Origin of the sequence: Paenibacillus sp. FSL R7-0272 (assembly GCF_037969905.1) — a bacterium.
In the GTDB taxonomy this organism is placed as follows: Bacteria; Bacillota; Bacilli; order Paenibacillales; family Paenibacillaceae; genus Paenibacillus; species Paenibacillus polysaccharolyticus.
Window position 1 is genome coordinate 4496131 of record NZ_CP150221.1, and the last position, 115343, is coordinate 4611473.

A 115343-nucleotide genomic window follows, 5' to 3' on the forward strand; every position below is an offset into this window, starting at 1 on the left:
CTGTACCCTTTCCCGGATCATCCTCACTGGAAACGTCTGGATCATCCTTACCCGGAGGAACATGCAGTTCACTTCCTGGCTTACCTTCACCTGATGAGGCTGTTTCTGTCAGGCCTGGACCTGGCTGATAATCTTCAGGTGCTTCTGCCTTGGTATTGCCAGAGCCTGGTCTAAGCAGAACGGGCTGATTTGCACCCATGCCTGGCATTTCACGTGCGATTAAACTTTTGGGATCTTGAGGATTCACATTGGTGAGTAATTGAAACACAAAAGAAGTTAGATTTTCACCGGAAATTGCAGTGTTCTGTTCCTTTTGAGTGAGATGAGGCACTTCCATACCCAACATGTCCACAAAAAAGCGGCTTGAGACTGAACCTGCAAATCCTTTCATGGAAGAAACCGGGGAACTATTCAACCTTTTCTCCGCCATGCCTCCGAGCCCGAGTGCAACAAAAAAGAGGGCAGATATGATCATAAGCAGCAACAGTGTACGGCCCATGGCCAGCACATGCAGACATCTTTTTTTCCACTTACCAATGTTCCATGCCAATATCTTGTTCATTCTTATGTCTCCTTCCCTTGCAGAACAACTCTTATACTTCAACTCTATGAGAGTATTCAATTTGATAGAACAGGAAGTAGAAAGATAAAGTGAACAAAAAAAGAAAGTCCGATAGATTCGGACCTTCTTCTCCGTTCCATATTAGGGGATTCGCTCTAGTGTGTGTAAGCCGCAACGTTATCAGGGTTTACTGCTTCGTGAAGAGCCGCATTAAGTCCGGTTGCAATGACATTCGCTATTCCTTCAATGAACTCATCAATTTCTTTCGGAGTTACGATCAGGTCATGTCCGAGCGGTTCAAGCACTTCTTTTACCAGACTCAAACGATCCTCTTCACCGATGTCATCGAGCATACCCATGATTTGTTTTGTCTGATCGGTTTCCTGACGAAAGTGAGAACGCATCATTTCGATGACGTTGTTCACGATGGTCGAAGCATAACATACCGTTGGCACACCGATGGCAATGCAGGGAACACCCAGAATTTCCTTCGTTAATCCACGACGTTTGTTACCAATACCAGAACCAGGATGAATCCCGATATCAGCCACCTGAATCGTTGTATTCACTCGTTCAAGTGAGCGGGAAGCGAGCGCATCAATGGCGATAATGGCATCAGGACGGGTACGCTCAACAATGCCCTGCACAATGTCACTTGACTCGATTCCCGTTGTACCAAGCACACCCGGAGCAATAGCACTGACCTCACGATATCCAGGCGCCACCTGATCCGGTACCAATTCAAAATACTGCCGGGTAACCATCAAATTCTCTACAACCAACGGACCAAGAGAATCTGGAGTTACATTCAGGTTGCCGAGACCTACGATCAGTACCTTGGAATCCTTGCCGATGCCCGCCTTGGTCATAAACGCTTCCATTTCTCGTGTGAATTCGGCGGCTACCCGTTCCTGCAGTTCAGTATCTCCGTTGCGAAGGGAGGGCACCTCAAGTGTGACATAATGGCCTTTTACACGCCCTATGGCTTTCGCTGCTTCATCATTCAACACATCAATCCGTGTAATCGTAATGCCCTCTTTCTTATCTACATCCTCACGTAATCCGGGGATCGTCTGTTTCTGACTGCCTTGTGCCATTTCTTTGGAGTCAATGGCCAAATCGGTACGTACGGTATAATTTTGTAAATCCAGTGTCATCTGTGTCCCTGCCTCCCTTATTCCATTTGAGCATATTGTGTGGGAAAAAGGCGGGCTTTATGCAACATACCAAACAACGATGCAAAATCTGTTGCAATTTACATGCTAGCGTGATAGAATATTTTAAGTTGTGAAACGTTTGTATTCATGCGAATGCCTTACAGGAGGTGAATGTAATGCCAAACATCAAATCCGCTGTTAAACGCGTAAAAACGAGCGACAAGCGCCGCGCACTCAACGCTTCTCAGAAGTCTGCACTCCGCACAGCTGTTAAAGCTGCTGATGCTGCTCTGGTAAGCAACGAAGTTGACACTGCTAAAGCTGCGATTCAAGCTGCTTCCAAAAAGCTGGACAAGGCTGTAACTAAAGGTCTGGTTCACAAAAATGCAGCTGCACGCAAAAAGTCTCGCTTGGCGAAAAAACTGAACGCTCTTTCCGCACAAGCGTAAGAAGCGTTACTTATACGAACCAATGGAAAAATCCTGAACAGCATGGGCTTTCAGGATTTTTTAGCATCTGTTCCGCCAAGTAAAAGAACATACCATAAAAAAACAACCTGAACATCTCTGATCATCTGTTGAAATATCAACAGATGGAGAACTCTCAGGTTGTTTTTTTGTTTTTGCCTACGGCTATGCTCCAAGTCTTAACAAAAATAACTCCAGGCCAAGAACCTTATCCACGGCTCCTGTTTTCATCTGATAATCCAGCTCACTCAAGTGACTCAAAATCTTTCGCAACCGGTCAGCATCGAATTTCCGAGCCTGTTCCCCGGCAATTTTGATAGCGTACGGATGCAAGCCAAGTTGACTGGCGATCTGCTGCTGTGAGTAACTTTGTTGCCCAAGTTCCTTGACCTGAATCATAATACGGAACTGCCGCGCAATCAGCGCTGCAATCTTGATCGGTTCTTCACGTTGCTTCAAAAGTTCATAAAAGAGTGCAAGTGCTTTTTCTAACCTCAGATTAGCCAGTTCCTCCACAAGTGCAAATACGTTCTGCTCCGTGCTACGAGCCACCAGTGACTCGATATCTGCGCGGCGAATCGTTCCTCCGTTTCCTGCAAACAAACAAAGCTTATCCACTTCGGCAGATAACCCTTGCAGTCCCGTTCCAGCATAACTGATTAGCGTATCTGCTGCCCCAGCTTCAAAGGTTACCTCTCTCTGTTTCGCGAGTTTCACAATCCATTGGACCAATTCTTCTCCACTTAGCGGTGCAAAGGCCAACACAACCGCTTGTTTCTTGGCTGCTTTTACTAGTTTCTTCCGCTCATCCAACTTATCTCCTTGCGCCAAAAAAACGATCGTGCTGTAATCAGCGGGATTATCCATATATGTAATCAAGCGATCCACCTGATGCTCTATTTTGGATTCCTTTCCCGCGGTAAACAAACTGGTGTCCCTTACAATAATCAATTTGCGCGGAACGAGAAAGGGAACCGTCTCTGCTTCTTCCACAACAACCTCGATCGGTGTTTCGGAGAGATCATAGGGAATAACCGCAAAATCCTGATGCTCCTCTTCAATAACATGCGTTTTTAACATCTCTGTGAACTGCTGTATCTGGTACTTCTCCGTTCCATACAGCACATAGATTGGCGCAGTTTCTCCGCTGCGTATTGCCTTTGTTGCGCTTTTTACATCCATCCACCGTGCCTCCTTATCCCTTTTATCCTACCAGAAAATACACAAGACAACAAAGGGACCTTCATCCATGTATGGATAAAGGCCCACTGTTCTGCATCTATATAAACGCAGGCACAGCCATTCTAGAAATAGCTGGCGTGCGGTCATACGACGTCAGTTGTTGGATCAGAGATAGGACGTTCTTTAGTTAGATCCAGTATATGCTTGTTCATTAGAAAAGGTTCTCTCTAATTGCCCTGCAGAAACCTTATAATGGAGCTATTTCGCAGGTGATACATTAGATGAGGTACTGACTTTGAAGGTATCCTTTGTAGTCGCTCCGTCTTTGTCCATTTCATAATTGAACTGCTGGCTGTCTTTGGACCAACTTCCCGACTTTAACGTACCTTCTACACTCCGTTGCTCAATCAGATTCAGAACATCCGGATCATTCGCAGATTTCGCATAAATACTTAACTGGTCACCGAGTAGCATAACAACATAAGAACCATCCGGTGATTTCCATTCTTTTGTCCCTGTCGGTGCAGCGATTCCCTGTTCAGGAGCCATTAGTCCCTGCTGACCTCCAGTGGCACCCGATTCCGTTCCAGTTCCTGCATTGTCAGTTTCACTGCCTTGAGCCGGGGTATCCTGGTTTGGAATGATCGTTTGAGCCGAAAATGTCTCGTCGAGCTCATCGTTTGATTCGGACACACTTCTTCCATCCTTGTCATTAGGAGTGGAGGCACTACCTTCACTTGTATCCGGCTTTTTCTGCTCCGTTCCCTGACCTGAATCCATGCTCTTCTGAGTATTACCAGAGTCAGAAGAAGGACTTGAATTTACCTCTTGCTTGCCTTTGTCTTGAGATGACGGCCCTTCTGCGGAAGGTTTTACTGACTCTTGATCACCTGGAGCTTCTGGAGTTTTAAGTTCTGTTCCGTTGCTCTCGTCAGGTTGATCCGCATTCGGTTGCATTGAACCTTCCGTCACCGGATCATTTGACGAGTCAGGCGCAATCGCACTGCCTTCTGCTTGGTTCCTTATGTCTCCTTGATCGCTTTTCAGATACATCCTCTGTGCAGACTGCTCTTCACTGTAGCTATCTTGCGGTGCCCCCGAGCTCATAAGCATCGAATCTGCATTCTCAATCTGCTCTGGCTGATATCCCCAGATGGCAAATCCCAATACAACAGCCGCGGCCGCTGCACCCACAGACATCCGTCCCACCATCGAATTAAGCCATTTGGTTTTCGCTTTCTGCTCACTAGAACTTGAGCGCTTTAGACTCTCAAATGCCGCAGGGACAGGACTCATTTCTTGCACGGTACTGCTTTGTTCTTTTCGCGCTTCGTCAATCGCATCCAATTGAGGCATAATCGCATCAACCAGACTGAACTTCGGGCTTACTTGCGGCAAATCTTCCAGTTCCCTGGATAGAGCTCTGAGCATACTAAAATTTTCGGCGCACTCCGGACACTTGGCCACATGCTGTAGCATCTGCGTCGTTTCCGCCTCGCCCAGATCATGATCCAGATACCGGTGCATCCATTCCACCACCTCTTCGCATTTCATCCTGTCACACCACCTTTCTGATACTCCTGTAGTAGATTTTGTAACTGTTGTCTGGCTCTAAATAAGTAAGACTTTACCGTATTTAGCGGAAGATCGAGACAATCCGCAATTTCGTTATAGGATAAATCTTGCAAATATCTTAGAACAATGACGGTCCGATGATGCTCTGGCAACTTGTTGATCGCATCTTGAATGTCCTTGGCTACATAAGTAGACATCACTTCAAATTCTACATCCTGCTTATCCTGAAAAACCATTTCATGCTCATCTATGGACACCGATGGCTTGGTTCTTCTGAACTTGTCAATGCAGATATTCGTTACGATGCGTTGCACCCAGGTTTTGAACTGGGCTTTTTCTTCATAAGAATTAATCTTGGTGTAAATGCGGATCAACGCTTCCTGCGCAGCATCCAAGGCGTCCTGTTCATTATTTAGAATGTAATATGCGGTCCGATAGACGTGCTGTTCAATCTCCCGCAATAGGGTAATTAGAGCGTCGCGATCGCCCGATTGAGCGGCTCTGATGAGTTCCGGCTCTACCACAAAGGATCCCCCTCTCCCTGCAACCTTACTGACGTAATCATCGATAAAATTGTTGCAAAGTTAAGTATATTTTAATTTTCCATCACAAAATAACGGCATATGTATAAGGGCCGCCGAATCTTATCTTAGAATAACAGAAAATGCAAACGTAGTCATCAAACGTCTGACATCACGAATTCCAGTACTTACACGACTCAAAATAAATGCAACGGCATACATTATGGTTAAGTACTTTTAAAGGCCTAAAAATAAAAAAAGTCGAAATTTGTCCAAATTTAAGCTTTTTTTAATGCATTTTTCATGAAAATGGTGTATTGTAAATTTACATTCATAAGACGAGGTGATGAGCATGCCAGCTCTAGCGAAAATTCAACAATTAAAAGAACAAATGCCAAAGGAATATCAAAGCATTTCCCACTTTGTGGAGCACGCTTTGGAATCAATCGACACCCTGGTTGAGGAACATCGGAAATATGTAGCTGCGCAGGCGTTATACGGCGATAAAATCGTCGGATCGGAAGAACGCTTGTACAGAGAAACGGTACTGGATGTCAGAGCACAACTACTGGCGACACTCGAAAAAACCGTTGAAGACATTTTGCACAAAGGTGATAAACATTGGGATAAACATTTCAAGGACGGCGTGGAATAATTCAATATTCCCATTTATATTCAGTAATCAGAACGAATATGAAAAAAGCCCTTTCTCTTAATTCTCTTTTGAAGAGAGTTATGGAGAACAGGGCTTTTTCTTGTGTTTATAGTAATTAACAAAAGTTGAGCTGTATGATGATTCGAAAATTAATAGACGTTCATGAGCTTTCCATTAAGGAAACCCAAAGCTCTGATCCCCGAGGTGCTTGAGTATACCCAAACCTCAATCTTCCCTTTTGAAATTGTATCATACGTAATATTGTTTGGAGCTCCCCATGCCAGACGTACTTGTGTGGTGTTCATCCCTACGGCTACTTCACCCGCGATTATTTTCTTCCATGTAGCCGAAGACCAATTAAATTTCTTATAGGGATCGTAGGAGAAAAATTGATCGGAATTCGCTAACATCTCGGTAACCCTAGAAGGGGAAACGCCTGCAAAAGCAATGACTGTTTTGCTCTTGGCATTACGGAAAACGATAGAGTAGCTTCGATTACCGTAATTCCCTTTTTCAATTTGAATATCTGTGATAGTTACTTTACTAAAACGCTGTCCCAAATAGGTAGTATTGTTAATCCAATAAGACTTACCAATAAACCGACTTAGATTGCCAAGCTCTTGTTTCTTAATCAAAGCAAGTGTGTCTTTCGATTCTACTACAATAACAGAATTTCCAACGAACACTTTGGCCTGTTTCAACGTAGCATCCCAATTCACCTGTATACCTGCAACCTGTTTTAACAACTCCGCAGGAAATACAGTCTGCCCGTTGATTGTCTGTACCTTGCCTTTCATTGTAACTGCTTTGTCATTAAACTCCGCTACCGGGCTTCCCTTTGTTAATGTGATGAGACTGTCGCCCATCTGAACCTTAAATTGATCGCCTTGAACATCGATTTTGGCCCCCAGTGTTTTAAAGACAGCTTGTACAGGCAAATAGACATCTCCGTTTAAAAGTTCAGCCCCTGTCAAACTCTGCTCGGTATTAACTGTAAGTTGAAGATTGGAAGACTTATCACCTAACTTTACTGTTATGTTCGTCGTTCCTATCCCCGTTGCTTTTAACTTACCATCCTTTTGCAATTGTGCAATCTGTGGTTGCTCTATTGTAACTTCCTCGGGTAAAGGGGTACGTTTCGTTTTGAACCCGTTGCTATAATTCTCCTGAACAGTAAGTGTGACTGTATCCCCGATATTAGCTTCGTTCGTAGATGCAGTCAGCGTCACTTGACTTAGTTCCGGAGCCGATAATGACATCACTTTGCCATCTTTATATGAAACCCATGTTCCATCCTTTAACTGTGCATATAATTCATCAAAATCAAAAGAATACACCATACGAGACACATTACTTAACCCCGATAATTGCTCTTCTTTATATTGGGAAGATCGTTTATAACTCCAAACTGTTCCATCCTTTTTCACTGTGAGTAGTTTGTGTGTTCCTCCCCACCAAATCATTGATTGTACATCGTTCGTAACGGTAACCTGCTTTTCCTTATACAACGTAGTCACGACAACTACAGAACCATCATCTTTCAGCACCGCTGCATAAGAACTATTCATAGCAATCGCCTTACCGTTGGTTACATTGTCAGCCTTCTGTGGTTTGTTGTAATTATCGTAGTATATATCTCCCGAAGAAGACAAGGCACCATAGGAAGAATATTTTCCAGAATAGTCCTGATAAAAACTCACATCAATAATCGATTCCAAAACTTTATTCTGCTCACGGAACGAATATAGATCCCCATTCTCAAGAAGTACTAATCCATTTCCATATACCTTCTTAATTCCTTTAAATTGTTTCGTTACAGGTTTATCTGGATTATCCTTATCCCACCTAATAACCTGATCATCTGCAGTCCATCCATATATAGAATAACTATCTAATTTTGAAATGCCAATCAGATTACGATTTTGTGTCCATGTTCCGTTAATATTGTTTTTAGACCAGATTGTGCCGTCATCCAGCAAATAGTCATTCCGATCAAGAATTGAAGTAATGGTACGACCGGAATCAGACAAGGCGAATGAAGAGGGTAGTCCAGCCATAAGACTGAAAATCGCCATTCCAATCCAAAATGTTGCAATCTTTCTCTTCAATCCTTTTTTGTGTTTTTTAATCATATTATTAATACTACATTCTAACTTTTTTAATAATTCCATTCCGTAGTTTCCCCTTCTCCTTATGTATCTCAAAACAATTCATCTTTATTTTCAGCCCCTCCTAAGCCAAGCCTAATACTATTCGGCAAAAATAACCAAATATCCTTCAAGGTATCCTTCAGACTTTATGATTCCACTCTTATCTCGGAGCCAGCTTATACCGCACACTTATCTCTCCATCTTTCACGCTCATCTGTACCTCACCCATCTGGTCCGTCCGATAAATCCGGGAACCTACTGCTTCCAAACGTTTCATTACGTCTGGGTTGGGATGACCATAGGTATTGTTAACCCCTGCAGAGATCAGTGCAGATTTGGCATTCCAGTACTGAAGCCATGCTTCTGAGGATGATGTTTTGCTACCATGGTGGGCGACCTTGAGTACATCTATAGATCGATGTGATTGTAATCGCGGTACGGTAACCACCGTTGAAGAACGATGATCTCTGCCATTGTCCGCTAGACTCCCCATCCATTCAGGCACAACTATATTCGTCTCGCTGTCCGCAACAGTTCTCCCCGATTTTTGAACGTCCTGCTGAAAAGAGGTCGCCAGCGAACCATCCTGAATGTCATACAGCACATCCTGTTCCGTTGCCGCTTCCATATCTCCGGTGAATAGCATAGACGTACCCGCCATCTCCAGCAAAAAAACAACCGACCCACCGTTCTGATTCTCAAGAACAGGCAGATCTCCTGTTGGATTAGGTCCACTCCGCTCTGGTGAGATAAAATATAAAGCCGTTTCTGAATCGGGCTTATAGGTCATGCCCTGATGTGTAGCGAATAGTGGGATTTGGCGTTGCACCGCTGTGTCCAGCAACTGATCGAATTTCTCCTTTCCACTCGTCGTTCCGTTAAAGATGAAGCGTTTCACTGGAATTTGCTCCAGTACAGCCTGAAGGCCACCGGCATGATCCTGATCCGCATGAGTCACAATGACAGCATCAAGCTGGTGAATGCCTCTCTTTTTTAATAAAGGAACAACAACTTTAGCTCCCACCTCATACGGATCACGCCTTGTTTTCCACGAGTGTTCGCTCCCCCCAAAGTTAACCGTGCCTCCGCCATCTACAAGGATATGTTTGCCTTCTGGTGTTGTTATCAATGTACTGTCTCCCTGACCAATGTCCAGAAATTGAACTACACCTGTTCCCGCAGGACGTGGCGTCTGATATGCCCACCATAATCCTGCTACAAAACTGACGGCAAGCACACCACATAACCATCGCTTCGCTTGGCTCATGCGTACTTCGCTATAGAAGGCTGCACCTCTAGATGTAAATGCACTTGCATACTCAGGCCAGGCGATACTTGCGCCAAGAGTAGAGAGTGAACCATGATCTGATGTTGCTCTTGGAGTAGGCAAGGGATCGGGCGCTGAAAGTTGCAAGCGATTGTTCGCTTTCGCTGTGTAAAGTGATTGAGTGTCAACAGACCGTGAAGAATTGAAGCCTAATGCTAGTGTAGAGCCCCTTTGTGTAGCACCTCGTGAAGACATATCAAGTGGCGCTGTATCCTCTTCTGCAACATGAATATTTTGGGGTATCTCACCGCCGCTCCGCTGATAGAGCAAATAAAGCAACACATATAAAATCACATAATAGGTTGCAATCCATAATAAGGAAGGTGTAGGCCAGATCATCACAAAACCTGGCAAACTGTTCATCCATTCCACACTGAGAAAGGTAAGTTGATTCAACTGAATCGCAATCCATGCCAGAAGTTTCGCAAGCGGAAGCCACACAAATGATAGAATCATCGCAACGGTACCTAAGGGAAGCACTACAGCACTAATCAAAGACACCAGCAAAAAATTGGCTGCAAAAGACAGCAACGAGAACTGATTGAAGTACAAAATCGTCACTGGGAAAGAAATCAGCTGCGCTGTTACCGTAACCGAAGCTGTCGCTGCCAGCGATTTGGGCCATTTGCTGAACAACCTGTTAATAAGCGGCATATAAATCATCAGTCCCGCCGTCACCAGAAAAGAGAGTTGAAAACTCACATTTAATAAAAAATAAGGATTCCACCAGAGCATGAGCAAAGCCGCTGCACTGATGATCTGAATACCATCTCTGGCCAATCCGCGTTTCGCCATATACAGACCGATCATCGACATCATACCTGCCCGAATGACCGATGGAGAACCGCCCGAGAGCAGTACATATGCTGGCACGAGAACCAGCACAATCGTTAGAGCTGTCTCTCTTGTTAATCTCAGCCATGATAAAAGCATGAGCAATGAAGCCACATACACTGCAACATGTGTACCCGAGATGGCGAGGATATGAGTTAATCCGAGCTGTGAGAATTGACCGTACGTACCTGGATCAATATCCTTCGCCATTCCGATGATCAGACCTTTCATGTAACCGGCATGCGGTTCAGGAAACAACCGGTCCACCGCCGAACCGAGCAGTAGTCTTGCCGAATCTGTCCACCGTAGAATGTTTATTTTCCCCAGCCCTTCAGGAGACGAAGCATGAACCGAACTGGCCCCCTTCACTTTGACCATCCAATGGATATACTGCGTCCTTAGATAGCTACGATAGTCAAATCCCCCAAAATTCCTGGCTTCACCAGGAAGAACTATCGAGCCTGACAGTTTCAGCTTATCCCCTCGCTTCCAAGATGCTGCTGTATGCTGTTCCTGCTCTTCCATTAATCGGACTTGTACAATGACTCTTTCATTCATTTTGTCCGAAGTCGCTTGTGACTTTAGTGATTGCAAGGAAGGATCTGGCGAAGAATCTTGATTCTTGACTTCCTTATCTGTCTCTTCATACAGCCTAAGAGAAGAAACCTGCATCTCAAAACCTGCCCGATCCCCGTCAACCTGCACATCCGATACAAGTTCCCCTTCAACTTGAACATCTAACCCATCAATTACGTCAGTAGATCGATGTAAATATGCTGGCAATGTACTATAATTACGAAAATCATTCCACTCCCACTGTATTAAACCACCTGCAAAAGCAATAACTAAAAGAAGAATCGACCACCCACGAATATTCATGAAACGAAGTAAGAGTGGAAGACATGCCATCGCCCCGACTACTCCCCAAAATAAAGTCCATCCCTCCGTCAATAAACACGCCATGCCACTACCGCACAACCAAAAAATTGTAAAGCGAAGCAATGGTCTGCCTTTCATTCCGTCCCTCTCCCTTCTGCTCATCTCCAAGGCAATAAATACACAAAAACCCCCGAAGCCCATTCAGGCTAGCCGGAGGTTCTTCCCCATACGTATGAAACTAATTAATATTGAAAATAAAAGATATCCCAGGTGTCATCTGTTCTGACATGATCTGAATCATTTAACCTGTTCTATATAAGTTCTTGCTAATTGCTTACGGTCATCATCGTCTCCCGTGGAGGCTGGTAATTCTCCAGTCTACGGAACGAAATGCCTTTCTGATGCATCATATTTTTTACTTTACTCGTATCTTTGGGATATGAGCGATGAAATACAATCTCCGTAACACCACTGTTCGCCAGCATGTTGGCACATGTCCAGCAAGGCTCATCGGTTACATATACAGAGGAACCTTCGCGGTCAATCCGATCCGTGAATAAAAGCAAATTCTGCTCCGCATGGATGGTACGAATACAGCGTTGCTTTTTAACCATTTCTTCCTGTCCGTCCGTGACTACAAGTTCATATTCTTCCGATATCATGCAGCCTGCCTCAGAGCAATCCGCCACTCCCATCGGTGCTCCGTTATAGGCAGTACCCAGCAACTTTTTCCCTTGAACCAGCACAGCTCCTACGTGCCGGCGCGGACAACGGGAACGTGTCGATACCATATAAGCAATGTCCATAAAATACGTATCCCAGTCCTTGCGAAGCTCTGTTGCACTCATGCAGTTTTCTCCTCTCGCCTTGAACCTATTACTATTATGCTGAACTTTTAACGAATCTGTACATAGGGAGCCATCTTCTCCAGCATCTTCATGCCTATGCCCTTCACCTTGGTAAGATCGCTAACTTTGGCAAAAGGACCATGCGCATTGCGATAATCCACAATGGCCTGAGCTTTCTTCTGTCCAATCCCCGGAAGCTCCGTGAGTTTGTTGACAGGTGCCGTATTCACATCGATCTTACCGTGATCTGCCGTCTCACTGGTTGTTTCGTCAGCTGGTTTAGATGTTGCTTCTGCTTCAGATACAGATGAACGGCTTTCATTCACCTGAGCCTGTGGTTGAGCTGGTGAATTGCCTGACACAGCAGGAGCAACATTAGGCTCCCGAACCTTCGACTCCTGTGCTGGAGCTGCGTCGTCCAATTGCCTACCGCTCACCCCACCTTTAGGCGCAGCATCAGCTACATTCTCGGGAACCAAAGCAGCCGACTGTATCGCAGAAGAATTCTGCTCACTTGTCGGCTGATTGGAGCCGAGCTGCATCGGTTCCCAGCCGCTAGGTGGCTGTTCACTTTTGCCCGACCATAATATTAGTACACATCCAACCACTGCTGCAGCAATGGACAACGCTTTGTTCCGTCTCATCTTCCGCACACTCCCTCATATTCAAAATAGAGATCATTTCGAACACGGGCGGTGCTTCCGAACCGTTTCATGATTTCGCTTATCTAAGTTACATAATTTCATGTCATGTGAACCAGACCCTGATGCATACAATAGAGGGAAGAAACTGCGCCATTACCGTAAAGCATGAAAGGAGGCCTAAACCAATGAAGGTTGGATTTATCGGAACCGGCAGCATGGGCAGTCTGTTGATCTATGCCCTGATCCAATCCGGTGCACTCGAACCCCGTCAGATTGCAGCAAGCAATCGAACCCCATCCAAAGTACGTCAGCTTTCCCTCCGTTATCCAGGGCTGCATGAATCACAGAGCAATCGGGAAACAGTCATTCGCAGCAACATCATCTTCCTGTGCGTGAAACCGCTGGAATTCAGACATGTCATTGATGATATCCTGCCTGTTGTGAATTCCAATCACATAATTGTCTCGATCACCAGCCCCGTGCAGCTGCGCCATCTGGAATCTTCGCTTCCTTGCAAAGTCTCCAAGGTTATCCCCAGTGTTACACATCAGGTCGGCAGCGGAGCAAGCCTATTCATCCATGGTGAACGTATGACGGCAGAAGATCGCTCACTGCTCGAAGGCCTAATGAGTCATATCGGCAAACCTTATCAAGTGGATGAAGCCTGCACTCGAATCACATCTGACTTCTCCAGCTGTGGCCCTGCATTCATATCCTTCTTTTTGGAGCAATGGATTGAAAGTGCTGTGCGCTTGACAGGTATCAAACGTGCCGACGCCTGCGCCCTTGCCGGTGAGATGCTTCTAGGTACAGGCAAACTGCTCACTGAGGGAGGTTATACTCCACAAGAACTTCAAGCCCGTGTCGCCGTACCTGGCGGAATAACCGCTCAGGCACTTGCGCTGCTGAGAAACAACCTCGATGGTGTTTTTGATAGTCTGATCCATACAACACATGAAAAATACGATGAAGATTTAGTCAAACTGGATGAGGTATTCCGTGCCAGCGAGATTAACCGGCAACAATATTAACCAGTTTGCCTGGAACGGCAATGACTTTGCGAATAGTCTTGCCTTCCAGCGCCTGTTTCACAGGTGCAAGTTCCATCGTGTAGTCCTGCATTCCCTGTGCATCCAGATCCTTCGCGATCGTCGCACGAGTTACAATTTTGCCGTTCACTTGAACTACGATTTCCACTTCTGCATCCACAGTCATGGACTCATCGTATGCAGGCCAAGCCACGTAAGAGATTCCACCCTCGTGTCCAAGACGATTCCACAGTTCCTCTGCCATATGCGGCGCCAGAGGTGACAGCAATTGAACGAAATTCTCCATCGCTTCGCGAGGCAGCGTCTCTGCTTTGTACGCGTCGTTGATGAAGATCATCAATTGGCTGATCGCCGTGTTGAAGCGCAGATGTTCCAGATCTTCCGTCACTTTTTTAATCGTTTTGTGTGCTGTGCGTTTGAACTCGTCGGTTCCACCGTCAGCTGTAATTTTCTCATTAATCGCACCAGTATCTTCGTTAATGAACAGGCGCCATACGCGTGACAGGAAACGATACATTCCCTCTACCCCGTTTGCGTTCCAAGGTTTAGTCGCTTCCAGAGGACCCATAAACATCTCATAGAGACGCAGTGTATCTGCACCGAATTCGTTAACAATCTCATCCGGGTTGATGACATTACCGCGAGATTTACTCATTTTCTCATTGTTGGTTCCCAGAATCATACCTTGGTTAACCAGCTTATGGAACGGCTCTTTCGTGTGTACGACACCCAGATCATACAGCACTTTGTGCCAGAAACGAGCATACAACAAGTGTAGTACAGCATGTTCTGCCCCACCGATGTACAGGTCAACTGGCAACCATTGCTGTTGTTTCTCTTGTGAGATCAGTTCCTTGTCATTGTGCGGATCGATAAACCGCAGGTAATACCAGCAGCTTCCCGCCCATTGTGGCATCGTGTTAGTTTCACGGCGAGCTTTCATACCCGTTTCCGGATCAACCGTATTTACCCAATCGGTCACGTTTGCCAGTGGGGATTCCCCTGTACCTGAAGGTTTGATCTGGTCAATGTCAGGCAGCAACAGTGGCAATTGATCTTCTGGCACAGTCTTCATCGTCCCGTCCTCCAGATGCAGAATCGGAATCGGCTCTCCCCAATAACGTTGACGGCTGAACAGCCAGTCGCGCAGACGGTACGTTGTTTTTCCTTGTCCTTTGCCGTTCTCTTCGAGCCAAGCGATCATTTTCGCCGCAGCTTCTTCATTGTTCAAACCGTTCAGGAAATCGGAGTTCACATGTGCGCCGTCACCTGTATACGCCTCTTTTGTAACATCTCCGCCGGCAATGACTTCAATGATATTCAGGTCAAACTGCTTCGCGAATTCCCAGTCACGTGCATCGTGGCCTGGAACAGCCATAACAGCTCCTGTACCATAGCCAGCAAGTACATAGTCAGCAATCCAGATCGGCAGCTTCGCTCCGTTAACCGGATTAATCGCGTATGCACCAGTGAACACACCTGTTTTGTCTTTTGCCAAGTCCGTACGTTCCAGATCACTCTTACGCGCAGCCTGCTCCTGATAAGCTTTTACTGCCTCACGCTGTTCTTCGGATGTAATCGCGTCAACCAGTTCGTGCTCTGGAGCCAGAACGGCAAAGCTTGCACCGAACAATGTATCAGCACGGGTTGTGAATACTTTGATCACTTCTTCACGGCCTTCGATGGCAAAAACCACTTCAGCCCCGGTCGATTTGCCGATCCAGTTACGCTGCATATCCTTGATGCTTTCCGACCAGTCCAGCTCTTCCAGATCTTCCAGCAAACGCTCTGCGTATTCCGTAATTTTCAGTACCCATTGACGCATCGGTTTACGTACAACCGGGTGTCCGCCACGTTCACTCTTACCGTCAATAACCTCTTCGTTCGCCAGAACCGTGCCCAATGCTTCACACCAGTTCACCGGCACTTCATCGACATAGGCCAACCCTTTATTGTACAGCTGAATAAAGATCCACTGTGTCCATTTGTAATACTCAGGGTCTGTTGTACTGATCTCACGATCCCAGTCATATGAGAATCCGAGAGATTTGATCTGACGACGGAAATTGTCAATGTTGCGGAATGTGATATGACGCGGGTGCTCCCCCGTATCCAGTGCGTGCTGCTCTGCTGGCAGACCAAAAGCGTCCCAGCCCATTGGGTGCAGCACATTGTATCCACGCATCCGTTTGTAACGGGATACGATATCCGTTGCAGTATATCCTTCCGGGTGACCTACGTGAAGTCCTGAACCGGACGGATATGGGAACATATCCAGTGCATAAAACTTCGGTTTGGACGGGTCCTCACCTGTTTTAAACGTTTTGTTGTCATCCCAATATTGCTGCCAACTTTTCTCCATCACTTGCGGCTGATAGCCGTGCTTCGGCTGATGATTCTCACTCATCTATAATTCCTCCTTCAGGTTATACGCGCTATATAACAACAAAAAAACCTCAGCATCCCGTAGCGTTTGCAGCGCTAGGGACGAGAGGTTGAATTCCCGTGGTACCACCCTAGTTAGCGGACGAACGTGCTTCGTCATCCACTCCCTTTAGACCTGTAACGGCGGTTAACCGATGCGGATTTCCAGTCCTGCACCCAAGGCATAGAACTTTGTAATCACCGCATTTCTCCAAGGCGAGTTCGCAAAATACTGTCAATCGGCTTGCACCAACCGCCGACTCTCTGTCATGTACAGCACCCACTACTGATCCTTATCATCGAAATATGTATACAATATAGGAAGCATTATATAAAAATGCAAGCTCAAAGTCAATATGACATGTCACAATCTCTTTCTCACAAGTCAGACTTTATTGCCCTTCACATGTCAACTGGCATTCTCACATTTTTCTAAACCGTTCAATGCCTTCCTGCATATTACGGATCGTAGATTCAATATGCTCCTTGTTATCATACTTACGGTAATCACATTCAATTCGGAGCGCAAGATCAAAATACAAATCATATAAACTTCTGCGCTGCCGCTCGTTCTCTGTCTCAACCTCACGTCCATATCCTTTGAGAAAACCCGGAGTATAGTTAAAATGACTGAAATAATGCTCCATGAGCGGATCGCCCCATAATGAGCGTTCAAAATCAATAATGGCCGTAATTTGCTTATCCTGGACCAGCACATTGCCATCCCACAGATCCCAGCTAATCAGGGAAGGTTCTGTCACTTCATCCAGTGCATCTGATTTCTCATCAATCAACCGTCTCAGCTCATTGTAATCGATGCCGATATCAACTCCTGCCTCTTTACCATCTGCAAGCATATCATGCATGAGCATCAAGAAAGCTTCTCTCCACGTCGCGCGTTGTCTGTCCTTTCCGGAAAAATAACCAAACCGCTCTCCCTTAATCTCGTTAATTCGCTGGTTGTACCAGCCTAACTGCTGTTCAACCACTTCCTGATCTTCGGCAGTAAAATCTTCTTTCACCTGGTTGTATGGAACCCCGGGCATAAACTCCATAATGAAATACTGCGCGGGAGCCATGAGTAGTGAAGCATCATATGCGAGTACCAGAGGCACAGGAACATCCTTAAGCTCAGCAACAAGCTGGAGTGCTTCCACTTCAGCCGTCATTAAATCCTGTTCACAACGCATCAGATTGGTCGTAGCCGCAGGTGCGATTTTTAGAACAACTTTTCGTCCATCGTCAAGAAAAATTTTATAAGCATGGTTTGCCCAGCCATCGATCATTTCCTCGTAATCTTGAATCGTTACAGCAAGGTGATGCTTAATGATCTGATCCAGCTGTTCTTTGGACAATCTCGTTTTATATGTACTTTCCATCTCTACAACTCTCCCTGTGATTGGAATATAATTTGCATGTTAAGAAAACGCTTTCCTTTTTTCATTCATTATGTCTCTCTTTGCTTCAAGCGGCAATACTTTTTATCATATATGTTCAAAAAAACTGCCTCGAGCAACATACTTACACGTTGCACAAGGACAGTTTCATATTCATATGCATATAAATTAGTTTAGCGTCGCTCATTATAATTTTCTCTTTAAACAATCATTTTACAGCCACGTAGAACAGACGCTGTGCGTGATCTCCAGCTTCTTTCCACTCAAAGTCTGCATACACCTTCACATCCCGGAAACCCGCTTTGCTTAATTCAAGCTTCATCCAGTCCGGATCATAAGCGCGTTGCGTATGAACTTCTTCGAATCGCTGATACGTATCTCTGTTGCCCTCATCCAATCTAGAAAAAATGCTCAGATGATGCTCTATCTCACATCGCTCCTGATCAAAATCGCACGTCCAGATATATGAGACCGAGCGTTCGTCTAACACAAAAGGCTGTTCCTCATCATACCGAATCAATGTATTTGGATGGTGTACATCAAACAGAAATGTACCTCCTGGCTTCAGCATTTCATACGTACGCTCGAATGTTCGAATGACATCTTCGGATTCCAGCAAATAGTTCACGCAATCGCAGAACGAAATGACCGAGTCTACAGGTTCAGGCACTCTCCACTCCCGCATATCCTGCTGTACCCAGCGTACACTGCCTTCCCTGTACAGACGGTGTCCCTGAGGTGTCGCTTCCATTTTGCTACGCGCAACAGATAACATATCTGCGGAGAGATCAATACCCGTCACTTCAAAGCCAGAGTTCACCAGCGGGATCGTAATGGACCCCGTTCCGCAGCCAAGCTCAGCCACACTTTTGGGCATGCCATGTTGTTCCCAAGCTGTTCTTGCAAACCTTATCCAGTCCGGATAAGGCATATCTTCCATTAATTCATCGTAAACGTAGGCAAATTTCCGGTAAGACATGTCGGCACCGCACTTTCAATTTCATTTTCCTCATCGGATTGGATCAAAAATTCAAACTAAAAAGCAGGGCTTCCGGTGTTTACCCAGTCTGGCCCTGCTTTACTTAAACCGATGCATAAAGCATCGGCTCCATGATACATGCAATATTTCAACCAAAATGAATGCTCTAACTCGAAACATCCATGCTGTATTCGGCTATGCCTCGCCTGTGTCTACTTCTCTTCCTGCTGTGATTTTGGCGCAGAATCAGACAAGTACGTCCAGTTTTCCTTTTGTACCACCAATCCATCTTTCATCAGCTTACCGAGAGCACGTTTGAACGCGGATTTACTAATGCCAAAACGTTGCTTGATAATATCTGGCGGTGTCGCATCGGAATACGGCATGCCGCCCATAGGGCGCTCTTTCATAAAAGCAAGCAGCTTGTCTGCGTCTTCGTTACGCCCAACTTCTTTACGTTGTGTCATCGCCAAATTTACACGGCCGTCTTCACGCACCAGCGTAACCCGACATTTCACCTTTTCACCCAAACGAAGCATATGACTGCGCTCCGAAGAATGGATCATGCCAATCGCTCCAAAACCAAGCACACCACCATCAACAAGTACAAATGTACCCATCTGAAGCGGCTTGTACACCAGAGCTTCCACCCACTCATTCAACCATGTGGTTGGCGCGTGGAAGGCAAGCGGAGCAAGTTCACGTTCTCCAGCCAATTTGGCACGCAGACGTCCTTGCTTATCATGCTCCATGATCACGAACACCTCATCCCCAACTTGGGGACGCAGTTCTTCAAGTTCAGGCAACTCACGGATTGGAAGCAACAACTGGCGACCAAGACCCATTTCCAGGAAGCAGCCAAGGCGCGGATGCACATCAGCTACGACCAGTTTAGCCATCTCACCCAGCGTGAGGTAAGGTTTTTTCATCGTAACAGCAAGGCGGTCTTCTGTATCAAAGAATACAAAAACCTCCAGCGTTTCACCAATCTTGATATCCCGAGTCAGCTCGGTGTAGTGAAGCAATACATCTTCCGATCCTGTCGTCAAAAAATAGCCAAATGGAGACACTTCACGTGAAACCGGTAGCGAGACGACTGTTCCTGCAATCAAACTCATACCGTTTCCACCACTTTGGCATCAGACCAGAGACGCTCGATATTGTAATATTCACGCTCATCGCGGTGGAATACGTGAACCACGACATCGCCAAGATCCATCAGCACCCAGCGTGCAGAGTCCATGCCTTCAATGCCTTTAATTGTCGCACCAGCTGCGTGAGCCTGTTTACGAATCTCTGTAGCAATCGCCTGTACCTGTGTATCGGAGTTACCGTGGCAGATCACAAAATAATCGGCAACCAGTGAAATATTGTTCAGGTCAAGTGCTACAATGTTTGATGCCTTTTTATCGTCAGCGGCGGTAACCACCATGTTCATAAGTTCTTTCGATGATACTGTCATGAACCAACCTCCATAATCTATAATTGTGCAATCAAGTCATTACGTGAGAGCACCGTAAGCGGGTAGATAACACGGCGCTGGGAGAGCAATAGGCTGATCGTCGAATCAAAACCGGCAATCAAACCTTCCTCCAGACTGCGCTGAGCCTGCTCACGAATGTACTCTACACCCGGGAAATCACGTCCCGGCTCAATATAATCGGCAAGGCATACCACTTTGTCCAGCAGGCTCATCCCTACCCTACCAGAAGTATGCCACCGAATGGCGTTAATAATCTCTGAATCGGACACACCATAATCCCGTTCAGCTACAAAGGCACCCACTTCCGAATGCCAAAGCTGCTTATCATGATGTAAAAGTTCAATATTTAATCCGTTATCACGAATAACGGCTTCCATCTCGGCTACTGGCCAATATTTGGCCACGTCATGTAAAATCGCTGCTATATCCGCTTTTACCGGATCAGCACCATACTTTTCAGCCAAGACAACGGCTGATTCCATGACACCCTGCGTATGTTTCCAGCGCTTGGCCGGCATCTGTGCAGAGACAGCCTCGATTAACCCCTCACGGCTTAGTGCCATATAAACCGCTCCTTACAATGTATTGATGAACTGCATCCGGGATCATAAACCGCACCGAATGCCCCTTCGCCAGTCGTCTGCGTATCGCCGTAGATGAAATATCAACAAGAGGCATCTCGGCCAGCAGAACCCGTCCCTGCAATGCATCCGGTAAATCGTCCAGATGTAGCTGGAAGCCCGGACGTCCAACACCGATGAAGGTCATTTTGGACGCCAATTCTTCAATCTCTTCCCATTTGGGAAGGTAATTCACCATATCCGCCCCAATGATAAAATAAAACTCATGCTCAGGGAAACGGCGCCACAATTCACGCATGGTGTCAATCGTATAAGATACGCCGCCAAGCTCCATTTCGATACCTAGTACCTCATACTGAGTAGCTTGCTTCACAGCCAACTCAGTCATTTCCAGGCGTTGTTGCCCCGTTGCACCTGCACTGGGTTTGTGAGGCGGGACATGAGAAGGCATAAACCAGATTTCATCCAGAGCATGCGAATCCCTTGCCGCTTCTGCTGCCAGCAGATGCCCCATGTGGATCGGATCAAACGTACCGCCCATGATGCCGATCTTCACCCGCGCCACGCTCCTTATCTTGGAAGTTCGATTTGTTTATTGTCACGTGATTCTTTGTAGAGGATAATGGTACTCCCAATCACTTGTACGAGCTCACTGCCTGTTTCACGAGCTACCTCTGCAGCAATTTCATTTTTATCATCAAGGTTATTGTTGAGCACTTGAACTTTCATCAGTTCGCGCTTCTCAATGGCCTCTTCGATGTGACGGAACAAATGCTCATTCGTGCCCCCTTTACCAATCTGAAACACAGGGGTCAGATGATGTGCTTGTGACCGCAAAAAGCGCTTTTGTTTACCAGTTAACATGAATACTTCATACTCCTTATGTTGAGCAGGCCCTGCATGTAGCCCAAGACTGATTCAGAGCCTGGCCGTTCAATTATTATTTTTCAAAACTATCCAGTACTGCTCGTCTCATCGTGTCAACAGGGGCGGGAATGCCAAGCCAGTGTTCAAATGCAACGGCCCCTTGATAAACAAACATTCCGAGTCCGCCATGCACGGTGCATCCGCGCAAACGGGACTCACGGAGCAGACGGGTTTCGAGCGGGTTGTATATCAGATCGCTAACAGCTGCCTCTTCGCGAATCCATGCAGGATCAACTGGAACATCATCCACATGTGGATGCATGCCCGCTGCTGTCGTATTAATAACGATATCTGCCGTGGCAAGTACAGCTTGAGCATCCTGCATCCCGTTGCCGGAGATGTCTCCCAGACCATGGCTTCGCAGATCCGTAGCAAGAGTAAGTGCTCTGTCAGCTGTGCGGTTCAGGATGCTGATCTGTTCGGGCTTTTCCAGAGCAAGCGCATAGATAACACCTCTTGCCGCGCCGCCTGCGCCAAGAACAGCGATCCTTTTCCCTTCAAGCTGAGGAACAGCCTCTTCTTTCAACGAGCGCACATATCCGATTCCGTCGGTATTGTACCCTGTCAGCTTGCCATTTTCGTTCACGATCGTATTGACTGCTCCAATTAAGCGAGCACTGTCATCGATCACATCGAGGTATTGCATCACCTGCTCCTTATGCGGAATCGTGACATTAACACCACGATAACCCAAGGCAACAATGCCACGAATAGCAGCTTCGAGCTGATCAGGCTGCACATGCAGCGGCATGTACATTCCGTGCACACCTGCTGCTTGCAAAGCAGCATTATGCATGGCCGGAGATTTGGAATGAGCAATCGGGTCACCCATTACACCCAGCAGTACGGGAAGTGAAGAATTGAACTTATTTTCTGCTGACATCGATACGCCTCCGATCTGATCCGTTGTTGGAATTAGGTCCCGCCATCCAAACTAGATCAGGGAAGGACGAATCTGCACCCGAATGCCTTTTGGAACATGGACAGCCACTAAAGCACCCTTATCTCCGTTAACCTTGATCCAGCCCAGACCAGAGATGAATATGTCCGACTGACTGCCACGTTTAATCCGGAATTCATGTCTCGTCCATTCCGGCATCTCAGCGGCATTCTCACGGGTTGGCGGAGAAAGCAATTCTCCGAGGTGATCACGGTACAGATCATCTGCCCGTTCCAATTTTGTCCGATGAATATCCAGCGCAGTGCTGATAAAACAAGTGAACGATTGGCGATCCCCTTCAATAAAATCAAACCGGGCCATCCCACCGAAGAACAGTGTCTGACCGGAATTCAATTGATATACCGCAGGTTTAAGCGGTTTCTCAGGCATAATTGCAGCCAGATCCTTACGGGATACAATTTCACTGAAGCGCCAAGGATACACAATTCCCGGCGTATCAATAATATATTTTCCATCGTCTAGCGGAATGTTCACCATATCCAGTGTCGTTCCCGGATAACGCGAGGTCGTCAGTTCCTGTTCCAGATCGCTGTAGTCTCGGATCAAACGGTTAATCAGTGTCGATTTACCGACATTGGTTCCACCGACAACGTACACATCCCGATCTCCACGGTACGTGCCAACAAGCTCAAGCAGACGGTCAAAGCCTTGGTTTTGCTTCGCACTGCAGAGCACAACATCTACTGTCCGCAGGCCTTGTTCTTTGGCTTGCTTTTGCACCCAGTTCCGAACTTTGTTCCAGTTGGTAACTTTAGGCAACAAGTCCGTTTTGTTCACGGCAAGCAGTACCGGATTGTTTCCAACAAAGCGTTGCAAGCCAGAAATAATACTGCCGTCAAAATCAAACAAATCAACGATATGAATGACGAGTGCATCCTTATCCCCGATTTTGCTGAGCAGAGCCAGGAACTCGTCCTGATCCACCGTTACAGATGATGACTCATTATAATTTTTGATACGGAAACAGCGCTGGCAGATGACCGGTTCACGGTCAAGTGCTTTTTCTGGAAGATATCCGGGCAAATCCGGATTTTCCGTTTGCAAATTCACGCCGCATCCACTGCATCTTACGGCAATATTGCCGTTATGCGGTTCTGTCATTTCTTCTTTTCCTCCTCAAGCCATAAGCCTTTCTTACGCAAATTCGACAGGGCAATCCGTTCTACTCTCCGATTAAAGCGAGTCATAAAGCCCTCATCTCCGATGGAAATGGGCAGCACCAGAACCGTATAGAGTCCAAGTCTGTTCCCACCATAAACGTCGGTAAGCATCTGATCCCCTACAACAATCGTTTTTTCGGGAGCAAGCTCCATCATCTTCATTGCTTTACGAAACGGTACATTCGATGGTTTGCGTGCACTATGCACAAACTGGATATCCAGCGGAGTCGCAAACAGGGACACCCGATTCAGATTGTTATTGGACACAATCATCAGCTTGAATCCCACCTCTTTTACACGCGCGAACCATTCGATCAATTCTGGTGTAGCATCAGGTGCTTTGGCTCCAACAAGCGTATTATCCAGGTCAGTTATGATTCCACGATACCCTTGAGCGTACAGTTCATCCAAATCAATATCAAAAACTGTGTCTACACGCAGCTTGGGCATTAACATTTTAAACAAAGAAGTCACCTCAGTTTCATACGACACACTATATCACAAATCTGTCTTTCCTGAAAATGAAAACACCCTTTATCACGTTAAAAAAAGGAAAAACGGGACGGGCATGTTCTATGCCCGTTCCGCTTTCAGTTCCTTCCGCAGCTTCAGAGCTGCCTGATAGACAACCTTCCAATCATCGGCGGTTACCGTTGCCGGACTGTAGCGGGTCTGTTCAAACTTCATTAATAACTCTTCAAAAGTCGTTTGGGCAGATGGTCTAAGCTGACTCCAGCGAGTTACTGACTCACGAAGCGTTTCGTCACCACTGCGCGTTAGACCTCGTCTTCTCGCATAACGAATCCAGCGTTCTGTTTCAGCCAGCACCTTCTGTTCAGGTGTCAGCGGTCTGCCGGTCCGCAGGCGAAGTAACAAGAATCGCAACGAAAGGCGGTTGCGCCAGAACATATAGGCTACCCACAGTACGATAACAGCAGCGGCAATCCAGATCACAAAGGTTGGAATCATGTTTGTAGTCTGCTCAGGCGTTGGTGCTTGTTTTTCTTCTTGAACCGGTTCTTCCTCTGGTTGGTCTTCTGGCTGATCAGCCGGCTGGACTTCAGGTGATTCGGTCAGCAATGGCATATCAAATCCCGGGGTTGCTTCAACCGGAATCCATCCGTATTCGCCAAAATATACCTCTGCCCACGAATGAGCATCCGCATTCGTAACCGTGTAGGTCGTTTCAATGGGCGCACCCGGCTGACGTGGAGCCTGCATGTCCGAGTTCAGGGACATCTGTCCAGGTGCATAACCTTTTACCCATCTGGCTGGGATGCCTTCGGCCCTTGCCATCATCACAAGCGCGGTGGAAAAGTAATCACAATACCCTTCACGAATATCAAACAAGAAACCTTCAACAAAATCATTGCTCACTTTCCGGGACAGATCCGGATTGTTGGTGTAGTTGAAGTTTTGTTGTAAATAGTCTTGCAGTAATGCTACTTTTTCATACGGTGTTTTTGCAGACGCAGTAACCTCGGCTGCGAGATCCTTTACCCTTTCGGGGAATCGGGAAGGTAATTGTAAATACTTGTCCTCTGCCGGATTGCTGGTATACAGAGCATCTGCTGATTTGGTACGAAGCTCGTCTTCCACGATAATCGGCACTTCGGATACAACCGTATAGTTTTTGGGATATTGCGGTTGCTGACGCGATGTGACCACGTGCAACTCCGCCCGCTCTGTATTCCAAAGCATACGATCCGCTCTTTCTTCACCATTCACCAAGCTCACTTGTGATATGGAATACGCACCAAACAAAATGGGATATACCGTGTCATTCAACATCGTTACTTTCTGCGTGACTTTTTTCGTTTTTACTTTACCAGCCTCTTCATTTTCCAGCGTTTGACTGGCTGACACATTCTCCATAGAAGCACGTCCAGGCTCATCCCAGCCCGTACCCGTATATTCAGAACGCGTTTCCCCTCGCCAGTAGCTTCGGTCACTGGTCGTGATTGACATGACTGGGGTGTAATCAAAGTTAAATCCTCCGCCAAGCTGACTGTCCTCGCGGCTGTATCCTGACTCCGTCGCTGTAGGAATATCCAGTACTCCATTCCCGGATTGATTTGCGGATGTTCCCGTGTAATTCCGCCAAGCGGTGTACGGATCGGTCAAGGTTGGCGGAATTTCCGGCATGTTCACACTGGCAACAATAATTAATGAGAAAATGATAGCAATATTCGCCAGTATTTTATAAGGATACCGAATCATTCGTTTCCAGCCCTGCGGGTACTGCAGCTGATAATTACGGAAGTGCTGACATACGAGCCACCCCATACCTGCAAACATTACCCAAGCGATCTCAACCCAGAGCGGAATTTGAGTAAATGAATCCAGGATGCCTAGAGATATGATATTAACTCCCAGGAACACCAGGATACGGCGGGTTGAGTTTACAAGGCGAAGTGCAGCCTCCAACATCACCCATGCACACAAGGAAAACCAGACGTACGGAGGCATATGCAAGATAAATCGCTCCACACGCTCTGTCAGCGTTCCATAAGGGATGTAAACCATGTAATCAATCAACGTTTTATGCAAAATATATAAGAGAACAACAGCCTTGATTATCGTTCGATACAGCATTCTAAAGGGAAGAATGACCTCCAGAATACTTACAGCCGCCAGAGTCCACAGCACCAGCGAAGTCGTCTCGGTATACCATGACTCTTGGGTGAACGATATCCATTGCAGTGCAATGAGAAATATCCAGAGCAAAGATGCCGCATGATACCAGGATCTTTTCAATCCCAAACTTTCATTTCTTATGGCATTCATACCGAACCTCCCCCCATAACCGTTGGAAGCTCCTGCAGATGAGCAACGGTGAATGATCTCGTGCCCCTGCCACGCAACATGGCGTTCCATTCCTTACTTTGGCGGGATTCATTGGAATCAATCAAAATGTGACATGGAGTCATGCCACGTGTATCTGCCCAACGAAGTAGCTCAATTATCTTCTCATCTTTTTGTGGAGAAACGACAACAAAATAAGCTCCCTGTGGGAACTGACGCGCTATTTTCTCAACTCCAGGCAACAAGGTAGCATCTTTGCCGTTATCCTGGATATCCACGAGATGATGCATCATCTTCTGCCGTTCAATCAGACTTTCACTTGGAGGCATGAAGGATGACTTATCAGCCAAGGTTAACAACCCCATGCCCATGCGTTCCCTACTGCCATAGTCTAGCAGAGAAGCTGTAGTAGAAACGGCCAGTTCGAATGCTTCACCGTGCGGATAACTTCCGGCGAGCGCATCGAGTACAAGGATGGTTTTAGGCACAGACTCATGTTCAAATTCTTTAGATTTCCAGTTGCCTGTTTTGGCTGTGGCATTCCAGTGAATGCGAGAAAGACGGTCCCCATAAACGTAGTCACGCACACCGTTGATCTGGGTTGTTTCCCTGCGTGAACGTGTCAAGGCTGTTTGTGGTCCAGACAAGCGTGACTTGCGATCATAAAGCTGCCAATAAGGAATAAATACCGTACGAGGTAAAACACGAAATTCACCGCTGGCCTTGAATGTTCCACGATGTTCGATCAATCCAAAAATATCCTCGCTAGCACATTCCGTTTCCGAGAAAACATATTTCCCCCGCTCAAGCGGCGGAGTTTGAAAGGAAAGTTCACCCGTTCCCCGCATACTCGGGATCAGGCTTTCCTTAAATGACCATGATTCCCCATTATGTCGATGTAACATCTCACGCACGACCACATAAGGAAGCGGAAGAAATCCCGGAATGGTCAAGTTCAGCTTCACGCGGACCTGATCACCGGCATGAAGCAGTTCTTCATGATCCTGTCCGGAAGAGAGCCTCCGTACGCCCTGAGCCCGTTTCACACCGCTGAATCCAGCAATCGCAAGATACAGGCAAAGTAGCGTCACCATGGACAAAAGCATAAGTGAGGTCTTTCCTCCTTGAAATAAAACGTACGCAAGGCAGCACATCCACACCACGGCGATGCCCCATACGCGAGGGTGGCGTAAGCCTCGATTGACTGTAGTCAAAAGCGGTCTCATCAACTATTGCCCCATCGATACAGGCACACGAACCTGCTGTAATACAGCGTTCAGAACGGCCTCTGAGCTCATGCTGTCCAATCTGGATTCGGGACGAAGTACAATACGATGAGAGATGACATACGGAGCCATCGTTTTCACATCATCCGGTAGCACGTAGTCTCTTTCTTGCAAGAAGGCAAAAGCTTTTACGGCCATCATGAAGGAAATCGCAGCCCTTGGGCTAGCTCCTAATAAAACAGAAGGGTGTGTGCGCGTGTGGCGAACAACATCCAGCAGATAGTCCATCACAGGATCTCCGATGAACACTTCTTTAATCTCTTGCTGGATAGCCGAGATTTGATCCATGTGAGTCACGGATTCAAGCCGATCTACCGGTTGGCCCGACTGATGTTGCTTCAGCAACGTCTTTTCAATATCCTTGTCGGGATAACCGAGACTGATTTTTAACATAAAGCGGTCGAGTTGTGCTTCGGGTAACGTATACGTCCCCTCAAAGTCAATCGGATTCTGTGTAGCACAGAGCATAAAAGGATGCGGGAGATCGTACGTGTCACCGTCTACGGTCACACTGCGCTCTTCCATGACCTCAAGCAATGCAGATTGCGTTTTCGTCGTTGCACGGTTAATCTCGTCTGCGAGCAAAATATTGGTCATAACCGGACCCGGTCGGAAATAAAAACGCTCATCCTTCGGATGGAAAACAGAAACTCCTGTAATATCACTTGGCAGGATATCAGGATTACATTGAATACGCCGGTATTCCCCGCGCATGGATTTCGATAGTGCTTTGATCAGCTGTGTTTTGCCCGTTCCCGGTACATCTTCAATCAGAACGTGTCCACCTGCTAGCAAAGCTGTAAGTAAAAGTTGAATTTCAAAGGACTTCCCCATAATGCAGGACTCCAGATTTGAACGAACTGCAGAGATGATTTGGATCGACTCTTTGCGCACAGGCATGTGGTCTAACCTCCTAAAAAAGCATACAGATTTCCTTTTATTGTACATGATCCAACGTCACGAGTACACTCGAAGGAACTCACAATTTGTTTCCAGTCGTCAGCTTCACCGCATTTACCGCATCGGTACGACAAAAAAAAGCCACGGATCATATAGATCCGAAGCCTTTGCTTATCACAGTATATATTTTAAATTTAACCTTTTGGACGAACAACCAGTGCCGCGAGAAAAGAAAAGATAATCGCCGACGATATCCCTGCCGCGGTGAGGTCAAAAATACCGGTAATCACGCCAATCCATCCCTCTTTTTCCAGTTCAGTTAAAGCTCCGTGCACCAAAGAATTTCCAAAACTTGTAATCGGAACCGACGCCCCTGCACCAGCGAATTTCACCAGAGGGTCGTACAAACCAAAGGCATCTGCTACCGCGCCAGCCACCACCAGTGTACTCATTGTATGCGCGGGTGTTAGCTTCGCACCATCCATCAACAGCTGTCCAATTACACAGATCAGACCACCTACGATAAAAGCCCATAGAAATTGCATATCTCTTACCCCTCCTGTTCAATTGCGACAGCATGTGCTATACAAGGAATGCTTTCACCCTGCTGGTATGAGAGTGGAGACAGGAGCGCTCCTGTTGCAACTACAAGCACACGCTTCAGATCCCCTTTATGCATCCGGTTCAGGATGTGACCATAAGTAACTGTAGCAGAACACCCGCAGCCGCTTCCTCCGGCAACGACTTGAGGCTGATTCTCCCGATCATAGATCATGAGTCCGCAATCGTTAAAAACGGTCTGCTCCATCGGAATCCCTTCTTTATGCAAAAGTTCCTTCGTTATAGGCAAACCGACGGAAGCAAGATCACCTGTAACGATGAGATCATAGTATCCTGGCTCCAGCCCGGTATCTCTAAAATGAGAAATAATCGTATCGGCGGCTGCCGGTGCCATCGCTGCACCCATATTAAAAGGATCTTTGATACCAAGATCCATAATCCGGCCAATCGTGGCTTTTGCTACATATGGGCCTTGTCCTGTGCGGGAAATAACACCACAGCCAGAACCCGTGACGGTGTACTGTGCATACGGCGGTTTCTGGGAACCATACTCCGTCGGATATCGAAACTGTTTTTCCACCGTACAGTTATGACTCACCGTTCCAGCGAGTACGTAATCGCCGGCACCGGAATCGACAATCATGGACGCAAGGGCTAACGTCTCCATTGAGGTTGAGCAGGCTCCAAATACACCAAGATAGGGTGCACCCAATTGCCTTGCCGAAAATGAACTGCTGATAATCTGGTTCATCAGATCCCCGCCGACAAAATAATGCAGTTCTTCCTTCGTAATATTGGCGTTCACCAATGCGAGCTGAGAGGCTTTTTCCAGCAATTTACGCTCTGCTTTTTCCCACGTTTTCTCACCGATCTCAAGGTTATCATAAATGTAATCAAAATCAGAAGATAACGGCCCCTTACCTTCATCTGGGCCTACAACGGTAGCTCTGCCTATAATTCGCGGCTGATGTTCATACTCCCAGGTCTGGCGGCCCAGCCTTTTCATAGATGTCCACCTCCGAAGCCCAAAAAGGCATATACAATTCCAATGATGAAAGCTGCAACGACCCCAAAAACAATGACGGAACCGGCAAGCTTGAACATATTTGCTCCAACACCGAGCACCAGACCCTCCGCACGATGCTCCAAGGCAGCAGAACACATGGAATTCGCGAATCCCGTCACCGGTACACCCGTACCCGCTCCCGCCCACTGCGCGATTTTGTCGTATACACCAAGACAAGTCAGGATCACGGAGATCAGAATCATAACCGCGACAGTAGGACTTGAAGCCTCCTTGGATGTCATGTCCATCCCAGCCATGAACGCTTCCTGGATCGCTTGTCCAATCAAACAGACGGTTCCCCCCACCAGAAAAGCTTTGATACAATTTTTGAAAATTGGACGTGAAGGTTCATGTTTTTTGGCGACTTTTTTATATTCCTTCTCATCCATCGACAGCGATGAAGTTTTCTTCTTTCCAGTTGCAGATTGTTCTGGCAAGCACAGGACCTCCTTTATGTGAATGGTTTGCAGTCATAGCTGAATGGCGATTGTGGAGCACTTCTATACATTGTTTGTTATTATCGGGAAGGTTATGTATCCGGCGAGAAACAGCAGATGTTTCCAAAATGAAGGAGATGGGGAAGTTATATAGATCACGCCGCTTAATTGTAGTTCACAACCTGTTTGGTCTATAAATAAAGAAGAATGATGACGAGTAAAATAAAGAGTACAATGAACAGCACCTTCTCATTTCCTTCTTCAGGAGGCTTCATCTTGTATCCCGGCTCCTTCCTACGCTTAAAACGTCGTTTAACAGGACAGCCTGATTACAAAGAATATGGCTCCCTTTTATAATCATATGCATGAAGGCAACTCTAAGATTGAGACAACAGCGGACAGAAAAACGGAAAATCCAGACTAAACACGCAAAATCATGCCTTAAAAACGTAACATAAACATGGACATTCACTTGTGCAAGGTTCATACTATAATGTGACCAGTGGTTAATAACGAGTCCTTTGTACGAAAAAAAGGACACCAGGCCAGCAACCGTTTTACTGTGACCTGATATACATATCAACAGAGGAGTTGTTAACACATGAATGAAAAAACGTTGGACATGTTTCGCACATTAACGGAGTTCCCTTCCGCCTCCGGCTTCGAACGTGAACTGCGCGGCTGGATGAAAGAGCAATTGTCCGCATATACCGATGAATTTGTACAAGATCGCCTGGGAAGTCTCTTTGGTGTTCTACGCGGAGATGAATCTGGCCCTAAAGTCATGGTGGCCGGACATTTTGATGAAGTCGGCTTCATGACAACAGGTATAACGGAAACAGGTATGATCAAATTCCGTCCGCTCGGTGGATGGTGGAGTCAAGCTGTGCTTTCACAGCGTCTTCAGATTATTACTCCTGAGCGCAGGATTACAGGCGTTGTCGGCTCTACACCTACCCACTTGCTGGATGAATCCCAGCGCAGCAAGCCGGTAGACTTGAATTCAATGTATCTGGATATTGGCGCAGATGATCGTGCGGAGGCAGAATCGTGGGGGATTCATCCGGGAATGCAGATCGTACCGATCTGTGAATTCACACCGATGGCAAACCCTAAGAAAATAATGGCCAAAGCTTGGGATAACCGTTATGGTGTTGGTCTAGCGCTTGAACTGATGGAAGAACTACATAAAGAGAAGCTACCGAATATCCTCTATTCCGGTGCAACGGTTCAGGAAGAATTGGGACTTCGCGGAGCACGTACAGCTGCCAATCTCATTCAGCCGGACATTTTCTTTGCTCTGGACTGTAGTGCGGCGAACGACATGACGGGTGACAAACAGTCCTTTGGTCATATCGGTCAGGGCGCATTGCTCCGTATCTTCGACCCAGGAATGTTCACGCATCGTGGAATGGTGGAGTATGTTAAGGACACTGCTGCTTCCAATAAGATTAAGACGCAATACTTCATCTCGCCGGGCGGTACGGACGCAGGTCAGGTTCACTTGAGCGGTATTGGTGTACCTTCCACCGTAATTGGCATCTGCGGCCGATATATTCACACCTCTTCTTCCATTATTCATACCGATGATTACGATGCGGCTAAAGAATTAATTGTGAAGCTTGTGAAAGGTCTCGATCGTACAACGATGGAAACCATTGTTAATAACGCTTGATATAGGTATAATTCAACGATTTAAAGCTTTAAACTATAGGGATACCTCATTGAATCTTTTTTTGGGGTATCTCTTTTTCTAATGGTCACATAAATATATGGATCGTTTGAACATGTTGAGCACGAGATACATAAGATATGATAATGGAAGGTTAGTTAACTAAAGATGAAGAACCAACACATCAAACAGCGGGGGAACTTTGTATGGCAATGGGAAGGAACGGAAAATCAAATAAAGGTTCCAGAAAAACTAATGCCGCAAATACCCTTCTGAGTGGCAATTTAAAAGGTAAAAAACTTGAATTGATTGTTGCCGCGTTATTGGTTAGCGGGAAATTAAGAGTGGATGCGTCACGCTGTTTAGAGAAGCCACATTAGTTGTAGAATTAGTGGGCCAGTATAAAACACTCCAAAAGATTGAACCCTCTAATTCAGATAAACTAGTACAATTTTTGGATGAAACGGGCCGAGATATGACCCTGAACGATGTCATTCAGGCTTTTCAGCAGCGTATAAATTCCTAAATGCAAGCATGAAAAGAGGTGGCTGTGATGTCTGAGTTTGATGGAGTCGGTTTTGCCGAAATGCTAATTGTACTTATTCTTGTTGTTTTACTAGCCTTTGGTTCTACAGATATCGATACACTTAGCGGTACACCTACTAAAGTCTAACTTGCTTGTTCTTGATGTGTAATCAAACAACAGCGATTTCGAGACGTGTCAACATAGCGACTACTCAAGTTAAGCTCTTGATTTCAGAACGCCAGTCCATAAATAATGGGCTGGCGTTTGTGGTTGTACTACAGAAATAAAGGCGAGAATGCAAACCATGCCAAAATCAGTGTCAGGATTACACAGACATTTTCTACAACTGCTCCATGTTTGGTTCCCGTACTCATCAGATTTGCCCGAATACGCAGTTTTAATGGCGGCAATGGACGAATCCCCCGATTCGTCAAGGAATCGGCAAGCAGATGAAGAGCATAAGCGGAACCTCCAGCGACCCAAATTTCTGGGCCTTGCTGCTGCGTTGTACTGTACAGTAACCCCGTCCAAACAGCTGTTCCATACAAGGTATGGGTTAAGCCCCTGTGTGTAAGTGTCGTGCACAGCATAAGCAGGCTGCCTGCAATCAGATTCCACGGAGCAAAAGCATGACCATAAAAGACCAAGCCCAGTCCAATGGCAAACATCAATACTTTACGCAGTGATCGCGAAGGCAGGAACGACACAAGCCCAATGAATACAGCAAGTAGCAGATTCCACGGTTTGGCCGGAACGTAAAAATACACAAACACAGCCGCAGGCAAAAGAATCGTCTGCAACAGTCGAATCAAACTGCTCGGCAATGCTTTCGATACCAGCAATGAATTAGGCTCATCAATATCTGGCAACAACGATCCTATTAGTGCAACGGTTACAGCCGGAGCAGTAACCTGCATTCCAAGGAGTTGCAACACTGAAAGTGAAACGCCTGTACCGATAATCAGGTGGGATCTTCCCATCATGATGCAAAAACGTCCTTTCGAGAAAATAGGGAACGTAACCGACCCCACTATGATCATACCTCGAACCAAAAATAAGAACAATAGTTCGTATTTCTCATTTCTAAAAATATTTTTGTTTTCGTGACGGTCATCACACTTATTTTAATATGAATGTTCTATCGTAATTAGTGAAATAAATCACATTATGATTGAGTTAGTCGATGTATAATTCAAATATAAGCCATTAAAAATGTTGGTAAATGTACAGGTTTATCCAAGGGAGGGCTACACACATGAACGGAAATAAAGAAAAATTAGTCGTCATCGGTAATGGTATGGCCGGAATCAGCACGGTGGAACAAATTCTAAAATTAACTTCACGCTTTGATATTACGGTTTTTGGTACAGAACCTTATCCTAACTACAATCGTATTATGCTGTCCTACGTACTTGAAGGTAGTAAAACGCTGGATGACATTGTCCTTAATGATCTCCACTGGTACGAGGACTACGGCATTACGCTTCACACAGGAACCACGGTTGCCCGCATTGATGCCGAGACTCGTGAAGTAGTAACCGAAGATGGACACCGTGCTCCGTATGACAAAATTATCATTGCAACAGGGTCAAATTCTTTCATCCTCCCTGTACCCGGACATGACAAGCAGGGTGTCGTTGGTTTCCGCGATATCGCCGATTGCAATATCATGCTGGAAGCTGCAAAAGCATACAAAAAAGCAGCTGTCATCGGGGGCGGACTGCTAGGCCTGGAAGCTGCAAAGGGACTTGTGCAACTCGGTATGGACGTTACTGTTGTGCATCTTATGGATGATCTGATGGAACGCCAGCTCGATCCTCAGGCTTCTGCCATGTTGAAAGCTGAACTGGAACGTCAGGGAATCAAGTTCAAAATGGGCGCTCAAACTTCCGAACTACTGGGTGGTGAACGGGTTGAAGGTATTCGTTTTGCCGACGAATCTGTGCTGAATGTTGATTTTGTGGTCATGGCGGTTGGTATTAAACCGAATATAGCGGTAGCTCGGGAGAGTGGGATCGAAGTCAACCGAGGTATCATCGTGGATGACTACATGCAGACTTCACTGAAAGACGTTTACTCTGTCGGAGAATGTAATGAACATCGCGGTGTGTGTTACGGACTTGTGGCGCCACTGTTTGAACAAGGAATGATTCTTGCGAAACATATTTGCGGAGTCGAAACAGCTCCGTATGAAGGCTCGGTTGTGTCCACCAAATTGAAAATTTCGGGTGTAGACGTCTTCTCTACTGGCGAATTCATTGATAGCCCGGAACATAACGTAATTTCGCAAAAAGACGACTGGAAACGAACGTACAAAAAAATCCTGCTTCGTGACAATAAAATGGTAGGTGCTGTACTCTTTGGTGACATTACGGATTCCGCTGAACTGCAGAAACTGATCAAAAACCAGACTGAAATGACAGATGAATTGTACAGTTCCCTTATGGGTACAGGTTGCGGCGGTCATAAAAAAACGACGTCTGTTGAAACGATGCCGGTGGATGAGATCGTTTGTGGATGTAACGGCGTAACCAAAGGCGCCATCGTGGATGTCATCACCAATCAGGGTCTAACTACAGTTGACGAGATTAAAGCCTGCACAGGTGCAACCCGCTCTTGCGGAGGATGCAAACCAGTGGTTGAACAGATTTTACAATACGTGCTTGGAGATAATTTCACTGCCGGTGGCAAACAGGGAATCTGCAGCTGTACAACTCTCGGACGGGATGAGATTGTAGCTGAAATCCGGGAAAAAGGCTTGCAAACGAGCAAGGAAGTCATGAATGTACTTGGTTGGAGCCAGCCTGAGGGCTGCTCGAAGTGTCGTCCGGCCATCAACTACTATCTGGGCATGATTTATCCGGACACACACGAAGATGAAAAAGAATCCCGGTTTGTTAACGAACGTATGAACGCCAATATTCAAAAAGACGGAACATACACCGTTGTACCTCGGATGTACGGCGGGGTAACGACACCAGCCGATCTGAAAAAGATCGCTGACGTTTCGGTTAAATATGATATCAAAGCGGTTAAAGTGACAGGCGGTCAGCGTCTTGATCTCATCGGCGTCAAAAAAGAAGATTTGACTAAAGTATGGGCTGAGCTGGATATGCCTTCGGGTTACGCTTACGCGAAATCGCTTCGTACGGTTAAAACATGTGTTGGCTCCCAATTCTGCCGCTTCGGCACACAGGATTCGATGGCCATGGGTGCGAGAATCGAACGTAAATTTGAACGTCTCGATCTGCCAGCCAAATTCAAATATGCCGTGAACGGCTGTCCTCGGAACTGTGCAGAAGCATGTACGAAGGATATCGGGATCGTCGGCAATGACGGCGGCTGGGAAATCTTCATCGGTGGTAACGGCGGAATCAAAGCAAGGCTCGCTGACTCGCTGTGCAAAGTCAAAACCGATGATGAACTGATCGAATTGTGCGGAGCTATCATGCAGTACTACCGCGAGACAGGTAACTATCTGGAGCGTACTTCCGAATGGGTAGAACGTATGGGTCTGGAGCACATCCGCTCGGTTGTTGTGGATAACGTTGAGGAACGTAAAGCGTTGATGGAACGGATCGAGTTTGCCCTTGCACAGGTGGAAGAACCATGGCAAAAAGCGATTCGTGATGAAGAAGGCCAAAGCAAAATGTTCCATAGCATTGAAGTTACGGCTCGCCCATAAACCAAATTAGATTATATGGGATTCAAATAGAGAAACAAATTGATACAAAAGGAGTGGTTTACGATGACAACCAAACAAACAGGCACGTATTTCCCGGCTGGAGCTATAAATGAATTTCTGCCACGCATTGGCAGAGTTGTCGAGATCGAAGATCTGCAGCTTGCGGTATTCCGTGCTTCGGATGGCACCATCTTTGCTGCTGACAACCATAACCCCCACCCTAAGGGTGGGCCGCTGGCGGAAGGCATTGTCTCTGGACACTATCTCTATGATCCGCTGTACGACTGGAAAATTGATTTGACAACAGGTCAGGTGCAAGCACCAGACAACGGTCAAGTGCAGATGTATCCGGTCAAGGTAGAGAATGACCAGGTCTGGATTGCTGTATAACCTCTGCTCTACCGTAACAATGGGGATTGCGATTGATGTTGACTAATGGGGGAAACCGTGATGTATACACCAAGTGTTGAAGGAATTATTGAAGCTGCCGTCAAAAAGAGAGATCAGATGAATGCAAGTTTGCCACGTTACATGGTCGCTGCCTTAATGGCAGGCGCATATGTGGGGCTCGGCATTATCCTGATTTTTAGTATCGGGGCTCCGCTGCTTGCCGCACACTCACCACTGCAAACGATGCTGATGGGCATGTCCTTCGGACTCGCCCTGACGCTGGTGATCTTTGCCGGGTCAGAACTGTTCACAGGGAACAACATGTTTTTTACGATGAGCACACTCGCCGGACGAACCACAGTGAATGATACGCTAAAAAACTGGGGACTTGTTTTTCTCGGCAACTTGATCGGTGCCGTCCTGCTCAGCCTGCTGATTGTAGGGAGCGGTCTGTTCAAAGCAGCCACCCCGGAGCATCTTCTGTTCGTTGTTTCTGCCAAAAAAATGAGTGCTCCAGTAACTGAGCTTTTCTTCCGCGGCATTCTCTGTAACTGGCTCGTATGTCTAGCCATCTGGATGTCTGCCCGCTCCAAAGAAGATATCGCCAAACTGGTTCTCATCTGGTGGTGTCTGTATGCCTTTATCGCAAGCGGTTATGAGCACAGTGTAGCCAACATGACCCTCCTGTCCCTGGCGTGGCTGTTGCCTAACCACCCGGATACGATCTCGCTGGCTGGTTGGTTCCACAATATGATTCCGGTCACACTTGGTAACATCATCGGCGGCGCCCTGTTTGTTGGTATGGCCTACTGGTACACTTCACCGGTACGCAAAAAAGCATAATACACCTCCTGCAGACTATGTTCCTGATAGTATTACTATCAATAGTTTCATGAATACAAGATATCCTTACTTTCACATATACTCAAAGCCATGTGAGATACTGAATCTGATTCAGCATCCCACATGGCTTTTTGATCTTCCTTTTACAAATTTACATAGGGTGTATAGATCGTTAATCTTCGGTTAACATAACCACAGTATAGTCGGTGTATCGACCACCCAAACTAGCAAAGGATGATCACATTTATGGGAATCCATACGTACTTCCGATCACTGAACGATCTTGAACGTATCATTCGTACCCCTGGCAAATTCAAATTCGAAGAACATTGTGTATCTGCTCACTCCTGGAAAGTCGTACAATACGCCAAAACACTCGCCGATATCGAAGAACAGCAAGGTGTAAGTATCGATTGGAAGAAGCTATACGAGATCACCAGTAGCCATGATTATGGCGAAATTTTCATTGGTGATATCAAAACACCGGTTAAACACTACTCGCTGGAGCTTCGTTCCATGTTGCAACAGGTGGAAGAAGGCATGGTATCCCATTTTATTAATGAGAATATCCCACCTGAGTTTCAAGATATTTTCCGCAGACAACTGCGCGAAGGTAAAGACAACTCCGTTGAAGGGCTTATCCTTGAAGTAGCTGATAAAATGGATCAAGTGTATGAAGCATTTGCAGAGCTACAACGTGGCAATACGGAAAAAGAATTCATTGTCATGTACCGCTACGCATTGATCAAGATCAAAAATATTGACCTCCACTGTGTTCGTTATTTCCTCAATCACATTCTGCCTGACATCATTGAAGAAGGTAACCGTTCCCCGTTTGATATCCGCAAAATTACGGAAGAAGCATTATCCCAATAATCAGCTCAGCCCATCGGGATTGTCTTGATCCATGGACAGAGCTTTTTTTTGTTCCTCCCACTGTTGCCGATACTCGCTCGGATACAGGCCCGTTTTGTTTTTGAAAATCCTGCTAAAATAATGTGAATCCGCATACCCTACCGCTCCGCCAATGGTCTTGATATCCATATGCTCATACGCTGCAAGCAGACGTTTTGCCTCGTTTAGTCTCAGACCCGTCAAGTATTTCAATGGTGTCTCCCCTGTTACCTTTTTAAAACATTTCCCCAGATAGTCTACGCTGAAATGCATCTGTGCTGCCATATCCTGCAATGTAATCTCATGCATGTAGTTTTGTTTGAGATAGAGCTTGACTGACGCTGCAATATCTTCCGTTTTCACCTGATCCTCCAGCACGACACTTACATGTGACAGTGAATCCACAGCGCTTCCAAGCTTCAGCTCCATCGCATCCAGCAGCGCACGAAGCTGTTCTTCCGACAACGGTTTAAGTAAATAATCTTCGACTTTATAATGGATCGCCTGCCGTGCATATTCGAACTCATGATACCCGCTAAGGATAACAATTTTAACATGCGGGTAAGCAAAATAAAGATATTTTGCTAGTTCAAGCCCGTTCATCACGGGCATCTGAATGTCGGTAATGACCAGATCAGGTACACTCTGTTCGATAAGTTGCAACGCCTCCTGACCATTTCTCGCCTCCCCGATGACTTCAAACCGTGTATTCAGCTCTTTGAACTTTCGTGACACATTACGACGAATTAAAGCCTCATCCTCTACAATTATGGTTCTGTATTTCATCATCATATTCATACGTTCGACCCTACTCCTTTCGAATGGAACCTCTTATACGAATGCTGACACCGCCGGTAGATTTGTTTTCGATACACATCCTGGCTGCCGGACCATACCACAACTTCAAGCGAGCCCAGATATTTTTGAGTCCCATCCCGTTAATCTCAAGCTGAGGCATTTGATCCCATTCCTGAGATTCATCGATATAATGCACAAGTTGTGCGAGCGTTTCAGGCTCCATGCCTGGGCCATTATCTTCAACGTGAATCTGCCAGCTCTCCTGATCGATATGCAATTCACCTGTGATATGCAATTTCCATGGCAGTGTATCACTCAAACCATATTTCATCGTATTTTCGAGCAAAGGCTGAATGATCAACATCGGAACCCGGATATCTTTCATCTCATCAGGGATCGAGAACTCGTAGTGCAAATCATCCTCAAAGCGAATTTTCATACATTCAAGATACCGTTCACAATACTCAAGTTCGTGAGATAACGGGACGCCGTTTTTGCCAGAAGTAGAGATATAACGAAGCATAGAAGCGATATGATCGCAGAACACCACGATCTGTTTATTCATGCCCTCCTCCGCCATGATGCTTATATTGGTAATGTTGTTGTATAGAAAATGCGGGTTCATCTGTGACTGCAATGCCAGCAACCTCGCCTCTGTTTCCCTGGATTTGATGGCCATCTGGTCTTGAAAAGACTGCACAAGCTGCTGATTCAACCGGATGAAGGTATCATTCAGCTCTGCCAATTCCCGGATGGACGCAGGATGGTCCAGCTTGAATAACAACTGACCAGCCTCCTGACCTGACATCAGGTCGTTTTCACCTGTTTTCTGGATAATGCGCTGCAACCGATGAAGCGGCAGAGTAACCCTTTTCGAGATCAGATACGAAAACATCAAAATAATCAACAGGGTTGCTAGCGTAGCACCTGCAAAGATCAATGCCATCCGGTTCAGATTGGCGAAAAGGGACTGCTTGGACTGCATGACAACAACAGTCCATCCGGTTTCCTGCGATGTCATATACGTCATCATCTGCCTTGACCCCGTAGGCGAATGGGTGACTTCCTGCATCGTTTCAGGCGGAGATGTACGATGTTGAATCAGTTTCATATCTTCCGAATAGCCAGCTGAAGAGGAATCAGCATCTATCGTGGCTGAAGGAAGCGGGTACAACAAGGTATCCTGCTCATCCAGCACATAAACTCGAAGTTCCTTATTACCTGCTTGCAGTTCGTGCAAATACTGGAATAGGTCTTCGGCAAGCTGCAAAATTTCAACGACACCCTGACTGACGTAATTGCCATCCTTGTAAACCCGTGTAAGCGAGATATAAGGTTGATCCGTTCTCCCTTCCCCGGTGGGCATGGGCAATGCACCACCTTGTAACAGACGAATGACACGCCAGCCACTCCGTTCCCAGGTTTCCTTATACCAGGGGCGCTGCTTCAGATCTACCGGAAGCTGTCCGTTGAATACTCCCGCCCCCAGCATCTTTCCATTCACATCGTAAATGTTAGCCTGTTTGGCCGTATTGGAGCTGCTAATAATCGCCATAATGACATCAATGAGTGTAGTCGTGTCCTTATACAGCGAGGGGTCACTTGTCATCGTTCGTTCAACCCCCTCTGCCGGAGACAAGTAATGACTGAAATGCTCCTTGACCAGATTGGAATATACGATGTTCATGGAGAAATTGTTCATTTTCACAACTTCCTGATCCAGATGACTAACAATGGACAACCCCAATTGTTTTTGCTGCTCTTCACTTCGATGACGAATATCACTGGTGAGATACACATATAACAGGCCAGCCACAATAAGGGAAAACGTAATAAATACCGCTGAATAATACGCAAACAAACTCTGTTGTAATGTTCTGAATCGATACCGCAATTCCATACCCCCGTCTTCATTATCAACATCTGCGTATCTTCGATGACTTCGAAAATGTCCACCTCGAAGAACGCTTTTGTCTATTGAGCCTACTCGTTATTCAAAGTAAAGTTATCCACATAAGAATACGCTTACATAAAGCGTTTCGGCAAGTGCATAAATGATTGAATTTTAGGGAGGTTCAAAATGAGAAAACGATTTCTTTTTTCAATGACAAGTATGTTGCTTCTCTCTGTCCTGCTGCTTGCTGGCTGCAACTCGAACAAAAACGCGGAAGGCACAGGCAAGGTCACACTGACCTTCGGCACAAGCCAATCCGGTATTCCACGAACGGGGATTATGCAGACGATGGCGAAGGAATACGAGCAGGAAACCGGGGTCAAAATTGATTTTCAGGTGGTTCCTGACGCGCAGTGGCGTGATCTGATCAAGGTAAAACTGGCTTCCGGTGAGGCTCCTGATATTTTCAATGTAGATGTAGACCCGCTGAGCATGCCAGCCAATGTCAGACCAGAAGAAAATGCAATTGATCTGACCAATGAGGAGTTTACGGGACGGATGTCAGAAGAGATCTTGCCTACCGTCAGTCATAATGACAAGGTATACGGGGTTTCTTTTGCCCCTACGAAAATCTGGTATGTGTACTATAACAAACGTATCTTTGCTGACCTAGGTATTGAGCCTCCTACGACCTATGCCGAATTCAAAGCGATTAGCCAGAAAATTAAGGATAAAGATATTATTCCATTCTATCAAGCTCCAGCAAGCGGCTGGTATCAGGTGCTGCCGTTGTTCGAGACCGGGCCGAACTATGAGCAGAAGGCCGCAGGAACCTATGAAAAGCTGAACAATAATGAGATGAAGGTCGCAGACTTGACCCAATTGAAGACCGTTATCGAGCAATTGAAAGAATTTGCTGATCTTGGCTATTTCGGCAAAGACTTCTTATCCAATACAGTAGAAGCGGGCATTGAAGCATTTGGACAGGAAAAAGCTGCAATGCTGCTGCGTGTTCCAGGCACGGAAAAGGAAGTCTCTGAAGCCTATCCGGCGATGAAAGATAATATGGGATTCTTCGTGATGCCTTGGGGAGACAATCAGACGATTGGTGTGAACCCCGGCGGTTCAGCGGCCATGTTTGGCAACAAAAACAGCAAACATCCCGAAGAAGTGTTGAAGTTTTTCCGCTGGATTACCGAGCATGAACATCTGCAACAGGTGTTTGATGGAGGCGAAGGAAATCTGACGATCTGCTGGCCCGAGATCGAACCGAAGCTGACACAGGACTACATTGATTATGAGAAAAATCATGAGAAGGGCACCGTCATGCAGGCTGCCGTAAAATATATCGATCCACAGTGGATGGATATCGGTAAAGACTTGTCAGGCATGTTTGCGGGAGCGATGACCCCTGATCAGATTCTGCAAAATATTGATAAACGCCGCGCCGAACAAGCCAAAGTGCTGAAGGATGAGAAGTGGCAGTAACAGCCGAAGGTTATTTCGGAAACAAATGCACAACTGGAATGGAGTTACTCCATTGGTCAAACGCTGGGGTGCTTCTTCCCGTTTGGCAGGAAGGATTGGTGTTACGGGTTATGAATACGAACAAAATCTACCCTTGGTATTTCTCATCCGGAGCGATTTTACTATATGTGTTGTTCATCGTTGCTCCTGCCCTGCTGGGTACCTATTATTCTTTCACCGATTGGAACAGCTACAGTTCGGAGAAAAACTTTATTGGTTTGGAGCATTTCCGCACGATTCTGGCAGGTGATCCGACCTATCTGCTTTTCATTAAAAATACAGTGCTGTTTACGGTGGTTACCTCCTTCGCCAAAACCGTTCTGGGCTTGTTCCTTGCCCTGCTGCTGGTCAGCGGTGTAAAAGCTGCCAACTGGCATCGGATGATTATCTTTTCGCCCCAAGTCCTCTCCTTCCTGATTGTAGGTCTGGTGTTCAAAAGCCTGCTTGATCCGAACAACGGGTTCGTTAATGTTACACTGCGTTCCATCGGTTTGGATGCACTCGCCCAGAACTGGCTGGGCTCTCTCACTTGGGCGATGCCATCGATTATGGCCGTCGATACGTGGAAAGGCATGGGGTATATCATGGTGCTTTTTATCGCGGGACTGCTCGCCATTCCACGGGATTATTATGAAGCTGCATCCATCGATGGTGCGGGCTTTATTCAAAAGCTGTTCCGTATTACCATACCTATGCTGCTGCCTACCATCACCATTGCCACCGTCCTCAATATTACGTATGGCCTGCGTGTCTTTGATGCGGTATACGTTCTGACAAACGGGGGCCCGGGCAATGCTACGGATGTGATCAATACGGCCGTTTATTCATCTTTTGCCAAAGGATACTGGGGGCTCGGGAGCGCGCTATCTACCATTCTCTTTGTCATCATGGCGATCATCTCTTTCTTCATCATTCGTTTGATGAATCGAAAGGTGGAATATTAATATGCGGTTTCGAAAAAAAATCATGTCTCTGACGTTAAATGTACTCGCCTGGCTATTAAGTCTGGTTGTACTGATTCCATTTGCCGTTATCCTATTGAATTCATTCAAGTCAGACGCCGAAGCCAAGGTACTGAGGCTTACGCTTCCCGAGAAATTTATGTTTGAAAATTATAAAATCGTCTATGAGCAAGGACACTTGGGAGGTTCCTTTTTTAACAGTCTGCTGCACTCGGGCGTGTCATCTCTGCTGCTGGTGTTTGTCGTGGCGTTCTCTGCGTTCACGTTATCCCGCAATCATTCGAAACTGAGCAAGTTTTTGTACTTTTTTCTGATTCTGGGCATCACACTGCCACTAAACTATATTCCGCTCATGGAAGTGATGAAATCACTCGGGATGATCAACTCCCACGCAGGCATGATTCTGCTCTATACCGCGATGGGCATTCCCATCTCCCTGTTCATCACGTATGCGTTTGTGGGCAACATTCCGAAAGAGCTGGATGAAGCTGCAATTATGGATGGTTGCAATGGAATCAAGCTGTTTCTTCGAATCATTGTACCTTTGTTAACCTCGGTGCTGGTTACCGTATTTGTTCTGAATTTTCTGAGTGTCTGGAATGAGTTCACGGCGCCGCTCTATATGCTGAACACCGTAGAGATGTGGCCAATGACGCTGGCGGTTTACAATTTTTTCGGACAATTCAGCGCCAAATGGAATCTAGTCAGCGCCGATATCGTACTCACCTCGCTGCCAGTTCTGATCGTATTCCTCATCGGGCAAAAGTATATTGTAGGAGGTCTGACTTCCGGTGCAGTGAAAGGTTAGACCGGATTGTAGCTTTTATACAAAAAAAGCCCTCGTCTGAACCAACTGTACGCCGTTTAAGGTTAAGAACGGTATACACGGATCAGACGGAGGGCTATCTTGCTTCCTACAACACTATAAATGTATTAATCATGCGCAAGACCGCCCACATCGGGAGGTGAAGCGATATCACTGCTCTGCTCCAGTGATTTGATCATTTTCAAACGTGACGTGATAATCGCAATCAGAATAACGAACAGGCCCGCAATGATAAACAGCAACGCTATGCCTCTGCCAGGTCCGGTTCCGATGATCTGACCCACGGAGGATGCCAGCGCTCCCCCCTCCACTAGCAGTGGGTTAAACACATGGTCCGCCAGAAATCCAGCCAAACTGTACGCGATAATGAAACCAAGCTGGGACAGGATACCGATAATCCCCCACACTCTGCCCTGCTTTTCATTGGCAATATTGTTCCGCACCAACACATCTGCACTCATATTAACAAATGGCAGGGAGGACAGGAACAGAAAACCCGCAAAGATAATAAAGTAAATGTTCGTCGATACACCCAGTAAGGAGAACGCCAGACCACACATGACCAAACCTGCAACCAGCACACTCGCATATTTCTTCGTCATGGTGAAAATACCGATGCACAAGCTGCTGATCAGCATACCGATCGCACTAACGGACTGAAACGTTCCGAGTGTTTTGGCATCGGTGAATGAGAGCAACATTGGGCCAATGAGTGTTTCCAGGAACCCGAGATAGAAGGTAACCAGAGAAATGATAATAACGAGTAGCAACACACCTTTGTTGGTGACAACCTCTCTCCAGCCTTCCTGAATATCGGTCATCCAGTTGCGATCGTCCTTTTCCTCTCGCTCCACCTTCATGCTCTTGCGAATAACGAGTACGGCCAGAATGGCAATCAGGAATGTCGCAATGTTAATGATCATAATAACTTCAATCGTTGTCACGCTAAGCAGAATACCTGCGATGATCGGTGAAAACAAAAACTTGGAAGATTCAGCAAGTTGCACTAGGCCACTGCCCTTGGAAAACTGATCCTTATCCAGCAAGTCAGTTGCTGACGCTTTATATGCCGGACTTTGCAGCGCCGAGAACACCGAGCTGAACGCCACACCCACATAGATATGCCATAACTGGATATCACCCGTGAGCATGATCGACAGAATAAAGACCAGACCAGCCGCAGAGCCAAGGTCACCAATAATCATCATCGTACGGCGGTCAAATCGGTCAGCCATCACCCCTCCGATCGGGCGAAGCAAGATGTTGGGCAAAAACGTAAATAGCGTAATCAGCGCAACGCTGGTTGCCGTATTTGTTTTTTCGAAGGCATATACCCCCAGAGAGAACGCTGTCAGTCCGATACCAATCATCGAGATCAATTGACCAAACCAGACAATCAGAAATTTACCAAATGATTTGTGAGCAGTTTGTTCCATGGTTACGACTCCTTTACTTGTTAAGCTTGATGTGGGAAATATAGTCCCGTGACATAGGCAAAACTTCCATGTTCAGCACCCAGAACCCGTTCCATAATCTGACTGAATGCTCTAACCTTCTTCTGAAACTCTTCTTCCTGCCAATGAAAAATGCCCTGATCCAGCAAAAACTGCGAGGAAACGAGTAAAAACTCAATGCTCTCCTGAGGAGCAGGGGTATGAAATACCCCCTCCTGAATGCCCTGTTCTACGACTTCTGCCAGAATGGGGCTGAGACGAAGAACCGTTTCAACCAGACTTTTTTGATGCATTTCTACATTTTGCACGCTGTGCAATTGCTCGATCACGCCAAGCTTGCGATCATCAGGCTGATTTTGGGTCATAATGATGCGGAAAATTTTATCATGCGCGCTGAGCTCGGGATCTGCCACGACACGCCTCGCCGCAGCTTCGCCGCTCATAATAAAACGCATAACGATGGCATGCATAACCTCCTCTTTGGACTGGAAGTAGTAATAGAATGTGCCTTTGGCAATATCACAAGCCTGGAGGATATCCATAATCGTTGCTTTGGTGTACCCTTTGGTCACGAACAGAATTTCGGCCGCATCCAAAATTTCATTTCTGCGTTCCTCCGGATTTTTCATCAATCTCATATTCTGTCCTCCATTACCTCTCGACCGACTGTCGGTCTATTCTAGTCATGAAGCTCTAAGTTTAGAACCCCATTTCCGTCAACCATTGTCCTAACCGACTTTCTCTCGCCTTCAAATCCTGTTTGTCCCGGTCATACTTTCCGATGTTTTTGTCTGCAACCAGATTGCCGTCCATCATAAACAGTACTCGTTCCGAGCGGGCTGCAACTTTAACATCATGGGTCACGAGCAAAATCGTCGTTCCTGTGGCATTAATATCACCAAGAATGTCCATGATCTCATGTGTTGATTTTGAATTCAGCGCTCCAGTAGGTTCATCCCCGAACAAAATATCCGGATTGTTGATCAAAGCCCGGCAAATTGCGATCCGTTGAAGTTGTCCCCCTGAAGCTTGGGTAATGTTATGCTCAGCCAGTTCGTCGATTCCCATTTTTTTCATTAGCGACATTGCACGGTTGTTAATCGTGTCCCGGTTGCTGTTTTTGGCCAGATAAGCAGAAAGGATGATGTTGTCGAGCAGATTTAAATTTTTGAGCAGATGAATGTTCTGAAAAATAAAACCCATTTTGGTCAAGCGTAGACTCGCCAGATCTTTCTCCGGGAAAGCCGATATTTGTTTACCGTTGAAAAACACACTGCCTGCACTGATTTGATCCATGCCACTGATGTTATAGAGCAGGGTCGATTTACCCGAACCGGACGGGCCCATAATGGAGACAAACTCTCCTTTTTTGAGTTGCAGATTAATATCTTTCAGAATACGCTGTTCTTCATTCTCGCCAATCGCTACGGATTTATTCACATCTCTAGCTTCTAGTATTGTTGTCATCTTCGTTATGCCTCCCTATTCCACTATCATTTTCGAAATGCTAGTTTCCCGAATCGACTGAATGCTGATCCAGGCTGTAATAATGATCGTTCCTGCCAGTAGCAATGGACAGAGTACATACGCCTGCACCGGATCAATTACAAATACAATCTTTGAAGCACCAAAAGAGGACATAATGCCACTCACCAGCATTGGACCCAGTGTATTGGATAAGATTGTGCCTGCGGCTACACCTACAATGAGGATGACCAGTGACATGACGACATACTTCAACTTGATCTTGGATAACGCAAAGCCGATGCTTCGCAATACAGCAATATCGTTGTTATCTTTGGCAACCATCATCTGCAGGAACAGTGAGGTAATCAAAATAGAAATGAATACTCCGATGGCCAGTGCAAGTGTGGTCACCAGCTTTAATTGCTGAATCGTACCACCAAGCGTTTGATTCAAGTATCCTTGAAGATCCGTTACACGCGCTGGCGAGAAATCTTTCTCGTATGTTGCAATTTTGGCAGCCATCACACCGCGGTCTTTCAGATCCAAGCTGACTACATACCAGAGCACACTATCTTTGTTGTATGGCAAAAGCGCCTTTGCTGTTTTTCCGCCATTCGTCACATCCTGATAAATGCCGCTGACCGTCATCACTTGGTCTTGACCGCCCACTTGCAAGGTCAGCTGATCCCCCGTTTTAAGTTTGAGATCATTGCTGTTTGCATCCGAGAGAGCAATCTCACGATCTGTTGCTGGGGCATTTCCACTTAGATAAGACAAAGGAAATATACTGAAATCTCCGCTCTCCACGCTCAGATTGTCGTAGCTGCCTTCTGCATTACGAATCTTGAACTGGCTTGTTACGAGAGGTGAATATTTTTGAACATCAGCATCGTTTTCAATTTGATTCACCAGACGAGCATAACGCTGCTCTACATCATCCGTATGCCTAAGATCAATTCGAATATCACTTTGCCCTACACCCATATAAGATATGAAGCTTGGAGCCTGAAGTGTGTTCAAAAAGTTAAGCGGTACGATCATAATAAATGAGCTGACGATGAATACGAATAATAACAAACGGAACATTTTGACACGTTGCATCACGTCTTTTAACCCAAGGAAAACAGGCACGGAAGACCAGCGATTACGTGACAGGTTTAAACGGTTGCGAACGATCTGTGTATCTCCCAAACTTCCAGTGCGAAGGGCTTCCACAGCAGAGATCGAACGAAAACGACGAAGCACAGCGCGGCAGAATAGCACAACCATGGTGAATATCAAACCTGCTGCGAGCAGAGGCACGGCGAAATGTAGTAATGTAGCCGGTGCTTTCCCCATATACAGCATAATATTAGATACAAATAGCTGGTTCACTCCGAGGGAAGCGATGTAACCCAAGATGGAAGCCAAACCTGCCATAAACACATATTTGACCAAATAGAGCCGCTTGATATCTTTCTCTGAGATACCAATGGCTTTCATGACGCTGATCTCGCGGTAATCTTCCTCAATAGTGGCAAGCATGGTAAAACGAATACACAGCATCGCAATCAGAATCAGTACCAGGCTGACCAAAATAATAACGGCTGCAATAATTCCGTCTGTCATCCCATTGAGAATCTGGAACAAACCATAGGTCACCACCGGGCCAGCGTTAGGAAGCCCTGCATTTTGATAGGCTTGGGTGAACTCGCTTGTTTTGGAAGGATCATGCAGTCGGAACTCAATGAGATATTCCATCTCTCCGACCCCTTGCTTCAATTGCTCTATATCACTCGGGCTTACGATAAAACGCTTCGAGTGCACAACAGATGGATTCATCTGTGCATCACGCACAAAATCAACAATGGTGTATGAACGCTCAAAAGCCCCATTATTGATCCGAACCTGGTCACCGATATTTAATTTATTTTGCTGTAAATAATACACGGGCACAGCAATCTCGCCATCACGAACTTGGATAATCTCACTATTCAGATTCAGTAAATAGTCGAATTGCTGATTTTGTGTAACAAAGTCAATATCCATGACGGTATTTTTCTCGGACTCTGCACCAAGATAAAGGTTGGCTCCATTGATGTTAACCATCTCGACAATCTGATGTTGCTCAACCATTGCATTTCCTTCAGCCCATGTGTTCACTTTGGCCTGATCCAGATCTCCAGAGTGCATTTGCACAAAATGAGGTGTCTTCGATTCAGAGAACAAATACTGAATGGAACTCGTCAGTTCCATGATCATTCGAGAACCGGAAGATACCAGCAAAGCAGCGAGCAGGACAAAAATAAACAGCGCAGCCGTAATTCCTTTTTTCCTCATTAAGTCGTTTCTCAGCATTCTCAGCAGCATAAACTAACATGGCTCCTCTCATCTATCTACTATGTTCAGTGGTTCTACTTCTGGAGTCATAAAGCTTGTCAGATAATGCGCCACTGTTGAAGGGTGGTGCATGATGAACATATGTGTCCCCTCTCGAATGGTCTGAAGCTTCATCGGTACATCAAAATATCGTTCCCATTTGAGCGCTGACTGAAGGGGAACGGCATTGTCCCGTTCTCCCCACAGAAACAGCACTGGCAGTGAAAGAGGCTGACATTCAAGTGTCGCTGCGGATTCCAGCATGCGAAAATCTGCCCGAATTACAGGCATGAAATACTGCAAAAGTTCTTTTTCGTGGATGAGCTCTTTAGGTAGGCCGTCATAGGAAAAAAGGTGATCAATCAGATGCTCATCAGACATCTGATCATAACGGTTCAATCCACATTCAGCAGGCGTATTGCAGGCGGATAACACAAGACGCAATGTCTTTGCTACATCTGGAAGCTCCTGTTGTAACCGCTGAGTAACATAATAAGCTGTAATTCCGCCCAAGCTGTGCCCAAACAAGGTTGCGCCAGATTTAATTATAGGCAACAGTTCGTTCGTATAAAGCTCTACAAGTTGTTGCATATGTTCCAGAGGCTCTTCCGAATTCATCCCGTGACCGGGAGGTGTAAATGCCCATATTTCCGTATCCGGAAGGTGAGATACTAAAGGATAAAAACTCCGAGAGTGTCCACCCAGATAAGGAAAACAGATCACCTGCCTGTTCCCCCTGCCCTTCTGCAGTCGTTCAAGATAAGTCTGTGCCATCACTCCATCACCACCGTTAATTGCTTATTTCGCGTCTAGAACATATGCAGGAAATGTCTGGAGCGTTGTGTCAACTTTTTTGCGTTTAAAGACGATATGAATGATAATTGCCGAGGTTACGAAAAAGAAAAATTGCATGATCTGTACTTGCGGATTGAAGTAATACAGATCGATCTGACTTCCTGTAGCGACAAGCCAGAAAGCCAAAAGGTAAAACAACAGCGTACCTCTCGTAGCATTGAAGATGTAGCTCTGAAATACGATAAACGCCATAAGCTGCACCACGTAGTATATGTATGTGGTTGAGGTGCCAAAAGATGAAATCAGATAACCCGGAAGCACCCATAGTCCAAACAGGAATCCTGTAATCAGACCACTTGTTACATTGTTTTTCAACTTGCCTTGCAAGAAGGGAAGTAAGAATCCAATCCAGCCAAATAAACCACCGATGAGCCCCGTCTCCTTGAACAAGTTCACAATGCCAAGCCAGATCATTTCCGGTACACTATATGTCAGATCGGGGACCGGTATGCCGAATAGCAGGGAGCCAAAATGCATCGATGAAGCAAATACGATGGAAATACCGATAATTACAGGAATCCAGAACAGATCTTTTTTTCGCGGAACCAGCTTCAAGAACATGCCTTTCAGCGCGTCTTTGCCACCCATTAAATAACATGTAATTAATCCGGCAATGGAAGGAGAGTACAGAGCAACGATAGCTAACGGATGCATCAGATGCAGTTCACCAGTGATTGGTACAATAAAATCAGGAAAGAACATGAACAAGCTGGCAATACCATAACAAGTACCGAAGGACATCGCCAGAAACAGGTACATATACTTATTGGAAGGACTGGCTGCCGGGCTAGACACTGGACGAACAGATGACTGATTGGCTGTTATCATCGTGCCACCTCCTTGGCAGCAAGCTTTCTCTCAATGAGATCATGCAAACGGTTAATGGTACTGAAATTGGCCAAGTCCAGATCATCATTTCCGATCTCAATCTGGAATCTGCGCTCTACAAAATCCACTAAACGCATCGCAAAGAGTGAGTTGACAAATCTCATTTCAAAATAGTTGTCGTTGTCGCTAATTTGAGCGTCCTCATGTTCCATGGTAAGATTGTTTCCGATAAACTCTCGAATTTCCTGACGATAATCCACTGATCTTCCCCCTTGTTATTGATGTTGTCTTTCAGGCACACAAACTTCAATATAGTCCGGAAACTCCACAACCTGCTTCAGATCATGCGAAAAGACGATCTTTCCGTCAGGATCTGCAGACAGCTGTGTAAAACCAGCAAAACGATAGCTGATATTCATCATCCGGTTTCTCCCGGTTTCTCTGAAATCAGCAAGCATCTGCTTACCCTGTTGCCTCGCTTCACGCATAATATAAGTGAGCAATACACTTCCTGCCCCCCTTGACATGACGCGGCATGACATCAGCAACATGTTCAGTCTCCATATATCCGGCTGCTTATGAATAAGCGCGAGCCCGATCTTTCCATATGTTCCGTACTTGTCTTCAAGTTCACACACCAATAGCAAGTAATCCTGTGAAGTCATCAACTGATGTAGTTCCTCATAACTGTAAGTGATCCCTGTAGCATTCAACTGATTGGTACGAACCGTGAGCTCTTCCGCTCGCTGAAGATCATCCTCTGTCGCTTCATAGATCGTAAACTTCATACCAAGTGAAGCCAGAAACTTCTCCGAAGGACCTTCATACTGTTCTTCCGCCTGCTTTCGAAGTGTATCTGCCTGATACATCTGTCTTCTGCGGGAAGAGTCTGCTGTAATAAAGCGAGGCATCAGTCTCGGATCATTCAGCATCGTCTCATAGTGATCTGCATGAAGAACCTGAACATCCGCATGTACACTTTTCACTTCCTCCAGTTCAAAAGGCTGGTCGTCCACAAACAAGATGGCATCCATTCCGATATTGATGTTCTGCTGAATACGCTGAATGGATATGGACTTCGCATCCCAATGAATCTCGGGGTATAAAAAATACTCGGCAATGCCCAATTCGGTAAGTTTGGCCCAAGCCAGCTCTGCGTCATTTTTACTGGCAATGGAGTGCAGTATTCCGCGGCGGTCTAATTGTTCAATCACCTCCTTTATGCGCGCCCTTAGCTTCACATCTCCGGATTCAAGTAAGACTCCATCCCAGATCGTGTGATCCAGATCCCATACGACACATTTGATATCCTTCAACCGCTCCATGGTCATGCCTCCCTTTCGTTAATAGGCATAGAACCCTTGCCCCGTCTTGCGTCCCCAGTGTCCAGCATCCACCATTTTCTGCAATAGCGGACAACAGCGGAATTTGGGGTCCTGATAACTGTCGTACAGCACTTTAAGCGAATGCACAACGGTATCGAGACCGATCAGATCTGCTGTTTCCAGCGGGCCCATCTGATAACTAAACCCCTTTTTCATAATGGCATCGACCTGCTCAGCTGTAGCGATACCATCCTGCACAATAAAGGCTGCTTCATTCATTAACAAATGCGAGAGTCGGTTCGATACAAAACCCGGCAGATCCTCGATGACGACCGGATTTTTGCCGAGAGACTCCAGAAACGCTACCATCTCTTGCTCTGTCTCAGGTGTTGTATGATGCCCTTTGATCACCTCCACCATCGATTTAACCGGAACCGGATTCATCAGATGTACACCTATGGCGCGTCTTGGATCAGGTAAAAAGGAGGCCAGCTTGGTTACTGAAATACAGCTTGTGTTCAACGCGTAAAGAGCATCTGGACGGGCCTTTTGACTCAAACGCGCATAAACTTCCTTTTTGGACTCTATATTTTCGGTCACATTTTCAATAATGACGTTAGCCTCTTCCACACCTTCGTCCTGTATTTGGAACGAAATTCGATCCATGATGATATCGAGCGGGACCTCACCGTATCCTTGTTTCAAGAAACATGCTGAACGGTATTCACGACGTATGACATCAGGTGCCTGAAGGATCACGGACTCTGAATGATCCTGCAAAATGACCCGATACCCCGCTCTGGCAACATCCAGTGCTGTAGCACATCCCATAACGCCTGCGCCAATGATTGCAATGAGCTGACTATGCATACCTAACCTCTCTTCCTGTTGATCTGGCGGCATTAGACAAGTTCATCGTAGAGCTCTTTCATCTCCACAATCGCCGCAGGTACACGCTCGCTGAACCAGGCCACATCTTTCATGTCCAGCATAATGTTCGGATACATGCGAGAGAGTGTCGATACAAGAATACCATGTTCCGCGAGCTTGCCATTCAACAAAATATCAAAGGACATCAATTCAAATGTATAATCGGCAGTACTGCTAAGTTCTTCGGTGCAACAATGATAGGAAGCGCATCCCGCTGGGCCTTGAACAATAAGGGGGAGCCCCACCTTCGCCGCTTCCCTTGTGAGAATGTCATGAATCATCTCGGCGTGAAGATTCATACGATTCATGGCTTCTCCTCCATTGCGGCCCAACATTTCGAGCGTTGCTTTCACCGCGGCTGTACCTAACGGATAACCGTTAAACGTTCCCGCATGAATTACTTTTTTGTCCACCAGCAGCTTCATGATATCGGCTCGTCCAACTAGAGCAGACACGGGAACACCGCCGCCAGCAATCGCTTTGCCCAGCGTAGTCAGGTCAGGCGTAACACCAAACATCTCCTGAGCCCCGCCAAGTCCCATACGAAACCCAGTAATGATCTCATCAAAAATAAGTACAACCTGATGATGATCACATAGTTGTCTCACCCTTTGCAGATAACCTGGAGCTGGCATGACTCCGCCTCCGTTTACACAAACCGGCTCCATGATTACTGCTGCAATATCATCACCATGTTCAACAAACAATTCTTCCAAACGGGCAGCATCGTTCCAAGGTAGCAGATAGGATTGGGATTCCATGACATCCCTCGCCCTTCCCTGTGTTCCCTTCATGTCACCAGGATAGTCCGAAGGTACGGGCAAACCTGTTCTGGGCGTTTTACCGCCCATAATGTTATCTGAATTGCCATGATAATGACCTTCAAAACGAACAAAGCGATTTTTGCCTGTCCAGGCGCGGGCAAGGCGCAGTGCATTTTGCACAATTTCTGTACCCGACAACCCAAACCGGATCATCTCAGCTGAAGGTACATATTGGTGGATTAACTCCAATGCCTCAGCGTCCAGATCACAATGGCTTACCGACAGAACACGATCAATCGTATCCTTCAGGCATTCGTTATATTCCTCGTTACCGTGCCCTACAATAAGTGCACCAAAGCGGGCATAGAGATCCAGATACTCACGGCCGTTCATATCGGTTACCCTGCTTCGGGATGCATGGGCAAAGTGTAGCGGTGTCTCCTCCCAGGGAAGATGGAAATTATAGTGCACACCGCCAGGAAGGTGTTGTTTCACTCGCTGGTTATACGCCATCATATTTGTAGTTATCATCGCGCTTCGCCTCCCCGGTATGTTTGAATCCCTGCCGCATATATTTCCAGGAGCTTCGACTGATCCTGCGAATCATCCAGCGAATAGGCAGTGATTGAAGTGTCGTACTCGGCAATCATATTTCTCACACTCTGGCCTGGGCCGACATCCATCCAAATACTTGCACCCAACCGCCGAATTTGCGCTAAAGCCTGAATCCAGTGAATCGGCTGCAACAGCTGAGCTGTCAGTAACCTTGGGATATCCTCTGCTGCTTGGATGAACTCTCCATTCACTGTGGAACATATCGCAAATGCAGGCTCGGTAAAGGAGAGCTTAGATACCATTGCGTCCATCTCAGGCTGGATAAATTGCATCAGTTCGCTATGATATGGCGCATCTGCTTTCATAGGCATCATGCGGAAGGGAATAAATTCCCCTCCAGCTTGATCCACGAGATCATCCAGCAAACGCAAACCTCCCACCTCACCTGCAACAACGAATTGGTTAGGTGAGTTATACCCCGAGATAGTCACGTAATGAACCTCTCGAATATTGGCAACGATGTTTTCGAGTTCTGCTTGACTCATATCAACGACAATTCCTGCTCTGCCCTTCTGTTCCTGTATTGCACGATGCATCAATGCCCCCCTTGAAGCCGAAAAGCGGACTGCATCTGCAAACTTTAATGCACCAGCAGCCACCAAAGCAGAGATCTCACCCAGGCTGTGACCAATCGCATAATCTGGATTAATTCCAGTTCGGCGAACGAAGGAATCAAACAACGCATAACTTGCTGTAAGTACAGCGGGCTGAGCATATTCGGATTGTGTCAGTTGCTCCAGTGAGCCGGCCAGAATCAAATCTCTGAGATCAAACCCGATAACCTCACTCGCTTCGGCAAAAATCAACCGGACTTCCGTTTCTCTCTCTAAGAGATCACTGCACATCCCGATATATTGGCTACCTTGCCCTGGAAATAATGCGCAGATCGTCATAGCCCACCGCCACGCTTGTAATAGGTTTTCAGCCCATAGTGTGAGATCATCTCCTGCTGCATCTGGGAGGAGCCTTCAATAATCTCCAGGATTTTAGCCTCCTTGTACAGTCTGGATACCGGATACTCACTGCTAATTCCATTGGCTCCATGAACCTGGAGCGCATCATTTGCCACTTCTACTGCAATTTTGGATGTAAAATATTTAGCAATCGTTGTTTCCATGACAGCCTGCGGGTCCTTGGCTTCTCTAAGCTCGGCTGCCCGCAAACATAGCGCTCTTGCTGCATGGACTTTCGTTACTGCATCACCAATCATGCCGCGGATGAGCTGGAAATGACTGAGTTTCTGGTCAAATTGCTTTCGCTTGCGTGAATAGGTCACCATGGAGTCCAAAGCCTCCTGCGCTATAGCGAGTCCTGCCCAAGCGATGCTATATCTGCCCTGATCAAGCGCACCGCTTACGATGTACTCAAAGCCTTCGTGCATACGCCCAATCAGATGGCTTTTGGGCACACGAACTTCATGAAGATCAATTTCAGCGATTCCTGTCTCGCCACCAACCATTACACCCTCGATGGCTTGCGTCTGCACACCGTCAAACTGACGTTCAACCCAGAATGCTGTACTCCTCCCTTCTTGGGAGGCAACAATAATGAACACATCCGCTACGTCTCCAAAGGTAATCCACTTTTTCTTTCCATTAAGTACGTAACATTCCTCTTCTTCCCGCCAAGTTGTCTTTACGTTTTTGGCATCCGACCCGACCTCGGGCTCTGTCAGTCCAAACGCTCCGATCCATTCCCCACGGACCAACTTGGGTAGCCAGGACGACTTTTGATCTGGCGATCCGAAACGCACCAAAGTTTCGCTCACCAGTGAAGTATGTACCGTCAATAAGCTTCGAACTGCCGGAAGTGCTTTACCAAAAACTTCCGTTAACAGTCCGTATGCTTTGGGGCCAAGACCCATTCCCCCATACTCATGTGGAATAGATGCAGCTAAATACCCTCTTTCGGCCATAGCACGAATTAACGAGCGGGGGATAGACTGCTGCTCCTGAATTTGCCGGGCATAAGGACGAATCTCACGGGTAGCAAATAACTCGGCTTCATGGAGAATCTCTTGCTCCTGTTTCGAATCCAGTTCAATCATTCGACTGCCTCCCCTTGAAGAAGCGATTCATGAAGATATGAAGCGAATTCTGCAATCGTCTTGTATTCAAACAACGCAACAGGACTAATATCCACCTGCAGATGTTTACGTGTACGATTTATAATTTTGAGTGCCTGAACGGAAGAAACTCCTATTTTCAAGAAATTCGTTTCTTCATCAATCTCATCAGGTTCCTGTTTCAGTGCGGCAGCGATTTCCCCTTTAATAAACCCTTCAATCTCTTCTCTTGTCATATCAAGACCTCCGTTCCCTGATTCGCCCCTACCCAATGTACATGTGGCTCGAATGGATGCGCTGGTAAATGCACGATCTGGCCCGTTCCATCGGGATGCAACTGTTCCCAATCCAGTGAAGCACCACGCACGTAGAGCTGTCCCAGCAACAAGGCTAATTGTGTTTCCATAGTAAGCGTTGTCGCTCCAGACAAATGGATATAACTCTCTTTGCCTGTACCTCCCGCAGGTTCGACCCCATCACAAGTAGCCAGCATTACAACAATATCTGCACTCGCCATCGGGCAGTTTGTATCCTGAATACTTCCGGATGTTATTTTGCTGCGATTCAGCGTGATTGTCGACTTATCTGGAGCCTGGGTGGAATCCGCCTTATCGTTCAGCTTGAGCTGGGATAGCATTTGTTCTCCACCGTCAATGCCACGAACCTCCTGGATGGAAGGTACGACACGCATGAGGGATTCGAGCAGGTTCGCCCAATACTCCTGATCAGCCAGTTCCAACTTATTTCCTCCAACAACGATGTTGACACGGGCGGCTCGGCTTCTCTTTTTGAAGCCAAATTGCAAGCTTTCCTGACTCCATTCCCCGGTCTCTTTTACTGCGACAGCGGCACGATAACGGTAATGCTTTCGATACCTGTTCCGTGTGAAGCACACGTCCGTTAGTCGGAGATTCGGATGTTCTTCCAGATACTTTTTCGTACTATGAATCAGCTTCTGCAACGCCTGCTCTGACTTGGCAGAGAAGGTTAACAATTGATCCCGTTCCGTGTCCTGTCTCCAAACTGCCGGTGCATTCCACTCCTCCAGCACAATATGGGCATTCGTTCCGCCAAGCCCAAATGAACTAATACCAGCTTTACGCGTTTTCCCTTCGGGTACCGTCCAATCTTTATGCTCATTAACGATATAAAAAGGAGACTGATCCAGGCGAAGAGCTGGATTAGGGTTATTCATATGCAGACTTGGAGGAAGTTCCTTGTGCTGCATACTAAGCAAAACTTTGGCCAGACTAGCTCCACTGGATGCTGCGAATAAATGTCCTATATTGGTTTTGACCGAGCCTAGACCGATAGAGGTGCCTTCGCCGTATCCTTTCTCCTGAAACAGACGGAGTAACGCATTCACTTCAATGGGATCTCCAATTCTTGTTCCTGATCCATGCGCCTCGATATACGAGATTTCTTTTGGATTCAGATTGGCATCGTTATATGCAGCTCGTAACACTTCATATTGCCCCTGAGGATTAGGTGCCATAATACCTAAAGAGTACCCATCGTTATTCACCGCTGTACCACGGATCACGCCATAGATATGTTTATTCGCGCGAACTGCCTCTGTTAGCGGCTCCAGGTATACAACTACTGCACCCTCACCAATAACCGAACCATCAGCTCCCTGATCAAACACCTTGGTATGTTGTGTAGAAGAGCATATTCCCGCATTACGTGATAACTGGTGCACATGAGGTGTTGCCAAAATGCTTGCTCCGCCTACAACTGCGCCAGAGATACGTTTGTCCTGAATCGCTGCCACTGCTTGCGTCAAGGCTACGAGAAAGGAAGAACAAGCGGTATCAATGGCCAGCGCCGGGCCCGTGAAATTGTATAAGTGTGAGATCGATGCCGCTGCGATATTGGACATATTGCCAACCATCGCATGAGAGTGCACCTCGAATCCCTTGCTACGATTCATGTAATCTACAACGAGATCAAAGTAGGAGCTGGGGTTAATACCAACATATACACCGACATCACGTTTTTCCTCCTGATCCACGATCATGCCTGCATCCTCGAGCGCCTCATAGGCAACCTCCAGCAATTTGCGGTGCTGCGGATCCATAAATGCAGCTTGTTCCGTCGGCATTTCAAAAAATTCGTGGTCAAAAGTATCCGGGTTCTTTAATTCTCCAATCCAATCTGTCCAATCCGGCCGTTTGGAGCGTACAGCTCGTTCCGGACTCACCTGATCCACACTGTTCAATCCTTGAACGAGATTGCTCCAGAACTCCTCTTGTGTATCTGCATCAGGAAGCCGAAGGGACAACCCTGTTATTGCAATCGCTCGGTGTACGTTCAACTGATTGTCCGGGCGTATTTCATTTTCGAGTGACCTGTTCTCTTCGGGAAGTTCCTGAAGATACTCGACCATTTCCTGTACCGTTCTGCCAAAGACGAGCACTTCCTGTCCCAGTTCACGTCCCATGTGTGCAGACAGCTTGTCAAGCAATTGGTAGGCAAGAATGGAATTTCCCCCTAGTGCCAGAAACGGAATATCCGTCGCTACTTTCCCCACAGGTAACTGTAGAACCTCAGCCCAAGCCCCACGCACAGTCTGCTCCAAGGTTAACGGATGAACGCTCTCCGCAATGGACTGTGATTGGTTTTGAAGAAGCATGGCTTCAATGGCCTCGATATCCTTGTTAAATGCACCGCCCTCATACTCGTTTCTCAGCACAAAACGCTGAACTTTGCCGCTGGTCGTTTTCGGAATAACCTTAATTGGAAGAACATGAGTAATCTCTATTCCTAGACCAGCCCTCATCCGATCTATTAAGTCCTGCCTTATTTCCAGAAACTGCGGAGTGTTCGATTTATATTTTACAAATACAAGCAGTTCTTCCGTTTGGGAAGTGTTATTGAAATGTCCCACAACCGTCAGATTGCCTCTTGGAATACTGCCATTTTGATATAAAATTTCTTCCAAATCATGTGCGTAATGATTTTGACCACGGATGAAAACGATATCCTTGATTCGTCCACTTACAACAAGGGAACCTTCCGCCATAAAACCGAGATCCCCCGTCTTCAGCCATCCGTCCACGAATAGCTCTCGATTGACTTCTGGCAGATTGTAATATCCGGAGGTTACGGATTCCCCGCGAATCTGGATTTCACCCACCGTGCGCTCATCGACAACTTCGCCGTACTCATCGGCTATTCGAATCTGGATTCCCGTCATGGGATAACCTTCATGCACAAACTCAATCAGATCTGCCGGGTCATGAACAGCGGCATCCACCGGAATCGCTTTTCCTTGTTGCACAAGCGCTTTACGTGATATTTGTTCGATGCGCGGCTCCTCTTTCAACCTCCAGGTACACACACCCACAGTTGCCTCAGCCATGCCGTAAGCAGGAAACATCATATCCGTGCGGTAACCACAGGAACTGAATTTTTGAGCAAATCGTTCAATAACTTTGGTCGATATGGGCTCGGCACCGTTTAGGGCCATGCGCAGCGAAGACAAATCAAGCGAAGCCAGTTTGGAATCCGGGATCTTTTGAACCATCCATTCAAAACCAAAGTTTGTGCAGCAGAACCACTTCCCTTGATGTTCCGTAATTTTGCGTAGGAACAAGTAAGGGGATCGTACAAAGGTATACGGAGACATAACCATTAAATTAGCAGCGCTTAGTACAGTCGTTAGGTGTTGCCCGAACATTCCCATGTCATGCGTATGAGGCAGCCAAGTAAACACGTTATCTCCTTCTTCAGCACCAAGGAAGGTCTTGCATGCAATACTGTTTGCAATAATATTACGATTCGTTAACTGTACTCCCTTAGGGATACCTGTACTTCCTGACGAAAACTGTAGAAATACGACCTCTTCAGGAGCAGTCAGACTTATTTCGGCAACTGTATAACTTGTCTGAAGCTTGCTAACGCTAATGCAGTTCAATCCCTCAAAAATTGGACTCTCAGCAAGCTGTTCGTATTTTGGCAAAAATGCTTCTTCTACGACTACCACAGGTTTCCCGAGGATTCCCCATATTTTCGTGAATTTCTCCAGACCAGCTGAACCCGGCTCCCAGGAGGCAGGAGGACTGACCGGGGCGACAATAATGCCGCCCAGAATACAAGCCCAAAATGTACGATAAAACTGCTGTGAATGATCAATCTCCAATATAACGACTTGTCCCTTAGTTAACCCGTTCTCAAGCAAGCCTTGAAGATACAGACGTCCTTGCTTCAGCAGCTCAGGATACGATTCAAACTGTTCTTCGCCGGATGAACTGATATAAGTGATTCCCTTATCCGGATGTTTGTCAGCGATATACATAAGAAGTTCAGCAACCGTTGCATAATGCTCCGGCACAATCAACTCCGGCCCTCGTTGTATGGATTTACTGGACATGTTGCACCTCCGCTGCCTCATTATGAACTTTCACTTTTACATTCTCGTAACTGCCGAGTTGCTCCTCAATCTGCTGTTTCAAGCGCTCCGTATCCAAACCTGTATGACACCCCAGGTGCACGTACACAGAATTTTCATCGTATCGAATGACCCATTCCATGTATGCGAGGCTCGGATTAGACCCGGAGTCATCGATCTGTTCGAACTCTGGGATGGTCTCCTCGCTGGAGATAAAGCCCTGGAAGTTGAACAAAATAAGTTTCCTTGGCTCCTGGCCCGTCTGTCTGTAGGCTGTAGCCAATTGTCTTTGAATTTTGGAATACGGAGACGTCATGATCGAGTCATCTGTCAGCGCCATAAAGTTAATGCTGTGTCGTTTCGTGAAGTCCAAGCGTTCCACCAAATCTTCCTGAGCAAAATCAGCATGCACAAGAATCGGAATCAGATCGAGGAATTCACCTACGTGATCATAATACGTTTCTTGTCCATACTCTCGGCCATAATGCACAAGCGCAACAGGCAACTCTTTCGTATTCAGATAAGAAGCGATAATGCCAGCAAAGGATTTAAAATAGTTCCACCAGGACTCATTAAGATCTTGGTCTGTAATATCTGTACGCGGTATTTCAACCGTCATCGCTGAAGGCGCTGACTCGCCTGTGGTGATTAACATTTTATTCATAACGCTACTATTGCAATGTTGCCAAGCCTGAATGGAATACCGCTCCTCGAGTTCATGCTCAGTGATGTTAACAGGCCCTCGAGACAGCATGTTTACATAATCCTCATATTTGCGTATCTCCAATGAACCTTCTGCAGCGATCATTCCAGATTGCTGATTACGGGCAATTGCCGACTCAAGTTGCTGCTTAATGATCTCAGCGCTCATGCCATCAAAGGCAAGGTGATCGAAACTCCAAATCAGTTTGTGCTTACTAGCTCCTGTTCGCAGAATACACAGACGCCATGGCAATCCATCGAGTGTATGCGACTTGTGTAATAGCGACTGAATTAGTTTGTGCTCCATTTTTTCCAGCGTAGCAAGGGCGTAGTGACGAACATCAAGATATGGAATGAGTTGTTGCAACATATCTGCTGCTTCGGACAAATCACACTGATGCCACTGTAACGCGTCTTCCTCATATATAATGCTGTGTAGCAACTGATGACGGGCAATCACCCCGAGAATCAGTCTTTTCACAGTAAATTCATTTAAATTACCCTCCAATATGGTTGTAAAACCGCTTGCTCGTGCAGTTGTAGAAGCATGTGCTCTTTGAATTGGAGATAGTGGGAAGCAACCGATAACAGGTGTTCCCTCCATAAAACTTGAAACCTGATTACAATTATTCAAGACATGTGATACCAGGCTGTCTAATTGTTTCTCATGAAGTGTAATGTCTTGGGGAATTTCGATAGGGGACTGAATTTGCAGGCTTTCTTCGAATAAACTGGGTGGAGAATTCAGCATTTCCAGCGAATTCGCTAACGCTCTAACTGTAGGATATTGGAATAATTCGCTCACACTGATGGCAATTCCTTCTTTTGACAAAATTTGCGTGAGTGCGATACCTTTAAGCGAATGTCCACCATTTTGGAAGAAATGATCGGTTACGCCAAAGTTCGGATTACTCAGTACCTTTCTCATGGCTGCAAGGATTTTTTGCTCTATCTCCGTCAGGACAGAATCTGTCGCTGTAGGTACGGACTGCGCTTCTACCAGATCAGCTAAAGCCTTCCGATCCACCTTGCCGTTAGCATTAATAGGCAGATAATCCATTCGCCAGATCTGTGCAGGTACCATGTATTCAGGCAGCCGCTTGTGCAACTCTGCTCGAACATTATCAACCGTTCGTGAGATGTTGGATTCACATGTATAAAATGCAGTGACATATAAACTTCCAGATTCATCTGTCGCTGTCATCACAAAAGCATCCCTGACTCCCGGAAGTTGCTCCAGGCAATTGTGGATCTCTGATAACTCAATTCGGAACCCCCTGATTTTCACTTGAAAATCAGATCGTTCAATAAAGATCAAACGGCCATCATGTAGACGCTTGACGATATCTCCTGTCCGGTACATCCGTTCGCCTTTGCGGAAAGGATCAGCTATAAAATGTTTTAAGGTCAGCTCTTCCCGGTTCAAATATCCAATACCTACCGCATCCCCGCTAATATATAACTCGCCTGGCACATTGGCAGGAACAGGATTCATATCCTCGTCCAGAACATATAGAGCTGTATTGGACAATGGATAACCTATAGGCAGAGAGTCGGTATACGGCTCTGTTTGCTCCAGTAAATAATAGGAGGCAAAGAAAGTCGCTTCCGTCGGTCCGTATCCATTTAACAGTACGCCTGGTCCGACACATGCCATTGCTTTATTTGCGTGGCTCACGGATGCCGCTTCGCCCCCAAACATCACTCTGCGAACATGCTTCAGGCATGCTGCATCCCAATCCACCAGCATATTAAACAACGAGGTTGTAATGAAAAATACAGATATTTGCTGCTGACGAATGACTGCCGCCAGACGAGCCATATCGAGAGTAATCTCTTTTGGTATGAGTACCAGAGTGGCCCCATTGATTAATGAAGCAAAAATATCAAAGATCGAACCGTCAAACGCATAATTGGAAACTTGTAATACCCGGTCCTCAGGCACTACTGTCACAAAATTGCTTTGCTTCATCACTTTAATGACATTGCGGTGACTCATCACCGTGCCTTTTGGCGTTCCGGTCGAGCCTGACGTATAGATGATATATGCCGGATCGACTGCAACAGTCTTTATCTGCTGGACTATAGGCTCTACAGACTCTCCTGAAACAAACGATTCCAGTTCTGCGGACGGGATCATGACACGTGGAACCGCTGATTTCCATGCCGAGGCATACGATTCTTCGCTCAAAAGTATAGACGCATTGCAATCTTGTAAAATGAACTCAATGCGAGCCGGCGGTGATGCCGGATCAATTGGTACATATTGACAACCTATAGTTAGTGTAGCAAGGATACTGATCATCTGGATCGGTCCGCGGTCCAGGATCAAAGCAATACTTGAGCCTGATGCCACGTCTTGTCCGAGTATGCGAGATGCAAGCTTCTGAACCTGTGCGTACACATCAGCATAACTCCACTCCTCGTTCCCCCACACCAAGGCTGTCTTCTGTGGATGTAATTGAACTTGTTCCTCAAATAGTTCGGGAATTGTTGCTTCCCGCGGATAGTCCATGTGGTTGTCGTTGACACCGAACAACAGCCATTCATCCTCTTCAGGCACAGTAAGCTTGATCTGACGAACCCGCTCTACCTCTCCTGTGACCATCTGAGTTAAGATATACCGGAACTTGTCCATCATCATTTCCATGGATCGTGCATGGAACAATTCAGAACGATATTCCAGTTCAAGCGTATACTGTTGGTGGTGTTCAACGACCGTCCAGGTCTGATCAAACTTGGCATGCACCTTTCCATCCATCCAAGACTCAACTTGTAATGTCCCTGCTTCAAGCTCATCCGTACCCATATTAATGTAATTAAGAACAATATCGAAAAGTGGATTACGGCTCCCATCACCCATCAGATCAAGCTTCTCAACCAACGCTTCATATGGATATTGCTGATGTTCATAACAGGATAACAGCTTGCTACGAACTTCGTTCAGATAAAGCTCAACAGGCTGATCCTTGTCTAACATAGTACGGATGGCGAGCATGTTTACAAACATTCCCATGACGTTATTCAGTTCTGGCTTCTCTCTTCCGGCTACAGCTGTGCCAACGACCAGATCATGCTGTCCCGTGTATTTGGAGATCAACACATTTAAAGCCGCCATGAATAACATGTAGGGAGTCAATCCCTGTTTTGCACAAAAATCATTAATCTGTTCACTTAACTGTTCTCCAAACTCACTGCTAATTCGGCCACCCTGGTTAGAAAGTTCTCCACGTCTCGGGTAATCTGTAAGCAATTCGACAGACGCAGGCACATCCTTGAATTCTTCAAGCCAAAACGCCTCATCTTCGGCAGCATGCCCGTCTGATGTAGATTGATCAATCCATTCAGCATAGTCCTTGTACTGAATCGATAATGGTTCTAAAGATTCCCCACTATATAACCGGGCAAATTCTTGCATAAGAATCGCGATGGAACTCTGATCAGAGATAATATGATGCATATCTATGAACAGAATATGTTCGTCATCGGACAGGCGGGCAAGTTTTACACGAACCAGTGGTGCCTGGGTCAGATCAAATGGTTGCAGCCATTGCATCAATTGCTGCTCCGGCTCTTCTTTTTCAAGTTCCAGCAACTCCACTACACTTGAAACCTGATCCTCAATGACCTGGTATAGTTCACCTTCAAGCATTTCAAAGCGCGTACGAAACGCCTCATGCCGCTGTACGAGAGCATCCATCACCGCTGTAAATTGTGCCGTATCGAGCGCTCCCTTCAACCGGTACGAACTTGCAAGATTGTAGGCTGTGCTCTCGCCTTGCATCCATTCATGTACCACGAACATTCTTCGTTGCGCAGAAGTCGTCTTGTATCGGTCTTTGTATGCTGCTGGGAAAATGCTGTCTCCTGATCCCGAATGATCCAACCCATTGTCTTGGTGCTGATCAATCCATGCCACCATACGGGCAAGGACAGAATGATCGAAGACATCCTCTAGTCCCATAGCAACTCCGAATGTTTCCTTGACTCGGGATGCCAGAGTGATAGCTTTGAGGGAATGTCCACCAAGCTGGAAGAAATCATCCTCGGAGTTCACTGATTCACAACCAAGCAACTCTTGCCAGAGCTGAGCAGTGGTGTCGTATACTTCATCCACATTCAAACGGACTCTACTCTTGCCTGTGTTCGCCTGTTCTGGTAATGAAGTCTGAGAAGCCGCAGTTTGAGGTACACCCGTAAGCAGGTACAGCGGAACATCATGCTTATGAACGATTGGATCGAACGAATAAGTCGGGAGAGATATCTTTTGCCCAGAGCTCTGTCCGTTAATATGTGCCCAATTCAGTTCGATGCCTCTGCACCAGCAATATCCCAGTGTTTTCATGAAATAGATATCGGCTTCAATCGAGCTGGAACTATCTCCAGTAAGAGAGATAACCTGCGCATCCTTCAATATATCGTTGTCTACAAGCTCTCCGTTCTGTAGCGGACAAGCTGTAACCCAAAGTATCTTTTCCGCAGACAGTAAAGAATTCTTTGATGTGTCGATCGTACTCATTGCCTCAGACAAGGCACCTTCTTGTGTCTGCCAATCTTCACGGCTATATAAGAGACGCACTGCATGAGCCAACTCAAGCGTATTGCTAATGACCTGTACGACCAGTTCACCGACACCTTCTCCACACATTCCATCCGGTTTAACCCCTGACTCAATCAACGTTGCAAACAGAGTGTACTGCACCACAAAGCAATACATAAATTTCAGGTCTGAATCCCGAATCGGCCTGCCTATACTTTGACGAAGTGCATACTGTTCCTTGGATTCAAAAAAGCTCAGTACTTCTTCAAAGTGTTGCTTGAATCGTTCAGACACTAGACTACGATACCTGGAAGCATAAAGTTCCCGAATCACGTGTGGTTCCCATAAAACATCCCCACGGATGTAGAACATTACTTTAGGCTTATCCCCCTGGTTCACACTCGCTTGTGCTTCATGTTCCTCCACCTGATCTTGCGAAGGGACGTAGCCATCCACAACGACAAGAGCTTTACGATAGTTAAATCGACTTCTTCCCTCTTGCAATGTCCAAGCAGCGCTCGGCATCTGTTCCGGCATTTTTTCGAGTGCTTGTAAAACCGAATGATACGTTCGATCCAGAGCGGATTCGCTCTTGGCCGAGAACGGGAGTAAGTGTACAGGCTGATACACCCTTTGACTCTCTCGTACGGGCGGTTGCTCCAAAATCACGTGAGCATTCGTGCCGCCGATCCCGAAGGAACTTACCGCTGCGCGCAGAACCTGCTGCTGATCTTTGAAGTGTTGCGGCTCCTGATTAATGTAGAAAGGACTGCGTTCCAGTTCCAGCATAGGATTGCTTCTTTCCATATAAATCTGCGGCGGAACTGTTCGGTGATGCAACGTTAGAACGGTTTTGATAAATCCGGCAACACCCGCTGCAGCGTCCAGATGACCGATGTTTGCTTTGACCGAACCGAGGGCGCAATAATTACGTTTATCCGTTCCCCAGGACTGTCTAAGTGCTTCGATCTCGATGGGATCACCGAGCTTGGTGCCTGTCCCATGTGCCTCCACATAATTGATTTCCTGTGGAGACACCCCCGAGCGGTCAAGTGCGGTTTGAATGACCTTCACCTGTCCGGTAACACTTGGCGCAGTATATCCGATTTTATCCAATCCATCATTGTTAATCGCTGAGCCTTTGATCACCGCAAAGACCTGATCCCCATCGCGCAAAGCATCATGAAGCGGCTTCAGCACAACCATGCCGCACCCGTTCCCCGAAACCGTACCTGAGGCCTGTTCGTCGAACGCTCTGCAATGCCCGTCCTTGGAATAGATCATGCCTTCATGCCAGTGATACCCTTCTTTGAGCGGATAAGAGATAGACACTCCCCCTGCGAGAGCCACGTCACATTCTCCCCGGATCAGTGATTCTGCTGCCTGATGAATCGCGACGAGCGAGGTCGAGCATGCCGTCTGCACAGCCATACTTGGCCCTCTTAGATTCAGCTTGTGAGATATACGTGTCGTAATATAATCCTTCTCATTCAGCGTCATCGCTTCAAAAGCTTGCAGCAGATCACCTGAACGACCCAGGAATTGAACCATCCATGGTAAACTCAATCCGCTTCCGGCAAATAAACCGATGGAACCTGAGTACCGGTATGGATCACAGCCCGCATGTTCAAGCGCTTCCCAGGAACACTGATGAAGCAGTCTAATCTGCGGGTCCATCATATCGGACTCCTGATACGGGTATTCGAAAAATCCGGAATCAAAAAACTCGGTATCTTGCAAAACACCTTTGGCTCGAACATATTCAGGATGTTTATACTCTTCAGGCCGCACCCCTGCTGCTGCCAATTCTTCTTCAGTCAGTCGGGTAATGCCGTCCTTACCTGCCATCAGATTATCCCAGAACTCCTCGATATTTTTTGATCCTGGAAAACGACCGGCCATACCTATAACAGCGATATCCGATGGGGAAGTGCTTCTGTTCCTGCTGTTCACATCGACATCTGTTTTGATGTTTATCACTCTTTCTTGCATCATTGAAGGATCAGGTTTGACCGCAGTGCTCGTACTCGCGATGGATTCCCCGGATACATGTTCTTGCTCATGTTTATTCTGAACAGGGACATCCACCGAAGTTAACATCTGTTCAGACATCAGATGATCAACGAGAGAAGTAATGGAAGAGTGTTCAAACAACTGCACAAGCGGAATATTTTTCCCAAGATAAGCGTTTAACCGGTTATTAATCAAGATCAGACCTAGCGAGTTACCGCCAATATCAAAAAAGTGCTCTTGTACTCCGACATGATCCCGGTTCAACATCTCTTTCCATGTTTCAACCAGCATCTGTTCCAGCTCTTTGCGAGCCTGTTCTCTTCCCACTGGAGAAGAAGAACCAGCCATTAAAGATGGAGCTGGCTTCTCATTAGCTTCGATCGCCTCAATCGCTCCAAAGTCAGTCCATTGAAGGGCATTCCGATTCAGTTTGCCATTCGGCAGAACTGGCAGCTTGTCTAGACGAATGATGCGTGAAGGCATCATATACTGTGGCAACTTCTGTTTCAGCCAAGACCTGAGCAAAGTGTCCTGCTCTTCCATATTCGATACACTTATGTCCGGCTTCAAGCTGTAGTAGAGCACCAGTTGCAACTGCTCAGGCTGGTTTCCTTCGACCTTCACGACGGCTTCTCTCAAACGTTCATAGCTCATAGCCATTTGCTCGATCTCGTTTAATTCGATCCTGTATCCTCTGATCTTCACTTGCTGATCCAAACGTCCCGCTAGTTCGACCTCCCCGTCCTGCAACACACGAGCCAAGTCACCTGTCCGGTACATACGTCCACCCAGAACCTTTGCATTGTCAATGAACTTGGCAGTCGTTTCGGTCAGATTATTCAGGTAACCTCTGGACACCCCGCGGCCTGCAATGCAGAGTTCCCCATAATTTCCGGGAGGCAGGAATTCACCCTCTTCATCCACGATATAAAGCTCCGTATTAGCAATAGGTTTGCCAATCGTGATGAGTCCAGATTGTTGCAACTCTTTGGTCGTTGACCAAATCGTCGTTTCGGTAGGGCCATACATATTAAAGACACGGGCAGACGAATATTTTTTAATATCAGTCAGAAGTCCTGTCGGAACACTTTCTCCTCCGGTAAGAACACACCGAAGATGAGGAAGTACCTTGGCAAATTCCGAATTTTCAACAAACGCTTTAATCCGGGATACCGTGCTGAGAATATGCGTTACGCCATGCTGCCTTATCTGGCGCGCGGCAAGAACGGGATCAAGCTGTTCCTGCTCGTCTGCCAAATATAGAGAATGCCCTGTACACAATGGTGCCCACACTTCAAATCCGAAAATATCAAAAGATACCGTTGTTACACTAATCATTCGATCTGTTTCATATTCAAAAATGTTTCGATGCCTGATGTCTTCCACAAAATTGACCATCGCATCGTGAGCAATCATTACCCCTTTAGGCCTTCCGGTGGATCCAGAGGTGAAGATGACACAAGACAAGTCAGAAGATAGAACGTCCACATTCGGATTAATAGTTGAACGTTCGTCAGCAAAATCAGGCTCATAAACGATGCGTTCGCCTTCAAAGGCCACGACATTGGCCTCATTAGCAGTGCACAGTAGCAACTTCATCTTGCTATCTTGCACCATGTCCAGAATACGTTGCGGTGGAAATGCTGGATCTATAGGCAGGTAAGCTGCACCCGCTTTGAGTACTGCGATCAACATAATAATGAGAGTTTCATCCCGGCCAGTTAATATGCCTACAGGTTCATCTCTACGTACCCCTCGATCAATTAGCTTCCAAGCCAACGCATTCGCTCGCTCATTAAGCTCAAGGTAGGTAAGTTCCTTGCCCGAAGAAACAATAAGTGCAGTCTGGTCTGGTATACGCTCTGCCTGTAGTTCAAACAAACGATGCAAGCTCAGGGTATGATCATAATGTAAAATGGGTCCCGCCAACCGATGAACCTCAGTTCCCGAAGCACGCTGGACTCGTTCATACAGCTTACCTAGAGGTGCATCCGGTTGTTGCACAACCTGCTCACATAGTTCAATGAATTCTTGAATCATACACTCAACCGTTTCACCCCGGAACAGGTCTAACGCATATTCAATGTACCCTTCAATGACTTGCTGCTCCCTGTTCTCCTGACATGTTAACAACAGGTCATAAGTTGAGACTCCGGTCTCCACAGGAATAGAACTGAATTGAAGTCCATGAAGCTCAAGATCATGCAGTTCCATGTTCTGATAATCAAAACACACATCAAAGATGGCATTACGGTTCAGTTCCCGCTTAAGTCCAAGCTGCGTTACAAGCTCATTAAATGGATACTCCTGATGTGCAAAAGCATCGAGTGTATGCTGTTTCAGCTCTTGTAAAAAAGCGGTATAGGTCCGATCAGATGCTGGATAATTCCGCATGGCAATCATATTCACAAACATTCCAACTGTCTCTTTCCATTCTTCCTGTAACCTACCCGCTACGGGGGTCCCGACTACGATGTCCTGCTGACCTGTTCGACTCGCTAACAGAAGATTCCATACACTCAACATCACCATATACATGGAAACTTCCGTGGATGAAGCCAGCTTGTGCAATCGCTCCGTTAACGAGTGGCTCAACGTGAAATGAACTCGTTCACCTTTCATCTCTCGCTGTACTGGACGATCATGATCAAGCGGAAGCTGCAGTACAGGCGGTGTTGGACTCAACCGTTCCAGCCAGTATGTTTGATGCGGCTGATATGCCTGAGAAGTAAGACGCTGCTGTTGCCAGACCGCATAATCTTTGTAATGTAACCGGACAGTGCGTTCCTCCCCAAAATACAGTGCATTGAAGTCGCGTGTAATCAACTCAACGGAAGTACCGTCCGCAATAATATGATGGATATCAAAGAACAACAGATGCTTGCGCGCTCCTGTTCTAATCAGGTTCACTCGCATGAGTGGAGCCTGATGAAGCTCAAAAGGACGAATCAGCGTCTGAATCAAAGCAGAAGTCTCTTGGTCATCGGCTAAATACTGCTCGGTAAAGCTGAAATCTAAAGGAACGGATGCATGAACCATCTGCACCACCTGATCTCCGCGTATTGCAAACGTCGTTCGAAGCGCTTCATGACATTGCACCAGCTTTTCCAGTGCAGCCTCTACTCTGGCATGATCCAAATCTCCTTCGATCAGGGTAGCCGACGGCAAATTATACGCCGTGCTATTTGGATCCAGCATGGATTGAGTGAACATACGCATCTGCGCAGATGAGATTGGATAGGCATCCATTATCGGCGCAGCCTCAATCATGTTCTGCTTCTGTACTTGCGGCTCAACCATTGCAAAGAGATGTTCCGCCAGTTGGGCTGGTGTAGCATGGTTAAACACATCCGCAACCTCTGCCTGAATCCCGATGGAAGACCGAATCGATGCGGACAAACTGACTGCTTTGAGCGAGTCTCCACCAACGGCGAAGAAATTAACATGCTCTTCCAGGTCATTTATGCCAAAAATCGTTTCATACGCCTCCAGAACAACCCGTTTCATGGCCTCCAGACTACCTGCATAACCTCCCGCAACGGAAAGGGACGTGTTGCTATATTGTTCACTCGACTGAGGTGTATGTCGACTACTGCTTGTTCCTTCCAACGTCGAACCACCAATAAGCGACTGGCCAATTGGATAATGCTGCTTATCAAAATGATAGGTTGGCAAGGAGCATTTGCGGCGCACGTTCTGTCCCTTGAGTACTTTCCAGTCCGGCTGAAGGCCCTCGCACCATAACTCGGCGATTCTGCGGTTTGTATACAGCACGTCCGGTTCTGTTTCTCTAACGTGACGCAACATATTCAATACGGTTTGTGTTTCCTTGGACTGAATGTGCTGTCTCACAAACGAGCTTAATGTACGTCCTGCCCCAACCTCAATGAATACAGCTTGTTCTTCCTTTAACATTTCAGCCAAGTTTGCTTCAAACAACACCGGCTCTAAAATATGCCTTGCCCAGTAGTCTGGACTTACGATCTCATCCGGCAATGCCCATGTTCCGCTCGTATTCGAAAGCAATGGAATCCGCGGGCTGTGTAGCGAATAAGTCGACAGACTGTGTTTGAACTCCATCGCAGCATCCTTCATCATTGGCGTATGGAAGGCATGAGAGGTTTTTACACGAACGCATTTCCAGCCGAGTCTTCCGGCCTTTTCTTCCATTCGGTCAATCGCCTCTGCCGTCCCGCCAATGACACTGGAACCTGTTGTGTTGACCAGAGCCAGCCACGTACCTTCTTCCAATTGGGATTTTACCAACGGAGAGTCCTCCATGATGGCGAGCATGACACCTGGCTGTTGTTGCTGCATCAAGCGTCCCCGTAGCCTTACGATCTGTACAGCATCTGCAAGATCAAATACACCTGCAACCACAGCTGCTGTCAGTTCTCCGATGCTATGTCCGATCATGCCATCTGGCCTGATGCCCAGATCAATCAAGGATTGAGCCATGGCATAACTGGTCATGAATAGCGCAAATTGGCTGTACTCCGTCTGGTTAATTCGCTCTGGATGCTGATCACCGTATACAACAGACAGAATCTCTTCTCGCTCTTCTTCAGGAAGCAAATCCAGAATCTGCTGTACATGCTTCTTGAACAGTTGTGCAATGCCTGACTGCTCTGTCGATTTGTACAATGCTGCACCCATGCCCTGATACTGACTGCCCTGCCCAGGGAACATAAAATAAACCGGGCGCCGATCTTGCGGCGAATGAACCATTTTTGCCTTCTCCAGCTGACGCATGCATTGCTCGGGATCATCTTTCCAGCTTTTATCCAGAACCAGTGCCTTACGATAAGCAAAACCCGTTCGACCGGTCTGCAATGTCCACGCTGCGTCCGAAATGGATATCGCTGGATGCTGCGCGAGATGCTCCATAATTTGTTCAGCAGTGCGGCTCAGCGAGTACTCTGTTTTGGCTGAAAAAATCATTACATTGACATCATCATCCGGACTGCACTTGTCCATCTTTGGAGCCTCCTCCAACACCATGTGAGCATTCGTGCCTCCCACACCAAATGAATTAATCCCTGCACGCAGAACACCAGCTTCACCTGGTTTCCAGTCCACCCCCTGCGAGTTGACCTTGAAGGGCGTGCTTGCAAAATCAATCTTCGGATTCGGTTGTTCATAATTGGCGGTACCCGGGATATATCCTTGATCAAGACTAAGTGCAACCTTAATCAAACCAACAACGCCAGCCGCTGTATCCATATGTCCCACGTTGCCTTTTACTGAGCCAAGATAACAGAACTGCTTTTTCTCGGAGGCAAAAGCACGTGTCAACGATTCAACTTCAATCGGATCACCCAGAAGTGTGCCTGTGCCATGCGCCTCAATGTAACTAACCGTTTCGGGATCAACTCCGGCTGCCTGATACGCATCCTGAATGACCTCTGCCTGACCGCTTACACTTGGCGCAAGGAAGCTCAGCTTCTCCTGACCGTCATTATTAATGGCTGAACCTTTAATGACACCGTAAATATGATCTGTATCTCGCAATGCATCACTTAACCGCTTCAACACCACGATCCCCATCCCATTGGAGAACACCGTGCCGCTTGCAGCTGCATCAAATGGACGGCAATGGCCATCCGAGGCAAACATCATGCCATCCTCGTACACGTAGCCACCTTCATTCGGCAGCTCTACTGTAATTCCACCAGCCACAGCGACATCACATTCTCCAACGATTAAAGACTGGCATGCCAGATGTGGAGTGACCAAAGACGTTGAACATCCCGTAAGAGCTGTATAAGCAGGACCTCTAAGGTTCAACTTGTAGGCCATGCGTGTAGCCAAAAAATGATTGGTGCTGAGTGTAAATGCTTCATATTTGCTGCTGTATCCCGCATCCCCGAACAGCACTTGTCGATACCACTCAAAGTCATCCGATCCACCGAGGAAAACGCCGACTTTGCCTGCTTCATCAGGTCTGCACCCAGCATCCTCAAATGCTTCCCATATTCCCTGATACATTAGTCTGAACTGAGGGGACATCATTTTAACTTCGCCAGGTGTATAGTCGAAAAAGCCAGCATCAAACTCCTCAATCCCGTTGACCCGCCCTTTGGCTTTAACATAACGAGGAGAACGCAGCAATGCCTCGTCTACACCGAGCGTCCTCAGTTCCTCATCACTGTAAAAATGAATGCTCTCCTCTTGTGCCATCAGATTACGCCAGAATTCATGAATATCCTCTGCTCCGGGTACATTCACGGACATCCCTACAATGGCAATATCATCACGCAGAATACCCGCTTTCCGTCCAAAACGTTCTTCTCGCAACATCGGTATCCGTGCTGTCTCCTGTTTCTGTCCCAATGCTGCAAACTGCCGCAGTGTAGGACGCTCAAAAAAGCGGGGCACTGGGAAATCCACATCAGTACGATGCTTTAAACGATTATGAGCCTGAATAACGGAAAATGAATTGCCACCAAGTTCAAAGAAATGATCATCTCTCCCGACTTTCTCGACACCGAGCACTTCTGCCCATACCGATGCAATCTGCCGCTCTAATTCCGTGGCTGGAGCAACGTAAGCCGTGCTTGAAGTGTGAATATGCGTGGTATCTGCAATTAGTGCATTGCGATCAATTTTCCCGCTACTATTGAGTGGGAACTCCGATTTATGTACAAAAACAGATGGAATCATATAAGCTGGCAGAGATTTGGACAAATGGTCTCTCAGATCAGCCACAGGCAATTCCTGCTCCGATAAATAATAGGCATACAGTAAACCGGACCCTGTCTCGGAGGATTTCATCACAACGACGGTTTGAATGACTCCCGGGTAGGATGAAAGAGTATTTTCGATCTCACCTGTCTCTAACCTTGCACCCTGAATTTTGACCTGAAAATCAATGCGCCCCAGGTATTCAATCGTTCCGCTTGGCAGGGAGCGAACCATATCCCCCGTGCGGTACATCATTCTGAAATACTCAGGGTCCTTCTCTTCGTCATAGAAAGGGTTAGGAACGAATTTTTCCCTTGTCATTTCTTCCAGGTTCAAATATCCGCGTGCAAGACCTACACCGCTCAGACATAGTTCCCCCGGAATGCCCAAAGGCTGTAATTCATCCCGGCTTCCAACGACATACCATCTGGACTCGTTCAATGGGGAACCAATGGGTATGTTTCCATGCCCTTCATAGGCACTCAACGGATAATGGGAGACCCATATCGTACATTCCGTAGGACCGTATACATTATCCAGGCTTGCCCGGATATTCAGTTGGTTGAATTTTTTAATGATATCGGGTGTGACGGCCTCTCCGCCCACAAATACCCATTTCAGCGTGTCCAGTCCTGAGAGATCAGAACGAAGTTCCATCGTCTCGAGAAAAAGACGGAATAGCGTCGGCACAAAGTTGATATGAGTCACCTGATGTTCAGCTACTGTAGTCAATATCTGGTCCGGGTTCTTCTCCTCGCCTGGCGGCAGAATACTTAATGCTCCCTCACCCATAAACCAACCAAACAATTCTGTACAGGATACATCAAAGGTATACGCTGTTTTTAACATATACACATCACTCGCTTGTACTGGAAAACGACGTTCCAAATCAAGCAATGTATTAACCACACTATGATTTTCAATCATGACCCCTTTAGGTTTGCCTGTTGATCCTGACGTGTACATAATATAGGCGAGACTGTAAGGATCTAGAGGCTCTTCGAGATTGGAGCTGTCTCCCGTGTATACCATCCCATCTTCTGTGTAGATATAGTGAGCCGGAAGCGAGTCATCTTCTGCTTCTGGCCGGATGGCAATAACGGTGGATATATTCGCATCGGATAAAATGTAGGCTTTTCTGGATACCGGATAGGAAGGGTCTAGGGGAACAAAAGCACATCCAGCCTTCAGAACAGCCAGCAAGGCGATGACCAGATCGGAAGAACGTAGCATTTGTACGCCGACTGCCTCATTTTCGGTCTTTTTCCGTGCGATGATCTGTTTTGCCAATTGATTGGCCTTTGCATTAACTTGTGCGTAGGTTTGTTTTTCTTTTCCTTCGAGTAGAGCGACTCGTTCTGGGTGCTTTGTTACTTTTGTATGAAAAACATCGATGATATGCTGCGGAGTGTAGGGAAAATATGAAGTTTGGTTAAATTGATGCAGCAATTGCTCCTGCTCTTCCTGCATCAGCAGGCTGTATTCACCAATGCTCTTCTCTGGTGCAGTTACCAGCTGTTGCATGAGGAATAAGAAGCGCTGACCCATTCGTTCAATGGAGTCTGTTCGAAACACATTCGGTTTATATTGCAGCTTCAGCTGTGTACCTTGAGGTGTGCCGTTTAATACAACCATCAGTTCACCTGGGAAAGTAACCTTATCCTGTTCCACAAGCTGGCTTCCTGGCAGATCCTCCTCATATGAGTCATACACAAAGGAGATATCAAATACCGATGGTGAGCCTGGTTGCACCTGCAACATACTGTCTCTGACGATTAGATTATTAGGATATCCAATGTGTTTATACGTTTCGATCCAGGCTGCAGTAACTTGCTCAAGGAGAGAACCAAATTTAGATTCTAGGTCAATCTGGAACCGCATCGGCAACATATGTACAAAACAGCCAATCGTTTCTTCCAATTCGATATCCGGACGATGGGAATACGGAGAAGAAAACGTGATATCCTCTTTGCCTGCATATTTATTCAAGAGAATACTGAATGCCCCCATGAAAAACATAAATACCGTAACCTCATGCTCCTTTGACATCTCTGTAATATCCGCCATCAACGTCTCTGGAATATCAAAACGTAGCTCATGTCCCACACCGGTCTGCGAACCGCCAGCCGGATAGTCATGCTGCAGTGCCAGGGGCTCTGCACCGTTCATTTTGGATAACCAGAACTCACGCTCACGATTATACTTGTTCTCTTGTATTTTCGTATTCTCTGATTCGATATAAGAGATAAAGCCCTGATCCTGCTTTATTTCCAAAGGTAGATCCTGCAGGATGCAGGTGTACGCATGGAGAAGTTTATTTTTTAAAATTTCCAGAGACATACCGTCACAGATTAAATGGTGGATACATAAAGTAAGAACATGCGTGTTCTCGTCCATATGTACAAGCATGATTCGAAATAAAGGGCCTTGCTCCAATATGAAGGGAGCCTGAATACATTCTTCAATGTATCCCTCCAGTTGCTGTTCCTTGCCATCCTGATGAGCTTGACTCAGATCCCGCAAAATCAGTGAGTACTCCATATCATCGTGGATCGCCAGAACTGGTCTGTCCTGCTGTATCTCAATGTGCGTGCGGAGCACGAACTGTTCATGCATGAGCAAATCGATGGAACGTCGAAAGGCTTCAATTTGAAGCCTTTCGATTTGTATCGAAGCGGAGATGTTATAAGAAGATGGATCATTCACTTGGCAATCAAAATAGATTCCCTTTTGTGTTTCGGAGAGTTCCACGGTTTTACGTACCATCACGACCACACCTCATTCATTAATTGAGATTCAAGCTGTGTTGTCATAAATCCAGTCTCTGTCTAGCTCATTACCCAGATGCCGCCAGCCCATATGGAAAGAACGGTGATAAACGTTTGATAGACAACATCCATTATCAAATTGCCGATACTGTCCCCATCTGCCTTACGATTCTTGATCATGACATAAGTATGTGACCACAGACCACTCAAACCATATATGTACATCGTAACCAATACACCCACCCAGAAGTTCCCTTGAAACCAGATCGCCATAATACCCATAACGCCAAGTCCGACTTGCGAGAATCCATATTTGACCTGAAACGGTCCTCCTGGCCAACCTAGCATTTTGGCTGTCTGTTCTGCTCTAGCAATGTTAACCACGTAACCAATAACACCTACAAGTCCAAATGTAACCACAAACTGATGAAGCAATAACACTCTGCTAATCTCGCTCATTTCGCCAGGGAAACCGAGCATCCAAAGATGAATCGTTCCTGAAATAAGCCCAAATAACCATAGAACCAAAAACCACATCGCTGTTTCACTCCTGCCAATTCGTTATTTTGGAATCATTTGTAACTAAATGGATTAATTTGTAGATACCCACATTATATAATCGCTTTTACATTTGTCAATTCGTACATAATTTTCTATTTTGTCGAAGGTTTTACCATTTTTCTTCTCTTATACGCAATGAATCTATCGTACTTAGTTCTATATAACTTGAAATTTTTGGGTCTTATATACCATTTTTACATATATTCAACCAATATATGTTTCTTTTTTAACACTCCAAAAGAACCACCTCTCATTTATTCCATAGTCGAAAAAATTTAATAACCATTGGTTGATTCCTTTTACCCATATATTCAGACTACTTTAGTCGTCTTTATAGATATTAAAATTTGACAACATTTTATTATGTAACTATTATAGTTACATAGATAAACACTTTGTTTCATACATCCACAGCTACTCCTCGGAAGTGGTATTGCTTTAATACTCTAGAGGTACGCTGTACATACACGATTGTTCAACAATGACAATGAAGCTGCTAACGATGCAAATGTTGCAAACCACATTTTAGGAGGAAACAAAATGAAATTGTTAGTTACAGGCGCTACGGGTAAACTTGGTTCACTGGTTGTTGACGCGTTGTTGAAGACAAAAGCTGCAACAGACTTGGCTGTTAGTGTTCGTTCACCAGAAAAAGCAGAAGCATTGCGCTCGCAGGGTGTAGACGTTCGTCATGGGGATTTCGATCAACCGGAAACATTGGAGAAAGCTTTTGCCGGTGTAGACCGCCTGCTACTGATCTCCACAGACGGTGATAACGAGACACGTATCCGTCAGCACCAGACTGCTGTTCAAGCTGCCAAAAAAGCAGGTGTCGGTTATATCGCTTATACAAGTGTGGTCAACGCCGAGCATAACCCGCTCTCTCTTGCTGAGGTACACCGCAAGACAGAACAAACGATTCGTGAGTCTGGCATCCCTTATACGTTCCTGCGTAACAATTGGTACCTTGAAAATGAAGCTGGCAGTGTACAAGCCGTAACACATGGTGCTCCTTGGGTACATGCCACGAATGACAGCCAGGTCGGCTGGGCTACTCGACGTGATTATGCTGAAGCTGCTGCTACTGTACTTGCAGGCGAAGGACATGAGAACAAGGTCTATGAATTGTCTGGTAAACTGCGCACACAAGCTGAGCTTGCTGCCATTGCTGGTGAAGTGTTGGGGCAGGAAATCAACGTACAAAATGTCGACGATGCGGCTTATGCGGACATCATGAAAGGTGCAGGTTTGCCTGATTTTGTTGTATCCATGCTGGTTGAAATGCAAAGCGCGATTCGCCAAGGCGCACTGGCTGTAGAGAGCGATGCACTGGAATCGTTGCTTGGGCGTTCAGCTCAACCGCTAAGTGAAGGTTTTAAAGCTATTTTGGGTAATTAAATTCGTCATGTTGCCCTCACGGTAACATACAGGATATAGAAAAAGGGTTGTTCCATACGTCACATGATGACGGGGAACAGCCCTTTTCGTATACATTATTATGGAGCTCTTCGAACAAAACTTACACATTCTTTAACCTAACTAATCGATTAACCTTGCTCAATATAACGCGATGGAATCATATCAGCCAGCCAAATACTCTCGTTGCCATGGTAAAAAAGAACACCCTCACGTGCGGCCTGCCCTGCCTTAACGCGTAGAATAACGGGCTGATCATCTCGCCTTTGTCCAACTTGACGTGCCGTATCCATATCAGCCGATAGATGCACATACTGCCGTTGCCGTGGCTGCAAACCGTGCTCCATGATGGAGGACACAGCACGTACGGGTGTACCGTGATACAACAATTCGGGAGGCTGTGTAGCTATTTTGGATATTTTTTGCGGAGTGGAATGGCCATAAAGTGCACGAATTCGGCCGGCATTGATCTCGTGCCGCTTTTTATTGGAGACTGCAATCATATGTTTCAGGTCATCTTCTGTTACATTACGCCACCATGGGCTTTCGTGCAAAGCGACGAGCAGTTGTGAAATCTCTACCCATCCCTCTTCATCCAGCTCAAGCTCGTATTCCCATGGCGCATGTCTCAATGCATAGGAAAGCTCTTTGCTCAGTTTCATGTAGTCCATGTCTCTCACCTTCCCACATCTATCCTTGTTGCTGAACTGCCGCCATAATCTCCTGAATGTTACGAGCAAGAGCTTCGTGATCCTCCTGCGCAAACTGGATATGTCCATTAATACCGCGATGAATAATCGTATTCATCACTGGATGAACCTCTTCCTTGGATGCAACACGAATCAGATCGTCAGCAAAATCAACTGCCTGTTGTTCACTGTAATTAAACGGTTTGATCAACATCCGAATGCTCAGCGCATGAGCCTGGGGTTCGGCCAGCCGATCACGATGAGTAATGCTGTACACCGCACCAAAACCAAAAGCGGCGAGCACTTGACGTTGCAGTTCTGTCGTTTCTGCGAGTGGTGTGCCAATCAGTTCGCAGACCTGTTCTACCATCTGCTCCAGTTCATGGGCTGCTGCGCCCAAAATAACATCATTCTTATCATCCTTGTTCATAAAATCATTCATATCCATATTCTCCGTTCTATCCTTTATTCCATATCGGGGACGGTAGATGTTTGAAAGCCTCTTGATGGATACCCGCTCGATTCAGCGCTTTTCGCAAGCGAGTAGCAACTTCCATGAAATAAACTTCAGGTACCCGATCCCCTGCAAGCTGCTTCAATAGATAATCGTTTTCCAAACCTTGATACAGTGGATGCAAATCTTCGACTAATATTTTCTTCATATCTTCACTCGTAATACTAGTCGTCATGCTACATTCATTGACGAGTGTCTGCAGCGTATCTTCTGCAGCCTGCTTGTCATAGGACGGGTGAGATACGAGATACTGCAGATCATATAGATCCTTGAACCTCGGTCTCACAATCGTCTGATGCAACTTCCAAGCGACTTGAGTGGACAATGGAACCGTGTAGGGAACTACAAAAGGCTCACCTCTTAACGGTTGGTAGTTTAACTCCACAGGCTCTGCATCCAGCTTCAGATTAAATGAAATATCAAGAAAAAGCTCATCTTCGTACCGATTCCCTTCACTGGACTCACTCTGGATCGCATAGGCGATATCGGTATTCACCGTTGGAAAGTCATCATCCATTGCGTAATCAATTTCACGCCAGAATGCATTCTCCCGAAAGCTGCGGAAATGGACTCCATCATTCAGATCAAGTTCGGTCACCTGAATCATCCAATCCGTAAAAATCTGCTTGGCCTGATCCGCATGTTCAATCGTACCTTTATACAAAAAGTCGATATCCTCAGCATAGCGCAGACTTGGATTCTCCAAGTACTGTCTCGTTAACAGGCTACCTTTCAAAATAAAGGATGAATGGACTAGCGTAACCCGTTTCAATAACGCTTCCAAAACAATAATTAATCTCTCGTCTTCATTGAAGCGATGTATGGGTATTTCATTCCCGTTTCTCGTCACAACTGTTCCTCCAATCTTATCTTAAACACATCAAGCTGGTTCAATCAGATCCAGCCCCGATCCAACTCTTCCCGAGTATCATATATACACAGCTCATATTGTTGCTTGATTAGTTCAATTTGATTGCTTTGCAAAATGTTATGAATTTCCTCGACGCTACGATAAAAATGATCTGCATGCTCATACTCACGCACAGTTACAAACCTTATACTGCCATTCTTATGGAGCGAATTACGGGAGATATGCCCCTCTGTCCCCGCACATATATGCTTCAGCCTATTCACATCTTCGACTTGAACCTTACCATGCCACTCAAAATAAGGTCTGGAATGAGGCACTATCGGTTGCTTGAAAAACCGTTCCTCCTTAGCCGGTATCTCTACTTTTGTACGTACCACAGTGAACCCGTTATTCCTAAATGTTATTGAAATCTCTTCAATGATACGCTGTACATCCTGAAAATCCTCGCTATGGACAATGCCCGTAATCATGGGTTGATGGATGTGCTCTCCCTGATCGAGTTCGATCAGGACCGGTTTTACATTCTCTTCTTCACAGATACGGATAAAAGTTTGCTTTTCTTGCTGGCTCAGGTCACTTAGGGTAACATGAAATTCAAACTCCATTCGTTCACAACCTTCTTTCCTCCAACGTGCTTATACTAGATTAACTCTACCTTTATTATAGTAAAACCCAAAATAGTAAAAAAACCAAATCTTCTCTGCAGATAGAGTCGATTTGGTCTCCTTTAAACACCACAGCTACATACGCAACAAAGTCATACTCTACTTTCATTGAAACTCACCACGGTCAGGCCGTCTCATGTTGGTTCTTCGGCTCCGGCTCATAGACTTGAGTATGCTCATTTTCCTCATGCATCCACTCCACCATACCTGGTTTGCGAACCTTCCACACCAAGGCCTGAATGCGAAGCGATCTTCTCACCCAAAACAGAGAGGTACAACGCTTCTCCGAACGCACCATAAGTCCCCAATGAATGACCCGGGCAAGCCACGGATTGACATATTCATTGTGCTTGCGGACGGAAGGCAATTCATCTTGGAACAAACGTTGCTTCACATCCATAGGCGGCTGACCACAAGTCCAGTAATGAAGCAAGGCAGACAAACTATAGATATCTGACATGGGTCCCTGAACCGCTTTCTCGGAATAAAATTCAAGCGGCGAATACCCTTTAGAGGTAAAAATCGCCTGTTTTGCTCCGGTCTGCATCGGCCAGCGCACAGCCGCACCAAAGTCCAGCAATTTGGGCGTGCCATCCTCCATCACCATGACATTGGAAGGTTTGACATCCCGGTGGAGAATGCCTTGTTTATGAATGTAATCCAGCGTATCCACGAGTGGCAATAGCGTATCGGTAATAAACTCGGGTTGCAGCGCATGGTTACGCTCCTGTAAATAATCGGTCAAGATCATGCCGGCGCAATATTCTGTGACCAGATATCCCGTATCATTGGCCTCAAAATGATCCACATATGTAATGATGTGAGGATGATTAAGAGATGACAACAACTCACCCTCCTGAAGAAATACAGATAACAGTTCATGGAATTGTCCGCCGTATCCTCGGGATGCACAAAATACACTGCGCTTGTCTGACTGACGTGCAGCAATCCGATGGGGGAAAAATTCCTTTATAGCGACTTTGGCACCTGTATGCCGATTCCGCCCAACATACACAATCGCTAATTCACTACTAGTCAATACCTGTCTTACCTGATATGTATCATTCAAAATGACATTGCGTTGCAAAGCCATATTCCAGTTATTTTTTCTCATCCCAAACCTCTTTTCAAGCTTGTCGATCGGAAGACTTGCCGCATAACGGCGAATTTGATCCTTGAACTCATCGGAAATAAATCCAACCAGACAGTCGAATCATCGCTAACCATCTTTATAAACCATACACCACCGTTTGAAACATTTTTCTCGCGGAAAGTGCATTTTCGTTCAAGCTTCCGTTTTCTATATCGAAGATGCAAGCACTCTTCTATACATAGTATCGACAAAAGGGGCAGTTTCGTTAATCTGTTCGTAAAAATGCGAACTGCCCCATGTTCCTATGCTAATCGCCTCTAATAATGCTTATTTAAAAATTGCTGAATCTCCTCATTCATCTCTCTTAGTACATCCTGAGAAGGGAAGTGGCCTGTATCATATTTGATCGCCTGTACATTCGGAATAATTTTCTGAGCACGGTCGATACACTTATCTCCTGGGAAAAAGACATCCTTCTCACCGACCAGAAGTAATGTAGGCGAGGTATAATTTTCAAGTTCTTCTCTCTCTGCGAGTTTGGGCAAATCCTGCTCCAGACTGACATATTTGAATATTTTGCCGATCAAGTTTTTATCTGCTTCCTTCATACAATGGCATGACAGGTTATCCGTAATCTTTTGCAAAGAAGCTGGCGAAGAAGTCATACGATACTTAACGAGTGGAAGTGTAATATCATGAGCGGTTTTCATTCTAGAGTTGACCGCAAGACCCGCGGGAGCTACCAGCACCGAGCATGCAATACGCTCCGGAATATAAGTAGCCAATCTCAGAATGATGCCGCCGCCAAATGAAGGACCAATGAACGCACTTTGTTCAATATTGTAATGATCCAGCAGATCGGATACCCACATCGCCAAGCTGTCAAAACGAGCCGAAATGCTCGTTTCCTCGCTATACCCGGGATGGCCGATCGTATCCGGCGCAATAATCCGATAGGATTGAAATAAGGAAGAGAACCAGGAGAGAGTCATTGGATTCACACAATTGCCACCCTGAAGAATAAATAACGGCTTGCCATCTTCCGGCCCAGTCAGCAACACATGTGTTTTCCCAAAACGTGTCTCCACATACTCTCTTGTAAATCCTTCACCCAGCTCACTCAAATAAATTTCGTATTCTTCCAGAATACTGCTCTTGCCTTCTTCACTTCTATAAATGGAACTCATGTCTGCCTCCTGCAATGTGTACTCATCTCACCTGTTCCAGTGATCAATAGCCGGAATCCCGGCCCAAAAAGATAAAGAGGGCCTGTTAAAATGACAGGCTCCTCCATATGTGCGACTTATCATATGCTGATGATTATAGAATGGAAATTGGAAATTGTAAATATCGTTTCTAATAGACATGCTTATCTTTTTTTAACTCGAGTAGAAGTGTCACTTTCGGCCATAATCCGCCTTGATCTCGCCCCACTGTTTCGTCTGCCATTTGAGCACTTTATTCGTGTACGTATTCGTGCGAAGCCACTGCTCTGCCCGGTCAATCATCAACCAGATTTCTTCCGTTGAGTTGTCACGTGGGAGTGTTGTCGCAACTTTTTTTTGTTTCAGCCATTTCATCGCATTCACCGAATCGGTGTAGACCGTTTTATTACTACCTTCTTTTTTGAGATAAGCCAGCGCATGCACAATCGCCAGAAATTCTCCCAAATTGTTGGTGCCTTTCGAGATCGGGCCGACGGAAAAAAGCACCTCACCTGTGCGGGTATCCACACCTTTATATTCTACTGGCCCTGGGTTACCTCGTGTGCCTACGTCAACAGAGATGCTATCATAGTCCACTTCCTCGGATGTCTCCATCCCGGCACTTCTGCCGCTGCTGCCAGACTTCGACTTGGAAGCGCCACCTGCACTTGAACCCCAGTTCCCTTTCCAGCCGGCACGATACGCTGCTTCGGCGGCTGCCTTGGACTCATATGATTTATATTTGGCTCCGGCATATTGATCTGTCTGTGCTTTGCACGCCGCCCAAGTATCATATACGCCGGGTTGCTTCCCTTCCCATACCACGTAATATTTCTGTTTCGCCATGCGTAACCGCTCCTTTGTTTACTGCATCAATACCCTATTGTAAACGAAGAGGTGGTTAAAATGAAAGTTCGTTATTCGCCTCAGCGCCAGAACAGAGGTATAACCAGAACGGATGAATTAAGTATACTCCCTCTCATTCCAGAACATTCTAATAAGCAGAGTACACACACCGGAAGAGAAAGGATGCTGTGCATGGATTGGATCTGGAAATCCGTCTTACTTGTTCTCATTGGCATGATCCTGCTGCGAATCGCAGGTCGCAAATCGATCTCACAGATGAGTGTTGCGACAACCGTTATTATGATCTCCATCGGGACCACGATTGTGCAGCCGATTGCCAACCACGAACTGGGGAAAGCAATTGGCTCCGCAGCCGTGTTTATTGCAACATTGCTCATCGTAGAGCAACTACAAATGAAATTTAACTTTTTTGAACGTATAATGAGCGGACGCTCCAAGGTCGTTGTCGAAGATGGTACAGTCATCATTCCGAATCTGAAACGAATGCGTTATACGATGGATCAGCTAGAGATGCATTTAAGACAGGCAGGAATAAAAAGTATAGATGATTTGCAGACAGCAACGGTCGAACCCAACGGGCAACTCGGGTATGTCCTGAAACGACACGCTCGACCAGTGACCGTTGGCGATCTGGAAGAGATTTTGCGTAATTACACCATTACAACTAAACCTGATACGGATCTACAACACAATTTCAGTAAACAAAGGCCCACAGAGACGAGTCCGAATTCAACAGACATTTTCGAAGAGGTCATCAACGGAGATCACACTCACCCTGTTAGTCCCAAACTCCAATAGATACACTTTTTACTATAAACATTAGCGCTTTTCATCGTCCACCTTGGTAACCCGTTTTTCTATTACTCAAATCAGGGTGGTTTTTTCCATATCAATGAGTCACTTGACATTAGTTTGATATCCAATTATATTACAAGTATGAAAACAAGAGATGCTGTTTCACTTATATCCAAAATTAAAGAGAAAACAAGTCGTTTTATTTTGACCGAAATGACAGCACAGGGCATTCACGATCTGGCTACCTCTCATGGAGATATCATCTACGCACTTTACAACCATCGGCGCATGACCATGGCGGAGATTGCCAAGAAAATTCGCAAAGATAAATCGACAGTAACCGCACTTGTGGACAAATTGGTGAGAACCGGATACGTTGCCAAAGAACGAGATACAGGCGATTCCCGTATTGTTCATGTGGCGTTAACTGCCAAGGGCGAAGCATTACAACCGATCTTTGAGAATATTTCACAGCGATTGCTGGATACCTTCTATACGGACGTTACAGATGATGAGAAAAATGAACTGCTTCGCATTTTGATCAAAATACATGATAACTTTTAATTTTTTTTGAATTAATAGTTTGATATAAAACTAATTGTAAAGGAGCATTTATTATGATTGATTACACACAATTTTTACCTGAACATGAGGTAAAGCGAATGGGTAAACGTGAACTTCACGTTGAAGTTTATTGGGGAAATCCAAGATCGGACGCAACAACGATGAGCACACGTCCTCCGCTTTTGTTGGTTCACGGGGCATACACAGGTAGCTGGATGTGGAGTAAGTATATCCCCCACTTTGTAGAGCATGGATGGACTTGTTATGCAATGAATCTCAGAAGCCATTATAGAAGCCGGGTGATGGACATGACTCGAATTACGGTGGAGGATTATTTGGAGGACATTCGTGAGGTATTATCTCTGCTTGATGAACCTCCTATATTGGTGGGCTTCAGCATGGGCGGCATACTTAGCCAAAAGGTTGCGGAAACCGCTGACTTGGCAGGTTTAATAATCATTGACACCAGTATCAGCAGAGAAGTCCATGATGCTCTCCCTTACCCCCTGGCGGATCGAATAGAACCAGGAATAATTATGCCAGCACCTCTGCGCGAGGAGAACGAAACGATCGATGAAACCGCAGAGGATGTCGCTTTTCAACGACACTATCTGCAAATGGAATCGGCAAAAGCATTTCGAACCTTCTCCGCCCTCTGCGGGGCAAAAGGGATATCCGTTGATGGGGATCTCATTACTTGTCCCGGTCTGGTGATCAAAGCTGTGTTGTCTGAGGACGAGGAACAAAGAGGCCGATTAACCGCGAAGCAACTAGGAGCCAGTTATGCCGGGCTTTGGGATACAACACATACAGGTCTACTTGTGGGTCAGCGATATAAGGAAGCTGTAGATGTGATTCTGGAGTGGCTTGATTCCAATTATTCGGGTAAAAAAACGGGCTGAAAGAAAAGAGCAACCTCCTTGGAGATTGCTCTTCTCTATTCTCTCTTTTCTCTATTCTCTTTCCTTATTCCCTTACTTCTTAATACTTATTTACTTAGTTCCTTACTCCCCAACGGGTGTTCTGCTTCAATTAGAATGAACATTCCCCCTTACTGCTTCGCTCTTTTCTTGATCATATAAATAACTGAAACGATCAGGAACCATACGGGTGTTACAAACAACGCCACCCTTGTATCCTCTGCGAGCGCCAACACAACGATCACAAAAGCCAAGAACGCCAGAATTAACACATTGGAAAATGGATATAGCGGCAGTCTGAACCGACTTTGACGTGCCAGTTCGTGTTGAGTACGCTTATATCGCAGATGGCAAATCACCATGATTCCCCAGACAAATATAAAACACACCGTTGACACACTGGTAATCAGTGTGAAAACCCCTTCGGGCATGATGTAGTTCAGCACAATCGCAATAAAGATCACAACGGTGGAGAAAAAAAGAGCATTGGCTGGAACCTTTCTTTTGTTTACACGTGCAAATGAATCAGGGGCATTTTGGTCTTTGGCCATAGAATATACCATACGGCTTGTACTGAAAATAGCGCTATTACATGCCGATGCGGCAGACGTCAGCACTACAAAATTAACCACTCCGGCTGCCGCCGCAATCCCTACCGCCGCAAATACCTGTACAAACGGACTTTCGGTTGGCACAATCGCACTCCACGGATAGATACTCATAATAATCAGCAAGGCTCCCACGTAGAAAAGCAACACTCGAATAGGAATCTGGTTAATGGCTCTCGGAATGACTTTCTCCGGATTTTCCGTTTCCCCTGCGGTCAGCCCCACCAGTTCCATGCCTACAAACGCAAACACGACCATCTGAAATGATATGATGAAACCATGCATCCCATTCGGAAACCAGCCCCCGTGGCTCCAGAGGTTCGTGAAGCTTGCAGCACCCTGATCTGTTGTAAAACCTGTAAAGATCATATACAAACCGACCACGATCAGTGCCAGAATAGCGATAACTTTAATCAAGGCAAACCAAAACTCCATCTCTCCAAACAGCTTGACCGTAGCCAAATTCATGCCCAGCAAAATGACCAAGGCAATCAGTCCCGGCATCCATTGAGGTACGTTCGGAAACCAAAACTGCGTGTATAAACCAACAGCGGTAATATCCGCCATCGCGATAGATATCCAGCAGAACCAATAGGTCCAGCCCGTAATAAACGCCGCCATATTTCCCAGGTAATCACGCACGAAATCCACAAAGGAGTGATACTGCAGATTGCTCAGCAATAACTCTCCAAGCGCTCTCATAATAAGGAATAATATGATACCTGTAATGATATATGCGAATAGGATCGATGGGCCGGTGAGTTGAATCGTTTTGCCCGCTCCGAGAAACAATCCTGTTCCGATCGCCCCTCCAATCGCCATCAACTGCACATGCCTGTTCTTGAGTCCTCTTGTCAACGTTTCTTCCTGCATGGTACACCACCACTCTCTTTCTGCTCATGCTCTCTGTGATGAAAAAATAATATACCATCTAATATATAATAATCTTCGCTGAATACCTATCATTACTTTTCATTATTTGATATGGGAAAAAGATCCTCCCTCCACGGGGTTTCATTGTAATTGAATATGAAATATCAATTCATGTAATCTCATTTCCTTCTTTATCCGTATATAGTTCACTATGTAGAAATATACGTTAGAGCACGTAGATGCATCAAAATTTCATTTTCAATACATCTCGCGATAATAGAATGTAACAAAAAGCAACCATAAAAGGGCCGCCCCTCACAACGAAAGGCCGCCCTCCTGAAACATAAATACATACATGTTTAGTTCACATCTATTTTTGCTTATAGAACTCATGGTAAAGCTTCATCAACGCCCGCTTCTCAATCCGCGAAACATAACTGCGTGAAATACCGAGTTCCTTGGCAATCTCTCTCTGGGTACGCTCTTCTCCACCAGCCTCCAGACCAAAACGTCCAATGACCACTTCTTTCTCCCGATCATCCAAAATGTCGAGATTGCGATAAATTTTGCTTTTCTCAATTTTGAGTTGCACACGATCTACCACATCATCAGCTTCGGTGCCGAGGATATCAATAAGTGTAATTTCATTTCCTTCTTTATCCGTACCGATGGGATCATGTAGGGATACGTCTTTGCGTGTTTTTTTCAGGGATCTGAGATGCATTAAAATTTCGTTTTCAATACATCGCGCTGCAAATGTCGCCAGCTTTGTGCCTTTGCCTTGCTGAAAGCTTTCGATTGCTTTGATCAATCCAATCGTTCCAATGGAAATCAGGTCTTCCTGATCTTCTCCGGTATTGTCAAACTTCTTGACGATATGCGCCACAAGACGCAGATTGTGTTCAATGAGCAGATTGCGCGAGTGGGCATTGCCTTCAGCCATGAGGCGCAGGTGTTTGGCTTCGTCATCCTCAGCAAGCGGCTGAGGAAACGCATTGTTTTTGACATATGAAACGAGTAACGTTAATTCTTTGATGAACAGAGCTATTGCGGTAAACAATCCGGGCACAGATGACACCTCCTGCAGTTTTACAACGATCTGGCCTGAGCACATAAGGGAACAGGGTCGATCTATTGTATGTGGGCAGAGGCCTAGAAGTGCACGTACCAATAAATCTGATAGAAAATAAGCGAAACATCTAGAGTGCTAAGCAACAGACATCTTAAAACTCCAGTTCCCGATGGTTTTTCCTTTACTCTCGATAGTTGTGTAATCAAACTCCGTGAATCCGTTCTTGGTGTAAAAATTTCGATTGCTTTCGCTATTCGTGAATGTTACGAATGATGCTAATCCCCCCACTTGGCTTTCTTTCTTGATATACGGGATAATGCAATCGGTGAGCATTCGGCTTCCCAGCCGCTGTCCTTGACAGGAATAGTCTACCGCCAGCGATTCCAGGAACCAGGCTCCTTTTTTTGAGTCTTTACTAGGCTTGTGCCCCTCATTAAGAATGTTTAGAAATTTAAACACTTTGATGATACTGACCGTACGGAACAACCGAAGTGCTCCTGCACGAAAGTAGTCCCATAACCCAATTTGCTTCCCATCCGGGCGGTCTACTATCGCAAAACTTTTGATTTGGTTGTTCTCTTCCCCTACAAAAATGACACTCTTGTTATAGTAGGCCCCAATATACACCTGAAAAACTTCGGTTAAAAAATAGATGAAGCTGGAACGATCTTTAAACCCGCTCCGTATTTCATCACACAAGGGATAATCCGCAAACGACTCCGCATTGAGTCTCGCTACAACCTCTAATTCATCTAATCTGGGTTTTCTATACTTCATCATAATTACTACCTCCTGAGCTGTACGCTATTAGTATTTGTCACAATTCTAGCCTGCTTCAGGAGGACTGGTAATACACAGTTATAATCAAAATATCCGTTAACGAACACTTTGATTCATAATGTTCGTTAACGAACTTCCCATAAAAATCCCAGCAGATTGGAGAGACAGGAGACCACTTCCTCAGCTGGCATCTCAAAATTCGTTTCAAACCACCATATCAACATGCCAACAACGCCAGATGAATAATATGCCACTAAAGATGGCATATTATCGCTGGCCATCTTCACCCCTTCCTCCTTACAAACTTGAAGGATATTGGTGAAAAAGATATTAAATGTATGCTGGAGCAATTGCTTTAGTTCTTCAGGTACTTCTTTTACAAAGAGATGAACGTACAGCTTTTTGTTATCACGTATATCAAGCAACGCTTCCAGGATGACCTCTTCTGGCGACGAGCTTAGTAGAATCTCTTCGAGCTTTCTTGCCTCTTGCTGAAGTATATAAGAAATCAGCTTATATTTATCCTCAAAATGAGCATAGAAAGTCGTGCGTCCCACCACTGCTGTCCGGCATATATCATTTACTGTAATCTTCCTAAATGGCTTTTGTTTAAGTAATTGATCCATAGCTTGTACAATGGCTTCTCTGCTTTTCATAATTCGAATATCCTCTTCAAACAAGCAATGACTCCCCCTTTTCACACACTCACCGTAACAATTGAACCCACTCTCTCCAGCAACAAAAACTCTTTCTCCACACTTTCAACAAAGTATGTTCTCTCCCCAAACAAAATCACATCATGCTGTACCAGCGGAACTTCGCTTTTAAAATAGATAACGTTATCGGTTTCCCGAAATGCCCCTTTATAATAAAACATCGTCAACCAGTCCCTCACTTTCACGAAAATACCTATGTACGCCTCATCTTATACTATACTATTTACCCTTCTGATTTGAATCTGCTTCACCGAGAAAAATACATAAAGCCTCAGGCGCTGTATAATACAAGCCTGAGGCTGATGCTCATCCCAATACTTCCTCTTAACGCTACCCTCTTCTTAGAGAATAGTGTGGATGGAACGTTCAGATGATTACTTTTGGATGGAAGCTGGTGTGCTATTTAAAAATGCGTTGCGAGAACTGATACAGGCCACTATTCCAAACTTTTGGTTCATGTCCACCTACATCCTGATACCAAATGTGTGGAACGTTCATACTGCTGAGACCATTTTTAAAGTTCTGGCTCACCCACAGCAGGCCATCACTTCCTCCACAGGAAATCCAGAGCAATTTCAGTTTGCTGGCCGCCTGTCCAGGATTCGTGATCAATTGATTCACAGGCTTCGTATTCGGTGCTGCCGAGAAGGCACCTACATAAGCGAACGTATCCAGATTCTTCAATCCAAAGTTGAGAGATTGTCCGCCACCCATGGACAGGCCAGCAAGTGCACGATTGTTTTTATCCTTATACACGGGATAAGTTCTCTCAATATGCGGAATGAGATCCTTGAGCAGATCTTGCTCGAACCGTTCAAAGGCGGCAACCTTATCCGGTGCGTAAATATCACCTACCGGGCGGTCATCCTTCATCGCACGGCCATTCGGCATAACCACGATCATCTGCGACAGTTTTCCTTCCGAATACAGGTTGTCCAGAATGTTCTTCGGTTTCATCGCGTTAGCCCACTCGTGCTCATCCCCGCCAATCCCATGCAGCAGGTACAGCACGCTATACTTTTTATTAGGTGAATATCCAGGCGGCGTGTACACCATCGCTTTCCGTGCATTGCCAACTGTCGTAGAATTATAGGTAATGAGGTTCATATTCCCATGTGGAATGTTATTCCGATAGCCATCATACCCTGCTGGTGCCGGTACAACCGGCGTAGAATTTAGAGTATTGTTAATCTCATTGGTGGAAGCATTGGTGGATTCATATGCAGTGTTCTGAGCAGAAATTTCGCTAGATTCCGTGGCAGACGCCATCGTTGGAGCAAGCATAGCAACAACCATAGAAAGACTTAAAAGGATAGAAACACGTTTCTTCATTCACTTTTCTCCTCTCAATTGGGTTAATCACAAGCAACACTTCTGTCATGAAAGCCCTTACAAATAAATCCACCACCTCCCTTCCGTCACACGTACTGAGGATAGAATACGTTGAAATTTGTAGATTTGACTTGAATCCTCTCTCAAAATTACTTATATAGTATATTTAAACTTATTTATCCAATTTTTGCAACTATATTCGACATATTGTATCTACACGTAATCTTTCATAACATCAAGCAAAGAATTCACTCCTCTCTTTTCTAACAAAACTACACTATAAAAATGTAAAATACTGTTGTTAAATTGAATATTTTACCTTATTATAATCTCAAACAAGGAGGTGTCTATACCAAATTACAATATTTTCTCGTTTTTTCCTGTCTACAGGCATTTAATTCACCAAGTCAGGCGGCATGATTGATTATTCTGCAAACCAACTATTTCTTGGGAGGGAAATGATTGTGAACAAACTTCGCTCATCTATTCAAAAGACATGGGCCTCATTTTTGGTTTTCACGTTATTGCTGCCTTTACTTGTCGGTCTTTGGCCTACCAATGCCTACTCTGCTTCTAACAACGAGGGAAAACTATACATAACAGCCGACAATGAATTCTCGCTTTTTGTTAACGGTAAACAAGCAGGTAAAGGGGATGACTGGACCAAAGCCTATACGTTCCCTGTCCCCATTCAACCTGGCACCAATGTTATTGCGGTTCAAGCCAAGGACTGGGGTTCGTATGCCGGACTGCTGGCAGATCTCAGTTATGAAGATGAAAATCTGGTTACTGACTTCAACTGGAAAGTATCTGAACGATACGTTGAGGGTTGGGAACAACCAAGATTCGATGATACATCCTGGGCGCGCGCTTCAGATTTTGGACGTTACGGCAGTGATCCATGGAAACAAATCCAAGGCATGCCGGAAGAGACAAGTGCACGTTGGATCTGGGCAGGTAAAACAAATGTGGATGCCCCGATTGCGGAAGCTTATTTCCGCATTACGTTTACCATTTCGGAAGACGGCCTGGGGGTCAGTAATCCGATTAAATCCTCCGGCCAGTTTGAGCAGGTGGATTATCAATTAAAACCGACACAACCTATGCCATCTTCCATCGTGCAAAAACTACCCGTCGTTAATTCCGTCTTCGAAACGGTGGAAGATAAAGGTTCAATCGAACTGAATTCCCGAGAAGCCGCTCAGATTGGAAACCTGCTTTCCCCTGGTCAGATTTTTCTGGATGAGTCTTCCGCCAGGGCAATAAAAGTTGCTAGCACCAGCAAAAGTAAAGATGGATTACTGGTGGATTACACCACACCTGGAGTAGATGAACTGTTTGATTACTATGATATTCCTGAGCAGGAAGTTTCTTTGGAAGAGCGAAATATCGTCATGCCTGATCTGGACATGGTGCTGGAAAGCAATGAACGGCTTGGCGCTTTGTCTGTGTCCGATGAGCAGATCAATGCGGATCAAGAAATAAAACATTTCAACATCGACAACACGCTCCAGCAAGACGCTAATATCTCAAATCCAGAAAAACCTGCCGAGGAAGCCTTCACATCTATCGATCCTATGGGTCTCAGTAACGAAACCTTGATTCAACAGGGTGACGAAACTACGATCCATCAGAGTGAAGATGCTTCCGTTGATTTGAATCAGGCAAACTCCGCAGACATCACTGATGCAAATGCCATAGATATGAATGAGCTTATTCGCACCGCTGGAGCAGGTGATTTTGCCACTTGTAAAAAATCCGGAAATGAGTTTGTCTGTGATTTCAAAAAAGTACTTGTAAATCAACAAAATGCAAACGGCAACAAAGTTTACGTTGAAGCGGGCGGCAAACTTACATTGATCGCACCCAAGGTAACGGGAAAATACGGTTTCTGGGGAAAATACGATCTGAAATTCACAGCAGGTGAGAAAGCGAACGTCTACATTAAAGGCGACGCCAAATTCAAAAAAGAAGTTAAAGTGCCGATTATGGGCTTCAATATCGGTGCAGGCAGCTTGGGCTCCGTATCCGTTGGGGTATTCCTTGTCATCGGTATTGATGGCAATGTCACATTTGAATTCCAAGTGGATCAGGGGTATACCGTCACTCTAGGCGTAAAAGGTAAAACACGGGCTTATATCCCTGTACAAATCAAGCCTTACAGCAATGTGAGCCGTTATCTTACCGTCACACATAAAATTGAAGGACAAGTTACGGCTTGGGCAGGAGCCAAAGCTGAAGTGAGTTTGAAAATTGCAGGCAAGAAAATATTAGAGGTCAGTGTGTTCGCAGGCATTGAGGCCACAGGAAAGTGGACAAGTAGCAACAGTGTGCCAAGCACCATGTCCCTTACCATTGATGCGCTCGTGAAGGGGGAAGGTGCTGTATTTAATAAATCCTTCAAACTCTTTGAGCTACGCTGGAATCTCGTAAGGCTGGTGAAAAATCCTACCAATCCGGGAACCGGGCAGAACCTGGCGAGAAATGCAACCATAACCGCATCCTCCACCTATCCGGGGTACTCAACAGCCCGAATCAATGACGGCGACCGTAACACAGCACTTGGGGAAAGTTATAGCTGGGCAAATAATCGTAATTCCTCATTACCGCAATATGTCACTCTTGATCTGCCTGCATCCAGTTCCATTCAGCGGATCGATCTATATACAACCAAGGGTTATGTCCTTGCCAACTACGACCTGCAATACTGGAATGGTTCAAACTGGGTAAACCTGGTTCAAGTCACAGGCAACCAGGAGACGACACGATCACATACTTTTGCAGCAGTAAACACCTCCAAGGTACGTGTCGTTGCTAGCAGAGGGCCTTCACATCAGCCAACCTATGTTCGAATTAACGAGCTTGAAATCTATTAAAATACAGCAGAAAAAACCTCAGTTTTCTTGTTTATAACAAGAGGCTGAGGTTTTCTTCATTATCATTAGTCTATAATTTGTAATTTAATGCACCGATACGGGATGAATACCATCTGCACCTTCAGGCGAAGATTCCTTATCCTGCTTAAACAAACTGAGTAACAATCCAAGCAAGCCAAGTGCTGCAATTACTGCGGCGTAGATTGGCACTGATATCAGTCCTGTGTGTGTAATGGCAAATCCGCCGAGATAAGCCCCCGCAGCATTCCCCAGATTAAATGCAGAGTGGCTGGATGTCGTCGCCAGCAGCGGAGCTTCACGCGTCATATTCATAATGCGAAGCTGAAGCCCCGGCATAATGCCAAAAGCTGCGACACCCCAGAAGAAGATCGTGATTACCGCCAACACCGGATTGTGCAGTGTCAGCGTTAATGCAGCGAGTAGTACAGCAAGAATACCGAAGTTCACAATCAGTGAAGGCATAAGCTTCCAGTCCGCCAGACGACCACCAACCATATTCCCCAGTGTGACACCGAAGCCAAAGAGCACCAGAATCCAGGTTACACTCTTCTCTGCAAAGCCGCTAATATCAACCAGCATCGGCGTAATGTAGGTGAAAACTGCAAACAAACTTCCGCAACCCATGGCTCCGATAAGCAACACTAGCAATACCTGTGGGCGGATCAGATTGCGGAACTGTTGTCCCAGGTTAGCTGGTGTACCTTGCGGAATAACCGGGATAAAACGAATAATACCAAGCAGTGAAACAATGCCCAGAATAGTAATCGCCCCAAAAGAGGAACGCCAGCCAAGCTGTTGACCGATAAATGTACCAAACGGAACACCAATAATATTAGCAATGGTCAGTCCCGCAAGCACTACCGACACCGCACCAGCTCTCCGATCTGGTGTTACTAGCTTGGTAGCCATGATTGAACCTACACCTAGGAACGTGCCGTGAGCAAATGCCGTCAGGATACGTGCCGAGATGAGCAGCCCATACGTAGGCGCAATGACAGACAAGGCGTTACCTATTATGAAAATGCACATCAGCAGCACCAATAGTTTTTTCTGCGGAATCTTGTGCGTGAAAACGGTTAGAATGGGAGCGCCTACGGCTACGCCGAGCGCATATCCCGTAATTAGTTGTCCCGCCTGTGGAATGCTAACGTTCAGATCCGTTGCCACATTAGGTAGCAAACCCATAATGATAAATTCAGTCATGCCAATGGCGAATGCCCCAATCGTCAAGCATAACAGCGACAAGGGAAACGGTTTTCGTTTGCCAGACTTTGAAGTCTGCGACGTACTCGTGGATGCTGCCGATTCACCCCGTTCATCTGTTGAATCGTCTAATGAATGTTCTGTATTACTCATGATGTTTTCTCTTCTCCTGTCCTTCATATATCTATCGTTTTACGCTAAACTCTTTCTCCCCATGTTCTATGATTTTCTCTGCGCGGCATTGCCCGATGCTTTTAACCATAAAGCCTCATTTAATTGAGCAAACGTATCTCTCATTGCCAGCTTGTCCTGCCAATGGGATGGAATCCCGCTTCTCCCGTAATACGCACCCGCAATCTGTCCATAGACAGCACCGGTTGTATCTGCATCATCTCCCAGATTAACGGCAAGCAACACCCCATCCGAAAAACTGGATGACTTGTTGAACGCCCAAAGCGCTGCTTCCAGAGAACGAACTACATACCCGCTGCCTTGGATTTCGGGTGGTTCTTTACGCTCGTATGACCCCATAACCACTTCTTCGATGGCAGGTGAAAAAGAACTCCCTTTCTCCGTCCGCCAGCGCTTCATCGTCTCTGGAGATAACATTGCGGCCTTGTCTGCTCCATGGAATCCCGCCACAAGAATGGCTGCCAGCACTTCGCAGGCCTCTACACTTTCCGTCGCTGCATGTGTTGTCCGCGAACTCAGCCCTGCGTAACGAACCGCCTCTGACGGTTGAAGCGCATAAGCCATGGCAACTGGAGCAAGCCTCATGATGGAGCCATTCCCGGCAGTCATGGGGTCAGTTGATCCACTGTAAGCTTCACCAGTTCGAGCAAATCGTTCCAGCGCGCTTCGCGTAGCTCCACCAATATCAAAACAATCTCCGGTACTGCTCATATAACCGATCTTATACCAATTCGTATAGCGGCGCATCTGATCAGCGGGATCGAAATTTTCCTGACGTACCAGACTTTCCGCCAGACACAGAGCCATAGAGGTATCGTCCGTCCACTCTCCGGCTTTTAATCCAAACACTCCGCCGCCTATCATATCTGTGACAGGTTCAAAAGTACCTGGACTACTGAATTCAACAGTTGTTCCTAGCGCATCTCCTACTGCGAGCCCAATCAAACTGCCCTCAAAACGATCTCTTTGCAGCATGTTCTCTTCCTCCTTCACATCACTTATCCAACAGGCAACTCGTGGCCTTATTGTCCCACATGCGCTGATCTGGCGTAAAGCAAATTAAACTAAAGTTGCCGATTCATTTCTTCTATTATAAACGTGTCGAATGCTGTTGAATGGTCCAATACGATTCATTTTCAACAATTTTTTTTATTTTTTCGTGTTGAAAAAACCGTTCATCCATTACACCGCTTACATGCAAAGGGCTTAACGGTTTGCAAGGTTTCTCATTTTCTGAAAGTAAGTCACGCATGTGAAAATTTTCAATGTAAACATTCATGACATACTTGACCCTATTCTTTGTCCTATGGTACGGTTTTATTAGATTCAACACATATTTTTTCCAAAATTAATATGCACCTCCCGCTTTTTGCGTCAACTAACATTCCGCGTGTTAATGAATGTACGGGAATTAATTTGCAGAAAATTTTCATGATTTAATGTTTCATCTTTCAACCCAAAAACAAATTCTGAAAACAGGAGGAACAAATTGATGATTAAGGCACTGATTTTTGACTTCGACGGAACGATTATTGACACAGAGACAGCGTGGTATATCGCATTTCGGGATGCGTACAAAGAACATGGTGTTGATCTAACACTGGAGATGTATTCCAAGTGCATTGGTACCAGTCTCAAAACCTTCAATCCGTATGAGTACCTCATCACAGATTTGAACCTTCCGATTGATCGGGATGCGTTCAGGGAATCGGTCCAATTGCAGCATGCTGCATTGATGAACAAAGAAAAGGTTCGCCCAGGTATACAGGAATATTTGGAACAAGCAAGCAAAGCCGGTATAAAGCTCGCTGTAGCTTCCAGTTCCAAACGTGAATGGGTAGAGCAACACCTGGAGCAACTGAAATTAAAAGACTATTTCGAAGTGATCCGCACGGCAGATGATGTAGCCAATGTAAAGCCTGATCCGGAACTGTACAATCAAGCACTCGAAGCCCTTGGAGTAACTGCAGACGAGGCCGTAGCCATTGAGGATTCACCTAACGGCGCGCGTGCAGCAGCCGCTGCTGGTATGCATTGCGTTGTCATCTCAAATACCATCACCGGAACGTTGGCATTCGATATGCCTCACCAGCGACTATCCTGCCTGACCGACCTGCCATTTAACGATTTGATCTCGAAGCCACTCGTCACCACCGCCTAAGGTCTGCACGAATTTCGTCATCCAATCTTAAAGGGGGAGTTCACACATGAAAGCTGTACATTTTGGTGCGGGCAATATAGGCCGTGGGTTTATTGGTCATATGTTGTCCGCTTCCGACTATGACGTCTGCTTTGTCGCACGTAACCCAAAGAAAATATCATTGCTTCAGAAGAGGCAAGAGTATCCGATCACCCTTGCCAATAACGAACAGGACACAACCATTGTGAATAACGTAACCGCGATTAACGTAAACGAGCAGCATCGTGTCGCGGAAGAGATTGCATCCGCTGATCTCATTACGACAGCAGTAGGTGTATCTGCCCTCGGGGATATCGCCGAACCGATTGCAAAAGGCATCTATCTGCGCATGAAAGCTAATAATCACAATCCTCTGCACATTATCGCTTGTGAAAATGCGATCGGCGGTAGCACCCGGCTGAAAAAGCGTATCTTTCCTTTTCTGGATGAGCCCACCCGGGCCAAAGCCGAACGTTATATTTCATTCCCCAATGCAGCTGTGGACCGGATTGTTCCGGCTCAGAACCACGAAGACCCGCTGCAGGTCACGGTTGAACCATTTTATGAATGGGTTGTTCACCGCCCGGCACTGCTGGATGGGTTTAAAGAAATCGAAGGCGTTCACTATGTTGATTCACTGGAACCTTATATTGAGCGCAAAATGTTTACGGTCAACACGGGTCATTGTGTCGCCGCATACTTCGGTTATCTCGCAGGCTTGAAGACCATCCGGCAGGTCATGAGCAATACGGCCCTTCGCGCCAAGGTGCGTCATGTCATGGAAGAGACGGGAGCCATGCTGATCTGTAAACACGGTTTCAACGCGGAAACACACCAAAAATATATCGATACTATATTGGGACGATTCGCTAACCCCAATCTCACCGACCAAGTGACTCGGGTTGCACGTTCTCCACTTCGCAAGCTTTCACCTCATGATCGGCTTGTTCGCCCAGCTATGCAGGCCAGTGAATTCGGAATCGAGATTCCCCACTTAACCTCTGCGATGGCGGCCGCAATGCTGTTTGATGACAAACGCGATGAGGAAGCCATGAAGCTGCAACATTTTATTCATGAAGATGGACTCTCTCCTTTTATCCGCGAACGCATGGGCATTCCCGAGAAACATGTCCTTCATCAGCACATTATCACCTGTTATGAAGAGCTTCAAGAGCATAAGGTATCGAAGGTACTTACCTGAACTTGAGTTCAGCCTGTGGATCGACCATGTCCGTTGACCAACAGCAACATCATGAACAAGGCAAACAGCCGGGAGGAACGTGTGCTTGCTCTTGTTCCTTCCGGCTCAACAAAACAGCGTATCCCCTCTTTTCAGGAGACACGCTGCCCACGGTTATCGCTTTATTCATTCATAATCGAGTTCACTGATGCATACACCATAGGCAGGAAACCTTCGGAAGGTTCACCAACCGGCGCATCAATGTGGAAAATGAATCCATTCTCGTCCAGTTCCTTGACGATGAAATATTGCGTTTTCTTCCCATTCTGAGACATCATAAACAGTCTTGCATCTTTCATCGGCCCATTACTAAGCTGTTCAGGAGTTAATTCTTTGACTTCCCCCACCTCGGACAACTCTTCCTTCGCGTCCATCTTCAAATAATCCAGATTAAAGTCCGAAGGCAACTTTTCGATCTCTACCTTGTACCTAGGATCAATCTTCATCGTTAACTCATGGTCTTTTGCATCAAAAGCCATCGGCTCAAAGATATATAACGAATACCCTTTGGCCTGTGCCAGAGTTACTGGCCGCTTCTCCGTGATCCCTTCCACTGTCACTTCCAGTTCTGACGTTTTGGCGCGATCAGATGTAACGATATTTCCTGCCCCAGTACCCGTTTTATCGCCATCCTCAGATGCAATTTTGGTAATCCCGGTGAGTACCAGTTGTTTGGTTGATGCATCCACTGCTTTTTCTACATATTGGAAACGAACCGAATCCTCATCATCGATATCGTCCAGTAATTTCTGCATATCCTCCCCCACCTGGAAAGACATCGCTTTATCCTTTACACGAATCTCAACCGTGTGCGGGTCAGCCCAACCCGTCAGAATGCCCTCTGCTTCAATGGCATCTCTTTCCTCCGGCTTCTGTTCCGGCGCTGGTGACGTTTCCTTTGTATTGTTCACAGATGGTTGAAGTGCAGGTGCACTGCTCCCACAAGCCACGAGTGAGAATCCCATAAGTAGAACCACTAATGTAGTGCTGACCTTTACCCTATTCCTTTTTCGCATATGAACACCTCCGTTAGCTTAAACGCAATGCTGCTTGTCCATGTTGCTACATCCATTGAACCAACGATGCTTCACACGATCACTCCGGGTAGCAGCGGGATCTTGCAATCGCTGTTTTGTGCAAAGACTGTTTGTTCTATTTATATAGCTTCGTATAATATTTACTTACACGGGAATCAGACAGCTCAATCACGCATAAACGGTATTCAAAGGCAAACTCTCCAGTCTAGCCCGCCTGATCAAGCTTAACCAATTGCGCATGCGCCGCGTTGAAAGCTTGCGTCTGCAAGTTGAATTGTTTACGTACTTCCGCAAGCTTGGCGTATTCTTCATTACGTGTGCGGATGGCACGTTTAATTTTAACAAGATTCGGCTTAGCGCTTGCTCGCATAAGCCCGTACAGTTGTTCTTCAGCATTCAGGCTATGTTCATATGAAACTACAAATAGCTCATAGGTTTTGGCTCTTGCCTCATATTGATCCAGCACTTTACCTGCGTGAGCAAGCGTCTCTTCCTTCTCAATGGTAAGCTCCTTCAGAGAACCGCGTAGTGCTTCAATCTTCTCTCCTGTGTCCTGCATAACCTTCCCCGTCTGTTCGAGCAACGCTCGACGTTGCTGAATATCGGCCTCTGCTTGATCCAGCAGCGTTTCGATATTGCTGTTCTTTTTCTTTCCATTGCTCAAAATACTCTTGTATAGTTCCATATCCTCTGCTTCATACCGTGTCAGATCCTTCAGACTTTTGTCGATCTCCTGACCGCTCTGCACCAAACGATTCACCTGATTGGCCGCAGGCTCCTGCGGCTCTCCACACCCGCTAAGTAAAAGCATCAGCAATAGACTGCATGCTGCTAGCGTAATTTTTTTGCTCGTAAATAACATGTGTTCTCCCTCTCTTGCCATAACGTCTACAGACGAGTATCCCCGCTAAAATTGGCAACCCAGTGCGCGCTCGGATCATACACTTCGAATTCGTAGCCCCGATCTTCCAGCAGCTTCATAATGCGCGGCAATGCCTGCACAGTCTGTTCCCGTTCATGCATCAAAATAACTTCCTTATCCCTGTGCACACTATTGCTCACTCGAGCTACGATTTTATCCGGCTGACCGGGAAGATTCCAATCCAGAGAATCTGTCGTCCAGTCCCACATTTTGAAACCTGCCGCTGCAATGTCTCCCCTGAATGCTTCGCCAATCTGCGGACTGCTACCGTAAGGAGCACGGATGAGATGCGGCGTGTATCCGATCAGTTTCTCGACCATTTTCTGTTCCTTTTTGAACTCATTCACAAAGTTCGCCGAACTTCCGCTCTTATAGAGCTTCTTGTAGTTATGTGTCATGCTGTGTAACCCAGGATAACTACCTTCCTTCAGCAAACGTTTCACCGCATCCGGATGCTCATTTAACTGCCGTCCAATCATGAAAAACGTCGCTTTCGCTTCATGTTGCTTTAAAATATCCAGCAATTGATCTGTATATTGACTTGGTCCATCGTCAAATGTTATGTACACCACTTTTCGAACCTGACCCATAAATCGCGCCGGCTCCTCTTTCGCCTCCGGTGTAACCTGAATCATCCCCAGCTTGGCGGGTTGCTCAATAACAGCAATTGGCGGTGGTGCCATTACCGTTTTCATCCAATGGGTCATACCGATAAACACATATGTCAAGCCCGCAACAAACACAAGCAAGAGCATGATCGCCACGCTCAATCTGCCGTAGCGGATTTTCCTTTTTTTATGAGTTTGTTTTCGACTGACACTGCGAATCGCATTTCCATAGTCTCGCGTTGTTTCTTGTTGTACTCTCACGACCTAGCCACTTCCCAACTGTCTTTTTTTCCCGATGAATGGAATATTATATCGATTCACGTCTCTATATAGAAGATTAATAGAAAAACCGTCGCTGTGAATGACAGAATAGTTACAAGCTCGGTTACAATCTACTTATCTCTTTTCCATGTTTCTCTAACCACGGATGTGCAACTGAATTTATTCGTTGTTAAAAGTAAAACGTGTTTCATGGCCGAGATGCTGCTTCCAATTTTTTCAGCGTCCATACAACAATTTATATATATCAAGACATCTGCTGCGTGGTGAAGTATCTTTACCTGCTGATGTCTTCCCTGCACTGACCTTCTCCTGTATAATGAGGTGATTTAGGTTATCTATTTACAAGAAGGAGCTACACCTATGACAAGCATGAACCGTGCCGGCAGATCCATCTATTTGTTATTTTTTGTCGGCATTATTGCCATTTCTTTCTCTTCTATTTTTGTACGCTGGTCTGACGCAGATGTTGCGGTCATTGCCATGTATCGCCTGTTTTTAACTAATGTGCTCATGCTGCCTTTCGTTTGGCCACACAGGCACGAGATGCTTCGTCTGAATGTTCGTCAGTGGGTTTTGTTACTTGCTTCCGGTGTGATGCTTGCGCTACACTTCCTGCTCTGGATGGGATCACTGAGATTAACCAGTGTCGCCAGTTCCACCGTCATCCTTGCTCTCGAGCCGATTCTGATTCTGGCCGGATCGGTGTGGCTGTTCAAAGCCAAAATCAACCGCATGATGCTCATTGGCATGGGTATCGCGCTGTTCGGGTCGATCATTATCGGTGCAGGAGATTTTCAGGTGGCAGGCACCGCGCTACAGGGAGATATTTTATCATTACTTGGCACGATGGCAGTGGCTGTGCATATGTTGCTGGGTCAGTTTTTGCGAACAGGTCTCAGTGCATTCTCGTATAATTTCTGGGTGTTTCTTGTCGCTGCCTGTACGTTCGCGGTGTACAATCTGTTCATGGGGCATCCGTTCGGCGGTTACGCGGCTTCGGAGTGGGGAATCTTCCTGTTACTGGCTATCGTGCCTACCATCTTTGGACATTACCTCTTCAACTGGTTGTTGCAATATATGAACGCGACCACGGTATCTATGGGCGTTCTCGGAGAGCCTGTATTCTCCTCCTTGCTGGCCTGGGTACTGCTGGGCGAAGCACTAAGTACACTTCAAATGTCGGCAGGTGTCGTGATCCTGTTCGGGGTGTGGATCTTCATTCGGTATGGCAAAACCAAACCCCAGCCCATTCCAGCGGATGCGCCCATCGCCGCTCCAGTTCCTGTTGAACCGAAGACGGTGTAAAAAAATTCATTACATATGAAGGCGGTGTGTTGTTATGAAAAATATAGTATCCATGCGCTGGCTGCTCGCCAGAATGTACGAATCCGATGTTGCTATCGTAGATTGCCGTTTCCTGCTCGGTCAACCCGATGCCGGACGTGAAGCTTATGAAGCCGGACATATTCCGGGGGCTGTCTATCTTGATCTGGAAAAGGATCTTTCCGCTCCGGTCACTGAGCACGGCGGACGCCACCCACTCCCTGATCCGGCTGCACTCGCAAGCCACCTCGCTAAAGCAGGCATCGGCTCCAATAGTCGCATCATTGCCTATGATGATCAAGGCGGCATGAACGCATCACGTTTATGGTGGCTGCTTCGCTACTTGGGACATGAGCAAGTTTATGTCATGGACGAAGGTTTCTCGGCTTGGCAGAATGCCAAGTTCCCGGTGACAACGGACGTGCCGGTACAGATTCCGTCTTCGTTTGACGTGAACCTGCAACCACAGATGCTCGCAAGCGTTACGGATGTGCAACAAGCTTCCGCAAGCGGCAGCGCCGTGCTGATCGACTCCCGCGATGCCCGTCGTTATGCGGGGCTGGAGGAACCGATCGATGCGAAGGCCGGACATATTCCGGGGGCAGTGAATTATTTTTGGAAAGAAGTGCTTGGTGCAGATGGACGCTGGTCCGGTGTTGAGGCATTAGAGGAGCGGTTCGTGAAGCTGGGGAAAGATGATGCCATTATCGTGTATTGTGGCTCAGGTGTCTCCGCCTGCCCAAATGTGATTGCGCTGGAAGAAGCGGGATTCTCGAATGTGAAGCTGTATTCCGGGAGCTGGAGCGACTGGATTAGTTATGAGGAGAATCCGGTGGCGACGGGGGAAGAGTAGGTACGGAGTACAAGTCTACAGTATCTCAAAGACCAATACACCGCCATGCAGGCTGATGCCTGGGGCGGTGTATTGGTTCATCAAAGTCAACAAGAGATCAACATTCGTTCAAGGAAAGTGATTACACCGGGCGAACAAAGGTATCTTACTTTCTTCAATTTAATAGTATATGCTTCTCTATCAATAAGAATTAGTATAATGAGGAGTATTAACAGTTGAAAATCCAGCGAAAGCTTCTGCTTTACCGATCATAATCAACATAATTCAAACACAATCAACATCTGATCAACATTAATTTATTCAAGGCTCAGAGAAGACTAACGCTGAGGAATAAGACAAAAATGTAAAAACGAAGGATAAACCCTTTGTATTCGATTTATTTATTTTGGCATAGTGTCGTAGTGTATATTACAAAAATATAAAATTTGGTTCATGAACTAATTGTAGGAGTGGTCTACTTGGTTAAACGTACTTGGCTTGAATTTGTTAATCCTGAATTAATTGATTTATTTCCATTACAATTTGTAAACTGCGATCGCATACAACAACACGATGTTTTATACATATTTGATGAAGTAGGAAGCGGCAAAACCATTACGAGCGGCTTAATCGCACTTGATTATATCGAGCAAAATCATAAAGATGTATTGATTATTACTACAAAAGCTCTCTCTGAAGGTGAACATCAGGGGCAGTTCTTAGGTGATTGGTATCAAAAATTGCCATTTATACATATGGGATATTCACATCATGTACATATTATTAATAACAATTATTCTCATATTGAGAAACTCGCAGGCAAAGCTTTTGGACTCATTATAATTGACGAAGCACACTTATTCTTAACAGATAAAACAAAAAAAAGAATAGCCCTTGAAAAATTAGTTGCTGAGAAAGTTGTTTTTTTAACGGCAACACCTATTAAATCTAATAAATATGACTTACAAACATATATTAATATCGCTAAAAGTATGACTCAAAAGGATATTCAAAACAATTGGATTCAAAATATTGAAACGATTGGTAAGGAAAAAAATGCACTCATTTGTTCAAGCTTCGATATTACTTCACCAGTTACACGTTATTTCAAGGATACAATTCAGTCCTTGCAAATAAGTGAGTTTCATAAGACGACCATTAAGCGCCATGAAACAATTATCCATGAAGTAGGAATTAAATACGAAGATAGCAAAACTACACAGCAGCAAAAGGCAGAACAAACTGTGGAATTTTTAGAGTCACGCTTGAAAGAACAGCATGATGCCCGCTTTGTTATTTTCACACGTTTCATTGAGAAGGAAGCAAGAGTACTTCGTCAGGCTCTAGAAGATGCCAATTTTATGGAATTCCGGGCAGAAACAACAGGTAATAGCTTTGCTATTGTTTCGGGAAGTAACAACTATGAATTAGCAGATTATTCTAATAAAACGAAAGAAAGCATACTACCGACCGTGCTTGTTGTTAGTTATCAGATTGCAGAACAGGGTGTCAACTTACCTGGCTATAATCATGTGATTAACTATCATATTCCTGCCTTCCCTTCCGCTATTGAGCAACGCTACGGCAGAATTGACCGACTTTCTAAATCGGGCAAACAATACGAAGCCATTTATAATTGTTTCATATTAACAACAAATTTTTACGATAGTAATAATTCCAACTTTTATACAGCTATCTCTATTTCCTTGAATAACCTTTTAAAATTTATACCGTCTCGAAATACGCTGCTGTCTCGTAAGACGTTAACTTCATATTTAAGTGAAGCCTCCGTCCTTCAGAAACAACGCGAACTCTTCACTGACGCACTTAAATGTCAGGAGCAAATAGCGAATTTGTACTTTTCACTTAAGACCGATGAGGTTACTAAAGATGATTCAAATACAACGTATCAGCTCTTATTTTCGCTTTATGAACAAGTTGAGGATTTTGAATTCAACGATGAGCCCCACAATATTGATCGTTTCAAGAAAGCACTTGAAGATGTATTAAGTACATTTGATGTGCTAAGTGAAAAGGGAACTAGACTAGCTGAAGAGCTACTAAAGAAATATGATGTGGCAGCAGAAACGGCAATTTGGGACAACATTTTTTATAGAAGTACTATAGATTTGCACGAGAACTTATCTGATTTGAATGCAATAAAAGAGGCAGCTGCGTTCATTAGAGAAAGTGATGCTTATGCGGAATATCGCAATAGATTCGAACGAGAACTGGCACCTAATTATCGTTTTAATCAGTATAAAAAAGCGCTAGATTATTTTTTCTATAAACAATTTGATAACAATCAATTAAGTTATGTGTTTCCTGTCGCAGTCAATCAGTCTTATCAGAAGGTTGTATTTGATTGTCAGGAAATTATTAAGGAGCTTGCGGTAAAAATGGGTCAGAAATTAACAGAGGCTGATATGCAAATCATTTTAACCAGCATTAATCGGTGGGCACCAAAGCTTCCTCTTTTTGTATTCTTTAGGGAGTTTGAGCGATTAGTAGGGAATATTAGCAGAACAAATGAGGAGATACTTAGAGGACACGACGATATAAGTAATAGATTATGTACTCGCAAAAACTATACAGGGAATGTGTTTATAAAAGCAATTTGCCAACTCCATAATATTCAAACACCAGCATATCCAGCCATTCAAAACGAAGTTCGTGGAATGAGTTATGAAGAGTTAACAAAGCAGTTTATATTAATAAAATCTAATCATGTCGATAAGAGCAACAATATATTTGGGGCAGTGATAACAACCTCTAAATATTTTAAGTTGCTATATCACTTTTCTCGTAAAGAAGTATGCAGTTTTGGTAAGCGAATGGATTCAGGCCGCAATAATGGTAGCGTTTATCATTCTATTTTTGCTAACATTGAGAATATTAAAACTCAGATGGTAAATATCATTTACCAATCATCGATACCAGAAGAAATGAAAGTACACTTTAAGAAAAATTATTATAAGGAAATTCCTAAAGAAATGATTGAACAAGTTTCGGAATCATCTTTGCTTGACGAAGTGAATGAATACAATCGATTATCTAGAAATCTTATAGATTTTGATAATCAACAATCCACTATTCGTAACTATATGTCAATGTTTATGCATTTTGTCTTTTCTGAGTATCCGAACCACAGAAATAAGCATGCTCAGCGCTATTGGGTGAATAAATATGATATGAAACTGCCTCCTAATAACTATCATTACTATTCAAAGGATTATTGGACCATTCATATTATTGGAGAATTATTCGGAGTGAAGCTAAACTCTGATCATGTTGTGCATTCGTCAGTTCAAAAAATAGATACGGTAACCCTAAAAATTCTGGATTGACCAGATACAAGTAAAGCATCAAAAAAAGATCACGAAGGTCGCAAGCTTTTTAAGTTATTTGACAAACTGTGAATTTGCTCCATTAGGACTTTTACATTTATGGTAAATGAACGAAGCAATAAGGACTAGGGCTCAGGTAAATTAAAATGGTGACGAGTTAGGTTGGGTGATATTCGCGCGATTAAACCATCCTAATCTAGCTCTAACTTCTTATAACAGTTTGAAAATCAAATTCCAACAAATATCTTCACGAAACAACAAATAATTGAACCATAATGCCTTTATCACTTTACTTTATTATAATCACAGCAATATAATAGAAATAGATCTATCTGAAACAACTCTGTTGTAGCAGGCCTCTCTTCAATAAATAAAACTAATAACGGAGGATACGTATGTTTGAAGGCTTCAATCTTAGTTTAAATAGTTCCTTCTCTGATAACTACTATGAGGAAGGCGAAAAAATATTAAATTCCCACAAAAGTAAGGTCAAAGCATCATTGGATAAATACATCAACAAAGCAGATCAAAGCATTGATGGTTCATTAATTCAAGATGATTGGTTCCCCCAAGTTGATGTAGATATATTTCTCTCACATTCCCACACAGATGAGAAATTAGCCCTATCTTTAGCCGGGTGGCTTAGCATAGAATTTAACTTGAAAGTTTTTGTGGATTCTTGCGTATGGGGGTACGCTGACGTTCTTTTAAGAGAAATAGATAACAATTTCTGCAAAATTAAAGATTCCTCCTCTTATTCATACGAAGAAAGAAATAAATCAACCGCCCACGTACATATGATGCTATCGACAGCTATAACTCAATTGATGGATAAGACAGAGTGCATTGTTTTCTTGAATACTTCTAATAGCATAACAACCGATGAAGCTATGAAGAAAACGAAATCTCCTTGGATTTTCTATGAATTGATGATGATGAAATTGATCAGGAAGAAAACAATTAAAGAACATCGTCACCATGTACTTTTAGAGTATGCAGAGTTGAAAAAGAGTGCAGAAGCTTCAATGAAGATTAATTATAGGATTTCTCTTGATCATCTCATTCCTCTTTCTGACAAAGATCTTTTTTCGTGGAAAAAAACTTATTCCCAGAACGAGCTCTACTATCCTTATCCAATGAGCAATGGAATTAAAAGAATACCTTTTGCTTTAGATAGTCTTTATGAACTTAAAGTACCTAAAAGATAAGAATAAATCCAAATTGAAACGCGATTAATAGTATGCAGTATTCGCTAATATCCGGTACTGGAAGGATAAATAGTTAAGGAGGCAACAACCTGATGCTAACAAACAGACAACATTATAATATTTTTATCAGTCATTCTTGGACATATGGAGACGCTTACACTAGATTAATTACCATGCTAGACAGGTCAGGTCTAGCATACAAAGATTACTCTGTACCCAAAGACGACCCTATTCATAATGCCCTAAACGATCAACAACTTTATGCGGCAATAAAGAATCAAGTTAAATATTGCAATGTTGTTCTTATGATGTGTGGCGTCTATGCAACATACAGCAAATGGATGAACCATGAAATTATAATTTGTAAGAAAGATTTCAATAAACCTCTCATAGCAATTGAACCCTGGGGATCAGAAAGAACTTCACTTGAAGTTAAAAAGAATGCTGACAAGGTTGTCGGTTGGAACAGCTTATCTATTGCTAATGCAATTAGAGAATTAGGATAGGGAGATAATAATGATGAGAAAAGCTCTAATTGTCGGCATTGATGATTACGGGGATGCAAGTTTAAGCGGTTGTGTTAATGATGCTACTACAATGAGCACAATATTAGAGCGTAATGCTGACGGATCGCCAAATTTCGCAATAATGTCCATTACGTCCCCTCCTTTAGGTGTCACTCGCCAAAACTTGCGTCAATCTTTGAATCAATTATTTCTTGGCGACTGCGACGTAGCATTGTTTTATTTTGCAGGGCATGGTTTGATAAATGATAGCGGTGGCTTCATTGTGACAAGTGACTATGATGCTTATGATGAAGGCATATCTATGGATGAAATCTTGAAACTCGCTAATAAATCTAAGGCAAAAGACAAAATTATAATTTTAGATTGTTGTCACTCTGGTACTTTAGGAAGTACATCAACTGACGGTTCCAATTCAACTCAACTAAATGATGGTGTGACAATATTAACAGCCTGTCGGCCTTATGAATCAGCTACGGAAAATAATGGACAGGGTTTGTTTACATCACTGCTAATTGATGCACTTTACGGGGGAGCAGCGGACATTCGAGGGTATATAACCCCCGGAGGCCTATATGCCTATGTAGATGCAGCATTGGGCCCGTGGGATCAAAGACCTATGTTTAAAACTAACGTTTCACGTTTTACCAGAATAAGAACAGTTCCTCCTCAAATTCCTTTTGATGTTTTAAGAAAGCTCACAGACTATTTCACAGATGCACAGTCAGAACACGATCTAGATCCAACTTATGAGGATACTACCCCTGATGCTAATCCAGAAAATGTTCAGAAGTTTAAACATTTACAAAAATATGTGGCAGAGGGTTTAGTTAAACCTGTGGGCGAAGACCACATGTACTATGCAGCGATGAATTCTAAATCATGTAAATTAACAGCACTGGGTTACCATTTTTGGCGGCTAGTTAAAGAAGGAAAAATATAGAATTCATGAATGTATCACAAAAAATTAATAAATAGCTAAGGAAAGGGAAAATACAATAATGATTAGAAAGCCTATGCCTGATAATTCGGGGAGTAAAAAAACAGTTCCTACTCCCCCTCGAAATGTTGGACAAACACGTTCTGGAAGTAAATCAACTGTCAATAGGCCACCGGTTAAGAAGTAGTGCGACTAGATCGGGAAGGTGTCTGGTAATACTCAGGCTTCTTCCTTTCTTCAATATCAGCCTTGTTGTATTCTTCTAAATCATAAATATAAATATGCACACCAGCATCAACATCCGTATAAACTTCTTTTACTGGCACTTCGTATCTTTCTACTATTTTCTGCACGTAATCCATATAAATCAATCTCATTGCTCTCTTTGACTCAAACGGTCTCGAAACCCTATCAATGCAGCCATAAACTTCAGGAGCACCATTTCCATATTTGGATATACCTACAACTAAAGTATCATTACTGAAAAAAACTTCCTCCCATACAGATGGTGACTTTGAAAGTTCGGTTTTCTTCACAGAAATCCTTATTTTGTTTATTATCCAAACCTGTGATGAATATCCGAATTTAGCATACAATAAACTTAGTATAAAACTCACTACTACACTTATCCCCGTAAACCGAACCAAATAATAAAGGTTTTTCGATTTTTCATACAAAGCCTCAATTGTATAAACTGGACTGGCAAACAAGTTCATTAATACTATCGTCAAAGCTGAAACAGGGATCCATGCTATAGCCGCCATCGCCGTGAATTCTGGGACAGAATGCTTCACAACTGGATTTATCCCCATCATTTGTACCCAAAAGTACATCATAAAGCCTGGAAGAATAAAAACTATTGTACTTAAAATATTTTCCATGTGATCCTCCTTAGTATATTAAATATATTTATTCTCTTATTGACGCCGATTCCCTGCTAAATTATTAATTCAGATGCGTTAATTAATTGCTTACCAATTTTATAAACTTAGTCTTTTAAAAGTAGCAAAAGGCCCCCACATCGCTGTAGAGGCCTTTCTTATGTCAGTTAACTTGGATCAGCAGTCTACGTCCGTCTTCTGTTTCCATGGCCGTCATATCTTCTCCAGATGCTTTTGTGGTGTACGCTTCTGCCCACATATTTTTCTCGCCCTGTCCTTTGTTATAAGACGCCGCCGATGTACCGTCACGTTTGTAATAGTTGGCACCGTATTTGTCGATGTTTGTATCAAAGATGGGTCTACCAATCTGGATCGGCAACCCTTGGTCGGATAATACCCCAAGACGTACTAGCTTATCTGCTTTTGACGTGAACGAGTATTCTGTAAATACACGATATCGGTCTGGGTAGATGGTTTTTGCTATTGGATCAGCATCTGAATGGAACATCGGAGCGTACACGCTCTTTTTACCATCGGCTGGGTATGGATCCACGAAGATCATCTTGGACATTGTGACTGTAGCTACATCACTTCTCAGTTTCAGTGCCTTACCAAATGCGTCGTACACGTTCTGATATTGGTTGCTCATTGGATGCAACAGTTTCATTTTCCCAAATGTATTTAAGTTAGTGCCGGTTTTGGCTACTTCACGGAGTTCGTTCAACCCATAAAAGTCAGTGGCTTTCTTGCCTTCTGCTTCCATGTAACGAAGCAAGATCGTGGCTACCTCAGCCCGTGTAGTCGGAGCCTCTACGTTGAACTTCCCTGCCGCATCCCCCGTCATAATCCCCGTGCCCATTGCAATCGTAACGAATGGGTAGTCAGACTTTTTCAGTGTACCTTTGAAAAACTCAGCTACTGGGATCAAGGCTTTATCACCTTTTGCATCTCCTTGAGCCTTGTTGTACTCTGAATCTGCCGCCGCCAGTCCGTTAGCCATCCATTTTGCAAGTTCGATCCGCGTCATGGCTTTGTTGCCTACAAATCCGTTAGGATAATCTACACGGTTCACAAACCCCAGCGCAGTCACTTTGTTTACTGCTTCTGATGCCCAGTTTGTAGGTGGTACATCGCTAAATGCTTGGCTAACTTTTGATGGTTTGTACTTTGTAGCTCTGCTAAGCATTGCCGCAAATTCAGATCGTGTAACATTGGCACCTGGCTTATATGTGCCATCAGTGTATCCTTCTACAAGTCCAAGCCCAGCCGCTTTTTTAATAGAAGTTTCAGCCCAATGGCCCTTGATATCCGTAAAGTTGGTGCTTACTTGGGCCACTTTTGCCACAACAGGCACTGCTGGATAGGATACACTCGATAGTGTAGTCGCTGTAAACAGCGCCAACAAGAGTTTTCCAGCACCATAATTTCGCTTACTCACCTCTTCACCCCCGTTTGATCGTCTATACATAGATCATTATGAGTTACATTTCCTCACCAAGCAGTAACCAGCACAACATCTAATGTGTAGGATTGATCACAAACATTCGTTCTAACAGGCCTTTCGCATCACAATGATTTCTTTTCATATGTTA

At 45.5% G+C, this 115343-nt stretch carries 91 protein-coding genes and 1 other annotated feature (2 of these 92 only partly in view); of the genes, 25 read left to right on the plus strand and 66 right to left on the minus strand.

Annotated features, from left to right (window positions below):
- Window positions 1-562 carry the start of a stage II sporulation protein P gene (locus MKY23_RS19985; RefSeq protein WP_339831665.1) on the minus strand. 731 nt of this gene lie to the left of the window's left edge, so 562 of the gene's 1293 nt are visible here — the first part of the coding sequence; the start codon lies at window positions 560-562; the stop codon falls past the left edge of the window.
- Window positions 563-717: 155 nt separating this feature from the next.
- Window positions 718-1719 carry a GPR endopeptidase gene (gene gpr / locus MKY23_RS19990; RefSeq protein WP_154887994.1) on the minus strand — a complete coding sequence of 334 codons (1002 nt, stop codon included), beginning with the start codon at window positions 1717-1719 and terminating at the stop codon, window positions 718-720.
- Between the two features lie 176 nt (window positions 1720-1895).
- On the opposite strand from gpr, the gene rpsT reads away from it, so the two are divergent.
- Window positions 1896-2168 carry a 30S ribosomal protein S20 gene (gene rpsT / locus MKY23_RS19995; protein ID WP_024628504.1) on the plus strand — a complete coding sequence of 91 codons (273 nt, stop codon included), beginning with the start codon at window positions 1896-1898 and terminating at the stop codon, window positions 2166-2168.
- A 183-nt stretch (window positions 2169-2351) separates the two neighbouring features.
- Here rpsT and holA read toward each other — a convergent pair whose 3' ends face one another.
- The 3 genes from holA to MKY23_RS20010 form a co-directional block, all read right to left on the minus strand.
- On the minus strand, window positions 2352-3368 hold the full coding sequence (gene holA / locus MKY23_RS20000) for a DNA polymerase III subunit delta (RefSeq protein ID WP_308722836.1): 1017 nt from the start codon (window positions 3366-3368) through the stop codon (window positions 2352-2354).
- Between the two features lie 258 nt (window positions 3369-3626).
- Window positions 3627-4922, minus strand: a complete 1296-nt coding sequence (locus MKY23_RS20005; protein WP_339831669.1) for an anti-sigma factor — start codon at window positions 4920-4922, stop codon at window positions 3627-3629.
- Entirely contained in the window at window positions 4919-5467 is a 549-nt protein-coding gene (locus tag MKY23_RS20010) for a sigma-70 family RNA polymerase sigma factor (RefSeq protein WP_090914823.1), read from the minus strand. Before MKY23_RS20010 ends, MKY23_RS20005 begins: the two co-directional genes overlap by 4 nt.
- A gap of 349 nt (window positions 5468-5816) precedes the next feature.
- On the opposite strand from MKY23_RS20010, the gene MKY23_RS20015 reads away from it, so the two are divergent.
- A complete protein-coding gene (locus MKY23_RS20015) occupies window positions 5817-6119 on the plus strand; it encodes a hypothetical protein (RefSeq protein WP_090914824.1) in 303 nt (100 codons plus the stop codon).
- Window positions 6120-6268: 149 nt separating this feature from the next.
- On the opposite strand, the gene MKY23_RS20020 is transcribed toward MKY23_RS20015, so the two are convergent.
- From MKY23_RS20020 to MKY23_RS20035, 4 genes are all read right to left on the minus strand, one after another.
- The gene (locus MKY23_RS20020; protein ID WP_339831673.1) at window positions 6269-8290 is read right to left on the minus strand and encodes a copper amine oxidase N-terminal domain-containing protein; all 2022 of its coding nucleotides are present in this window, start codon (window positions 8288-8290) and stop codon (window positions 6269-6271) included.
- A 139-nt stretch (window positions 8291-8429) separates the two neighbouring features.
- A complete protein-coding gene (locus MKY23_RS20025; protein ID WP_339831675.1) occupies window positions 8430-11447 on the minus strand; it encodes a ComEC/Rec2 family competence protein in 3018 nt (1005 codons plus the stop codon).
- 188 nt (window positions 11448-11635) lie between these two features.
- Entirely contained in the window at window positions 11636-12157 is a 522-nt protein-coding gene (locus tag MKY23_RS20030; protein WP_090914912.1) for a deaminase, read from the minus strand.
- A gap of 47 nt (window positions 12158-12204) precedes the next feature.
- Complete coding sequence (locus MKY23_RS20035) at window positions 12205-12801, minus strand: helix-hairpin-helix domain-containing protein (protein WP_261769235.1); 597 nt, start codon at window positions 12799-12801, stop codon at window positions 12205-12207.
- 185 nt (window positions 12802-12986) lie between these two features.
- Here MKY23_RS20035 and comER point away from each other — a divergent pair, with 185 nt between their 5' ends.
- Window positions 12987-13832, plus strand: coding sequence for a late competence protein ComER (comER, locus tag MKY23_RS20040; protein WP_123062606.1), 846 nt, complete (start codon window positions 12987-12989; stop codon window positions 13830-13832).
- On the opposite strand, the gene leuS is transcribed toward comER, so the two are convergent.
- The 17 genes from leuS to spoVAC form a co-directional block, all read right to left on the minus strand.
- Window positions 13813-16257 carry a leucine--tRNA ligase gene (leuS, locus tag MKY23_RS20045; protein WP_090914920.1) on the minus strand — a complete coding sequence of 815 codons (2445 nt, stop codon included), beginning with the start codon at window positions 16255-16257 and terminating at the stop codon, window positions 13813-13815. The two genes, comER and leuS, sit on opposite strands and share 20 nt — an antisense overlap.
- A gap of 73 nt (window positions 16258-16330) precedes the next feature.
- Window positions 16331-16583 (minus strand) — a binding site (T-box leader).
- A 113-nt stretch (window positions 16584-16696) separates the two neighbouring features.
- Window positions 16697-17653: an aminoglycoside phosphotransferase family protein gene (locus tag MKY23_RS20050; protein WP_339831679.1), complete on the minus strand. Its 957-nt coding sequence runs from the start codon at window positions 17651-17653 to the stop codon at window positions 16697-16699.
- Between the two features lie 226 nt (window positions 17654-17879).
- Complete coding sequence (locus MKY23_RS20055) at window positions 17880-18650, minus strand: class I SAM-dependent methyltransferase (protein WP_221788904.1); 771 nt, start codon at window positions 18648-18650, stop codon at window positions 17880-17882.
- A 212-nt stretch (window positions 18651-18862) separates the two neighbouring features.
- The gene (locus MKY23_RS20060) at window positions 18863-19768 is read right to left on the minus strand and encodes a S1-like domain-containing RNA-binding protein (protein WP_090914926.1); all 906 of its coding nucleotides are present in this window, start codon (window positions 19766-19768) and stop codon (window positions 18863-18865) included.
- Window positions 19765-20112 (minus strand): ribosome silencing factor, encoded by a 348-nt coding sequence (gene rsfS, locus MKY23_RS20065; RefSeq protein ID WP_090914928.1) that lies wholly within the window; start codon window positions 20110-20112, stop codon window positions 19765-19767. Before rsfS ends, MKY23_RS20060 begins: the two co-directional genes overlap by 4 nt.
- Before the next feature lie 17 nt (window positions 20113-20129).
- Window positions 20130-20696: a bis(5'-nucleosyl)-tetraphosphatase (symmetrical) YqeK gene (gene yqeK, locus MKY23_RS20070; RefSeq protein WP_154887983.1), complete on the minus strand. Its 567-nt coding sequence runs from the start codon at window positions 20694-20696 to the stop codon at window positions 20130-20132.
- Window positions 20680-21270, minus strand: a complete 591-nt coding sequence (locus MKY23_RS20075; RefSeq protein ID WP_090914933.1) for a nicotinate-nucleotide adenylyltransferase — start codon at window positions 21268-21270, stop codon at window positions 20680-20682. Before MKY23_RS20075 ends, yqeK begins: the two co-directional genes overlap by 17 nt.
- 14 nt (window positions 21271-21284) lie before the next feature.
- Window positions 21285-21578: a ribosome assembly RNA-binding protein YhbY gene (gene yhbY, locus MKY23_RS20080; protein ID WP_090914936.1), complete on the minus strand. Its 294-nt coding sequence runs from the start codon at window positions 21576-21578 to the stop codon at window positions 21285-21287.
- 76 nt (window positions 21579-21654) lie between these two features.
- Window positions 21655-22524: a shikimate dehydrogenase gene (gene aroE / locus MKY23_RS20085; protein ID WP_339831689.1), complete on the minus strand. Its 870-nt coding sequence runs from the start codon at window positions 22522-22524 to the stop codon at window positions 21655-21657.
- 51 nt (window positions 22525-22575) lie between these two features.
- Window positions 22576-23703, minus strand: coding sequence for a ribosome biogenesis GTPase YqeH (gene yqeH, locus MKY23_RS20090; RefSeq protein WP_154887979.1), 1128 nt, complete (start codon window positions 23701-23703; stop codon window positions 22576-22578).
- Complete coding sequence (locus tag MKY23_RS20095) at window positions 23700-24227, minus strand: YqeG family HAD IIIA-type phosphatase (protein ID WP_090914942.1); 528 nt, start codon at window positions 24225-24227, stop codon at window positions 23700-23702. The genes yqeH and MKY23_RS20095 overlap by 4 nt, the downstream gene beginning before the upstream one ends.
- A 108-nt stretch (window positions 24228-24335) precedes the next feature.
- The gene (locus MKY23_RS20100; RefSeq protein WP_339831694.1) at window positions 24336-26549 is read right to left on the minus strand and encodes a transglutaminase domain-containing protein; all 2214 of its coding nucleotides are present in this window, start codon (window positions 26547-26549) and stop codon (window positions 24336-24338) included.
- Entirely contained in the window at window positions 26546-27673 is a 1128-nt protein-coding gene (locus MKY23_RS20105; protein WP_253492440.1) for a DUF58 domain-containing protein, read from the minus strand. Before MKY23_RS20105 ends, MKY23_RS20100 begins: the two co-directional genes overlap by 4 nt.
- Before the next feature lie 123 nt (window positions 27674-27796).
- Window positions 27797-28753, minus strand: coding sequence for a MoxR family ATPase (locus tag MKY23_RS20110; protein WP_090914948.1), 957 nt, complete (start codon window positions 28751-28753; stop codon window positions 27797-27799).
- Between the two features lie 194 nt (window positions 28754-28947).
- Entirely contained in the window at window positions 28948-29298 is a 351-nt protein-coding gene (gene spoVAE / locus MKY23_RS20115) for a stage V sporulation protein AE (RefSeq protein WP_090914950.1), read from the minus strand.
- A gap of 5 nt (window positions 29299-29303) precedes the next feature.
- A complete protein-coding gene (gene spoVAD, locus MKY23_RS20120) occupies window positions 29304-30320 on the minus strand; it encodes a stage V sporulation protein AD (protein ID WP_339831700.1) in 1017 nt (338 codons plus the stop codon).
- Window positions 30317-30769, minus strand: a complete 453-nt coding sequence (gene spoVAC / locus MKY23_RS20125; protein ID WP_339839591.1) for a stage V sporulation protein AC — start codon at window positions 30767-30769, stop codon at window positions 30317-30319. Before spoVAC ends, spoVAD begins: the two co-directional genes overlap by 4 nt.
- Window positions 30770-31418: 649 nt before the next feature.
- Between spoVAC and MKY23_RS20130 the strand changes: the two genes are divergently transcribed.
- Together MKY23_RS20130 and MKY23_RS20135 are read left to right on the plus strand one after the other, a co-directional pair.
- Window positions 31419-32492: a M42 family metallopeptidase gene (locus tag MKY23_RS20130; RefSeq protein WP_339831703.1), complete on the plus strand. Its 1074-nt coding sequence runs from the start codon at window positions 31419-31421 to the stop codon at window positions 32490-32492.
- Between the two features lie 203 nt (window positions 32493-32695).
- Window positions 32696-32869, plus strand: a complete 174-nt coding sequence (locus MKY23_RS20135; protein WP_339831705.1) for a hypothetical protein — start codon at window positions 32696-32698, stop codon at window positions 32867-32869.
- Between the two features lie 421 nt (window positions 32870-33290).
- Here MKY23_RS20135 and MKY23_RS20140 read toward each other — a convergent pair whose 3' ends face one another.
- Entirely contained in the window at window positions 33291-33998 is a 708-nt protein-coding gene (locus tag MKY23_RS20140) for a metal-dependent hydrolase (protein ID WP_308722840.1), read from the minus strand.
- A 272-nt stretch (window positions 33999-34270) separates the two neighbouring features.
- Here MKY23_RS20140 and nirB point away from each other — a divergent pair, with 272 nt between their 5' ends.
- The 4 genes from nirB (at window position 34271) to MKY23_RS20160 (ending at window position 38809) form a co-directional block, all read left to right on the plus strand.
- Complete coding sequence (nirB, locus tag MKY23_RS20145; RefSeq protein WP_090914960.1) at window positions 34271-36700, plus strand: nitrite reductase large subunit NirB; 2430 nt, start codon at window positions 34271-34273, stop codon at window positions 36698-36700.
- 63 nt (window positions 36701-36763) lie between these two features.
- A complete protein-coding gene (gene nirD, locus MKY23_RS20150) occupies window positions 36764-37090 on the plus strand; it encodes a nitrite reductase small subunit NirD (RefSeq protein WP_221788896.1) in 327 nt (108 codons plus the stop codon).
- 60 nt (window positions 37091-37150) lie between these two features.
- Entirely contained in the window at window positions 37151-37933 is a 783-nt protein-coding gene (locus MKY23_RS20155; protein WP_145332246.1) for a formate/nitrite transporter family protein, read from the plus strand.
- Window positions 37934-38179: 246 nt separating this feature from the next.
- Entirely contained in the window at window positions 38180-38809 is a 630-nt protein-coding gene (locus MKY23_RS20160; RefSeq protein ID WP_090914967.1) for a YfbR-like 5'-deoxynucleotidase, read from the plus strand.
- On the opposite strand, the gene MKY23_RS20165 is transcribed toward MKY23_RS20160, so the two are convergent.
- Together MKY23_RS20165 and MKY23_RS20170 are read right to left on the minus strand one after the other, a co-directional pair.
- Window positions 38810-39625, minus strand: a complete 816-nt coding sequence (locus MKY23_RS20165; protein ID WP_339831711.1) for a response regulator — start codon at window positions 39623-39625, stop codon at window positions 38810-38812.
- A 10-nt stretch (window positions 39626-39635) separates the two neighbouring features.
- Complete coding sequence (locus MKY23_RS20170) at window positions 39636-41525, minus strand: histidine kinase (protein ID WP_339831712.1); 1890 nt, start codon at window positions 41523-41525, stop codon at window positions 39636-39638.
- A 180-nt stretch (window positions 41526-41705) separates the two neighbouring features.
- On the opposite strand from MKY23_RS20170, the gene MKY23_RS20175 reads away from it, so the two are divergent.
- The 3 genes from MKY23_RS20175 to MKY23_RS20185 all read left to right on the plus strand — a co-directional run bounded on the left by MKY23_RS20175 (window position 41706) and on the right by MKY23_RS20185 (window position 44816).
- Entirely contained in the window at window positions 41706-43007 is a 1302-nt protein-coding gene (locus tag MKY23_RS20175; protein ID WP_339831715.1) for an ABC transporter substrate-binding protein, read from the plus strand.
- Window positions 43008-43117: 110 nt separating this feature from the next.
- Window positions 43118-43990, plus strand: a complete 873-nt coding sequence (locus MKY23_RS20180; RefSeq protein WP_154887959.1) for a sugar ABC transporter permease — start codon at window positions 43118-43120, stop codon at window positions 43988-43990.
- Window position 43991: 1 nt separating this feature from the next.
- Entirely contained in the window at window positions 43992-44816 is an 825-nt protein-coding gene (locus MKY23_RS20185; RefSeq protein WP_154983235.1) for a carbohydrate ABC transporter permease, read from the plus strand.
- A 125-nt stretch (window positions 44817-44941) separates the two neighbouring features.
- Here the strand turns inward: MKY23_RS20185 and MKY23_RS20190 are convergent, their stop codons facing one another.
- The 16 genes from MKY23_RS20190 to MKY23_RS20265 all read right to left on the minus strand — a co-directional run bounded on the left by MKY23_RS20190 (window position 44942) and on the right by MKY23_RS20265 (window position 79132).
- Entirely contained in the window at window positions 44942-46270 is a 1329-nt protein-coding gene (locus MKY23_RS20190) for an MFS transporter (RefSeq protein WP_090914973.1), read from the minus strand.
- A gap of 20 nt (window positions 46271-46290) precedes the next feature.
- Window positions 46291-46926 (minus strand): TetR/AcrR family transcriptional regulator, encoded by a 636-nt coding sequence (locus tag MKY23_RS20195; RefSeq protein WP_090914975.1) that lies wholly within the window; start codon window positions 46924-46926, stop codon window positions 46291-46293.
- Window positions 46927-46987: 61 nt separating this feature from the next.
- A complete protein-coding gene (locus MKY23_RS20200; RefSeq protein WP_090914977.1) occupies window positions 46988-47755 on the minus strand; it encodes an ABC transporter ATP-binding protein in 768 nt (255 codons plus the stop codon).
- Window positions 47756-47770: 15 nt separating this feature from the next.
- The gene (locus MKY23_RS20205; protein WP_339831722.1) at window positions 47771-50092 is read right to left on the minus strand and encodes an FtsX-like permease family protein; all 2322 of its coding nucleotides are present in this window, start codon (window positions 50090-50092) and stop codon (window positions 47771-47773) included.
- 30 nt (window positions 50093-50122) lie between these two features.
- Window positions 50123-50887 carry an alpha/beta fold hydrolase gene (locus MKY23_RS20210; RefSeq protein WP_339831724.1) on the minus strand — a complete coding sequence of 255 codons (765 nt, stop codon included), beginning with the start codon at window positions 50885-50887 and terminating at the stop codon, window positions 50123-50125.
- 24 nt (window positions 50888-50911) lie between these two features.
- Window positions 50912-51796: a hypothetical protein gene (locus MKY23_RS20215; protein WP_336120693.1), complete on the minus strand. Its 885-nt coding sequence runs from the start codon at window positions 51794-51796 to the stop codon at window positions 50912-50914.
- Window positions 51793-52056 (minus strand): phosphopantetheine-binding protein, encoded by a 264-nt coding sequence (locus MKY23_RS20220; RefSeq protein WP_090914983.1) that lies wholly within the window; start codon window positions 52054-52056, stop codon window positions 51793-51795. The genes MKY23_RS20215 and MKY23_RS20220 overlap by 4 nt, the downstream gene beginning before the upstream one ends.
- 15 nt (window positions 52057-52071) lie before the next feature.
- Entirely contained in the window at window positions 52072-53121 is a 1050-nt protein-coding gene (locus MKY23_RS20225) for an HAD-IIIC family phosphatase (RefSeq protein WP_154887949.1), read from the minus strand.
- A gap of 18 nt (window positions 53122-53139) precedes the next feature.
- Window positions 53140-54024, minus strand: a complete 885-nt coding sequence (locus MKY23_RS20230; protein ID WP_336120695.1) for a 3-hydroxyacyl-CoA dehydrogenase family protein — start codon at window positions 54022-54024, stop codon at window positions 53140-53142.
- A complete protein-coding gene (locus MKY23_RS20235; protein WP_336120696.1) occupies window positions 54024-55346 on the minus strand; it encodes an aminotransferase class III-fold pyridoxal phosphate-dependent enzyme in 1323 nt (440 codons plus the stop codon). The genes MKY23_RS20230 and MKY23_RS20235 overlap by 1 nt, the downstream gene beginning before the upstream one ends.
- Entirely contained in the window at window positions 55343-56323 is a 981-nt protein-coding gene (locus MKY23_RS20240) for an ACP S-malonyltransferase (RefSeq protein ID WP_336120697.1), read from the minus strand. The genes MKY23_RS20235 and MKY23_RS20240 overlap by 4 nt, the downstream gene beginning before the upstream one ends.
- On the minus strand, window positions 56320-57477 hold the full coding sequence (locus MKY23_RS20245; protein WP_336120698.1) for an acyl-CoA dehydrogenase family protein: 1158 nt from the start codon (window positions 57475-57477) through the stop codon (window positions 56320-56322). The genes MKY23_RS20240 and MKY23_RS20245 overlap by 4 nt, the downstream gene beginning before the upstream one ends.
- On the minus strand, window positions 57474-57731 hold the full coding sequence (locus MKY23_RS20250; RefSeq protein WP_090914993.1) for an acyl carrier protein: 258 nt from the start codon (window positions 57729-57731) through the stop codon (window positions 57474-57476). Before MKY23_RS20250 ends, MKY23_RS20245 begins: the two co-directional genes overlap by 4 nt.
- Window positions 57728-61870 carry a beta-ketoacyl synthase N-terminal-like domain-containing protein gene (locus tag MKY23_RS20255; protein ID WP_339831731.1) on the minus strand — a complete coding sequence of 1381 codons (4143 nt, stop codon included), beginning with the start codon at window positions 61868-61870 and terminating at the stop codon, window positions 57728-57730. The genes MKY23_RS20250 and MKY23_RS20255 overlap by 4 nt, the downstream gene beginning before the upstream one ends.
- Window positions 61860-78593, minus strand: coding sequence for an amino acid adenylation domain-containing protein (locus MKY23_RS20260; protein ID WP_339839595.1), 16734 nt, complete (start codon window positions 78591-78593; stop codon window positions 61860-61862). Before MKY23_RS20260 ends, MKY23_RS20255 begins: the two co-directional genes overlap by 11 nt.
- Window positions 78594-78655: 62 nt before the next feature.
- Window positions 78656-79132 (minus strand): DUF6790 family protein, encoded by a 477-nt coding sequence (locus MKY23_RS20265; RefSeq protein WP_167375605.1) that lies wholly within the window; start codon window positions 79130-79132, stop codon window positions 78656-78658.
- 564 nt (window positions 79133-79696) lie between these two features.
- On the opposite strand from MKY23_RS20265, the gene MKY23_RS20270 reads away from it, so the two are divergent.
- Window positions 79697-80554, plus strand: coding sequence for an SDR family oxidoreductase (locus MKY23_RS20270; RefSeq protein WP_339831734.1), 858 nt, complete (start codon window positions 79697-79699; stop codon window positions 80552-80554).
- Between the two features lie 149 nt (window positions 80555-80703).
- Here the strand turns inward: MKY23_RS20270 and MKY23_RS20275 are convergent, their stop codons facing one another.
- The 7 genes from MKY23_RS20275 to MKY23_RS20305 form a co-directional block, all read right to left on the minus strand.
- The gene (locus MKY23_RS20275) at window positions 80704-81243 is read right to left on the minus strand and encodes an RNA 2'-phosphotransferase (RefSeq protein ID WP_339831736.1); all 540 of its coding nucleotides are present in this window, start codon (window positions 81241-81243) and stop codon (window positions 80704-80706) included.
- A 19-nt stretch (window positions 81244-81262) separates the two neighbouring features.
- Window positions 81263-81703: an Imm48 family immunity protein gene (imm48, locus tag MKY23_RS20280; protein WP_339831739.1), complete on the minus strand. Its 441-nt coding sequence runs from the start codon at window positions 81701-81703 to the stop codon at window positions 81263-81265.
- Between the two features lie 16 nt (window positions 81704-81719).
- On the minus strand, window positions 81720-82625 hold the full coding sequence (locus MKY23_RS20285) for a nucleotidyl transferase AbiEii/AbiGii toxin family protein (RefSeq protein ID WP_339831741.1): 906 nt from the start codon (window positions 82623-82625) through the stop codon (window positions 81720-81722).
- Window positions 82626-82669: 44 nt separating this feature from the next.
- The gene (locus MKY23_RS20290; protein ID WP_090915005.1) at window positions 82670-83251 is read right to left on the minus strand and encodes a hypothetical protein; all 582 of its coding nucleotides are present in this window, start codon (window positions 83249-83251) and stop codon (window positions 82670-82672) included.
- Between the two features lie 184 nt (window positions 83252-83435).
- Window positions 83436-84425, minus strand: coding sequence for a serine/threonine-protein kinase (locus MKY23_RS20295; protein WP_154887929.1), 990 nt, complete (start codon window positions 84423-84425; stop codon window positions 83436-83438).
- Window positions 84426-84721: 296 nt separating this feature from the next.
- On the minus strand, window positions 84722-85591 hold the full coding sequence (locus MKY23_RS20300; RefSeq protein WP_090915009.1) for an alpha/beta hydrolase: 870 nt from the start codon (window positions 85589-85591) through the stop codon (window positions 84722-84724).
- A gap of 210 nt (window positions 85592-85801) precedes the next feature.
- Entirely contained in the window at window positions 85802-86455 is a 654-nt protein-coding gene (locus MKY23_RS20305; RefSeq protein WP_090915011.1) for a ribonuclease H family protein, read from the minus strand.
- Window positions 86456-86647: 192 nt separating this feature from the next.
- Here MKY23_RS20305 and MKY23_RS20310 point away from each other — a divergent pair, with 192 nt between their 5' ends.
- The 3 genes from MKY23_RS20310 (at window position 86648) to MKY23_RS20320 (ending at window position 88737) form a co-directional block, all read left to right on the plus strand.
- Complete coding sequence (locus tag MKY23_RS20310) at window positions 86648-87274, plus strand: DUF421 domain-containing protein (protein WP_339831746.1); 627 nt, start codon at window positions 86648-86650, stop codon at window positions 87272-87274.
- Between the two features lie 138 nt (window positions 87275-87412).
- Window positions 87413-87835, plus strand: coding sequence for a MarR family transcriptional regulator (locus tag MKY23_RS20315; protein ID WP_339831748.1), 423 nt, complete (start codon window positions 87413-87415; stop codon window positions 87833-87835).
- Between the two features lie 53 nt (window positions 87836-87888).
- Window positions 87889-88737, plus strand: a complete 849-nt coding sequence (locus tag MKY23_RS20320; RefSeq protein WP_339831750.1) for an alpha/beta hydrolase family protein — start codon at window positions 87889-87891, stop codon at window positions 88735-88737.
- 149 nt (window positions 88738-88886) lie between these two features.
- On the opposite strand, the gene MKY23_RS20325 is transcribed toward MKY23_RS20320, so the two are convergent.
- The 6 genes from MKY23_RS20325 to MKY23_RS20350 form a co-directional block, all read right to left on the minus strand.
- Complete coding sequence (locus tag MKY23_RS20325; protein WP_339831752.1) at window positions 88887-90236, minus strand: amino acid permease; 1350 nt, start codon at window positions 90234-90236, stop codon at window positions 88887-88889.
- Between the two features lie 370 nt (window positions 90237-90606).
- Window positions 90607-91305 carry an RNA polymerase sporulation sigma factor SigK gene (gene sigK / locus MKY23_RS20330; RefSeq protein ID WP_090915017.1) on the minus strand — a complete coding sequence of 233 codons (699 nt, stop codon included), beginning with the start codon at window positions 91303-91305 and terminating at the stop codon, window positions 90607-90609.
- Window positions 91306-91443: 138 nt separating this feature from the next.
- Window positions 91444-92088 (minus strand): GNAT family N-acetyltransferase, encoded by a 645-nt coding sequence (locus tag MKY23_RS20335; protein ID WP_339831754.1) that lies wholly within the window; start codon window positions 92086-92088, stop codon window positions 91444-91446.
- Window positions 92089-92213: 125 nt separating this feature from the next.
- Entirely contained in the window at window positions 92214-92768 is a 555-nt protein-coding gene (locus MKY23_RS20340) for a TetR/AcrR family transcriptional regulator C-terminal domain-containing protein (RefSeq protein ID WP_339831756.1), read from the minus strand.
- A gap of 17 nt (window positions 92769-92785) precedes the next feature.
- The gene (locus MKY23_RS20345) at window positions 92786-92965 is read right to left on the minus strand and encodes a hypothetical protein (protein ID WP_339831758.1); all 180 of its coding nucleotides are present in this window, start codon (window positions 92963-92965) and stop codon (window positions 92786-92788) included.
- A gap of 238 nt (window positions 92966-93203) precedes the next feature.
- Window positions 93204-94136, minus strand: a complete 933-nt coding sequence (locus tag MKY23_RS20350; RefSeq protein WP_090915019.1) for an alpha/beta hydrolase-fold protein — start codon at window positions 94134-94136, stop codon at window positions 93204-93206.
- Window positions 94137-94600: 464 nt separating this feature from the next.
- Between MKY23_RS20350 and MKY23_RS20355 the strand changes: the two genes are divergently transcribed.
- On the plus strand, window positions 94601-97012 hold the full coding sequence (locus tag MKY23_RS20355; RefSeq protein WP_339831761.1) for a hypothetical protein: 2412 nt from the start codon (window positions 94601-94603) through the stop codon (window positions 97010-97012).
- An 84-nt stretch (window positions 97013-97096) separates the two neighbouring features.
- On the opposite strand, the gene MKY23_RS20360 is transcribed toward MKY23_RS20355, so the two are convergent.
- A complete protein-coding gene (locus MKY23_RS20360; RefSeq protein WP_261764461.1) occupies window positions 97097-98389 on the minus strand; it encodes an MFS transporter in 1293 nt (430 codons plus the stop codon).
- Between the two features lie 66 nt (window positions 98390-98455).
- Window positions 98456-99403, minus strand: a complete 948-nt coding sequence (locus MKY23_RS20365) for an ADP-ribosylglycohydrolase family protein (protein WP_339831764.1) — start codon at window positions 99401-99403, stop codon at window positions 98456-98458.
- Window positions 99404-99920: 517 nt separating this feature from the next.
- Here MKY23_RS20365 and MKY23_RS20370 point away from each other — a divergent pair.
- Both MKY23_RS20370 and MKY23_RS20375 read left to right on the plus strand, forming a co-directional pair.
- Window positions 99921-100589 (plus strand): HAD family hydrolase, encoded by a 669-nt coding sequence (locus tag MKY23_RS20370; RefSeq protein WP_154887915.1) that lies wholly within the window; start codon window positions 99921-99923, stop codon window positions 100587-100589.
- 46 nt (window positions 100590-100635) lie between these two features.
- Window positions 100636-101808 carry a mannitol-1-phosphate 5-dehydrogenase gene (locus MKY23_RS20375; RefSeq protein ID WP_339831767.1) on the plus strand — a complete coding sequence of 391 codons (1173 nt, stop codon included), beginning with the start codon at window positions 100636-100638 and terminating at the stop codon, window positions 101806-101808.
- Window positions 101809-101969: 161 nt separating this feature from the next.
- On the opposite strand, the gene MKY23_RS20380 is transcribed toward MKY23_RS20375, so the two are convergent.
- The 3 genes from MKY23_RS20380 to MKY23_RS20390 all read right to left on the minus strand — a co-directional run bounded on the left by MKY23_RS20380 (window position 101970) and on the right by MKY23_RS20390 (window position 104675).
- Window positions 101970-102863 (minus strand): hypothetical protein, encoded by an 894-nt coding sequence (locus MKY23_RS20380; protein ID WP_339831769.1) that lies wholly within the window; start codon window positions 102861-102863, stop codon window positions 101970-101972.
- Window positions 102864-103089: 226 nt separating this feature from the next.
- Window positions 103090-103746: a YkyA family protein gene (locus tag MKY23_RS20385; protein WP_339831772.1), complete on the minus strand. Its 657-nt coding sequence runs from the start codon at window positions 103744-103746 to the stop codon at window positions 103090-103092.
- Between the two features lie 26 nt (window positions 103747-103772).
- Entirely contained in the window at window positions 103773-104675 is a 903-nt protein-coding gene (locus MKY23_RS20390) for a polysaccharide deacetylase family protein (protein WP_253492356.1), read from the minus strand.
- A gap of 381 nt (window positions 104676-105056) precedes the next feature.
- Between MKY23_RS20390 and MKY23_RS20395 the strand changes: the two genes are divergently transcribed.
- The 6 genes from MKY23_RS20395 to MKY23_RS20420 all read left to right on the plus strand — a co-directional run bounded on the left by MKY23_RS20395 (window position 105057) and on the right by MKY23_RS20420 (window position 112873).
- Window positions 105057-106001: a DMT family transporter gene (locus tag MKY23_RS20395; protein ID WP_090915032.1), complete on the plus strand. Its 945-nt coding sequence runs from the start codon at window positions 105057-105059 to the stop codon at window positions 105999-106001.
- A 34-nt stretch (window positions 106002-106035) separates the two neighbouring features.
- Window positions 106036-106872 (plus strand): sulfurtransferase, encoded by an 837-nt coding sequence (locus tag MKY23_RS20400; RefSeq protein WP_339831777.1) that lies wholly within the window; start codon window positions 106036-106038, stop codon window positions 106870-106872.
- A 458-nt stretch (window positions 106873-107330) separates the two neighbouring features.
- Complete coding sequence (locus tag MKY23_RS20405) at window positions 107331-110198, plus strand: helicase-related protein (protein ID WP_339831779.1); 2868 nt, start codon at window positions 107331-107333, stop codon at window positions 110196-110198.
- Between the two features lie 395 nt (window positions 110199-110593).
- Window positions 110594-111406 (plus strand): hypothetical protein, encoded by an 813-nt coding sequence (locus MKY23_RS20410; RefSeq protein WP_339831782.1) that lies wholly within the window; start codon window positions 110594-110596, stop codon window positions 111404-111406.
- Window positions 111407-111498: 92 nt separating this feature from the next.
- Window positions 111499-111912 (plus strand): TIR domain-containing protein, encoded by a 414-nt coding sequence (locus MKY23_RS20415; RefSeq protein ID WP_339831784.1) that lies wholly within the window; start codon window positions 111499-111501, stop codon window positions 111910-111912.
- 10 nt (window positions 111913-111922) lie between these two features.
- Entirely contained in the window at window positions 111923-112873 is a 951-nt protein-coding gene (locus MKY23_RS20420; RefSeq protein ID WP_339831786.1) for a caspase family protein, read from the plus strand.
- A gap of 173 nt (window positions 112874-113046) precedes the next feature.
- Here MKY23_RS20420 and MKY23_RS20425 read toward each other — a convergent pair whose 3' ends face one another.
- The 3 genes from MKY23_RS20425 to MKY23_RS20435 all read right to left on the minus strand — a co-directional run.
- Window positions 113047-113751 (minus strand): hypothetical protein, encoded by a 705-nt coding sequence (locus MKY23_RS20425; protein ID WP_339831788.1) that lies wholly within the window; start codon window positions 113749-113751, stop codon window positions 113047-113049.
- Between the two features lie 163 nt (window positions 113752-113914).
- On the minus strand, window positions 113915-115189 hold the full coding sequence (locus MKY23_RS20430) for an S-layer homology domain-containing protein (RefSeq protein WP_339831790.1): 1275 nt from the start codon (window positions 115187-115189) through the stop codon (window positions 113915-113917).
- 128 nt (window positions 115190-115317) lie between these two features.
- Window positions 115318-115343, minus strand: partial view of a tyrosine-type recombinase/integrase gene (locus MKY23_RS20435; protein ID WP_339831792.1) — the final stretch only. The gene runs 1108 nt beyond the window's last position; 26 of the gene's 1134 nt are visible here — the last part of the coding sequence; its start codon lies beyond the right edge, outside the window; its stop codon occupies window positions 115318-115320.

What these genes read in the sequence shown, in the direction of transcription:
- MKY23_RS20380 (WP_339831769.1), bottom strand. Translation starts at nt 102,863, where the DNA reads ATGCGAAAAAGGAATAGGGTAAAGGTCAGCACTACATTAGTGGTTCTA.
- gpr (WP_154887994.1), bottom strand. Translation starts at nt 1,719, where the DNA reads ATGACACTGGATTTACAAAATTATACCGTACGTACCGATTTGGCCATT.
- MKY23_RS20300 (WP_090915009.1), bottom strand. Translation starts at nt 85,591, where the DNA reads ATGAGTTCCATTTATAGAAGTGAAGAAGGCAAGAGCAGTATTCTGGAA.
- spoVAE (WP_090914950.1), bottom strand. Translation starts at nt 29,298, where the DNA reads ATGCAATTTCTATGGGCTTTTATCGTAGGTGGTCTGATCTGTGTAATT.
- nirD (WP_221788896.1), top strand. Translation starts at nt 36,764, where the DNA reads ATGACAACCAAACAAACAGGCACGTATTTCCCGGCTGGAGCTATAAAT.
- MKY23_RS20195 (WP_090914975.1), bottom strand. Translation starts at nt 46,926, where the DNA reads ATGAGATTGATGAAAAATCCGGAGGAACGCAGAAATGAAATTTTGGAT.
- MKY23_RS20305 (WP_090915011.1), bottom strand. Translation starts at nt 86,455, where the DNA reads ATGGCGAAACAGAAATATTACGTGGTATGGGAAGGGAAGCAACCCGGC.
- spoVAC (WP_339839591.1), bottom strand. Translation starts at nt 30,769, where the DNA reads ATGGATGAGAAGGAATATAAAAAAGTCGCCAAAAAACATGAACCTTCA.
- yqeK (WP_154887983.1), bottom strand. Translation starts at nt 20,696, where the DNA reads ATGGCACTAAGCCGTGAGGGGTTAATCGAGGCTGTCTCTGCACAGATG.
- MKY23_RS20395 (WP_090915032.1), top strand. Translation starts at nt 105,057, where the DNA reads ATGACAAGCATGAACCGTGCCGGCAGATCCATCTATTTGTTATTTTTT.
- MKY23_RS20290 (WP_090915005.1), bottom strand. Translation starts at nt 83,251, where the DNA reads ATGGAGTTTGAATTTCATGTTACCCTAAGTGACCTGAGCCAGCAAGAA.
- MKY23_RS20425 (WP_339831788.1), bottom strand. Translation starts at nt 113,751, where the DNA reads ATGGAAAATATTTTAAGTACAATAGTTTTTATTCTTCCAGGCTTTATG.
- MKY23_RS20230 (WP_336120695.1), bottom strand. Translation starts at nt 54,024, where the DNA reads ATGCCGCCAGATCAACAGGAAGAGAGGTTAGGTATGCATAGTCAGCTC.
- MKY23_RS20325 (WP_339831752.1), bottom strand. Translation starts at nt 90,236, where the DNA reads ATGCAGGAAGAAACGTTGACAAGAGGACTCAAGAACAGGCATGTGCAG.
- MKY23_RS20365 (WP_339831764.1), bottom strand. Translation starts at nt 99,403, where the DNA reads ATGCTGCAAAGAGATCGTTTTGAGGGCAGTTTGATTGGGCTCGCAGTA.
- MKY23_RS20360 (WP_261764461.1), bottom strand. Translation starts at nt 98,389, where the DNA reads ATGAGTAATACAGAACATTCATTAGACGATTCAACAGATGAACGGGGT.
- MKY23_RS20210 (WP_339831724.1), bottom strand. Translation starts at nt 50,887, where the DNA reads ATGGCACAGACTTATCTTGAACGACTGCAGAAGGGCAGGGGGAACAGG.
- MKY23_RS20025 (WP_339831675.1), bottom strand. Translation starts at nt 11,447, where the DNA reads ATGAAAGGCAGACCATTGCTTCGCTTTACAATTTTTTGGTTGTGCGGT.
- MKY23_RS20225 (WP_154887949.1), bottom strand. Translation starts at nt 53,121, where the DNA reads ATGGAGCGGTTGAAGGATATCAAATGTGTCGTATGGGATCTGGATCAC.
- MKY23_RS20415 (WP_339831784.1), top strand. Translation starts at nt 111,499, where the DNA reads ATGCTAACAAACAGACAACATTATAATATTTTTATCAGTCATTCTTGG.
- yhbY (WP_090914936.1), bottom strand. Translation starts at nt 21,578, where the DNA reads ATGTTAACTGGTAAACAAAAGCGCTTTTTGCGGTCACAAGCACATCAT.
- MKY23_RS20190 (WP_090914973.1), bottom strand. Translation starts at nt 46,270, where the DNA reads ATGGAACAAACTGCTCACAAATCATTTGGTAAATTTCTGATTGTCTGG.
- MKY23_RS20050 (WP_339831679.1), bottom strand. Translation starts at nt 17,653, where the DNA reads ATGGAAAGTACATATAAAACGAGATTGTCCAAAGAACAGCTGGATCAG.
- MKY23_RS20165 (WP_339831711.1), bottom strand. Translation starts at nt 39,625, where the DNA reads ATGAATATGATGATGAAATACAGAACCATAATTGTAGAGGATGAGGCT.
- MKY23_RS20410 (WP_339831782.1), top strand. Translation starts at nt 110,594, where the DNA reads ATGTTTGAAGGCTTCAATCTTAGTTTAAATAGTTCCTTCTCTGATAAC.
- rsfS (WP_090914928.1), bottom strand. Translation starts at nt 20,112, where the DNA reads ATGACAGTATCATCGAAAGAACTTATGAACATGGTGGTTACCGCCGCT.
- holA (WP_308722836.1), bottom strand. Translation starts at nt 3,368, where the DNA reads ATGGATGTAAAAAGCGCAACAAAGGCAATACGCAGCGGAGAAACTGCG.
- MKY23_RS20420 (WP_339831786.1), top strand. Translation starts at nt 111,923, where the DNA reads ATGATGAGAAAAGCTCTAATTGTCGGCATTGATGATTACGGGGATGCA.
- leuS (WP_090914920.1), bottom strand. Translation starts at nt 16,257, where the DNA reads ATGAGTGAGAATCATCAGCCGAAGCACGGCTATCAGCCGCAAGTGATG.
- MKY23_RS20205 (WP_339831722.1), bottom strand. Translation starts at nt 50,092, where the DNA reads ATGCTGAGAAACGACTTAATGAGGAAAAAAGGAATTACGGCTGCGCTG.
- MKY23_RS20170 (WP_339831712.1), bottom strand. Translation starts at nt 41,525, where the DNA reads ATGGAATTGCGGTATCGATTCAGAACATTACAACAGAGTTTGTTTGCG.
- MKY23_RS20185 (WP_154983235.1), top strand. Translation starts at nt 43,992, where the DNA reads ATGCGGTTTCGAAAAAAAATCATGTCTCTGACGTTAAATGTACTCGCC.
- MKY23_RS20030 (WP_090914912.1), bottom strand. Translation starts at nt 12,157, where the DNA reads ATGAGTGCAACAGAGCTTCGCAAGGACTGGGATACGTATTTTATGGAC.
- comER (WP_123062606.1), top strand. Translation starts at nt 12,987, where the DNA reads ATGAAGGTTGGATTTATCGGAACCGGCAGCATGGGCAGTCTGTTGATC.
- MKY23_RS20245 (WP_336120698.1), bottom strand. Translation starts at nt 57,477, where the DNA reads ATGATTGAACTGGATTCGAAACAGGAGCAAGAGATTCTCCATGAAGCC.
- nirB (WP_090914960.1), top strand. Translation starts at nt 34,271, where the DNA reads ATGAACGGAAATAAAGAAAAATTAGTCGTCATCGGTAATGGTATGGCC.
- MKY23_RS20020 (WP_339831673.1), bottom strand. Translation starts at nt 8,290, where the DNA reads ATGGAATTATTAAAAAAGTTAGAATGTAGTATTAATAATATGATTAAA.
- MKY23_RS20130 (WP_339831703.1), top strand. Translation starts at nt 31,419, where the DNA reads ATGAATGAAAAAACGTTGGACATGTTTCGCACATTAACGGAGTTCCCT.
- MKY23_RS20135 (WP_339831705.1), top strand. Translation starts at nt 32,696, where the DNA reads ATGGCAATGGGAAGGAACGGAAAATCAAATAAAGGTTCCAGAAAAACT.
- MKY23_RS20320 (WP_339831750.1), top strand. Translation starts at nt 87,889, where the DNA reads ATGATTGATTACACACAATTTTTACCTGAACATGAGGTAAAGCGAATG.
- MKY23_RS20375 (WP_339831767.1), top strand. Translation starts at nt 100,636, where the DNA reads ATGAAAGCTGTACATTTTGGTGCGGGCAATATAGGCCGTGGGTTTATT.
- MKY23_RS20385 (WP_339831772.1), bottom strand. Translation starts at nt 103,746, where the DNA reads ATGTTATTTACGAGCAAAAAAATTACGCTAGCAGCATGCAGTCTATTG.
- MKY23_RS20215 (WP_336120693.1), bottom strand. Translation starts at nt 51,796, where the DNA reads ATGATAACAGCCAATCAGTCATCTGTTCGTCCAGTGTCTAGCCCGGCA.
- MKY23_RS20140 (WP_308722840.1), bottom strand. Translation starts at nt 33,998, where the DNA reads ATGATGGGAAGATCCCACCTGATTATCGGTACAGGCGTTTCACTTTCA.
- MKY23_RS20260 (WP_339839595.1), bottom strand. Translation starts at nt 78,593, where the DNA reads ATGGTACGTAAAACCGTGGAACTCTCCGAAACACAAAAGGGAATCTAT.
- MKY23_RS20400 (WP_339831777.1), top strand. Translation starts at nt 106,036, where the DNA reads ATGAAAAATATAGTATCCATGCGCTGGCTGCTCGCCAGAATGTACGAA.
- MKY23_RS20250 (WP_090914993.1), bottom strand. Translation starts at nt 57,731, where the DNA reads ATGACAAGAGAAGAGATTGAAGGGTTTATTAAAGGGGAAATCGCTGCC.
- MKY23_RS20310 (WP_339831746.1), top strand. Translation starts at nt 86,648, where the DNA reads ATGGATTGGATCTGGAAATCCGTCTTACTTGTTCTCATTGGCATGATC.
- spoVAD (WP_339831700.1), bottom strand. Translation starts at nt 30,320, where the DNA reads ATGAAAAGGCTGGGCCGCCAGACCTGGGAGTATGAACATCAGCCGCGA.
- MKY23_RS20100 (WP_339831694.1), bottom strand. Translation starts at nt 26,549, where the DNA reads ATGAATGCCATAAGAAATGAAAGTTTGGGATTGAAAAGATCCTGGTAT.
- MKY23_RS20350 (WP_090915019.1), bottom strand. Translation starts at nt 94,136, where the DNA reads ATGAAGAAACGTGTTTCTATCCTTTTAAGTCTTTCTATGGTTGTTGCT.
- MKY23_RS20180 (WP_154887959.1), top strand. Translation starts at nt 43,118, where the DNA reads ATGAATACGAACAAAATCTACCCTTGGTATTTCTCATCCGGAGCGATT.
- MKY23_RS20055 (WP_221788904.1), bottom strand. Translation starts at nt 18,650, where the DNA reads ATGTCTTACCGGAAATTTGCCTACGTTTACGATGAATTAATGGAAGAT.
- imm48 (WP_339831739.1), bottom strand. Translation starts at nt 81,703, where the DNA reads ATGAATGATTTTATGAACAAGGATGATAAGAATGATGTTATTTTGGGC.
- yqeH (WP_154887979.1), bottom strand. Translation starts at nt 23,703, where the DNA reads ATGACAGAACCGCATAACGGCAATATTGCCGTAAGATGCAGTGGATGC.
- MKY23_RS20235 (WP_336120696.1), bottom strand. Translation starts at nt 55,346, where the DNA reads ATGATAACTACAAATATGATGGCGTATAACCAGCGAGTGAAACAACAC.
- MKY23_RS20105 (WP_253492440.1), bottom strand. Translation starts at nt 27,673, where the DNA reads ATGCTTTTGTCCATGGTGACGCTACTTTGCCTGTATCTTGCGATTGCT.
- MKY23_RS20270 (WP_339831734.1), top strand. Translation starts at nt 79,697, where the DNA reads ATGAAATTGTTAGTTACAGGCGCTACGGGTAAACTTGGTTCACTGGTT.
- MKY23_RS20155 (WP_145332246.1), top strand. Translation starts at nt 37,151, where the DNA reads ATGTATACACCAAGTGTTGAAGGAATTATTGAAGCTGCCGTCAAAAAG.
- MKY23_RS20060 (WP_090914926.1), bottom strand. Translation starts at nt 19,768, where the DNA reads ATGAGTTTGATTGCAGGAACAGTCGTCTCGCTACCGGTTTCACGTGAA.
- MKY23_RS20035 (WP_261769235.1), bottom strand. Translation starts at nt 12,801, where the DNA reads ATGAGACGGAACAAAGCGTTGTCCATTGCTGCAGCAGTGGTTGGATGT.
- MKY23_RS20315 (WP_339831748.1), top strand. Translation starts at nt 87,413, where the DNA reads ATGAAAACAAGAGATGCTGTTTCACTTATATCCAAAATTAAAGAGAAA.
- MKY23_RS20295 (WP_154887929.1), bottom strand. Translation starts at nt 84,425, where the DNA reads ATGAGAAAAAATAACTGGAATATGGCTTTGCAACGCAATGTCATTTTG.
- aroE (WP_339831689.1), bottom strand. Translation starts at nt 22,524, where the DNA reads ATGTCAGCAGAAAATAAGTTCAATTCTTCACTTCCCGTACTGCTGGGT.
- MKY23_RS20015 (WP_090914824.1), top strand. Translation starts at nt 5,817, where the DNA reads ATGCCAGCTCTAGCGAAAATTCAACAATTAAAAGAACAAATGCCAAAG.
- MKY23_RS20200 (WP_090914977.1), bottom strand. Translation starts at nt 47,755, where the DNA reads ATGACAACAATACTAGAAGCTAGAGATGTGAATAAATCCGTAGCGATT.
- MKY23_RS20265 (WP_167375605.1), bottom strand. Translation starts at nt 79,132, where the DNA reads ATGTGGTTTTTGGTTCTATGGTTATTTGGGCTTATTTCAGGAACGATT.
- MKY23_RS20005 (WP_339831669.1), bottom strand. Translation starts at nt 4,922, where the DNA reads ATGAAATGCGAAGAGGTGGTGGAATGGATGCACCGGTATCTGGATCAT.
- rpsT (WP_024628504.1), top strand. Translation starts at nt 1,896, where the DNA reads ATGCCAAACATCAAATCCGCTGTTAAACGCGTAAAAACGAGCGACAAG.
- MKY23_RS20175 (WP_339831715.1), top strand. Translation starts at nt 41,706, where the DNA reads ATGAGAAAACGATTTCTTTTTTCAATGACAAGTATGTTGCTTCTCTCT.
- MKY23_RS20370 (WP_154887915.1), top strand. Translation starts at nt 99,921, where the DNA reads ATGATTAAGGCACTGATTTTTGACTTCGACGGAACGATTATTGACACA.
- MKY23_RS20160 (WP_090914967.1), top strand. Translation starts at nt 38,180, where the DNA reads ATGGGAATCCATACGTACTTCCGATCACTGAACGATCTTGAACGTATC.
- MKY23_RS20335 (WP_339831754.1), bottom strand. Translation starts at nt 92,088, where the DNA reads ATGATGAAGTATAGAAAACCCAGATTAGATGAATTAGAGGTTGTAGCG.
- MKY23_RS20255 (WP_339831731.1), bottom strand. Translation starts at nt 61,870, where the DNA reads ATGTCCAGTAAATCCATACAACGAGGGCCGGAGTTGATTGTGCCGGAG.
- MKY23_RS20110 (WP_090914948.1), bottom strand. Translation starts at nt 28,753, where the DNA reads ATGCCTGTGCGCAAAGAGTCGATCCAAATCATCTCTGCAGTTCGTTCA.
- MKY23_RS20240 (WP_336120697.1), bottom strand. Translation starts at nt 56,323, where the DNA reads ATGACGATCTGCGCATTATTTCCAGGGCAAGGTAGCCAATATATCGGG.
- MKY23_RS20345 (WP_339831758.1), bottom strand. Translation starts at nt 92,965, where the DNA reads ATGTTTTATTATAAAGGGGCATTTCGGGAAACCGATAACGTTATCTAT.
- MKY23_RS20275 (WP_339831736.1), bottom strand. Translation starts at nt 81,243, where the DNA reads ATGGACTACATGAAACTGAGCAAAGAGCTTTCCTATGCATTGAGACAT.